General features: G+C 59.5%; 98 protein-coding genes and 1 tRNA gene (1 of these 99 running past the window's edge). 60 read left to right on the forward strand and 39 right to left on the reverse strand.

What is annotated here, in order from left to right; genetic code table 11:
- The 6 genes from N902_RS15860 to N902_RS0101395 form a co-directional block, all read left to right on the forward strand.
- Positions 1 to 239 (forward strand): ATP-binding protein (locus N902_RS15860; RefSeq protein WP_034621231.1); only part of this gene is annotated, 239 nt, incomplete at its 5' end.
- Positions 240 to 474: 235 nt separating this feature from the next.
- The gene (gene glnA / locus N902_RS0101375; protein ID WP_027369465.1) at positions 475 to 1887 is read left to right on the forward strand and encodes a type I glutamate--ammonia ligase; all 1413 of its coding nucleotides are present in this window, start codon (positions 475 to 477) and stop codon (positions 1885 to 1887) included.
- A gap of 132 nt (positions 1888 to 2019) precedes the next feature.
- Positions 2020 to 4716 (forward strand): [protein-PII] uridylyltransferase family protein, encoded by a 2697-nt coding sequence (locus N902_RS0101380; RefSeq protein WP_153304115.1) that lies wholly within the window; start codon positions 2020 to 2022, stop codon positions 4714 to 4716.
- A 16-nt stretch (positions 4717 to 4732) separates the two neighbouring features.
- Entirely contained in the window at positions 4733 to 5863 is a 1131-nt protein-coding gene (locus tag N902_RS0101385) for a class II glutamine amidotransferase domain-containing protein (RefSeq protein WP_027369467.1), read from the forward strand.
- Positions 5827 to 7461, forward strand: a complete 1635-nt coding sequence (locus tag N902_RS0101390) for a glutamate synthase-related protein (RefSeq protein WP_027369468.1) — start codon at positions 5827 to 5829, stop codon at positions 7459 to 7461. Before N902_RS0101385 ends, N902_RS0101390 begins: the two co-directional genes overlap by 37 nt.
- A 13-nt stretch (positions 7462 to 7474) precedes the next feature.
- Positions 7475 to 9805, forward strand: a complete 2331-nt coding sequence (locus N902_RS0101395; RefSeq protein WP_027369469.1) for an FAD-dependent oxidoreductase — start codon at positions 7475 to 7477, stop codon at positions 9803 to 9805.
- A gap of 341 nt (positions 9806 to 10146) precedes the next feature.
- On the opposite strand, the gene N902_RS0101400 is transcribed toward N902_RS0101395, so the two are convergent.
- The 4 genes from N902_RS0101400 to N902_RS0101415 are packed head-to-tail and all read right to left on the reverse strand — an operon-like array spanning position 10147 to position 15716.
- Positions 10147 to 11742 carry an ABC transporter ATP-binding protein gene (locus N902_RS0101400; protein WP_027369470.1) on the reverse strand — a complete coding sequence of 532 codons (1596 nt, stop codon included), beginning with the start codon at positions 11740 to 11742 and terminating at the stop codon, positions 10147 to 10149.
- A 27-nt stretch (positions 11743 to 11769) separates the two neighbouring features.
- On the reverse strand, positions 11770 to 12798 hold the full coding sequence (locus N902_RS0101405; RefSeq protein ID WP_027369471.1) for an ABC transporter permease: 1029 nt from the start codon (positions 12796 to 12798) through the stop codon (positions 11770 to 11772).
- A 4-nt stretch (positions 12799 to 12802) separates the two neighbouring features.
- Positions 12803 to 13888, reverse strand: a complete 1086-nt coding sequence (locus tag N902_RS0101410) for a microcin C ABC transporter permease YejB (protein ID WP_027369472.1) — start codon at positions 13886 to 13888, stop codon at positions 12803 to 12805.
- Between the two features lie 16 nt (positions 13889 to 13904).
- Positions 13905 to 15716, reverse strand: coding sequence for an extracellular solute-binding protein (locus N902_RS0101415; protein ID WP_027369473.1), 1812 nt, complete (start codon positions 15714 to 15716; stop codon positions 13905 to 13907).
- 688 nt (positions 15717 to 16404) lie between these two features.
- Between N902_RS0101415 and N902_RS0101420 the strand changes: the two genes are divergently transcribed.
- Positions 16405 to 17991 (forward strand): FMN-binding glutamate synthase family protein, encoded by a 1587-nt coding sequence (locus tag N902_RS0101420; RefSeq protein WP_027369474.1) that lies wholly within the window; start codon positions 16405 to 16407, stop codon positions 17989 to 17991.
- 226 nt (positions 17992 to 18217) lie between these two features.
- On the opposite strand, the gene N902_RS0101430 is transcribed toward N902_RS0101420, so the two are convergent.
- The 6 genes from N902_RS0101430 to N902_RS15865 form a co-directional block, all read right to left on the reverse strand.
- Positions 18218 to 18706 (reverse strand): hypothetical protein, encoded by a 489-nt coding sequence (locus N902_RS0101430; protein ID WP_027369475.1) that lies wholly within the window; start codon positions 18704 to 18706, stop codon positions 18218 to 18220.
- A 38-nt stretch (positions 18707 to 18744) separates the two neighbouring features.
- Positions 18745 to 19152, reverse strand: coding sequence for a type II toxin-antitoxin system VapC family toxin (locus N902_RS0101435; protein ID WP_027369476.1), 408 nt, complete (start codon positions 19150 to 19152; stop codon positions 18745 to 18747).
- Positions 19149 to 19406: a hypothetical protein gene (locus tag N902_RS0101440; protein WP_027369477.1), complete on the reverse strand. Its 258-nt coding sequence runs from the start codon at positions 19404 to 19406 to the stop codon at positions 19149 to 19151. The genes N902_RS0101435 and N902_RS0101440 overlap by 4 nt, the downstream gene beginning before the upstream one ends.
- 78 nt (positions 19407 to 19484) lie before the next feature.
- Complete coding sequence (locus N902_RS0101445) at positions 19485 to 20330, reverse strand: amidohydrolase family protein (protein WP_027369478.1); 846 nt, start codon at positions 20328 to 20330, stop codon at positions 19485 to 19487.
- A gap of 141 nt (positions 20331 to 20471) precedes the next feature.
- Positions 20472 to 21806, reverse strand: a complete 1335-nt coding sequence (locus N902_RS0101450) for an L-cysteine desulfidase family protein (RefSeq protein ID WP_027369479.1) — start codon at positions 21804 to 21806, stop codon at positions 20472 to 20474.
- Positions 21803 to 22378, reverse strand: coding sequence for an NUDIX hydrolase (locus N902_RS15865; RefSeq protein WP_051564076.1), 576 nt, complete (start codon positions 22376 to 22378; stop codon positions 21803 to 21805). Before N902_RS15865 ends, N902_RS0101450 begins: the two co-directional genes overlap by 4 nt.
- Before the next feature lie 180 nt (positions 22379 to 22558).
- Here N902_RS15865 and N902_RS0101460 point away from each other — a divergent pair, with 180 nt between their 5' ends.
- Entirely contained in the window at positions 22559 to 25549 is a 2991-nt protein-coding gene (locus N902_RS0101460) for an AIR synthase-related protein (RefSeq protein WP_027369480.1), read from the forward strand.
- A gap of 19 nt (positions 25550 to 25568) precedes the next feature.
- Here the strand turns inward: N902_RS0101460 and N902_RS0101465 are convergent, their stop codons facing one another.
- Positions 25569 to 26354, reverse strand: coding sequence for a prepilin peptidase (locus N902_RS0101465; RefSeq protein WP_027369481.1), 786 nt, complete (start codon positions 26352 to 26354; stop codon positions 25569 to 25571).
- 24 nt (positions 26355 to 26378) lie between these two features.
- Between N902_RS0101465 and N902_RS0101470 the strand changes: the two genes are divergently transcribed.
- Positions 26379 to 27692 (forward strand): phenylacetate--CoA ligase family protein, encoded by a 1314-nt coding sequence (locus N902_RS0101470; RefSeq protein WP_027369482.1) that lies wholly within the window; start codon positions 26379 to 26381, stop codon positions 27690 to 27692.
- Positions 27693 to 27730: 38 nt separating this feature from the next.
- Here the strand turns inward: N902_RS0101470 and argC are convergent, their stop codons facing one another.
- The 12 genes from argC to N902_RS0101530 all read right to left on the reverse strand — a co-directional run bounded on the left by argC (position 27731) and on the right by N902_RS0101530 (position 44918).
- The gene (gene argC, locus N902_RS0101475; RefSeq protein WP_027369483.1) at positions 27731 to 28789 is read right to left on the reverse strand and encodes an N-acetyl-gamma-glutamyl-phosphate reductase; all 1059 of its coding nucleotides are present in this window, start codon (positions 28787 to 28789) and stop codon (positions 27731 to 27733) included.
- Between the two features lie 5 nt (positions 28790 to 28794).
- A complete protein-coding gene (locus N902_RS15870) occupies positions 28795 to 29157 on the reverse strand; it encodes a DUF1844 domain-containing protein (RefSeq protein ID WP_084287577.1) in 363 nt (120 codons plus the stop codon).
- 121 nt (positions 29158 to 29278) lie between these two features.
- Positions 29279 to 30469: a pyridoxal-phosphate-dependent aminotransferase family protein gene (locus tag N902_RS0101485; protein WP_027369484.1), complete on the reverse strand. Its 1191-nt coding sequence runs from the start codon at positions 30467 to 30469 to the stop codon at positions 29279 to 29281.
- A 110-nt stretch (positions 30470 to 30579) separates the two neighbouring features.
- A complete protein-coding gene (gene polA, locus N902_RS0101490) occupies positions 30580 to 33120 on the reverse strand; it encodes a DNA polymerase I (protein WP_027369485.1) in 2541 nt (846 codons plus the stop codon).
- 51 nt (positions 33121 to 33171) lie between these two features.
- The gene (locus N902_RS15875) at positions 33172 to 34248 is read right to left on the reverse strand and encodes a DHH family phosphoesterase (RefSeq protein WP_153304118.1); all 1077 of its coding nucleotides are present in this window, start codon (positions 34246 to 34248) and stop codon (positions 33172 to 33174) included.
- 1 nt (position 34249) lies between these two features.
- Entirely contained in the window at positions 34250 to 35044 is a 795-nt protein-coding gene (gene cbiR / locus N902_RS15880; protein WP_051564077.1) for a cobamide remodeling phosphodiesterase CbiR, read from the reverse strand.
- A gap of 6 nt (positions 35045 to 35050) precedes the next feature.
- Positions 35051 to 38170, reverse strand: a complete 3120-nt coding sequence (locus N902_RS0101505; RefSeq protein WP_027369486.1) for a UvrD-helicase domain-containing protein — start codon at positions 38168 to 38170, stop codon at positions 35051 to 35053.
- Positions 38167 to 39780, reverse strand: a complete 1614-nt coding sequence (locus N902_RS0101510; RefSeq protein WP_027369487.1) for a two-component system sensor histidine kinase NtrB — start codon at positions 39778 to 39780, stop codon at positions 38167 to 38169. The genes N902_RS0101505 and N902_RS0101510 overlap by 4 nt, the downstream gene beginning before the upstream one ends.
- Before the next feature lie 54 nt (positions 39781 to 39834).
- On the reverse strand, positions 39835 to 40638 hold the full coding sequence (locus N902_RS18490) for a MogA/MoaB family molybdenum cofactor biosynthesis protein (RefSeq protein WP_051564079.1): 804 nt from the start codon (positions 40636 to 40638) through the stop codon (positions 39835 to 39837).
- Between the two features lie 259 nt (positions 40639 to 40897).
- Positions 40898 to 41512 (reverse strand): glycerol-3-phosphate 1-O-acyltransferase PlsY, encoded by a 615-nt coding sequence (plsY, locus tag N902_RS0101520; RefSeq protein WP_034621236.1) that lies wholly within the window; start codon positions 41510 to 41512, stop codon positions 40898 to 40900.
- Positions 41509 to 43566: a ribonuclease catalytic domain-containing protein gene (locus N902_RS0101525; RefSeq protein ID WP_027369489.1), complete on the reverse strand. Its 2058-nt coding sequence runs from the start codon at positions 43564 to 43566 to the stop codon at positions 41509 to 41511. Before N902_RS0101525 ends, plsY begins: the two co-directional genes overlap by 4 nt.
- Positions 43567 to 43640: 74 nt before the next feature.
- Positions 43641 to 44918, reverse strand: a complete 1278-nt coding sequence (locus N902_RS0101530) for an IMP cyclohydrolase (RefSeq protein WP_027369490.1) — start codon at positions 44916 to 44918, stop codon at positions 43641 to 43643.
- 257 nt (positions 44919 to 45175) lie between these two features.
- Here N902_RS0101530 and N902_RS0101535 point away from each other — a divergent pair, with 257 nt between their 5' ends.
- The 4 genes from N902_RS0101535 to N902_RS0101560 all read left to right on the forward strand — a co-directional run bounded on the left by N902_RS0101535 (position 45176) and on the right by N902_RS0101560 (position 48621).
- The gene (locus N902_RS0101535; RefSeq protein WP_051564081.1) at positions 45176 to 45499 is read left to right on the forward strand and encodes a hypothetical protein; all 324 of its coding nucleotides are present in this window, start codon (positions 45176 to 45178) and stop codon (positions 45497 to 45499) included.
- 200 nt (positions 45500 to 45699) lie between these two features.
- Positions 45700 to 46983 (forward strand): adenylosuccinate synthase, encoded by a 1284-nt coding sequence (locus tag N902_RS0101540; RefSeq protein WP_034621238.1) that lies wholly within the window; start codon positions 45700 to 45702, stop codon positions 46981 to 46983.
- A gap of 188 nt (positions 46984 to 47171) precedes the next feature.
- Positions 47172 to 48065, forward strand: coding sequence for a hypothetical protein (locus N902_RS0101545; RefSeq protein ID WP_027369493.1), 894 nt, complete (start codon positions 47172 to 47174; stop codon positions 48063 to 48065).
- A 352-nt stretch (positions 48066 to 48417) separates the two neighbouring features.
- The gene (locus N902_RS0101560; protein ID WP_027369495.1) at positions 48418 to 48621 is read left to right on the forward strand and encodes a DUF2065 domain-containing protein; all 204 of its coding nucleotides are present in this window, start codon (positions 48418 to 48420) and stop codon (positions 48619 to 48621) included.
- A gap of 72 nt (positions 48622 to 48693) precedes the next feature.
- Here the strand turns inward: N902_RS0101560 and N902_RS0101565 are convergent, their stop codons facing one another.
- From N902_RS0101565 to ahbB, 6 genes are all read right to left on the reverse strand, one after another.
- Positions 48694 to 49413: a ubiquinone/menaquinone biosynthesis methyltransferase gene (locus N902_RS0101565; RefSeq protein ID WP_027369496.1), complete on the reverse strand. Its 720-nt coding sequence runs from the start codon at positions 49411 to 49413 to the stop codon at positions 48694 to 48696.
- On the reverse strand, positions 49391 to 49579 hold the full coding sequence (locus N902_RS0101570) for a hypothetical protein (RefSeq protein ID WP_027369497.1): 189 nt from the start codon (positions 49577 to 49579) through the stop codon (positions 49391 to 49393). The genes N902_RS0101565 and N902_RS0101570 overlap by 23 nt, the downstream gene beginning before the upstream one ends.
- 197 nt (positions 49580 to 49776) lie before the next feature.
- A complete protein-coding gene (locus N902_RS0101580; protein WP_027369498.1) occupies positions 49777 to 50622 on the reverse strand; it encodes a hypothetical protein in 846 nt (281 codons plus the stop codon).
- A gap of 11 nt (positions 50623 to 50633) precedes the next feature.
- On the reverse strand, positions 50634 to 51068 hold the full coding sequence (locus N902_RS18495; RefSeq protein WP_051564083.1) for a cytochrome c3 family protein: 435 nt from the start codon (positions 51066 to 51068) through the stop codon (positions 50634 to 50636).
- 22 nt (positions 51069 to 51090) lie between these two features.
- A complete protein-coding gene (gene hemL, locus N902_RS0101590; protein WP_027369499.1) occupies positions 51091 to 52368 on the reverse strand; it encodes a glutamate-1-semialdehyde 2,1-aminomutase in 1278 nt (425 codons plus the stop codon).
- Between the two features lie 111 nt (positions 52369 to 52479).
- On the reverse strand, positions 52480 to 52968 hold the full coding sequence (ahbB, locus tag N902_RS0101595) for a siroheme decarboxylase subunit beta (RefSeq protein ID WP_027369500.1): 489 nt from the start codon (positions 52966 to 52968) through the stop codon (positions 52480 to 52482).
- A 214-nt stretch (positions 52969 to 53182) separates the two neighbouring features.
- On the opposite strand from ahbB, the gene N902_RS0101600 reads away from it, so the two are divergent.
- From N902_RS0101600 to argB, 3 genes are all read left to right on the forward strand, one after another.
- Complete coding sequence (locus N902_RS0101600; protein ID WP_027369501.1) at positions 53183 to 54175, forward strand: NAD(P)H-dependent glycerol-3-phosphate dehydrogenase; 993 nt, start codon at positions 53183 to 53185, stop codon at positions 54173 to 54175.
- A gap of 256 nt (positions 54176 to 54431) precedes the next feature.
- Positions 54432 to 56438 carry an anaerobic carbon-monoxide dehydrogenase catalytic subunit gene (gene cooS, locus N902_RS0101605; protein WP_027369502.1) on the forward strand — a complete coding sequence of 669 codons (2007 nt, stop codon included), beginning with the start codon at positions 54432 to 54434 and terminating at the stop codon, positions 56436 to 56438.
- A gap of 163 nt (positions 56439 to 56601) precedes the next feature.
- Positions 56602 to 57480, forward strand: a complete 879-nt coding sequence (gene argB, locus N902_RS0101610) for an acetylglutamate kinase (protein WP_027369503.1) — start codon at positions 56602 to 56604, stop codon at positions 57478 to 57480.
- On the opposite strand, the gene N902_RS0101615 is transcribed toward argB, so the two are convergent.
- Positions 57443 to 58141: a class I SAM-dependent methyltransferase gene (locus N902_RS0101615; protein WP_034621241.1), complete on the reverse strand. Its 699-nt coding sequence runs from the start codon at positions 58139 to 58141 to the stop codon at positions 57443 to 57445. The two genes, argB and N902_RS0101615, sit on opposite strands and share 38 nt — an antisense overlap.
- 240 nt (positions 58142 to 58381) lie before the next feature.
- Here N902_RS0101615 and N902_RS0101620 point away from each other — a divergent pair, with 240 nt between their 5' ends.
- The 5 genes from N902_RS0101620 to N902_RS20475 all read left to right on the forward strand — a co-directional run bounded on the left by N902_RS0101620 (position 58382) and on the right by N902_RS20475 (position 63808).
- The gene (locus N902_RS0101620; protein ID WP_027369505.1) at positions 58382 to 59002 is read left to right on the forward strand and encodes a TetR/AcrR family transcriptional regulator; all 621 of its coding nucleotides are present in this window, start codon (positions 58382 to 58384) and stop codon (positions 59000 to 59002) included.
- Positions 59003 to 59046: 44 nt separating this feature from the next.
- On the forward strand, positions 59047 to 60192 hold the full coding sequence (locus N902_RS0101625; protein ID WP_027369506.1) for a CaiB/BaiF CoA transferase family protein: 1146 nt from the start codon (positions 59047 to 59049) through the stop codon (positions 60190 to 60192).
- A gap of 651 nt (positions 60193 to 60843) precedes the next feature.
- The gene (locus tag N902_RS0101635) at positions 60844 to 62082 is read left to right on the forward strand and encodes an acyl-CoA dehydrogenase family protein (protein ID WP_027369508.1); all 1239 of its coding nucleotides are present in this window, start codon (positions 60844 to 60846) and stop codon (positions 62080 to 62082) included.
- 293 nt (positions 62083 to 62375) lie between these two features.
- Positions 62376 to 63104 (forward strand): OmpP1/FadL family transporter, encoded by a 729-nt coding sequence (locus tag N902_RS20470; protein ID WP_208596249.1) that lies wholly within the window; start codon positions 62376 to 62378, stop codon positions 63102 to 63104.
- Positions 63104 to 63808, forward strand: coding sequence for an OmpP1/FadL family transporter (locus N902_RS20475; protein WP_034621244.1), 705 nt, complete (start codon positions 63104 to 63106; stop codon positions 63806 to 63808). Before N902_RS20470 ends, N902_RS20475 begins: the two co-directional genes overlap by 1 nt.
- Positions 63809 to 63860: 52 nt before the next feature.
- Here N902_RS20475 and murA read toward each other — a convergent pair whose 3' ends face one another.
- Positions 63861 to 65114: a UDP-N-acetylglucosamine 1-carboxyvinyltransferase gene (gene murA, locus N902_RS0101645; RefSeq protein ID WP_027369509.1), complete on the reverse strand. Its 1254-nt coding sequence runs from the start codon at positions 65112 to 65114 to the stop codon at positions 63861 to 63863.
- A gap of 51 nt (positions 65115 to 65165) precedes the next feature.
- Between murA and N902_RS0101650 the strand changes: the two genes are divergently transcribed.
- Positions 65166 to 65241, forward strand: a tRNA-His gene (locus N902_RS0101650).
- 134 nt (positions 65242 to 65375) lie between these two features.
- Here the strand turns inward: N902_RS0101650 and selB are convergent.
- Complete coding sequence (gene selB, locus N902_RS0101655; protein WP_027369510.1) at positions 65376 to 67280, reverse strand: selenocysteine-specific translation elongation factor; 1905 nt, start codon at positions 67278 to 67280, stop codon at positions 65376 to 65378.
- A gap of 323 nt (positions 67281 to 67603) precedes the next feature.
- On the opposite strand from selB, the gene fusA reads away from it, so the two are divergent.
- The 19 genes from fusA to N902_RS0101750 all read left to right on the forward strand — a co-directional run bounded on the left by fusA (position 67604) and on the right by N902_RS0101750 (position 86129).
- Positions 67604 to 69670 (forward strand): elongation factor G, encoded by a 2067-nt coding sequence (gene fusA, locus N902_RS0101660; RefSeq protein WP_027369511.1) that lies wholly within the window; start codon positions 67604 to 67606, stop codon positions 69668 to 69670.
- Between the two features lie 213 nt (positions 69671 to 69883).
- Positions 69884 to 70636, forward strand: coding sequence for a lysophospholipid acyltransferase family protein (locus N902_RS15910; RefSeq protein ID WP_051564087.1), 753 nt, complete (start codon positions 69884 to 69886; stop codon positions 70634 to 70636).
- Positions 70615 to 72270, forward strand: coding sequence for a ribonuclease J (locus tag N902_RS0101670; protein WP_027369512.1), 1656 nt, complete (start codon positions 70615 to 70617; stop codon positions 72268 to 72270). The genes N902_RS15910 and N902_RS0101670 overlap by 22 nt, the downstream gene beginning before the upstream one ends.
- Before the next feature lie 71 nt (positions 72271 to 72341).
- Entirely contained in the window at positions 72342 to 73085 is a 744-nt protein-coding gene (locus N902_RS0101675) for a fumarylacetoacetate hydrolase family protein (protein ID WP_027369513.1), read from the forward strand.
- A 165-nt stretch (positions 73086 to 73250) separates the two neighbouring features.
- On the forward strand, positions 73251 to 74054 hold the full coding sequence (gene rpsB / locus N902_RS0101680) for a 30S ribosomal protein S2 (RefSeq protein WP_027369514.1): 804 nt from the start codon (positions 73251 to 73253) through the stop codon (positions 74052 to 74054).
- A 4-nt stretch (positions 74055 to 74058) separates the two neighbouring features.
- Positions 74059 to 74667, forward strand: coding sequence for a translation elongation factor Ts (gene tsf / locus N902_RS0101685; RefSeq protein WP_027369515.1), 609 nt, complete (start codon positions 74059 to 74061; stop codon positions 74665 to 74667).
- Positions 74668 to 74782: 115 nt separating this feature from the next.
- The gene (gene pyrH / locus N902_RS0101690) at positions 74783 to 75499 is read left to right on the forward strand and encodes a UMP kinase (protein ID WP_027369516.1); all 717 of its coding nucleotides are present in this window, start codon (positions 74783 to 74785) and stop codon (positions 75497 to 75499) included.
- Positions 75500 to 75516: 17 nt separating this feature from the next.
- On the forward strand, positions 75517 to 76071 hold the full coding sequence (gene frr, locus N902_RS0101695) for a ribosome recycling factor (RefSeq protein ID WP_027369517.1): 555 nt from the start codon (positions 75517 to 75519) through the stop codon (positions 76069 to 76071).
- Between the two features lie 56 nt (positions 76072 to 76127).
- Positions 76128 to 76787 carry a polyprenyl diphosphate synthase gene (uppS, locus tag N902_RS0101700; RefSeq protein WP_084287639.1) on the forward strand — a complete coding sequence of 220 codons (660 nt, stop codon included), beginning with the start codon at positions 76128 to 76130 and terminating at the stop codon, positions 76785 to 76787.
- Positions 76784 to 77581, forward strand: coding sequence for a phosphatidate cytidylyltransferase (locus tag N902_RS0101705; RefSeq protein ID WP_027369519.1), 798 nt, complete (start codon positions 76784 to 76786; stop codon positions 77579 to 77581). Before uppS ends, N902_RS0101705 begins: the two co-directional genes overlap by 4 nt.
- A 63-nt stretch (positions 77582 to 77644) precedes the next feature.
- Positions 77645 to 78859, forward strand: a complete 1215-nt coding sequence (dxr, locus tag N902_RS0101710; protein ID WP_027369520.1) for a 1-deoxy-D-xylulose-5-phosphate reductoisomerase — start codon at positions 77645 to 77647, stop codon at positions 78857 to 78859.
- Entirely contained in the window at positions 78856 to 79926 is a 1071-nt protein-coding gene (gene rseP, locus N902_RS0101715) for an RIP metalloprotease RseP (RefSeq protein ID WP_027369521.1), read from the forward strand. Before dxr ends, rseP begins: the two co-directional genes overlap by 4 nt.
- Positions 79927 to 79957: 31 nt before the next feature.
- Positions 79958 to 80755 (forward strand): tRNA (adenosine(37)-N6)-threonylcarbamoyltransferase complex dimerization subunit type 1 TsaB, encoded by a 798-nt coding sequence (tsaB, locus tag N902_RS15915; protein WP_051564091.1) that lies wholly within the window; start codon positions 79958 to 79960, stop codon positions 80753 to 80755.
- Positions 80752 to 81333 carry a metal-dependent transcriptional regulator gene (locus N902_RS15920; protein ID WP_051564093.1) on the forward strand — a complete coding sequence of 194 codons (582 nt, stop codon included), beginning with the start codon at positions 80752 to 80754 and terminating at the stop codon, positions 81331 to 81333. Before tsaB ends, N902_RS15920 begins: the two co-directional genes overlap by 4 nt.
- 32 nt (positions 81334 to 81365) lie before the next feature.
- Complete coding sequence (locus N902_RS0101730; RefSeq protein ID WP_027369522.1) at positions 81366 to 83057, forward strand: glutamine--tRNA ligase/YqeY domain fusion protein; 1692 nt, start codon at positions 81366 to 81368, stop codon at positions 83055 to 83057.
- Between the two features lie 98 nt (positions 83058 to 83155).
- Entirely contained in the window at positions 83156 to 83908 is a 753-nt protein-coding gene (locus N902_RS0101735) for an ABC transporter substrate-binding protein (protein ID WP_027369523.1), read from the forward strand.
- A 67-nt stretch (positions 83909 to 83975) separates the two neighbouring features.
- A complete protein-coding gene (locus N902_RS0101740) occupies positions 83976 to 84650 on the forward strand; it encodes an amino acid ABC transporter permease (protein WP_027369524.1) in 675 nt (224 codons plus the stop codon).
- 36 nt (positions 84651 to 84686) lie between these two features.
- On the forward strand, positions 84687 to 85454 hold the full coding sequence (locus N902_RS0101745; protein WP_027369525.1) for an amino acid ABC transporter ATP-binding protein: 768 nt from the start codon (positions 84687 to 84689) through the stop codon (positions 85452 to 85454).
- A gap of 3 nt (positions 85455 to 85457) precedes the next feature.
- Entirely contained in the window at positions 85458 to 86129 is a 672-nt protein-coding gene (locus N902_RS0101750) for an amino acid ABC transporter permease (RefSeq protein ID WP_027369526.1), read from the forward strand.
- Positions 86130 to 86136: 7 nt separating this feature from the next.
- On the opposite strand, the gene N902_RS0101755 is transcribed toward N902_RS0101750, so the two are convergent.
- A complete protein-coding gene (locus N902_RS0101755) occupies positions 86137 to 86571 on the reverse strand; it encodes a universal stress protein (RefSeq protein WP_027369527.1) in 435 nt (144 codons plus the stop codon).
- Positions 86572 to 86603: 32 nt separating this feature from the next.
- Complete coding sequence (locus N902_RS18505; RefSeq protein WP_084287586.1) at positions 86604 to 87188, reverse strand: TIGR04211 family SH3 domain-containing protein; 585 nt, start codon at positions 87186 to 87188, stop codon at positions 86604 to 86606.
- Between the two features lie 202 nt (positions 87189 to 87390).
- On the opposite strand from N902_RS18505, the gene N902_RS18510 reads away from it, so the two are divergent.
- The 3 genes from N902_RS18510 to N902_RS0101775 all read left to right on the forward strand — a co-directional run bounded on the left by N902_RS18510 (position 87391) and on the right by N902_RS0101775 (position 91110).
- Complete coding sequence (locus N902_RS18510; protein ID WP_051564097.1) at positions 87391 to 88263, forward strand: class I SAM-dependent methyltransferase; 873 nt, start codon at positions 87391 to 87393, stop codon at positions 88261 to 88263.
- Positions 88260 to 88907, forward strand: a complete 648-nt coding sequence (locus N902_RS15935) for a class II aldolase/adducin family protein (protein WP_051564099.1) — start codon at positions 88260 to 88262, stop codon at positions 88905 to 88907. Before N902_RS18510 ends, N902_RS15935 begins: the two co-directional genes overlap by 4 nt.
- Before the next feature lie 310 nt (positions 88908 to 89217).
- Positions 89218 to 91110 (forward strand): bifunctional acetyl-CoA hydrolase/transferase family protein/GNAT family N-acetyltransferase, encoded by a 1893-nt coding sequence (locus tag N902_RS0101775; RefSeq protein ID WP_027369528.1) that lies wholly within the window; start codon positions 89218 to 89220, stop codon positions 91108 to 91110.
- A 49-nt stretch (positions 91111 to 91159) separates the two neighbouring features.
- Here the strand turns inward: N902_RS0101775 and N902_RS0101780 are convergent, their stop codons facing one another.
- From N902_RS0101780 to rplM, 4 genes are all read right to left on the reverse strand, one after another.
- Entirely contained in the window at positions 91160 to 91810 is a 651-nt protein-coding gene (locus tag N902_RS0101780) for a YiaD family glycine zipper/OmpA-like lipoprotein (protein ID WP_027369529.1), read from the reverse strand.
- 139 nt (positions 91811 to 91949) lie between these two features.
- Positions 91950 to 93212 (reverse strand): radical SAM family protein, encoded by a 1263-nt coding sequence (locus N902_RS0101785; RefSeq protein ID WP_027369530.1) that lies wholly within the window; start codon positions 93210 to 93212, stop codon positions 91950 to 91952.
- Positions 93213 to 93278: 66 nt separating this feature from the next.
- Positions 93279 to 93671, reverse strand: a complete 393-nt coding sequence (gene rpsI, locus N902_RS0101790) for a 30S ribosomal protein S9 (RefSeq protein WP_027369531.1) — start codon at positions 93669 to 93671, stop codon at positions 93279 to 93281.
- 22 nt (positions 93672 to 93693) lie between these two features.
- Entirely contained in the window at positions 93694 to 94134 is a 441-nt protein-coding gene (rplM, locus tag N902_RS0101795; RefSeq protein WP_027369532.1) for a 50S ribosomal protein L13, read from the reverse strand.
- A gap of 204 nt (positions 94135 to 94338) precedes the next feature.
- Here rplM and N902_RS0101800 point away from each other — a divergent pair, with 204 nt between their 5' ends.
- From N902_RS0101800 to ftsZ, 16 genes are all read left to right on the forward strand, one after another.
- Complete coding sequence (locus N902_RS0101800; protein ID WP_027369533.1) at positions 94339 to 95580, forward strand: HD domain-containing protein; 1242 nt, start codon at positions 94339 to 94341, stop codon at positions 95578 to 95580.
- Between the two features lie 490 nt (positions 95581 to 96070).
- Positions 96071 to 96529, forward strand: coding sequence for a division/cell wall cluster transcriptional repressor MraZ (gene mraZ, locus N902_RS0101805; RefSeq protein WP_027369534.1), 459 nt, complete (start codon positions 96071 to 96073; stop codon positions 96527 to 96529).
- Positions 96530 to 96626: 97 nt separating this feature from the next.
- Positions 96627 to 97580 carry a 16S rRNA (cytosine(1402)-N(4))-methyltransferase RsmH gene (gene rsmH, locus N902_RS0101810; RefSeq protein WP_027369535.1) on the forward strand — a complete coding sequence of 318 codons (954 nt, stop codon included), beginning with the start codon at positions 96627 to 96629 and terminating at the stop codon, positions 97578 to 97580.
- A gap of 14 nt (positions 97581 to 97594) precedes the next feature.
- Positions 97595 to 97861 (forward strand): hypothetical protein, encoded by a 267-nt coding sequence (locus N902_RS0101815; protein ID WP_027369536.1) that lies wholly within the window; start codon positions 97595 to 97597, stop codon positions 97859 to 97861.
- 125 nt (positions 97862 to 97986) lie between these two features.
- Positions 97987 to 99975 (forward strand): penicillin-binding transpeptidase domain-containing protein, encoded by a 1989-nt coding sequence (locus N902_RS0101820; protein WP_027369537.1) that lies wholly within the window; start codon positions 97987 to 97989, stop codon positions 99973 to 99975.
- Positions 99976 to 100019: 44 nt separating this feature from the next.
- Positions 100020 to 101450: a UDP-N-acetylmuramoyl-L-alanyl-D-glutamate--2,6-diaminopimelate ligase gene (locus tag N902_RS0101825; protein ID WP_027369538.1), complete on the forward strand. Its 1431-nt coding sequence runs from the start codon at positions 100020 to 100022 to the stop codon at positions 101448 to 101450.
- 403 nt (positions 101451 to 101853) lie between these two features.
- Positions 101854 to 103242 carry a UDP-N-acetylmuramoyl-tripeptide--D-alanyl-D-alanine ligase gene (locus N902_RS0101835; RefSeq protein ID WP_027369540.1) on the forward strand — a complete coding sequence of 463 codons (1389 nt, stop codon included), beginning with the start codon at positions 101854 to 101856 and terminating at the stop codon, positions 103240 to 103242.
- On the forward strand, positions 103239 to 104318 hold the full coding sequence (mraY, locus tag N902_RS0101840) for a phospho-N-acetylmuramoyl-pentapeptide-transferase (RefSeq protein ID WP_027369541.1): 1080 nt from the start codon (positions 103239 to 103241) through the stop codon (positions 104316 to 104318). The genes N902_RS0101835 and mraY overlap by 4 nt, the downstream gene beginning before the upstream one ends.
- 48 nt (positions 104319 to 104366) lie before the next feature.
- On the forward strand, positions 104367 to 105692 hold the full coding sequence (gene murD / locus N902_RS0101845; RefSeq protein WP_051564101.1) for a UDP-N-acetylmuramoyl-L-alanine--D-glutamate ligase: 1326 nt from the start codon (positions 104367 to 104369) through the stop codon (positions 105690 to 105692).
- A gap of 141 nt (positions 105693 to 105833) precedes the next feature.
- Positions 105834 to 106958, forward strand: coding sequence for a putative lipid II flippase FtsW (gene ftsW / locus N902_RS0101850; protein WP_027369543.1), 1125 nt, complete (start codon positions 105834 to 105836; stop codon positions 106956 to 106958).
- Positions 106951 to 108051 (forward strand): undecaprenyldiphospho-muramoylpentapeptide beta-N-acetylglucosaminyltransferase, encoded by a 1101-nt coding sequence (murG, locus tag N902_RS0101855; protein WP_027369544.1) that lies wholly within the window; start codon positions 106951 to 106953, stop codon positions 108049 to 108051. Before ftsW ends, murG begins: the two co-directional genes overlap by 8 nt.
- The gene (gene murC, locus N902_RS0101860; protein WP_027369545.1) at positions 108048 to 109418 is read left to right on the forward strand and encodes a UDP-N-acetylmuramate--L-alanine ligase; all 1371 of its coding nucleotides are present in this window, start codon (positions 108048 to 108050) and stop codon (positions 109416 to 109418) included. The genes murG and murC overlap by 4 nt, the downstream gene beginning before the upstream one ends.
- A complete protein-coding gene (murB, locus tag N902_RS15940; protein WP_051564103.1) occupies positions 109415 to 110350 on the forward strand; it encodes a UDP-N-acetylmuramate dehydrogenase in 936 nt (311 codons plus the stop codon). Before murC ends, murB begins: the two co-directional genes overlap by 4 nt.
- Positions 110351 to 110353: 3 nt before the next feature.
- On the forward strand, positions 110354 to 111148 hold the full coding sequence (locus tag N902_RS18515) for a cell division protein FtsQ/DivIB (RefSeq protein WP_051564105.1): 795 nt from the start codon (positions 110354 to 110356) through the stop codon (positions 111146 to 111148).
- Positions 111145 to 112374 carry a cell division protein FtsA gene (gene ftsA / locus N902_RS0101875; RefSeq protein WP_027369546.1) on the forward strand — a complete coding sequence of 410 codons (1230 nt, stop codon included), beginning with the start codon at positions 111145 to 111147 and terminating at the stop codon, positions 112372 to 112374. Before N902_RS18515 ends, ftsA begins: the two co-directional genes overlap by 4 nt.
- A 130-nt stretch (positions 112375 to 112504) precedes the next feature.
- Positions 112505 to 113725, forward strand: coding sequence for a cell division protein FtsZ (gene ftsZ / locus N902_RS0101880; protein ID WP_027369547.1), 1221 nt, complete (start codon positions 112505 to 112507; stop codon positions 113723 to 113725).
- 137 nt (positions 113726 to 113862) lie between these two features.
- Here the strand turns inward: ftsZ and htpG are convergent, their stop codons facing one another.
- Positions 113863 to 115343, reverse strand: partial view of a molecular chaperone HtpG gene (gene htpG / locus N902_RS0101885; protein WP_027369548.1) — the 3' portion only. 427 nt of this gene lie beyond the right edge of the window; 1481 of the gene's 1908 nt are visible here — the last part of the coding sequence; the start codon falls outside the window, past its right edge — the gene reads right to left on this strand; it ends in the stop codon at positions 113863 to 113865.

Raw genomic sequence — 115343 nt, forward strand, 5'->3', positions numbered from 1 at the left:
ACGAAGACTTGCACGATCTCGTGGCCCAAAGATATGAACATGCATCCACCATCATTACAAGCAACCTTGATTTCCAGGAATGGGACCGGGCCTTTGAAAACAAGCTTTTGGGATCAGCTACCATCGATAGACTCCGGCATGATGCCTACCTGGTCTATTTGGATGGGCCCAGCTACAGGAAACCAAAGCCAAACCAAGCTCTCAAAAAAGAGGTGGAAAAAAGCCAAAAATCAGCCTAAAAAATGGGGGGTTCGCAACCTCAAGATGGCCACTTAAAACTGGCCCCATTAGGGCGATCATAGGGTGGCCCGATTAGCCGATCATGGGTGGCTCCATTGGGGTGGTCAATGACAGGGGGGGCAAAGCACGCAAGATTCTCCCAGAGATGGGGGATGCAGTGCTGCTTAATGTGGCATGTTCCTTGCTTAGCTATCTTTAGCAATTATTGATGCACATGTATGAAGGAGGCATCCTATGACCCCGAAAGAGGTGGTGAGCTTTGCTCAAGAGCAGGGGGCAAAAATGGTGGATTTCCGGTTCTTGGACTTCCCGGGAATCTGGCAGCACTTTTCCATCCCCATGAGCGAGTTTGACGAAAGTTCCTTTGAGGACGGCTTTGGTTTCGACGGATCCAGCATCCGCGGATGGCTGCCCATCAACGCCAGCGACATGCTGGTGGTTCCGGATCCGAGCACAGCCTTGATGGACCCATTCACCAAGGTGCCCACTTTGACCTTGATCGGGAATATCGTCGACCCGGTGACCAAGGAAAAGTACTCCCGGGATCCCAGATATATCGCCCAGAAGGCCGAGGAGTATTTGAGGTTCACCGGTATTGGAGATACCGCCTTTATCGGTCCAGAAGCGGAGTTCTTCATCTTTGACGATATCCGCTATGACTCGGCATCCAATTTCGGGTTCTATTCCATAGATTCATCTGAAGGGATTTGGAATACAGGCCGGGATGAAAGGCCGAACTTGGGCTATAAACCGCGGCACAAAGAAGGGTATTTCCCGGTTCCCCCCACGGATTCCTTAAACGACATGCGAAACGAAATGGTTCTGCAGATGCAGGATCTTGGGATCCGTGTCGAATGCCAGCACCACGAGGTGGCTACCGCCGGACAGGCGGAGATCGATATGCGCTTTGCCCCGTTGGTGGCCATGGGCGATCAGCTGATGTGGTTTAAGTACATCATCAAGAATGTGGCCCGGTCGCACAACAAAACGGTGACATTCATGCCCAAGCCCTTGTTCGGGGACAATGGGTCAGGCATGCATACCCACCTGTCCATCTGGAAGGACGGAGAGCCCCTGTTCGCCGGAGATCAGTACGCGGGGTTAAGCGAAATGGCCATGCACGCCGTGGGCGGAGTGCTTAAACACGCCAAGGCCCTGTGCGCCCTGACCAATCCGACCACGAATTCCTACAAGCGGCTGGTCCCAGGTTACGAAGCCCCGGTCAACCTGGCCTACTCCAGCCGAAACCGGAGTGCGGCCCTGCGGATACCCATGTACTCCGATTCACCCAAGGCCAAGCGGATCGAGATCCGTTTTCCGGATCCGTCGTGCAACGGCTATATGGCCTTCAGCGCTATGCTCATGGCCGCCATCGACGGGATAGAAAAGCGTATCGATCCAGGAGAGCCTCTGGACAAGGACATTTATTCCCTGAGCCCGGAAGAGCTCACAAACGTCCCATCCACCCCCGGGTCTCTGGACGAGGCCCTGGCTGCACTGGAAGAGGATCATGAGTTCTTGTGCCAGGGGGATGTCTTTACTGAAGACGTGATCCAGGCCTGGATCACGTACAAGCGAAACAGTGAGGTCGACCCGGTCCGGTTGCGGCCCCATCCGTACGAGTTCATGCTCTATTACGACATATGACCCGGGGGGCTTCGACCCAGCCTGTGGATTGTGACGTTTGCTGGGTCCAAGGGCTGGAATGGAAATCAGAAGCATACAGGGAACGGCCATCCGGGCAGTTCCCTTTTTTTGCCTGCCAACAGATGGGGAAGGATGAGAACACAGCAGCCCACCACTCCGGATTTGGACCGATTGCGGACAGGGTCCCGGTATTTGGCCAGGCTGCTGCACAACGAGGAGCTCGTGCACTGGCTGATGCACAAGCGCGCCCTGTGGCGCAAGGTTCCTCTTCCTGAGCTGTATCGGGAGCTTCACCAGAGCTGCACCCAGTGTGCGACCTTTACAGATGTGGCCCTCGCCTTCCGGGCATTTAAGCAGCGGCATTTCGCCCGCTTGGCCGGACGGGACGCCTTCGGGCTGGCCGATTTCTCCGAGGTCGTCTCCCAGGTCGGCGATCTGGCCCGGGCCTGTCTGCAGGCAGGATTGCACCTGCTCGACTCCAGGCCGGATCTATGGACGGATGCTTCCGCCCTGGATCCGGACATACTGCACAAGGGGGCGGGGCACCTCGGGGTCCTGGGGCTGGGCAAGCTGGGCGGCGATGAACTCAATTTTGTCTCCGACATCGATCTGATGTTTGTGCATGACCTCTCTAGACAGGGTGGAGCCGGACAAGGCGGATACAAACCGGTCCTGCGCCGGTTGAGTCAGGCCTTGATTCGGCTTGTGTCCGAACAGGTCGGCGGAGATCGGGTGTTTATCGTTGACATGCGCCTGCGGCCGGGAGGCAGGGAGGGAGAGATGGTGGTCTCAGTGGATCAAGCCCTGAATCACTATCAGATCCATGGCCGGTCCTGGGAGCGCCAAGCGTTGCTCAAGGCCAGACCTGTCGCCGGTCAGCGGGGCATCGGCAACAGCTTCCTGGATCAGATTCGACCCTTTGTTTTCCGTCGCTTTCTCGACTTTCAGGCCCTGGACGAGCTCAAGGCGATGCGCGATCACGTCCTGGATGAGGCCCGGGGCAGGGAAGACGCCCCTTTTAACCTCAAGCTGGGAGTGGGCGGGATCCGGGAAGTAGAGTTTGTGGTCCAGTCCATGCAGCTTGTGTACGGCGGACGTCATCCCGGGCTTGACGAGCCGAACACCTTGCGCTGCCTCCAGGTGCTGACCAGTCTGGGGCTCATGCCCAGGGAAGCGGCAGATTCCCTGTCCTCTGCCTATATTCTGCTTCGAAGAACAGAACACTGGGTGCAGCTGGAGAGCAATCGGCAGACCCATGTCCTGCCCCGGTCTGACCAGGATATGGATCGATTGGCCGCGGTCCTCGGATTTTCGTCCGGTGCAGAGCTGTCCCGAACGCTGCAGGAGGTGCGCGACGAGGTGCACTCCCACTTCAGTGCCCTTTTCCGCCCCTCAGCCAGTGTTCAGGATCCGGGCCCCGGGGAAGAGGCCGGGAGCTGGGGGGCACGCATGGCCGAGGACATAGTGTCCTGTCCTCCATTTCGCCGGGAAGTCCGCAAGGCTGTCCAGGCAGCCGCTAGCCGTCTGGAAAAAACCGGGGACAAGGGGGACGGCAATGCCTGGAGCATCCGGGTCGGCGAGCTGCTGCATAAGGCCGGTGTCCGGCCCGGCTTGACGGTTTTGCTGAACCGGGCCCCGTGGTGGCTGGAACACGTCATGTACGCCACTGCTGTTTCCCGGTTCGTATCCTCCCTGCTGCTGCACCAACCCAGCCTGCTTGAAGGCCTGCCCGAGAATGAGCTCTCCGGACCGGATCCTCTCTGGGCGGACAGGGCCTGGAGCATTGTGCATCGGGAACGGGGTTATGAACAGAGACTGGAGTGGATTCGCAGACTGAAAAATGAGCGGATGCTGGAAATCGTGGTCAACGATCTGCGGGGCTGGTTCGGCCCGGCCGGGGCGGAAGAGGAATTGACCGCCCTGGCCGACTGGACGATTCAAGCCACGTGGGAGGCCGTTGTCAGCCACTATGTTCCGGATCTCAAGCTGCCGATTGCTGTTCTGGGCTTGGGCAAGCTGGGAAGCCGGGAGATGGGGTATCTGTCCGATGTGGATCTGATGTTTGTCTGTGCCCTTGAACAGGATACAGACCAAATCCCGGCTCGGATGGTCAAGCTCATCCAGCGCTTCATGCGCATGGTAAGCACTCCCCTGCAGGAAGGGCCCGGCTATGTGGTTGATGCTCAAATCCGGCCCTCTGGGACCTATGGCCCGCTTATTGTCAGCGTTTCCAGGTGGTTGGGGTATTACCACCGGGAGGCGGACGTCTGGGAGATCCAAGCCTTGCTGCGCATGCGGGCGGTGGGAGGAAACAGCAGTCTGGGGCAGCAGCTGGAGGAAGAGGCAGGGGAGATATGTGCCAAACCCAGAGCCAGAGAGGCGGTCTGGCCCAGACTATGCCAGCTCCGACAGCGTATGGAGGTGGAGCGGAGCAGGGAGACACGGTCAACCCTGGATCTCAAACTGGGTCCGGGGGGACTTGCTGACGTGGAATTCCTGATTCAGGGAGTGCAGTTGACCCGAGGTGGGAGACAGATGCGGGCCCTGGGGGTCATTGACCTGATTGACATGCTCGGTCCTGAAGCCGGGCTTTCAACTTTGCACCTGGACGCACTGCGCAAGTGGTATGTTGCTCTGCGCAGCCTGGAGCTCCGGCTGCAACTTTTGACCAATCAGGCCTGGCCCCTGATCAGCCGGGATACGTTCATCCGGCTGCAAGAAAACGGGCTGTGGCCGCCGGGGAAGGCTGGGACCTCCATCCGGGAATGGAGCGATATTCAGGTGGGCAGACGAGAGATTCGAAAGATGTGGGAAAGGATGTGTGTGTAGTGGAGGAGGAAAGACTATGTGCCGGTTATTTGCCCTCACCAGTCAGGAGCCGCAGTCGCCAATGACGGCCATCCAGGCCATGGACGCCATGCGCGAGGGACACGACGGCTCCGGGGTGGGAATCATGCTCACCGATCTGGGTGGACCCTTTGAATATTTCAAGGGGGCGCCCATATTGTCCGGGATCTTCAGCCAGGACGGCCTGAAGCGCCTGGACCAGTACATGATGAACATCGGATTCAAGACCAAGTACCGCCTGGGCTTCAAAGTGGCCAAGGAGCCGCCTTCCGGGGTCCCAAAGCGGGATATGTACCTCATTCGGGCCTATGATTATCCTGAAAACTGGGAAGAGCTGTCCCAGTCAGAGATTGAGCACCGGCTGCTCACCATCCGGCTCACCCTTCGCCAAATGGGGGAGGAGCACAAGGACATGATCGTGTTCAGCTTCTGGCCGGATGTGATTATGGTCAAGGAGATCGGAGACCCTTATGAGGTGGCCGAGTATCTGCATCTGGACCACGAGGAACTGCAGGCCAGGGTGATTCTGGCCCAGGGACGGCAGAACACCAACTACGCCATCAATCTCTACGCCTGCCACCCCTTTTTCATTCAGGGAGTGGCCAGCATGACCAATGGGGAGAACACAGCCTTTGTCCCCATCAAGGAGTTCTTGAGCTCCCGGGGCTTTGCCGGGTACATGGGCTATGAATCCGACTCCGAGGTCTTTACCCACATCATGCATTACCTGCTAAACAGCCTAGGGCTTAAGCCGGAAGCCTACAAGCACATCATCACCCCCTTGCAGGAGGACGATCTGCGCGGACATCCAAACGCGGATTTCCTGCGCCGGCTGAAGCAGATTTGCCGGCGGTTGATCATCGACGGGCCCAACTGCGTTATCGGCTGCCTGCCGGACAAGTCGCTGTTCATGGTCCAGGACAGGAAGAAGCTGCGCCCTGGTGTGGTGGGGGGGAAGCCGGGATACTACGCCCTGTCCTCGGAGATCTGCGGTGTGGATGCCGTGATTCCGGACGCAGATCAGCACAGGACGTTTCAGCCCATGCATCTGGACACCGCTATCATCAGCCGTGAGCGCCAGGAGGTTCGCATATGCTCGCAACTGGATCCCTTGTCCCGAGTTCATTAAGCATCAAGGATCTCCCCTGGCAGGTGCATTGGAGCAAGGAGCGCTGTACCCTGTGCGGCAGGTGTACTGCGGTTTGTCCGGTGCAGGCCATTGAGCTGGGCGTATTCCGCAAGCGTTCGGTGCAGGCTGATCTGAGCTTGGGGCATTCACCAAGCACGGCCCACAGCGTGTATCACGGCATCCGGCAGCGGATAGATCCCGCCTATGCCTGCGTCGGGTGCGCCATGTGCGCCCAGGTCTGCCCCAATGACGCCATTTTGCCCTATCGATCGGACGAGGCGGACAAGCTCAGGTTTCATGTCAATCGCGGCGGGCAGCCAAGGCGGAGAGGCGGACGGCGGAATGTGCCGGAAGGTGTTTTGGACCGGATCAAGTTCACCCGCATCTCCATGCTCACAGACCCGGCCCTGGACGCCGGCCGGCACGAGTTTGAGCTTCGCACCCTGCTGGGCAGGGTCCTTTCTCCGGAGGAGCAGATTGCGGCCTGGAAAGAGAACAGCTGGACCCCGCCGGTGCGGGAGATCTATCCCTTGATCATTGGCTCCATGTCCTTTGGAGCCCTGTCTCCGAACATGTGGGAAGGATTGATGATGGGGGTGGCCTATCTGAACGAGGAGCTGGGCATGCCGGTGCGCATGGCCACAGGCGAAGGGGGGTGTCCGCCGAGGCTGCTCAGGTCCAGGTTCTTGAAATACGTGATCCTGCAGATCGCCAGCGGATATTTCGGGTGGGACGAGATCATTCACGCCCTGCCGGAAATGACCGAAGACCCTTGTGCTGTGGAGATCAAGTACGGACAGGGGGCCAAGCCCGGGGACGGAGGGCTTTTGATGTGGTACAAGGTGAACAGGCTGATCGCAGCTATACGGGGGGTGCCCCCCGGGGTGAGCCTGCCCAGCCCGCCGACGCACCAGACCAAGTACTCCATTGAAGAAGCGGTGGCCAAAATGATCCAGTCCATGTCCATGGCCTGGGGGTTTCGAGTCCCGGTTTATCCCAAGATCTCCGCTACCTCGACCGCCTTGGCTGTATTGAACAACCTGACCAGGAACGATTACGCGGCCGGGCTGGCCATTGACGGTGAAGACGGGGGGACAGGGGCGGCCTACAATGTGTCCATGGACCACATGGGGCACCCAATCGCCAGCAATCTGCGAGATTGCTACCTGAACCTGGTCAAGCTGGGCAAGCAGAACGAAATCCCCCTGTTTGCCGCCGGGGGGGTGGGCAAGCGGGGCAATCTGGCGGCCAATGCCGCGGCTTTGATCATGCTCGGAGCCAGCGGGGTGCAGATCGGCAAGTACGTGATGCAGGCCGGGGCTGGATGTCTGGGTTCGGAGACTGACCGGTGCAACATCTGCAACATCGGCCTGTGCCCCAAGGGGATCACCTCCCAGGATCCCCGACTGTATCGCCGTCTGGACCCGGAAAAGGTGGCTGAGCGGGTGGTGGATCTCTTTTTGTCTTTTGATACAGAGCTGCGCAAGATCGTGGCCCCTCTGGGCAGATCCACCTCCCTGCCCATAGGCATGTCCGACGCCCTGGGGATTGATGACCCGAACATAGCCCAGCGGCTGCAAATACGGTATGTGGTGTGAGGTCAGTACAATGATGAGCGATACATGGCAGCGCATTTCAGGCAAGGAACAGGGCCGCCGGATTGAGTCCCGGGTCCTGGAGGAAAGGATACAAGAGGCAGTACGGCATGGGCACCGCCACCTGCAGGTGGAGGCCATGGGCCATCACGGCATCGGGGGACGACTGTGGTCCGCAGGGCGGGAACAGGTGCAGATCACCATCATCGGTCCGCCGGGGCAGCGGGTGGGATCCATGGGCTTTGCCAACACGCATATTGAGGTCATGGGCAATGCCTCAGACGATGTGGGCTGGCTGAACGCCGGGGCGGAGATTGTGGTGCACGGCCACGTTGGCAACGGCACAGCCAATGCCATGGCCCAAGGCCGGATCTTGGTGGCGGGAAACACCGGGGCCAGATGCATGACCATGACCAAGCACAATCCCCGGTTCGATCCACCCGAACTCTGGGTCCTGGGCTCGGTCGGCGACTATTTCGCCGAGTTCATGGCCGGAGGCATCGCCGTGATCTGCGGGTATCAGCCCCAGAATCCGGAGAACATCCTCGGGTATCGGCCCTGTGTGGGCATGGTCGGGGGCAAGATATTCTTTCGGGGCCCCCATCAGGGATACAGCCGGCCTGATGCGGTGCTGGAAGCGGTTTCGGACCAGGATTGGAACTGGCTGACCGCTGGTCTGCAGCTTTTTGTCCAACGGATTGAGCAGGAAGATCTGTATTCAGAGCTTGCTCGCCGGGAACAATGGCAGTGTCTGCGGGCCAGGACGCCCGAGGAAAAAAGGGGTTTGCCCCGGCCGGGAATGGGTTCGTTCAGGACCACGGTCTGGGACCGGGAGTTGGGCCAGGGCGGTTTGATCGGGGACATAAGCAGGGACGACCGCTCGACGATTCCAGTCATTACCACCGGAGATCTGCGGCGGTACGTGCCGGTGTGGGAGAACCGGGTCTTTGCCGCCCCGTGCGAGGCCAGTTGTCCAACCGGCATACCGGTCCAGGAACGCTGGCGTCTGGTGCGCGAAGGACGGGTTGACGAGGCTGTTGATCTGGCCCTGTCCTACACCCCGTTTCCGGCCACTGTCTGCGGCTATCTCTGCCCCAATCTGTGCATGCAGAGCTGCACCCGGGCCGGACAGCAGATCCCGGCAGTGGATGTGGCTCAGCTGGGCCGGGCCAGTCTGGAGGCCAAGGCTCCCCAGCTGCCCCCGTTGTCCGGTGCCCGGGTGGCTGTGCTCGGAGCCGGTCCGGCGGGCCTGTCCGTGGCCTGGCAGCTTCGTCTGCTGGGGCATGAGCCGGTTGTCTTCGATCGGGGAGGGAGCCTGGGGGGCAAGATCAGTCAGGTCATACCCGGCTCGCGTATTCCGCACAAGGTGTTATACCACGAGCTGGAACGGATCCGGGAGGTCTTGCCCTCCATTCATTTGCAGCATCCCTTGAGCAAGGACCAGGTGGACCGGCTGCGGGAGGAGTACGACGCGTTGGTCGTGGCTGTCGGAGCCCACGAACCCAGGGTACTTCCACTGCCGGGCAAGGAACATCTGGTCTCGGCCCTGGAATTTCTGCGCCGGGCTCAGGAGGATACAGCCAGTCCGGGCAAACAGGTGGTGATCATCGGGGCCGGAAATGTGGGCTGCGACGCAGCAACTGAAGCAGCCAGGCTGGGAGCGGAGGAGGTCACCCTCCTGGATATCCAGGAACCTGCGTCCTTTGGGGAGGAACGCAGGGCGGCAGAGGCTGCGGGAGCTACGTTCCGCTGGCCGGTGCATGTCAAGGAAGTTCGAGCAGACGGGATAGAGCTGACTGATGGGGAATTTTTGCCCGCAGATACTGTGATCGTCTCCGTGGGTGATCAGCTGGAGACCGGATTCCTTCCGGACAGCGCGGATCTTGAGCACGGATTCGTGCGCGTGGACGCCACCTATCAAACCGCTGACCCCAAGGTTTTTGCTGTCGGGGATGCGGTCAGGCCCGGGCTGATCACCGACGCCATTGGAGCCGGACGGACAGTCGCCCGGACCCTTGACGCCCGCTTCCGGTCCGGGACGAAGGATCCGGAAGATGTGGACCGGCCGATGATTGATCGCAGCCGGATCACCCTGGAGTACTTTGATCCGCGGCGGACGAGTCTTTCCGGAGTGGAGGAGTGCGCCGGGGAATGCGCGTCATGCGGCACGTGCCGGGACTGCGGGATCTGCATAGCCATCTGCCCTCAGGCGGCCATTACCAGGCATGGCTTTGAGGACGGGGACTTTGAGCTGGTGGTCGATCCGGAGCGGTGCATCGGCTGCGGGTTCTGTGCCGCCGCCTGTCCTTGTGGGATATGGAATCTGGTGGAGAATGAGCCGCTGTAGTACATATTTTGGGTTCTTCGACGTAGCCTGTGGATTTTTGGCGTTCGCCGTCTCTTCTGTGTGCCCACTTTCGGCCCGGTATTTTCTAAGCCCCGCCAAAGGGGGATCCCTGCCCCCTCCCGGCTACTCACGTGCAGGTCACTGCTTTCTGTGTGCCTAAAGCTTATCATGCACGTGAGTGCCGGGTTTCCCCCTTTTGGCGGGACCAAGAAAATGTACGGGCCTTACGCTTACGGCACACAGAAGAGACGGCAAACTCTTATGTATGCAATTCCACGTTTTGTGTCGAAGAGCCACATTTTGCGTCAAGCGCAAAATGTGTAATCGAGGCAGCTGACCTCTCAGGCGAATGCCGCCTGCAAAAGCTCCCGGGTATATGCGGTCCGGGGGCTGGTAAAGATGTCTTCAGCCAGGCCGGATTCCACGATCCGGCCCTGACGCATGACCAGGACCCGGTGGCACAGGGCGCGGACCAGCTTGAGATCATGGGAGATGAACAGGTAGGAAAGCCGCATTTCGGCCTGCAGTTTGCGCAGGAGGTCGATGATTTGGCCCTGCACGGAACGATCCAGGGAAGAAGTGGGCTCATCCAGAATAATCAACTTGGGGCGCAGGACAAGGGCACGGGCAATGGCGATGCGCTGTCTTTGGCCGCCGGAGAATTCGTGCGGGTAGCGGTTTCGGAACTCGGGGTCCAGATGCACGGTTTCCATGGCTTTAATGACCAGCATTTCCTGCTCGTTTTTGTCTGCTCCTCTGTGCAGGCCCAGGCCTTCGGCAATGATGTCCTGTGCCGGCATGCGCGGGCTGAGGCTGCCGAAAGGGTCCTGAAAAACCACCTGGATGTCTTTGCGCAGCGGACGCATTTTCTTGGGGGATAGCTGATCAATACGGCGGCCGTTGAGGAGTATTTTCCCCTGGCTGTGGATCAGCCGAAGGACGGCCAGGCCCAGGGTGGTCTTGCCTGAACCGCTCTCACCGACAATGCCCACACTTTCCCCGGCCTTGATATCCACATCCACCCCGTCCACGGCTTTGAAGTGATCCACAGTCCGCTTCAGGATCCCCTTGGAAATTGGGAACCAGACCCGCAGATTCGTTACATCCAGGACAGGCTCTGGGCCGGAAGACAGGGGAACGGCACGCCCGCTGGGTTCGGAGGATACCAGATGGCGGGTGTAGGCGTGTCTGGGGGATTGGAAGATTTCCTGCGCGGTCCCGGTTTCAACCACTTTCCCCTGGGACATGACCGCCACCTTGTCTGCGATATGCCGGACAACGCTCAAATCATGGGAGATAAAGAGCACGGCCATGTGCATGCGTTCCTGCAGCCGGGCCAAAAGGTCCAGGATCTGGCGTTGAACAGTGACATCCAGGGCGGTCGTCGGTTCATCGGCTATGAGCAGCTCCGGCTCGTTGGCCAGGGCCATGGCGATCATCACCCGCTGTCTCTGGCCCCCGGACAGTTGATGAGGGAAGGCCTGCATGCGTTTTTCCGGCTGATCGATTCCCACCATGTTAAGCAGCTCCAGACAGCGGTCTCTGGCCTGCAAGTTGCTGCCTCCCTGGTGGAGGACAATGTTCTCGCTGATCTGTTTGTGCACTGGGTGCAAAGGATTAAGAGAAGTCAGGGGCTCCTGAAAGATCATGCCTATCTGCCCGCCGCGGATGGAGCGGAGCTCACTCTCCTTGGCCTGCAATAGGTCCCTGCCCTTGAACATGATTCGTCCGCTGGGGTAGCTGATCTCATGCCGGTGGTGCAGGCCGAGGATGGAGAGGGCGGTCACCGATTTTCCGGATCCGCTTTCGCCGACCAGGGCCATTGTTTCTTTGCTGCCAAGGCTTATGTCCACGCCGTTGACGGCCACAAAAGACTCCGAACCGGTATGGAAAGCGACCCTGAGATCTTCAATATGCAAAAGAGGTGGCTGGGGCATACGATTGCGTGACGGCTCAGATGGAGTTTAGTTCTGCCGGGGGTCAAAGGCGTCCCGGGCCGCCTCGCCGATAAAGACAAGGAGACTGAGAAGCAAGGACAGGACCACAAAGGTTGAAATGCCGATCCAGGGGGCGTGCAGGTTGGCCTTGCCCTGGGCTAGGAGCTCACCCAAGGAAGGCGATCCCACCGGCAGGCCGAATCCGAGAAAATCCAGGGAAGTCAAAGTGGTAATCGCTCCGTTCAGGATAAAGGGCAGAAAGGTCATGGTGGCGATCATGGCATTGGGAAAGATGTGCTTGAACATGACAGTAGAGTCCCGGTGGCCCAGGGCCTTGGCCGCACGCACATAGTCCAGATTCCGGCCGCGGAGAAACTCGGCCCGGACCAGGTCCACCAGGGTCATCCAGCTGAACAGGAGCATGATGCCCAAAAGCCACCAGAAGTTGGGCTGCACAAAGCTGGAGAGGATAATCAGCAAAAATAAGACCGGCAGACCGGACCAGATCTCAATGAAGCGCTGGCCCAGGATGTCGATTTTCCCCCCGTAGTATCCTTGGACCGCCCCGACAGCTATGCCAATCAAGGAGCTCAGTCCGGTCAAGGCCAGCCCGAAGAGGACCGAGATCCGGAATCCGTAAATCAGCCGGGCCAGGACATCCCGGCCGTTGTCGTCCGTTCCCAGCCAGTTTTCGGAGCTGGGGGGAGCAGGCACGGCCTGGTTGATGGTGTAGTTGACTGTATCGTAGCTGAAGGGTATCGGCGGCCAGAGCATCCAGCCCTTGTCCTGTATCATGGCCTGGACCGCCGGGTCCCGGTATTCTGCTTCAGTTGGGAAGAACCCGCCGAATGCTGTTTCTGGGTAGGAAAAGAGCACCGGGCAGTACAGATCGTGATCGTACCAGATCAGGAGAGGCTTGTCGTTGGCTATGAATTCCGCTCCCATGCTGAGGAGGAAGAGGAGGAGAAAAAGATACAGGGACCAGTAGCCACGGCGGTTGCGCTTGAACTGCTCCCAGCGGCGGCGGTTGAGGGGGGAGAGGGTGGTGAGGCGCATGCCCTTATCCCTCCCTGGTCTCGAAATCTATCCGGGGATCGATCACTGTATACAGCACGTCGCTGATCAATTTGGTGAGTAGGCCTAAAAGGGTAAAGATGTACAAGGTGCCGAACATGACCGGGTAGTCGCGCTGCAGCGTGGACTCAAAGCCCAAGAGGCCCAGTCCGTCCAGGGAAAAAATGATTTCGATGAGCAGGGAGCCGGTAAAGAACATGCTGATGAAGGCCGCTGGGAAACCGGCGATGATGATCAGCATCGCGTTGCGGAAGACGTGTCCGTAGAGGATCCCCCGCTCGCTGACTCCTTTGGCCCGGGCGGTGAGCACATACTGCTTGTGGATCTCATCCAGAAAGGAGTTTTTGGTCAGCATGGTCAGGGTGGCGAATCCGCCGATGACCATGGCTGTGACCGGCAGAGCCAGGTGCCAGAAGTAGTCGACGATCTTGCCCCAGACGGACAGAGAGTCGAACCCGGGGGAGATCAGGCCGCGCAAGGGGAACCAGTCCAGATAGGTCCCTCCGGCGAAGAAGATGATCAGCATGAGGGCAAACAGAAAGACAGGCACCGCGTGGCCGATGACGATGGCTGCGCTGGTCCAGACATCAAAAGAAGACCCGTGGCGGACGGCCTTGCGGATGCCCAGAGGGATGGATACGGCATAGATGATCAGCGTGCTCCAAAACCCCAAAGAAACGGAGACCGGCATTTTGTCCAGGATCAGCTGCAGCACGCTGCGGTCCCGGAAAAAGCTGTCTCCGAAGTTCAGGCAGGCGTAATCCTTGAGCATGGTCACATAGCGGACCAGTACTGGCTGATCGAATCCGTACAGGGCCTCGATTTCATTGATCAGCTCAGGGCTCAGGCCCTGGGCCCCCCGGTAGGTGCTTTCACGGGTGGAGCTGGAGACATCGGCCTCCTTGACGCCCTGGATTCGTTCTATGGCCTGCCCGCCCTGGCCCTGAAGCTTGGCGATCATCTGCTCCACCGGGCCGCCTGGAGCGAACTGGACCACAACGAAGTTGATGGTCATGATCCCGATCAGGGTGGGGATAATGAGCAGGAGCCTGCGGATGATGTAGGAGGTCATCGTTCAGCTTTGCAGGTTAAGGTCCTGATTCATTCTGTACCCACCAGGTATACAGTCCCAGTCCATACGGCGGAGTATTGTGGGGGTGCTTGAGCTTGTCCCAGTAGGCCACCCGGAATACGTCGGTGTGCCAATGGGGAACAAGGTAATGGCCCCAGAGCAAAGCCCGGTCCAGGGCTCTGGTCCGGACAATCAAGGATTCCCGGTCCGGCGCGCTGATGACCTTGTCCACCAAAGCGTCTACGGCCGGATTGGCGATGCCCATGTAGTTGTTGCTCCCGGGCATATCCGCTGCCGAGGAATGAAAGTAGGAGCGCTGCTCATTGCCCGGTGACAGGGACTGGGGCAGAACGGCGACGGTCATGTCGAAATCGAACTCCCGCATACGGGTGATGTACTGGGATGTGTCCACCAAGCGAATGGAGGCGTCGATTCCCAGGCGCTGGAGGTTCTTGGTGTACGGGATGCAGACCCGCTGAAAGGCGGGTGATTGGAGCAGGATTTCAAAGGACAGGGGGCGGCCCTGAGCATCTGTCAGGCGACCGTTTTCCATCCGCCAGCCTGCTTGAGCAAGCAGCTCATGGGCGGTGCGCAGGTTTTCTCGAATAGTTGTGTCCCCGGCGGTGGACGGCGGGCTGTAGGCCTGGGTAAAGACCTCGGGCGGGAGGTGTTTTCGATACGGCTCGAGTATGTTCAGTTCGGCCTCTGAAGGTGGTCCGCTGCTGGCCAGCTCGGAATTGGAAAAATAACTGGCTGTTCGGGTGTACTGCCCAAAGAAGAGGTGCTCGTTGCTCCATTGGAAGTCGAATGCATAGGCCAGGGCAAGACGGGTTTTCCTGTCCTGAAACACGCTTCGGCGCAGGTTCATGGCAAAGGCCTGCATGCCCTGAGGCAGGCTGTGGCTGATTTCTTCCTTTGTGATCCGTCCCTGTTTTAGGGCCGGGCAGTCATACCCCTTGGCCCAGCTCTTGGAAGTGTTTTCCAGGCGAAAATCAAACTCTCCGGCTTTGAAGGCCTCCAAAGCGACTGTTTCATCCCGGTAGCAATCATACCGGACAGCATCAAAGTTGTATCTGCCCACATTTGCCGGGTGATTCCGGGCCCAATAGTCCTCTACCCGTTCATAGCGCACGAACTGGCCGGCCTTGAAATCAGCAATCCTGTACGGCCCACTGCCGAGAGGGACGGTAAGTCCTGCGTCGGGAAAGGACTTTTCCTCCCAAAAGTGTTCCGGAAGGACCGGCAGTTGTCCGATGATCAGGGGCAGTTCTTTGTTTTCTCCAGCCTTGAATGTGAACTCCACGCGGGCGTGGTCCAGGACCTGCACGTCCTTCACATCCGCATAGTACTGCTTGTAGGTCGGTGCCCCGTGTTTCATGAGCAACCTAAAGGTGAAGGCTACGTCCTGGGCCGTGATTGGGTGCCCGTCGTGGAATCTGGCCCGGGGGTCGATATGGAAGCGGACCCAGGAACGGTCCTGGGGCAGGGTGATCCTGTCGGCGACCAGACCGTATTGGGTGAAGGGCTCGTCTTCGGAGCGTACGGTCAGTGTATCGTAGATCAGGCCGATGTCTTCGGCGGGGTATCCCTTGGGCACATAGGGATTGAAGGTATCAAAGGCCCCGATGGTTGCTTGCCGGAACAGTCCACCTTTGGGGGCCTGAGGATTGACATAGGCAAAGTGGCTGAAGCCGGCCGGGTATTTTGGGTCTCCGCTCATGGCCACGGCATGGGCTGTGCGCACTTTGGCTAGGGTGGATGCAGGGGCAGGTTGGGTCACCGTGGCCAGCAGCAGAGCCAGGGCCAAAGCGAGGGGCAGCATACGCATATAAGCTCCTACAGATGGACTGTCTGCTGTTTTTGGCCAGCAGAAAAACTCCGGTTCTTCGATGTCGCCTGTGGATTCTTGGAGTTTGTCATCTCTTCTGCATCCAATTCCACTTCCTGTGTCGAAGAGCCAGAACTCCAGGGAATCTGATCCTTGTGTACGCAGGCCGGGAGCGGCTTGTCAAACCCCAAGTCATCCCTGGCCCCTTGGGTCTGAGGCACAGGAACCAGAGGCGCTTGGAGACGATGTTGGGTTTAAAAATTTTAATTTTTTGGCAATCCTGGCACAAAATTGTATTTATCCAGGTTTTGAGCGAGCTCTTTAGGTAATGGGCTGAAATGACGAAGAGTATGCTTGGTTCTGACCATAAGTCCACGGAAAGCCGCCGACTGAGCGGGGGCCCAGAGTACAACAATGGGCGTGTCTGCTGCGAATGCCAGGTTTTTTTGTGCTGCATAATATGTAAGTCTCTTGAATGATGTGAACTGTTATATTGGTGTGTGGTGGCATGCAGATTGCTTCATATAGGATTGATCGTTTGGTCATGACGGCAAAGCCATTCCGGCAGCAACAAGAGGTGGATCCTTATGTGTCCGCCACAAGGCTGCCGGCTTCAGCCGCTTTGCATCTGGTGAACGTTTGGCCCTTATGGCCTGTAAGCTGAAGAATACGTCAACAGGGAGGAGACATGAATCTGCACCGTCCCAATGCCAATGAAGCCCTGCAAACCAAAAACCGGTCCAAGGACGTGACCCCGCAATCAGGAATCTGCTCCCGGTGTGTGGATGGGTGCCGGGGAAACTGCGACATGTTCAATGCGACCTTTCGGAGCCGCGAGCTTCTGTATCCCAAGCCTTTTGGGGAGATAACGGCCGGGGCGGACAAGGACTATCCGATTGATTATTCACACTTAAACATCATGGGCTATGCCCTGGGGGCGGAAGGCACAGTTGCCGACCCCGATTACGCTACCTTCCCCAGTGTTGATACCACCACAGCCTTTGGAACCCTTGATCCGGTAAAAATGAAGTCCCCCATGTTTACCGGGGCCCTGGGCAGCACTGAGATCGCCCGCAAGAACTGGGAGCATTTTGCAATCGGTGCAGCCATTACCGGGATCAGCCTGGTATGCGGGGAAAACGTGTGCGGGATTGATCCGGAACTCAAGCTGGGAAAGCATGGATTGGTCGAGGATGCACCGGATTTGAAGAGACGGGTTGAGGCCTACCGCAAGTATCATAGCGGCTACGGAGATATCCTGGTTCAACTCAACGTGGAAGACACCCGTCTGGGGGTGGCTGAATATGCTGTACAAGAGCTCGGTGTGGAGACCCTGGAACTGAAATGGGGACAGGGAGCCAAGAGCATCGGCGGAGAAATCAAGGTCAGTAATCTGGATCGGGCCCTGGAGTTGAAAAAGCGTGGGTATATCGTTACTCCCGATCCTGAACTGGAAGCAAATCAGCTGGCCTTTAAGCATGGATCGATCAAAGAATTCGAACGTCACTCCCGTCTGGGATTCGTGGATAAAGAGAGCTTCCTGCACGAGGTGGAGCGTCTGCGCCGCTTGGGGGCCAAGCGGGTCACCCTGAAAACGGGCGCCTATCCCATGCGGGAGCTGGCCATGGCCATCCGCTGGGCCTCCGAGGCCCGCATCGACCTGCTGACTGTCGATGGTGCCCCGGGAGGAACCGGCATGAGTCCCTGGCGGATGATGGCTGAGTGGGGCATTCCTGCCCTGTATCTGCATTCAATGACCTATGAGCTGTGTCACCGGCTGGCGGAGAAAGGGCATTGGGTCCCGGATATTGCCTTCGCCGGCGGGTTCTCATCCGAGGATCACATGTTCAAGGCCCTGGCTCTCGGCGCTCCGTACTGCAAGGCGGTGTGCATGGGCCGAGCCCTGATGATTCCGGGCATGGTGGGCAAAAACATTGGACGCTGGCTCAATGGCGAGGACGGCGGACTGCCCAATTCCGTCGCCAAGTACGGAAAGTCCAAGGAAGAGATCTTTCTGTGCTATGAGGAGCTCAAGGACATATATGGCCCGGAGGTGGACGATATGCCCCTGGGCGCCCTGGGAATCTACAGTGCCGGTGAAAAGCTGCGGGTTGGACTGCAGCAGATTATGGCCGGGGCCCGCAAGTGGCGGGTGGATCTGATCAACCGCAAGGACTTGGCCTGTCTGACTCAGGAGGCGACGGATGTGACCGGTATTCCGTACATCATGGATGCCTACCGGGAGGACGCCTTGCGGATTATCGACGGTGAGTAATTGTTTCTTGGATTCAAAGGCTTAGATCAGAGCAAAAGCCCGGGGCAGGATATCCTGCCCCGGGCTTTTGTCTTGGTGCTGTTTTACAAGGAAGAGTGACGGCCCGAGGACAAACAGAAAGATGGCGGACCGCTGGATGGTTCTGATGCCGCTTTTCTTGTCGTTTTGAAGGAGCGAAGCGAATGAAGAATCTATCCCAGTGTCGATGAGCCAAGGACTTGCTGGGTTAGCACCTTTGATCTTGGTAGTCAGGGATGATCCGGGATCGTTCTTGATAATTGAGCCAAGTCCTGCCCCGCTCCTCATCGAATTGCATATACTTGGACAGGGTAACCAAGGCCCGTTCTGAAAACTTGACCCGATCTCCGTCCAGATCCATATACAGATGGTCATTATGAATGGACAGCTTGTCTGGAGGGAGAGGGACGTCCTGCCCAGTATTCAGCTTCAAAATCACATTCTGGTCTTTCTCCTGGACATCAAAGACAAAAAGAGCAGTGTCCTCGTAGGGAAAATAGACCTTTTCCCGAAAATCCGGGTGATCCTGGGTCAGGTAAAAGCCGTGTTCATCTTTGCGGATGCAGGCGTGGAAACGGGCAATGATCTTGGGATGGTGAAATTTTCCATGTCGGTTGCGCCAGCAGCCGTCCTTGTCCAGCCAGAAGACGGCATCTTCCTTGGGAACTATGCGTACAGGAAGGAAAGAATTGTTCATAACTGTCCTTGCTTATACAGGAGGAGGGGCTTGTGCAATCACGTGGGGGAGGAAAAGCCGGGAAAGAGTCGTAGGCCCGGAACGTGCTGAAAGTGTTTGTCGAAAGTTATCAGTACAGATCCAGTTTCAAGGGCATGGGCGCTGATCCAGACATCGTTTATCGGTATGGGAGTCCCGGCTCGTTTGAGCTTGTGTTTTGCCTGTCCAAAGATCTCAGCTGTTTCAGAAGTGGCGTTTAGGATTTTGACTGGTGACTTATGAAGAAAGTTATGGAGAATTTCTTGGTTCTCTTTTGTCTTTTGGCCACCGGCAAAGCCCGTATACAGTTCCCCCAGCACAAAGATTGACATATACACTGTTTGTACATCGGCGATAATGTCAATTATTCTTGTTTCTCCAGCCAAGAGCTTTGTATAGGCATTGGTGTCCAAAAGCACCTTGTTCATTGCCAGTCCTCTGTCTGCACCTGTCTGAGATCTGCAGTTTCTTTCTCAAATTCGGTCAAATCTTCATCAGACCAGAGACCACAGAACTCTTTGAATTCATTGGTGTGCCTGCCGGAGGTCTTCGGCCTAATACCCAGCGATTCTTCCAGTAATTTTTTTATCGTCCTGTTCAGACTGAGTCCTTCTCCCCTGGCCTTGTCCTGGATAAGCTTATGGACATGGTCATCCAGACCGTGAATGGTGATTGACTTCATATATCCCTCCTTATGAATACAGCTTGAACCGTTTCAGTGGTTCAATTTTATTTTATTATAGTTCAAAAGCATGCAAAGTCAAGATTCAACCTGCAAAAGCTTGGCGGCGTTGTGCCCCAAAACCGCCTCCAGTCCATCCTGATCCAGTCCGGAGTCAGCCAACTCCCGAAAATAGCGCTTCGGGGGCAGCAATGGAAAATCTGTGCCCAGAAGCAGCTTGTCCAGGCCCACGGCCCCAGCCATGGCCTTTATGGCCTGAGGGCGGTACAGAAAGGGCATGGCTGCGGTGTCGAACCACACCTTGGCCAGGACCTCCCGAACCTCTTTTTTCAGGAAGGCGAAAAAGGGCAATCCGCCGCCCAGATGGGCCAGGATCCAGGTGGTGTTCGGAGTGGCCTGGAGCAGGGAGTAGAGCTGGCCCAGGGTCATGGGGCTCTTGCCTGGATAGGCATGACCGACCGGCTCGTTGGTATGCAGGGAAACAAGGGCCTTGGCCTCGGCACAGAGATTGGCCAGGGGGACAAGGGCGTTCTTGGCCTCTTCATCTATTCCCGCGGAGTAGAAGGCCAGCTCGCCGATCCCCCGGGCTCCGGCCCGCAGGCAGCGCTCGGCTTCCTGTTCGGCCTTAAGGTGGGTGGCATCAAAGCAAGCCAAGGGTATGAGCCGGTCCGGGAATCTGGCCGCGGCGTCCAGGACGTAGTCGTTGTTCAAGCGGAAATGAGCCTCTTTGCGCCAGGGGAAGCCGAAAACCACGGACTTATCCACCCCCTGCTGGTCCATGGTCCGGACCAGCTCGCCCGCCCCCACCAGCTTGGCCTTGGGGTCTTGGTAAATGGCAGCGAACTCCGGTTCGTCCGGGAGGTAGGCTTCCCGGTTGCTGCGTACCTCCGGAGGGCAGATATGAACATGGGCATCGATAATCATAGGGGCCTCATCAGAAGTATGACATTTACTATGCAAGGCATTCCAATCTCATCCGCATACCCTGTAGCACAATATGCCAGGAAAAAGCTCGAAGCTGAAAGCTGAAAGCTCAAAATCACGAGGCATGCACTCTGAGCACATTTAGGAAAAGCTCCCACTCTTGCGCTTGCCCAGCATGATATCCAGTATGGTGGCTCCGGTTTGGGTCATCCCCTCCCGGCAGATCCGGCCCAGATGGTCTATGCTCTGTTCCGGGGTTTGGCCCAGAATGCCTTCCACCGGAACCGCACCCACGCCCCGGTGGGCCAAAAGGGCGGCCTGAACAGCTGACCCGGCCGCAGTGGCCAGCTTCAGGGCACAGCCGGTTTTGGCCCCGTCGCAGAGGACTCCGCCCAGGTCTTCGATTACATTGTTAATCGCCCGGGTGATGCATGGCTCGTCCCCGCCCAGGGCAAAGGCCAGGCCGGCGGCAGAGCCGGCGCCGGCGGCCAGGGAGCAGCTGCAGACCGCAGACAGGCGGCCGGTATAGGTCTTGATGTAGGCGGTAATCAGATGGCTGAGGCCGATGGCCCGGAGCAAAGCGTTCTCAGAACAGTCCATGAACTTCCCGGCGGCCCAGATGGGCAAAATGGCGGTGAGCCCGTTGTTTCCGCTGCCGGCCGAGCTCATGGCCGGCAGTCCGGCTCCGGCCATGCGGGCATCGGCGGCAGCCGCAGTCTGGATCTTGGCCGCCAGGAGCATGTCTGGGGCCAAAAGCTTGTCTTCAGCCAGGGCGGAGAGGGCATGGCCCACGCCGAGACCGGGGGCGTGATCCAGTCCGTACTCGGCCAGCTTCCGGTTCATATCCACGCCCAGGCGGAGAGTGGCCAGGTCCTCATCATCCACCTGATCCAGCAGCATAAGGAGAGAGGACAGGGATTGCTCGCGAAGCCAGGCCTCCAGATGGCGAACATCGTGATGAGCGCTGGTGGATCCAGTGTCCTGGGGCTGAGCCAGAAGAGGACTGTCGGAGATCTCCCGGCCGTTGAGAGTTAAGGAGATAATGCTGTCGTGGGCACCCTGAATCACCGCCCTGGCCGTATCCGCCCCGGCACTCACCTCGGCCTGGATGAACAGTCCCTGCTGCGCCGGGTCCAAGTCCACCTCCACCCGGCCGGAATCGATCATTTCAGCTGCCTGATCCACCTGGGGACGGCCGATGCCGTCCAGAACCTGCATGAAGCGACTGGGATCACCAGCCACTGCCCCCAGGGCGGAAGCCAGATCCAAGCCCCTTTTGCCCCCGGTCCCGGGGATCATAACCGCCAGGCCGTTCTTGAACACATTGCCGTCCACAGTGATCCGGATATGTTCAAGGGAACGGGAAGGAAGCAGGCCGGCGGCCGCAGAAGCGGCAAGGGCCACAGCCACGGGCTCAGTGCAGCCCAGGGCCGGGCTGACTTCCAGGGCCAAAAAATCCTTGAAGGTAAACCTCATTTGCTGCACTCCTCGATTCGGCCTGTCCAGAGATCCGGACGGCAGGCGGCAAAGAAATAGAAAAAGGCGCACAGGACCAGAGAGTGGGTTATCTCCCGGCTATGAATAAGGTGCGGGACAGAGGCCAGGGGGTAGAGGACGGTCTCTATGTCCTCTTTGGCATCAAGATCCTGCCGTTCGGTCTGCTCGACATCCCAGATCACAAAAGAGTGGCATTCGTTGTTCTGGATGGCCGGGTTCGGGTGGACCTTGCCCAGAAAGTGAATGTCCCGGCCCTGGTAGCCGGTCTCCTCCTTCAGCTCGCGCATGGCGGCGGATTGGGGGTCGTCGTAGGATTCCACCAGGCCCCCGGGGACCTCCAGGGTCGTGTCCTGGATCCCGTGCCGGTATTGACGGATGAAGACCACTTCATCATCTGAGGTAATCGGGATACTATTCACCCAGGGAGCGGACTCCAGGATATAGAAATCGTGGGCCTGACCGGTCCGGGGAGACACGGCCCGGTCAGTGCGCAGGTTGAAGATGCGGTAGGAGTTTGTTGTCGAGTGGACAACCGGCCAGGGATAAATCATGATTGAGTCCTTGTTTGAAGTACGCGTGGCGGTGCGTTTCGATCAGGGGGCAAAGATAGCGCGAGCCGGGGCCGGGCTCAAATACTCCTGCCCTTGGCCTTTGCCCCGGACTCTGATAGGAGGGTCCCAGCCCCACGACACCGGCCACACAGGCTACGATACTTAGCGGAGGAAATGTGTATGCTGCACCGTTTGGCGGTCAAACTCAAGCCCCATCTGACCGATATGCAGGGCCGGGTCACAGCCTCGCGCATCGGCAAGGAACTGGGAATCCAGGTTGACGCTGTGCGCTTGATCACTGTCTACACCCTGGAGGGCCTCACCCTGGAACAGGCCCGGGAGGTCATGGATAAGGCCCTGCTCCACGATCCGGTGCTGCATGAGGTATCCCTGCAGCCCCTGGCCGAAGATTTGGACTGGATTCTGGAAGTCGGGTTCAAGCCGGGAGTAACGGACAACGAAGGGCGGGTGGCGGCCGAAACGGTGAAGAACGGCCTGGGGTTGGGCCCGGGCTGTGATCCGGCCGTGTACAGCGCAGTCCAATATCTGATCAGCGGGACGCTTTCCCGAGAGCAAGTCCAAGGCATTGCCTCCGGTCTCCTGGCCAATGAGCTCATTGAGCGGTATGCCTTCAAAAGCCGCGATGAATGGGAGACGGAACCGGGATTTGCGGCCCAGGTCCCCCGGGTCAGCGGACAATCCACGGACCAGGTGGAGGTGATCTCTTTACTGGGACTGGACGATGGGGATCTGCAGCGCTTGAGTCAGGAACGGGTTCTGGCCCTGAGTCCTGCCGAGCTGCGGGCCATCCAGGCCTATTACGCCCGGGACGAGGTCCAGAAGCGGCGGACCGCAAACGGCCTTCCTGTTCACCCTACGGATGTGGAGCTGGAGGCCCTGGCCCAGACCTGGTCCGAGCACTGCAAACACAAGATATTCAATGCCCGGATCGACTATGAGGACCGGGAGAACGGGCGCACCCAGGTCATAGACAGCCTGTTCTCCACATACATACAGGAAAGCACGGCGGTTCTGCGCAAGCGGATGCAGGACCGGGACATCTGCCTTTCCGTGTTCAAGGACAATGCCGGGGTGATTCGTTTTGACCGGGATCACAGCGTGTGCGTGAAGGTGGAGACCCACAACAGCCCCTCGGCCCTGGATCCCTACGGCGGTGCCTTGACCGGAATTGTTGGCGTGAACCGCGATCCCATGGGGACTGGCCTGGGGGCCAACCTGGTCTGCAACACTGACGTATTCTGTTTCGCGTCCCCGTTTTACGATCACCCCCTTCCCCCCCGCCTCCTGCATCCCCACCGGGTTTTAGAAGGGGTCCGGCGGGGCGTGGAGCACGGAGGGAATCAGTCCGGGATACCCACGGTCAACGGCGGGGTGGTCTTTGACCAGCGCTTTCTGGGCAAGCCCCTGGTCTTCTGCGGCACAGTAGGGCTCATGCCGGCCGAGATTCAGGGCCGGCCCAGCCACGAGAAGCAGGCCCGACCCGGAGACGTGGTGGTCATGACCGGGGGCCGGGTAGGCAAGGACGGCATCCACGGGGCGACCTTTTCCTCCGAGGCCCTGCACGCCGAGTCTCCGGCCACCGCAGTCCAGATCGGGGATCCCATCACCCAGCGCAAGATGTACGATTTCATCATCCGGGCCAGGGACCAGGGCCTGTACAACGCGATCACGGACAACGGAGCCGGGGGGCTGTCCTCTTCGGTGGGAGAAATGGCCGAGGACACCGGGGGATGCGAGCTGGATCTGGCCCAGGTGCCCCTGAAGTACGACGGCCTTGTGCCCTGGGAGATCCTGCTCTCCGAGGCCCAGGAACGGATGACCCTGGCCGTGCCGGAAGAGAATCTGGATGTCTTCCTGCGCATGGCCCGGGAGATGGATGTGGAGGCCACGCCTTTGGGCCGGTTCACCCAAAGCGGGCTGTTTAGGGTTTGGTACGGGGAGAAATTGGCGGGGGAGCTGGAGATGGATTTCCTGCACCACGGTCTCCCCCAGATGGAGCTCTCTGCGGTTTGGGACCCCAAGCCGGAGCAGGAAGTGCATGTGGTCGAATCCGGCCGGGATCAGGGAGGGCTCCTCCGGCGCATGCTGAGCCGGCTGAATATCTGCTCCAGGGAATACATCATCCGCCAGTACGACCATGAAGTCCAGGGCGGAAGCGTGATCAAGCCCTTGACCGGAGCCCTGCAGGACGGTCCGGCGGATGCAGCGGTCATCCGACCGGTTCTGGACAGGGACCAGGGGCTGGTGGTCTCCAATGGCCTGTGTCCTAGGTATTCGGATCTGGATACCTACTGGATGATGGCCAATGCCGTGGACGAGGCGGTGCGCAACGCTGTGGCTGTGGGCGGCAACCTGCGGCATATGGCCGGAGTGGACAATTTCTGCTGGTGCGACCCCGTCCAGTCGGACAAGACTCCGGACGGCGAGCACAAGCTGGCCCAACTGGTCCGAGCCAACCAGGCCCTGGCCCATTTCTGCCTGGGGCTGGGTGTTCCGTGCATCTCGGGCAAGGACTCCATGAAGAACGATTACACCATCGAGGAGTACAAGATCTCCATCCCGCCCACGGTCCTGTTCTCCGTGGTCAGTGTGATCCCGGACGTGAATCTGTGCTGCACCTCGGATCTGAAGCAGCCCGGGGATGTTCTCTATCTTCTGGGCCGGACGGGCAAGGAGCTGGGGGGAAGCGAGTTGGTCGACGAGCTGGGAGTTACAGGCGGATTTGTGCCCCAGGTGGATGTGCTCAGCGCCAGGTCCAGGTATCTGACCCTGTATGCAGCCATACAGCAAGGGCTGGTCTCGGCCTGCCACGATCTCTCGGACGGGGGGCTCGGGGTGGCTGCGGCCGAGATGTGCATCGGGGGCAATCTGGGAGCAAGATTGGATTTGGACCGGGTTCAGGTCTGCGGCACGGAGTCCTACGCCCCGGAGGAGCTTCTGTACAGCGAGACCCCCAGCCGGCTGCTGGTCAGTGTGCCTCAGGACAAGATCAGGGAGTTCGAGCAGATCTTCGGCGGACAATCCCTGTCCCGGGTGGGAGAGGTGCTGGACAATCCAGTCCTTGCAGTGGGTCAGTGTGGAAAAGAGGTGCTCACGGAGGAGGTCCAGGAGCTGCGCCGGGCCTGGCAGGAAACGTTTCAGGGCTTTTAAAGATCATCTCAGATGATCTTTAAAACCCCATGTACCAGTGCCAGATCTGGGGACCGCACAGGATGTAGAGCATACCGCCCAGGCTGAGGAACGGGCCAAAAGGAACAGCGGTTTGCAGGCCTTGGGAGCCGGCCCGGCGGAGGTAGAGAAGGCTGACGGCCAGGGCGCTGACTGCGGCCATGAAAACCACCAGGGGCAGGGCCTGCCATCCGAGCAAGGCACCCAGCAGGACCATGAGCTTGATGTCTCCTGTGCCCAGTCCCTCTCGGCCTTTGAGCCACTTATACCCCTGTTGCAAAGCGAGAAAGGCTCCGCCTCCGACCACCGCCCCGGCCAGGGAGGTGGCCCAGGGGAGGTCCAGGACAAAAACGGCTGCGGCCAGCGCGGCTGCAGATCCGGGCAGGGTGTAGACGTCCGGAAGGATGAACAGCTCCAGATCGATGAAGCTGATGATAATCAGGATCTGGCCGAAGAGGAGATAGACGGCGAAAGCCGGGCTGAAGCCGAAGGCAAGGGCCAAAAGCAGGGCCCAGAGGCCGGAGATGGCCTCGACCACAGGATACCGCCAATGGATGGCTTCCCGACAGGCCCGGCACCGTCCGCGCAGGAGCAGATAGCTGATCAGGGGGATGTTCTCCCACCAGGCCAGGGTATGTCTGCACAGGGGACAGTGGGATGCCGGGAGGACAATGGATTCTCCGTGAACATACCGATGAATGCAGACATTGGAAAAGCTTCCCAGGACCAGTCCCAGGACTGCGGCCGCGATTGGAAAGAAAGCGGGAAATATGACGGTACTGATCATGGTCCCTGAATGAAGGTCACTCGTATGAATAAAAACGCACACACACACTATCGATTTTTTTCCGACTATACGCAAGAAGGCCTGGCTGAGCAACAGCTGCGCGGCCTTCAGTGGACCCTTAAACACGCCTACGCCGGGAGCCCGTACTACCGGCGGCGCTTGGACGCAGCCGGGGTCGATCCTCGCGCGGTACGCAGCCTGGACCATCTGACCCATCTGCCCTTTACCACAGTTGACGATCTGCGCAGCGACTATCCCCTCCCCCTGCTCAGTGTGCCGGAAGAAGATGTGGTCCGCATCCATGCCTCCTCCGGAACCACGGGCAAACGCAAGATCCTGGCCTACACCCAGGACGACATCGATACCTGGAAGCTGATGATGGCCAGGTGTTTCGAGCTGGCCGGTCTGGAGCGCTCTGACCGGGTACAGATCGCCGTGGGCTATGGGCTGTGGACCGCCGGAGTCGGCTTCCAGTTGGGGTGCGAGCATTTCGGGTCCATGGCCCTGCCCTTGGGGCCGGGGAACCTGGAGATCCAGCTGCAGTTCCTGACTGATCTGCAGAGCACCTGCCTCTGTTCAACAGCCTCCATGGCCCTTTTGCTGGCTGAAGAGGTGGAGAAGTACGGGCTGCAGGACCGGGTCAGATTAAAGACTGCCATATTCGGGGCCGAGCCGCACACGGCAAAAATGCGCCAACGGGTGGAGGAGGTCTTCGGGCTGGAGGACTGTTTCGACATCCCGGGCCTGACCGAGCTGTACGGACCCGGAGCCGGCCTGGAATGCCGGGAACATCAGGGACTGCACTACTGGGCGGATCTCTATATCCTGGAGATCATCGATCCCCAGACCCTGCAACCGGTTGCTCCGGGGGAGGTGGGGGAAATGGTGGTCACCACCTTGTGCAAGCAGGGAGTGCCTCTGATCCGTTACCGGACCCGGGATCTGACCCGGCTCGTACCCGGAGAGTGTCCCTGCGGCTTGGGGCTTCCCAGGCACGACCGCATCCTGGGGCGCTCGGATGATATGTTCATCTTCCGGGGGGTGAATATCTACCCGGGGCAGATTGCCGACGTGTTGCACGACTTTGCAGAGCTGAGCTCGGAATATCAGGTTGTGCTGGACCGGAAGGAGGGCGTGGATCACATGCTGCTCAAGGTGGAGCGGCATGTTGACGCCCGCTCGGATCTGGACAGCGGCTTGTCCAGGGCTATTGCCGCTTCCCTGCGCAAGCATCTCCTGGTCCGCAGCGAGGTCTCCATCGTCGATCCCGGTTTGCTGCCCAGGACCTTTGCCAAAAGCAAACGGGTCCTGGATCAGCGCAACGGGGAAGAGAGCTGAAAGCTGCGAGTTCTTGTATCTATCCACCTGGCATCACATCAGGGCACCAGGGCCGGGAGATCCAGGCCAGCGGTCAGGGGCAGTCCGCACATAAGGTTGGCGTTGGCCAGGGCCTGCCCCGAGGCCCCGCGGCAGAGATTGTCGATGACGGAGACGATGATCACCCGCCCGGTGCGCTGGTCCAGGACCAGTCCGATATCACAGTACATGGTCCCGCGGACGTTCTTCAGCTCCGGCAGGGTGCCCTGGGGCTGCACACGGATCCATGGGTGGTCGCGATCGAAGTCCTCGTAGGCCTGACAAAGACCTTCCAGAGTGGTGTGGCCGGAGGCAGTGGTATACAGAGTGGTCAGGATGCCCCGATTGATGGGCAGCAGATGGGGGTTGAAGGAGACCTGGACAGTCTGACCGGTCATCCGGCTCACTTCCTGATCGATTTCCGGAGTGTGCCGGTGAGTGCCCAGGCCGTAGGCCTTGAAGGTATCGGACACCTCGCAGAACAGGGTTCCTACCTTGGCCCCCCGTCCGGCCCCGCTGGCCCCGGACTTGCTGTCGGCCACAATGTCCCGGGAGTGGACCAGACCGGCCTGCAGGGCCGGGAACAGACCGAGCAGGACCGAGGTCGGGTAGCATCCGGGGTTGGCTACCAGCCGGGCCTGGGCGATTTCTGTCGCATAGAGCTCCGGCAGCCCGTAGACAGCGCCCTGGAGGAGGTCCGGGGCCTCGTGCCGGCAATTGTACCACTGCTCAAAGACATCTTGGGATTTGAGACGGAAGTCGGCGCTTAGGTCGACTACCTTGACTCCCCGCTGGATCAGTTCCGCGGCCATGCGCATGGCTGTGCCGTGGGGAACGGCCAGAAAGACCAGATCGCAGTCTGCAGCCAGCCGGTCCATATCCGGTTCGCTGATGGTCAACTGCCCCAGATGGGTGCCGGCCAGCTGAGGGAAAAGCCGGGCAACGGATTTTCCAGCTTCCTGTCTGGAGGTCACAATGGTCAGCTCAAAGTCCGGATGGTGCAGGAGACAGCGGAGCATCTCCATGCCTGTATAGCCGGTTACGCCCACCAGCCCCACAGCGAATGTATTCCTGGCCATATCTCCTATCCCGCCTTTTGCACGTATTTCATGCGCAGCTCGAAGAGGACGTTTTTGAGCAGGCCTTCTTCATCTGCGGTCAGGTTGCCTCTGGTCTTTTCCTCCAGCATGGCCAGCATGTCGATGGTGTGCCGGGCCAGGTTGAGGTCGACCTGGCTCTTTCCGGATTCCGGGTCGTTGACCTCGCCCAGATGGACCATGGCCGATGAACTCAAGGACAGGACGAAGGTATTCATATCCACCTTGGGCAGGGGGTCCTGCTGGGCCTGCTCCTTGGCCTTGTCCGCATAGGCCTGGGCCGCCTCTTTACGTTCTTCTGCCGTCTGCTGCGGCTCGGTTTCCGGTCGGGTTGGGTCGTTGCTGGTCATAGCTCTCGGCTCCTTTGTTACAGCGGATTGATCTTGAGCAGCTGGCGCGAAGTCTCGTGCCGCACGTGGGTGTCAGCCGGGCAATAGCAAAAAAAAGCCGTTTTGCTCCGGCCAGTGCTGCTCATTGCATGGTGGAGAGCAACTTGTCCACAGCCGGCCGGTCATCGGCCAGGGCCTGGGTATAGGCGGTCATGGCCTGTTCAAGGGCGTCTTTATGGCCTGAGTCCGGTTTGTCAGGACCCAGGCAGTGGGCCAGGGCGGCAAGTCCGGCCAAAATATCCCCCCAATCCACATGCCCCATGTGCCCAAGACGGATGATCCGGCCCTTGAGTTCATCCTGCCCTCCGGCCAGGACCAAATTGAACTCCGAGGACATCTGCTGCAGGACCTTCTGGGCATCAATGCCGGCAGGCATCATAAAGCTGGTTAGGCCCCAGGTATAGTGTGTCCGGGCCAGGGGTTCAAGCCCCAGGGCCTGCACTCCGGCCCGGGTCATCCGGGTCAACGCCCATTGTTTGCGAAACACCGGCTCCAGATCCGGAGCCAGGAGATGATTCAGGCTGGCCTCCAGACCCAGGATGAGATTCACGGGGGAGGTGTAAGCCGTCTGCTGCTGCTCCCATTTGCTGCGTTCCTTGGCCAGGTCGAAGTAAAAGCTGGTTCCGGGCAGGCTGTTGACCCGATCCCAGGCTTTGGCGCTCAAGCTAATCAGGGCCAGCCCCGGGGGGAGCATCAGCCCCTTCTGAGATCCGGTGAGCAGGCAATCGATAGCCCAGTCGTCCATTGGGCATGGAGAAATGCCCACCCCGGAAATGCCGTCCACGACCAGAAGGGCCTGGGTGCCGTCTACGACCCGGCCCAGGTCTCTGACCGGATGGAGCACCCCGGTGGACGTTTCGGAGTATTGGACCATGACCCCCCGCAGTTCAGGGTCCTTATCCAGGGCGGCGCGGACATCATCCGGGTCCACGGCCCGGCCTCTAGGGACACTGAGGCGCTGGACCTGCAGGCCGTTCTGCTCCCCGATCTGAACCCAGCGCTGCCCGAATTTGCCGCCGTCGACGACCAGAACCCTGTCCCCAGGGGCGAAGAGATTGTCCACTGCGGCCTGCATGGCCCCGGTTCCGCTGCAGGACAGGGGCAGAACCGGCTCCCGGGTGGCGAACAGGGTCTGCAGTCGGGGCTGGATCCGGCCCATGAGCCGGACAAATGTGTCTTTGCGGTGGTGGATCATGTCCCGGCTCAAGGCCAAGCGGACTTCTTCCGGAAGATGGGTCGGCCCCGGGGTGAGCAACCGTTGTTTGTTCAGCATATAAATACCCTTGGTTTGGAGCGATGATAGCGCGGACTATTCGAACAGAAGAGGATGGGGGTGCACAGGGCCGGACTGACGACCGTGAGGTCTGCGCGGTACAACCGCCCTCAGTGCGCCTCGGCCCAGCTGCGGCCGGCCCCCCAGTCGACTGCCAGAGGCACGTCGAGCTCCATGACCGAGGTCATGAGCTGGGCGATGCGTTCTCCGCTTGCCTGGGCCCCCGGTTCGGGGACCTCCAGGAGCAGCTCGTCGTGGACCTGGAGGATGAGCATGGCACCCAGGTCCTTGAGTCCCTGGTCCGCTTCAACCTTGAGCATGGCCAGCTTGATGATGTCCGCTGCACTGCCCTGGACCTTGGTGTTGATGGCCATGCGCCGGGCCTGACCGGCCAGGTTGTCGTTTCTGGAGTTTATATCCGGCAAGAGCCGCCTGCGACCGGCAATAGTGCTTACCGATCCGTTGGCCTTGGCCTGCTCTTCAATCTGGGTGAAGAATTCGCGCACATTCTGCAGCCTGCTGAAGTATTTTTGAATGAACTCCTTGGCTTCGTTCAGGGAGATGCCCAGCTCCCGGGACAGCTTCTGCGGCCCCATGCCGTAGATCAGTCCGAAATTTATGGTCTTGGCCTTGCGTCGTTCGTCGGGCTCAATCTGATCCTTGCTCTTGTCCAAGAGCAGGCTGGCGGTTCTGGTGTGAATGTCTTCGTTGGCCGCAAAGGCTTCAATGAGATGCGGCTCCCGAGACAAGTGGGCCAGGACCCGGAGTTCGATCTGGGAGTAGTCCGCGGCGACGAGGAAGTGATCCCGGCGAGCCACAAAACAGGAGCGCATCCTGGGGCCGAACTGACCCCGGATGGGGATATTCTGCAGATTGGGGGTGCTGCTGGACAGACGCCCGGTGGCTGTGGCCAGGTTGTTGAAGGTGGTGTGGATTCGCCCATCGCTCTGCACTTGGCGGGGCAGGGGGGCCAGGTAGGTGGACCGGAGCTTCTCCAGGCTGCGGTATTCGACGATGTCCCGAATGATGGGGTGCTGGTGCTGAAGACCTTCCAGCACGGTAATGGACGTGGAAGGCTGACCTCCTGGGGTCTTGCGGCCTGGCTTGAGCCCCAGGCGGTTGAACAGGACATCCGCCAGCTGCTGCGAGGAGCGGAGATTGAACTCCATGCCCGCCTGGGTATACACGGAGCTGGTCAAACGTTCCAGATCGGTTTCCACCTCCTGGAGGAAGCGTTCGAAGGCCTGGAGATCGATGCCCACCCCCCGGCGCTGCATGCGGACCAAAACCGGAATGAGCGGGGTCTCGAGCTTGTGCATGAGATGTAAAAGTCCGGCATGCTCCAGCCGCTGGTGCAGGAGATGTCCGATACGCAAGGCGGCCAGGGCCTGGTTGTGGATATGGACCCTGACCTCGGGCAAAAAGCCATGCAGGATGCGTTCCCAACTGTAGTCCCGGTCTTCCGGACTGAGCAAATAGGAGGCCAGGCTGAGATCAAAGACGTGGTCCGGAGAGAGGCCCTCCCAGCGGGAGTCCTTTTCGCACAGCTCCTTGTAGGAGGGCACAAAGACGCGGGGGCTTTGGGCCAGGCTGGACAGGATGGTCTCCGGCTGGAAGCTGATCACGGCTTCCTGGTCCCCCCAGGCCAGGAGGGTCCCTTCCCGGGAGCAGACCAGGCCGGCTGCCTGGTTCCCGATGTCCGGCATGCGGCTGACCCGGTTCTGCGCAACGGGCCGGAAGGCGTCTTCAGTACTGGAGTTGCTTCCAGCGGATTCCTTGTCCACCTCCAGCTCCCGGCTCAAGCTGTGAAACTCATAGGTCTGGAAAAAGGTCTGCAGGGCCTGGGGCTCATACTCCCGGCAGTCCAGGTCATTGAGATCCAAGCGCAGATCGTCCCGCAGCCGGGTCAGCTCCCGGTACACAAATACCTTGTCCATGTGGGGGCTGAGTTTTTTCTGTTCAGCGGCGCTTAAGTGGTCGAGGTTCTCTTTGAGGGCCTCCAGGGAGGGATAGCGGGCCAAGAGCTTTTTGGCTGTCTTGGGACCGACCCCGGGCACCCCGGGGATGTTGTCGCTGGTGTCTCCGATCAGGGCCTGGTAGTCGGGCCACTGTTGCGGAGAGAGGCCTTCGGCCCGCCGAAAGTCCTGCAGGGTAATCAGCTTTTCCGTCCGCTGTCCCGGGTCCCAGAGGACCACCTCCTCGTCCAGGCACTGGCGCAAGTCTTTGTCCGAACCCACAATGACCACAGGTCCGGTGTGTTTATGGCGGGCGCACAAGGTGGCGATGACATCGTCGGCCTCCGCGTTTTCCGCCACATGAACCGGAAATCCGAGCAGGCTGACCCCTTCCAGCAAAGGGTCCAGCTGCTGGGACAGCGGTTCGGGCATCTTTTGGCGCTGGGCCTTATAGGTATCCAGGATCTCCTGTCTAAAGCTCGGACCTTTGCCGTCCAGGACAAAGCAGGCCTGCCGGGGATGTTCTCTTTTCATCACCTTGAGCAGGATGCGCAGGGTGATGAACAAAGCATTGGTGGGGAAGCCGTCGGATCGGGACAGATCCGGGTAGGCGTAGAAGGCCCGATAGACAAAGGAGCTGCCGTCGATGAGAAAAAGGGGAGGCTCGCTCCAGTGCATGTCTTCCTGCAGAGTCATGTGCTGCTCGGAGGTTAGGGGGTTTGGTGGAAAGCGTCTTGATCCGGGTCTTCAGTGCCCATCCCTCCGGGGGATGGTGTCGGAGACGATGAGCTCCTCTTCCTTGAGCTCAAGCCCATCGTCTACAGTCCTGGGGACCTTGCTCTTGTTGATGATTCTGCATTGCTGCAGTCGTTCCCAGATGAACTGCTGGGGGTGCTCCTGATCCAGGGGTTCCAGGGGGATCTGAGCCCGGGCCATGGACTTGTGTCCTCCGGCGGAACCGACATTGCCGAACAGGCGTGTGGCCAGGGCCCCCATATCCCCTTTTACTCCGTCCCCGCGGAAGATGGCCACCAGGGTATTGTCTGAGATTCCGGAGACAATATCCCAGGAGATATCATGGATGCGGAGGAAGAAGTCTGCCAGGATGACCAGGATGTCCGTGGAGTCGACCTCACCCATATAAACGGTCAGCCCGTCCCCCCAAAGGCGGATTTTGCGGAATGCCTGGGAGAAGTATTTCAGCCATTCCACCCGGAACTCGCTGCGCACGATCTTGCGCAGGATGCTGTGGTCTGCGAACTTGCTCAAGTACCGAAAGGCCTTGATATCTGCGTCGTGAAAATGCTGTTCAAAGCTGTGGGTGTCGGTCTTGATCCCGTAGAGCAGGGAGGTGGCCAAGTGTTTTCCGGGACGAAGGCTTAAGTTGTACAAAAACTCGGTGAGCAGGGTGCTGTTGGATCCGTAATTGGGCTGGATCTCAGCAAAGGCGGCGTTCACCGGCTTTTCCGGATTTATCGGGTGATGGTCCATGATGATGGAGAAATCAAAGGACGCAAACTCCGGGTGGTGGTGCGGCTGGGAATCCACTAAGGCAAACCGATCGAACTGGGCTGCCAGGGGAGGTGTCAGGCGCTGGACAGGGATCTGCAGGTAGCGGACCATAGCCAGGTTGTCCGGTCGGCTGAGCTCGTTGACCATAGCCAGGCCAACGCCCTGCACTCGCCGGGCCAGGATGCGCTTTAAGGCCATGGCCGAGGCCATGGCGTCTGGGTCTGCGTTGAGCAGGATGAGCCAGCGCTCGTTCTTTCTGCACAGGGCGAGGAGCTCCGCCGTCTGGTGCTCCAGCTTGCGGAAATATGTCATGCTATTCGTCCGGACCGTTTCCGTTTGGGGCTGGCCGGTTGGCTGAACCCCAATTCCTAATCCAGGAGGCAAAAATGTCAAGGGAGGCCTGCAAGTCCGGCCAGGAAAAGACCTCTAGGACCACGGTCTCCCCGGCCGGAAGCAGAGACAACAGGTCCAGAATGTGCCGTTGTTCCTGTGTGGACAGCATGGTCAAGCCCCGGTGGCGATGTCCACCGGCCGGAGCGTACAGGTGGAGCATGGCCAGGCGGGAGCGGACAAACTCATCCCGGAAAAGGGCCCACTGGCCGAAGGCAGACACGTGCCCGTAATCCAGGCAGATTCTGCAGTCGGTCTCGGCCAGGGCCGGGATGAGTCCGCCCAAGTCGTTGCCCTCAATATTTTCCACCAGCAGGCTGTGGCTGGAAAATCCCAGGGAGCACCAGCGGCGGTGAAAGCATAAAAAAGTCTCCGGATCCTGCGGGGGATGGAGGACGAATCGTTTTGGACGGCAAAAGGCAGCCTTGTCCGCCAGGACGGCCGCAGTGTCCGCAACGGCTTCTCCTCCCGCTTCCCAGGGCAGGTCCAGGGGGAGATGCATGTGGTAGGACAGATCGAGCTCGGCCATCCAGGGGGGGAGGTCGTGGGCATTGTATTCCAGGCAGCCCCGGGTTTGAAAGAACACCAATGCCGCCTCGTCCACCAGGCCCTGGAGCCGCCGGCAGTTCTGGCCCACTCTGCACGGCCAGATAAAGGACGGGGCCGCGATTTTCCAGGGACAGGAGGCGAGGACTGAGGAGCCTTGTGATGAGCACATGGCGGTCTACTCCAGTCCGTCCAGTAGGGACAGCTGTTTTTCCCGCTTCCTGGTCCGGGCCACTGTGTGCACCTTGGCCACCTGGGTCCAGTCCAAGCCGGACAGGAGTGGGCTGGGGTGGAGGCGGACCGGAAACCGGCCTATCTTTCTGCGCTGGGCGCAGCTTAGGTACAGCCGGCTTTGGGCCCGGGTCAGGCCCACGAAGAAAAGACGTTTTTCCTCCTCAATATCCGGCTTCAGCCCGGCTCCCTGCTTTTTCCCGGGATACAGGTCCGCTCCGGAGAAAGGCAGAATGCCCTGCTCCAGGGCAGGCAGGAAAACGGCTTCGAATTCCAGACCTTTGGATCCGTGCAGGGTAAGCAAGCGGACGTTTTGGGCCTGTTGCCGGATATGGGCCGATTCGGCCTCCAGATGTATCCAGGCCATAAGGCTGTTCCAGTCCCCATGGCTGGCGTAGGCTGTACACAAGTCCTTGAAGGGCCTGCTGGTCCACATCAGCTGATTGGTGTCGGGCCGCCGGGCAGAGAACTCGGCAATTTTCCGCGGACCTTGGGCTATGATCCGGTCCGGGCAGTCCAGGATCTCTTTTCCCTGGTCCACAGGGAGTCCGAGAAAACGGGAGACTGAACGCAGGATGGGCTGGATGCGCTCGTCTTCCCAGAAAGGGGTGGATTCAGGCACAGTGCAGGGGATGCCCTGTTCGTGCAGGACCTTGTGGACAGGAGGGATGAGTGCCTTGATCCGCACCAGAACGGCGATGTCTCCAGGGGCCAGATGCTCTGTCCCGGACCGGTCTGCCTGCTGATGCCCGGTGCCCCCGATCAGCTCTTTGATGGTCCGGGCGATCCAGTGGGCCTCCTGGAGGCCGCTTTGGGCCTGGTACCAGGTCAAGCGCCCCGGTCCCCCGGCCTTGTGGGCCCGCAGGGCCGTCCCTGAGCCGAGCCTGGAGCTGAAGTCAAGGATGGTTTGGCTGGAGCGGTAATTGCGGTGCAGGGGGATGGTTTCCAGGCTCGGCCAGTGGCGGCCGAAACATTCGGCCACATCGCCCATGGCTCCACGGAAGCCGTAGATGGACTGATCGGGATCCCCGATGCCGAAGAATCCGGTTCCGGCCTCGGGGGTCAGGTATCTGATGATCTCCCCCTGCAGCACTGAGAGATCCTGGATTTCGTCCACCAGGACATGGGAGCAGGGGGTCCCGGGAGTTCCAGCACGCAGCTGGTCCAGCCAGGCGGTCAGCAGATCGGTGTAGTCGGCCAGCCCCAGCTGGGTCTTGAACCGGTCAAAGGCCTGGAGGTGGGGCTCAAGCCTTGCGGGCACCTGCATCTGTTCTCTGGCTCTGGCCAGCTGGTCCCAGGCCGCGGAGCGTTCGGCTGGGTCGATGTCTGGAAGGGCACGGGCAAATGCCTCTCTGGACTCGGGTTCGGACATGAGGATAGGGGGTTGTCCGCGGCTGTCTTTCCACTGGGCAAAGGCCAGGGCATGCAGGGTGTCGGCCCGGGGAACTTCCGTCCCGGCGGGAAGCCGGCTCTGAAGGCGTTCCCGAAGCTCCCTGGCCGCAGCCCGGGTAAAGGTGACGATGAGGATCGCGGACGGATCCTCCCCCCGGCCCAGCAGGTGCTCCACCCGGCCGATGAGGGTCTTTGTCTTTCCGGTGCCCGGTCCGGCCAGAACCAGAACCGGATGGGGGCCACTGCGCACTGCCCGCTGCTGTTCGGTGTTCAGACTGGGGGATGGATGTGATGCTGGCGATGCCGGCTCCTCCGCGGAGGGGATATCTCCTGCTGGGTGCGTATTCACCCCGGCCTGGGAAGGTGGGGGCTGCATGCCGGGACTGACAAAACTGCCCTGGGTCAACCGGCTGCGCTCCTGGGGGGCGAAAACCGAAATCCGTCCGAACTCGCCGTCAAATCCGGACTTGCGGTGCACTTCTTTCCGTCGCATCCGGGAGATCCCTTCAGCCAAAAGAGGTGAATAGGGCTTCAGGTCTTCCTCAGGGGCCTTGCGCAGGATGTCCAGCTCGGAACCGAAGGCCCGGATCAACTGGGCATAGACTGAAGTAACCGCCTTTGTCTTGGGGCCCTTGTCCAGGATCTCGGCGAGCACTTCCGGCAGGGGGATCAGGGAGGTGAAGCCCGGGGCGGTCTTCGGCTGCCGGGCTGTGTTCCGATCGGCCAAGTCCAGGACCCTGCTGAGGACCCCTACGGTGAGCTTCCCGCCGCAGACTGGACACGTCCCCCCCAATCTGGCCGTTTCCCTGGGATCCAGGACAACCCCGCACTTTCGGTGTCCATCCAGGTGATACTTGCCCTCTTCGGGAAAGAACTCGATGGAGCCCAGGAAGCGCTGGGTTTCGCTTCCGCCCTGCAGGGCGTGGAGGATATGTTCATAGCTGGGGTGACCGGAAAAGAGATTGGCCTCCCGGGCCAGCTTCTCTCCGGAGTGGGCGTCGGAATTGGAAACCAGGGTGTAGGCGTCCAGATCACTCCACAGCCAGTTCATTTCCGGATCGGAGGAGAGCCCGGTTTCCAGGGCGAAGATGTGCCCGCTGAGATCCTTATAGCAGTCGGACAGGCGGTTAAAGCCGGACTTGGATCCGAACAAGGAGAACCAGGGGGTCCAGATGTGGGCCGGGATCAGAAACCCCAGGGGGTCCGTCTCCAGAACCATCTCCAGCAGGTCCCGGCTGTCCAGGCCCAGGATGGGGCGGCCGTCGGACTCCAGGTTGCCGACCTGACTCAAGCGGCGGTTGAAGGCACGGACCCGGTCCAGGGAGGAAAAGAAGACCAGGTTGTGTATCTTGCGGACCTGGCCTTGACTTTTGTAGATGGAGCTGATCTCGGTGCCCAGGATGAACAGCGGGGCCTTGGGCAGGGCCCCGGGGTCGAGCCAGGGGATCTCCGGGGCCCTGCAGGACGGATCCTTGAGCCGGAGAAGGCCGTCGCCGTTTTCCTCCAGATGGGTCTCGATTTCCTGAAGCCATGCGGGGTGGGTGACGTCACTGGCGGCCAGGACGTCCACTCCCTTGACCCCGGCCCAGGCGGCCAGGCGGGGAACGGACAGGGCCTTGCTCGTGGCCCGGGAATACCGGGAATGGATGTGCAGATCTGCTGTGTATGTGGTCATGGAGACTGAACACCGGGATGTTGGGGTGATGACGAATCTTGTCCTGGTCCGGAGGGGTGCCGGGTGCTGATCAGGGCCGTGACCCCGGATGCCCATTCTGTGTTCCGGGTGAAGCTGATATTGGCCTGGTTCTGATGGGCCAGGCGCTGGGCGATGGACAGGCCCAAGCCGGACCCCTCGGCCTTGGTTGTGGAAAACGGATCGAAAAGGCGGTCTGCAATCGTGGGGTCCAGGCCGGGCCCATTGTCTGCTATAGCAATATACTCTGTGTCCCGACCTTCCCCCCACCTGATCTCCACCCTGGGGTGTTCGTTCTCCGAAGCCGCCTGAGCCGCATTGATGAGCAGATTGAGCAGGACTTGATGCAAGTGGTCCGGATCCCAGGTCCAGGTTTTGGAGTCCAGCTCGGCTCCTGCTGCAAACTGGACATGGGCAAACTCGGACTGCAGGGTGAACAGGCAGGAATGGACGGATTGAGCCAGGTTGATTTTCTGGGCCCTGGCCTCCTTGGGCCGGGCAAAGGCCAGGAAATTGGTCAGCAGGTGGTTCAGGCGCTGAACATCGTCTTCCACGATTCGGTAGAGACGCCGGCGCTTGTCTTCGGACAGCCTGGATGAGGGCAAAAGCTGCAGGCTGGTCTTGATCCCGGACAAGGGGTTCTTGATTTCGTGGGCCAGACCTGCGGCCAGCTCTCCCACCGCGGCCATCTTCTCCATTTCCTTGACCTGAGCTTCCAGTTCCTTGATTCGGGTGATGTCGGTGAACAGGATCAGGGATCCTCGGGCCTCGGGCAGCCGGGTCAGGGTGGCCCCAAAGAGCCGCTCCCTGTGGGTGAACTCGGATCGCAGGGGGGTCTGCCCGTCCCATGCCGCCCACAGGGTATGCAGGCCGGGAAAGATCTCGGCCACTGAGCGGGATACGGCCTGCCGAATATCTTCAAACGGGGCCCAGGCCAGGGCCTGGGGGTTGATGGTTGAGATGCGCCCAGTGGGGTCCAGGACCAAGAGGCCGCTGGGCATCCAGTCCAGGACCTTGCGCTTGAGGGCTTCCGAGCGGCGGAGATGCATCTCCGTTTCAGTCATTTCCTGGAGCAGATGCTGCATCCGTCTGGAGTTCATCTGGACCAGGAGGAGCATGAGGGCCAGGGACAAGACGTGCAGGGAAGCGTACAGGGAGGCTTCATGCAAGGCCATGGGCAGACTGACCTGGGTGGTCTGCAAAACGGCCAGGACCAGATAGAGCAGGGCCAGGCAGGCAGCCACGACGTTGGCCGCATGCATGCCCAGGGTGCGGCCGTAGAGAAAGAGCAGGGCCAGGCCGATGAAGGCGAAATTGCTCTTCAGACCTCCGGTGATCAGGATCAAAAAAAAGGTCAGGGCCAGGTCTGCTCCCAGCTGGACCCAAAAGAAGAGGATCCGGTTGGAAAACCGGTTTCGGAGCAGGAGAAACAAAATGGTCAGCGAGAATCCGGCCACAAGGAAAAGCTGATAACTCGGCGCCGGAGCTGCACCGGAAATGCGTTCTCCTGGAGTAGCCAGCCAGGTCAGACCCAGGGGGAGAAGGAGAACCACCAGGAAAACGAGGCGGGCCAGACAGACCCGAACAGCCATGTGTTCAGGATCTTTTGTGCTATGACGGCTGGGAAGGAGCATACCCCGAGGCGATCAGAGGGTTGGGCCGTCGGTTTCCCGGCCGCAATCCGCCGGGTCTCCGTGGATCTTGTCCAGGGTGTGATCCAGAGCAGGCAGCAGGGGGGCCAGGTTTTCGCGCACCCCCTTGGGGCTTCCGGGAAGGTTGATAATCAGACTGGAACCCAGAATGCCGGCTACGGCCCTGGAGATCGCCGCCCGGGGGGTGGCGGCCAGGGATGCCTGCATCATAGCCTGCTCAAAGCCAGGCAGTCGTTTGTGCACCAGTCCGGCAGTCACCTCAGGGGTGATATCCCGTGGGGCCACCCCGGTGCCCCCGGTGGTGACGATCAAGTCGAACCCTTCGCAGAGAGCCAGGTGGGTGAGCAGGCTTTGCAGCGAGCCGGCGTCATCCCTGAGGATAAACCCTCGACTGAGGCAGAGGGGAAGGTGTTTGGAGATCATCTCCGGGATCCGAGGGCCGCTGGAGTCGTTGCGTTTTCCGGCTGCACCGGAATCGCTGAGAGTGACCCAGGCCAGACTGACCCCGGATTTGACGATCTGCAGTCTGCGCGGCAGCTCTGTGGCCGACACATCCCGTTTGGCCCTTACCCATAGTCCGTCCGTTCCGGGGTGTCCCGGCATCCAGCAGTGCCCATGGACCTGAAACCATGCCTCACGGCCGGGAGGGGACATGATGGCACCGACAGGGATGGAATCCGGGAGTTCCGGGCTGAAGATATGCCCTGGATCAATCCCTGGCTGATGCTGAGACGAAAGCAAGAGGAGGCTGCCGGCGTGGACAGCTGAAGCGGAGAATTCGTTGATGGTGCAGTGCATGCCGACCTCGGCTCATAGAATCCGGCCGCATCCTTTGTCAGTACATGCGGCCGGAAGACCAGCCTGCCGGCTGAAAGCAGAGAGCCGTCAGCGGCAGGCTGGGAAAGAGTTCTTCAGGTAAGGGCATCCCGAGCTGGGAAGGTGTATGCACCCTGAGGGCGCAATGGGTGGCCTGGTGCAGGCTCGGTGCCGCTTGCCAAGCGGCGCGGGTGTCCTCTCCCCGAGTGCACAGAGGGGAATGGAAAAGAGGGTGCTCCCTTTAGCAGGTGACTGCGTAATCCTTCCGCTGCCAGGGGTTTTCCTCTCCCCGGGCCACCCGCAGGATGTTGTCCCTGTGTTTGGCATACACCAAAAACAGGACCAGAAGACTGAGGATGAGATAGGAAAAGGAGCCGGCCAGAAGGATAAACAGCGGCAGAACGGTGACCAGTGCCAGGGAGCCGATGGAGACGAAACCAGTGGCCCAGATGAGCGCAAGGCAGACCACAACGGCCCAGAACAGGGGGGTTGGGGTCAGGGCCAGGAAGACGCCGATCGTCGTGGCCACGCCTTTCCCCCCGCGGCCGTTGAGAAAGACGGAGTACAGGTGGCCCAAAAGGACGGCGACGCCGGTGAGGGTCAAAAGGGCCGCTGAATTGTTGATGCCCATGGCCAGGAGCATGGGGATCAACCCTTTGGCCGCGTCAAGGACAAAGGTCAGGATTCCGTAGCCTGTTCCGCATGTGCGGGCCACATTGGTGGCCCCGGTGCTTTTGCTGCCGGTCAGCCTGGGGTCTATCCCGTTGGCCAGTCTGGAAACCAGCAGGCCAAAGGGGATGGAGCCTATAAGATAGACCACAAGGAGCCAGCCCAATCCTGCGATCACGATGTTCATTCTTCCTCCCTCGCCTTGATGATTTTGATGTCGTTGTTGAGGGGATCGATTTTGCCCAATTCAAGCTGATAGCGCGTTCCAGGGATGATCTTGTCCCCGAAGAGCTGTTTCGAGCCGCGAAGGAAAAGCTGCTCCCGAGGAAGGCAGACCACTACATGCTGCCCCTCTTCAGCCACAACTATCCCTAACCACGTCCACTCCTTACACCACCTTTGGAAATAAAGCAACTTCCAGTACCTAGTCCGGTAGCGCTGAACCTTGCCCACGGCCTTGGCCCTGGCATTCAGCCCCGGGAGGACGGCGTTGAGTTCCTCCTGGGTCCACAGGGGACGTCCATCAAAGAGATAGGCCGCCAGTTGACTCAGGTTCATCAGGTCCGGGTATCTGCGCAGCGCGGAGGAGACAGGGGCATAGGCCCGGACCCCGAGGCTGGCATGGGGCTGGGGCTGGATTTCCAGCTTGGAGCTGCTCATGCCCCGCATGGCCTGGTAGATATCCACCGGATCATCCCATACTCCGGCCAGGTTCTTGGGCAGTCGGATGTCCTGGGTCCTGTGGAGCAGGGGGATGTGCTGCTCCTGGGCCCAATGGGCCAGAGCCGTATTGACCTGAATCATGAACTCGCTGACGATGAGCTGGGCCCTGGGGGTAGAGGCCGGAGGGGCCAGGTGGACCTCCGGGCCATTGTCCTCGGATGTCACCCGCAGAATGGGATCGGACTGGTCCAGGATGACAGCTCCCTGCTCGATGCGCCGCGCGCGGAGACTCTCGGCCAGAGCCCAAGCTTGGTCCAGGTTGTGGGCCTCCGGGTCAGAATCAAGCAGGGCTTCGGCCTGGTCGTAGGTCAGGTTTGCCCTGGGCCGGACCCAGGTGCAGTGCAGCTCCGTGTCCAGAAGTCCCCCCGTGGAATCCAGGGTCATCTGGATCACGAAGGCCGAGGTGCTCTTGTCCGCCTCCAGGCTGTACAGAGAGATGCCAAGGGCCTCGGGCAGGAGGTGGGAGGTGCCCTCCGGGAGGTACAGGCTGCTCATACGCTGGGCCACTTCCATGTCCAGCTCAGATCCAAAGTCCCAGGTCAGACCAGGCCAGGCCAGGGCCAGGGTCAGACGGTACCGGCCCTGGCAATCCTTTTCCACCCAGAAGGCGTCGTCCATGTCCAGTGTGCTGGCGGAATCGATGCTGATCAAAGGGAGGTCTTCCGCAGGGCGCCGCAGGCTTTCCCAGAGCTCCTGCTGGCGGGCTATCTCCTTTCGGTGATTTGCGCTCCAGGCATCTCCCCAGGCATAGCCGATCTGATCCAAAAGAACATTATAATGGGCCGGAACCAGGCCCCAGGCCTGAGCCAGAAGCAGGGGCAGATGCTCGTGTTCCGGGAGGCCGCGGCGGACTTCGGTCCACAGTCCTCCCATCTCCTTGTGCTCCGGGTCGGACATGCTGCGCAGAAGCAGCTGCTTGAGCTCTGCGGCGACTTCGGGGTCGGGCTCCGGGGGCTTGGGCGCCTGCTTGGAGGTGTGGTGTTTCCACAGGGCCTTGAGAAACTCCTGCCCCTGGGTGACCAGCATTTGCCGGCGGCGGTTGGCCTCCATTGCCGCCAGGTTGGCGTCCACCTTGGCCGGATCGTAGACCAGGAATTTGGGAGGCTGGAACTTGAAATAGGCCTTGTGTTGCAAGAGGGTCCGGCCCAGGGCCGCAATCTGATCCGGATTAGGCTCCGGCCAGATCAGTCCGGCGAGCCACTCCGCGCTTTCCGCCTCCACCTCCGGGTGGGTGAGCTCCCAGAGCTCGACGGCATCGATAGCATCCTGGTGCTCAAGGCGTTTTTTGTGCCTGGTCTCCAGAACGTCCAGGACGTCCTGTCGTGAGCTGCCTATGGGCAGCTTGGGTCCGGTCCAGGGCAGTATCCGGGACAGGGAGAGCTTCATGACCCTTTTGTTGACATTGATGATCCGCACGTGCTTGCCGCTTTCCTCCAGGACACAGCCCAGCACGGGCTGGTTGTCCTGCAGGTATTCAATCACGCAGTGGGCTGAGACTGGGCTGGAAATCGAACTCATGTACTGGCCTTGGCGGTTATACCACGGCCCCTGGCCGGAGTGTTGTGCTCAGATTGCTCTGGGCATGGCGATGATTAATGCTTGAAGGAGCGTTGGCCGGTGAAGACCATGGCCACCTGGGGATCGGCCTGATTCACGGCTGTAATGACCTCGGCGTCGTTCAAGGAGCCGCCGGGCTGGGCGACTGCGGTCACCCCGTGGTCGATGGCCAGATCCACTCCGTCCCGGAAGGGAAAGAATCCGTCGGAGACCAGGACCGAATCCCGCAGCCCATATTTCTCCGACTCCGTCCTGGCTTCGATGGCCTGCAGCTGCTCCGCGGCCGCCGCCTCGGACTTGGCCTTTTGACGCAACTGATAGATGGACAGTCCGGTTTCCTTGAAGGCCAGGACATCCGCATACTTGGTTCTGGCCTTGTAGATGGTCAGATCAACGCACCCCACCCGGTCCTGTTCCCCGGTGCCGATAGCCACAGTCGCCCCGTTCTTGGCGAAGATGACCGAGTTGGATGTAACGCCGGCTTCCACCGCCCAGGCGAAAAGGAGGTCGTCGCTTTCCGCTGCCGTGGGTTGGCGGGCCATGAGGACGGTGCCGTCCTTGGTCTCGGTCTGGGCCGGTATCCAGTCTCCGGTGGACAGAATGCGATTGCGGAATGAGAATTGGGTTATGATTCCACCGTCCACCAGGGATTTGATGTCCAGGAAAGGGGTGTTCAGCAGGGTCTTCAGCTGGGCCAGACCGGGGATCTGCAGGATGCGGAGATTCTTCCGCTTCTTGAGGATGTCCACGACTCCAGGCTCAAAGTCCGGAGCGGCAACAACCTCGAAATAGGGGTCGTTGATGAATTCCGCGCTTTCCTGGTTCAAGGGCATGTTGACCACCACGGTTCCTCCGAAGGCGGCGATCCGGTCAGACCAGTAGGCCTTGGAGACCGCTTCCTGGATCCCCTGATCGGACCAGGCCGCGCCGCAGGGGTTGTTGTGCTTGAGGATCACTGCCGCCGGCTTGGCGCTTAAGTACTGTAAGATGTTGATCCCATTGTCCACATCCGTCAGGTTGATCTTTCCAGGATGCTTGCCGGACTGGATCATCTGCTCGGACATCAGGGAGGAGACAAGGCCCTGCCCGGGGGAGCGAAAGCTGACCCCGCCCAGCTCAAGAGTGCCCTGATCCAGCTCATACAGGGCTGCGGGCTGATCCGGGTTTTCTCCATAGCGCAGGCCCTTTTCCTCGCCGGAGATGGTCCAGGTTCTTTTCTTTAAGACCAGTTCCCGGTCCCCGATGGTCAGATGCAGCTCCCGGGGGAACGGATCGTCCTGCAGGGAATGATACATGGTCTTGATGTCGGTCATATCTGCAACCTCCCTTGCTGGTTGGCAATGGACAAAAGTCGGGCCAAATCGTAACGGCAAGAAAAAACCTCTAGCACAACCCTTGAACAGTGGCAATTTTGCAGGCTATGATGGTTTGAGCGAATTTCCGCACAGGGTTTGTCTCCAGCCTGCATGCCTGAAGCTTTCGCGGGGCTGAGCCCGTTGGGGAAGGCCCCCTGAATGAATACGCGGGGACAGGCAGATCTGAAATAAAGGAGGGCGCGAATTTGGAAGCCATGCTGCAAAAAATCGCCAGGCAGCTGGTCTCAATGGACGAGGCTTCGCTGATGGCTTTGTGGGATACATATCACAGCCGGGTCAAACAGTTCGAACCAACCCTCAGCTGGGAGGAGGCCTGCATTATCTTCGGGCTGATCCAGACCGTGCGGTGGAAGAATCAGCTGTTCAACGACCTGTGGGCCGCTCAAAAGCAGGCAGGCCCGGATGGTGGGGAAGCGGCTCCGGAGCAGGTCGAACAGCCCTTCCAGGAGAACGAGGAGCAGCCCTCAGGTTCTGAACGAGGAAAGGTGATCCAGTTTCATCCTCGGAGGAACTCATGACTGCCGGCTTGGACAGAGGGGGAGGAGAACAGCTTTTTCCGTCTCCTTTTGTATGCGCCTGGGGCATGGACAGGCTGGATCGGCAAATGGAAATATCCTGTCCGCGCTGCTTTCGTCCAGCAGCGGCGCGTGCATAGAGGGCAATACTTCTTGCCCGCATTGCGATATTCGGGGCACAGCTGAGAACGAAGGAGAAATTCATGGCCGAGAACGTGGTGGTTGTTGGCGCACAGTGGGGAGATGAGGGAAAAGGCAAGATCGTGGATCTGCTCACTGAGAAGGTGGAGGTCATTGTTCGTTTTCAAGGCGGGAACAATGCCGGACACACTCTTGTGGTCAAGGGACACAAGGTGGTCCTGCACCTGATCCCATCCGGCATCTTGCATCCGGACAAGCTGTGTCTCATCGGCAACGGTGTGGTCTTGGATCCGGAGGTCTTTTGCCGGGAGCTGGATGGTCTGAACAGCTTGGGGGTTCAGGTTGGGCCTTCCAGCCTGAAGATCAGCCGGAAGACGCATTTGATAATGCCGTACCACAAGCTTCTGGATTCGGCCAGGGAGGAGAAGAAGAAGGGGCCGGACAAGATAGGGACCACCGGTCGGGGAATCGGCCCGGCCTATGAAGACAAGGTGGCCCGAACAGGGATCCGGGCGGCGGATGTGCTCAAGCCGCAGCTCATGCTGGCCAAGATGGAGAAGGCTGTGGAGGAAAAGAACGTCCTTTTCCAGCATTACTTTGATCAGCCCCCGGTCAAGGTCAAGGACATGTGGGAGGCCATACAGCCGTGGACTGAACGGCTCAAGCCCTATCTGGCCGATATATCGGCAGAGATTGCCTCCGTCCACCACGCCGGCAAGCCGGTGCTGTTCGAAGGGGCGCAAGGAACCCATCTGGATATCGATCACGGAACCTACCCCTACGTTACGTCGTCCAACACCCTGGCTGGAAACGCTTCGGCAGGAAGCGGGTGCGGACCGTCCGCCCTGCACAAGGTGGTGGCCGTGGTCAAGGCCTATACCACCCGGGTGGGAGCGGGACCTTTTCCCACAGAGCTGGACGACGAGACCGGCAGACATTTGCAGACCCAGGGGGCGGAGTTCGGAGCCACTACCGGCCGGGCCCGCAGGTGCGGATGGCTGGATCTGGTTGTGCTGCGCGAGTCCTGCCGGCTGAACGCCCCGCAGGAGATCGCCCTGACCAAGCTGGACGTGCTCAGCGGCCTGCCCCAAATCCGGGTCTGCACCGGCTATGAATCAACAGAGGGACGTCTGGCCTTCCCGCCCCAGATGGAAAATGGGCTCAGCCAGGTGGATCCTGTTTACGAGACCCTGCCCGGCTGGGAAGAGGATATCTCCGAGATCCGTTCCTTTGCCGCTCTGCCGGCCGCCGCCCAGGAATATATCCGGTGCATTGAGCAGGAACTGGGGGTGAAGGTGGGCATCATTTCCGTGGGTCCGGATCGGGAGCAGACCCTGGTCCGGTGAGGCCGCTGCAGGGAGCAGGAGAGGAGCGGGGATGAGCGTCCCCGCCCATATGCAGGGGGCAAAAGGCAACCCGTCTTTTGCCCTTCATTACGTGAATGGTTCTGCGCATGCCGGAGGGGAGCTGGACGGCTTTCACCGATGGCTGGGGAAGTGTCCCGGACGGCGCGGCCAAGGGATGAGGACGCACAATGGCCCGAAAATCTGCACCCAAGGATGTCCAGTCCGAAAAGCTGCCTGCCGGTCTGTCCAGGCCAGAGGGGCAGGACAGGGTCGTCTCCCTGCTCCACAAGCTGGTCGGTCAGCCCCCCCAGGTCCTCCTCCTGGAAGGAGGCTGCGCGGAGGAACGGCTGGGGTTGGGTCTGTATTGGGCCGCCTTGCTCAATTGTCCGGACCATGCCCCGCCATGCCTGACCTGCTCGGTCTGCCGCCTGATCCAGGGCCGGGGTTTTCGCGATCTGCATGTGTTCACCGGGACTGAAGAGGCGATCAAAATAGGGCAGGTCCGGGAGGTGCGGACCATCATGGGCCAGCCTCCGGATCATGGGGCCATGCGGGTTATCGTTATCCATGAGGCCCAGGAGATGACCCCCTCGGCGGCCAACAGCCTGCTCAAGGCCATGGAAGAGCCTCAGCCCGGGAATGTCTTTGTCCTCCTGGCCCCTCTCCGGTCATGGCTTTTGCCCACCCTGGTCTCCAGAAGTCTGGTTCTGACCCTGAGCTGGTCCGCGGGGGAGGGTGGTTCGCAGGAGCATCTTCAGGCCTGGGAACAGCGCCTGATCCAATTCTGGCGCACCGGCCGGGGGCTTTTTGAGCTGACGTCCAAAAAGGGGGAGGTCACCAGGAATCTGGCTCATGAAGTGGTCACCGCCTGCCAGCGCAGGCTGCTGTCGGCGATGCAGGGCGAAAATTCCGGGGAGATGTCCGTTTTTCTGGCCCAGAACCTGGATGCCGAGGGGCTGTCCAGGGTCGACCGTGTCCTGGATAAGGCCCATCAGGCCCTGAATCTGCAGACCACCCCAGCCTTGGTTGTGGATTGGCTCGGGGTGCAGGTCTGGTCCTTGGTGCACGGGGCTCGGGGATGACCCTGGCAGGATCTGTCCTCCGGGGCAAAGCCGCGGTCCTGCCCTCTGCACAGTTTGGGTCCGGGGATGCAATGACCTGATTCCGCTAGCTCCCATGCTCTGCGTGGGGGCCTTCCTGACCGCTCCCGCGGACTCTTTCTGGACGCCGGAGCGTGCAAAAGAGTTCCCACGCAGAAAAAGCGATAAACAAGAAATCAATGAGTTACAGCAAAACGTCGCTGTAGCCTTAGGCGTGATGCATCCAAACCATCCGGCAAACTTCACAATGTTACAGGCAATGCGGCAGCATCTGGAAACTCAGGTATGCCCGATGCCTTAACCACCACGAATAAACAAGGTCTGATCCTGCACCATGTCTTTTGATGTGCACTTCTTGCTCACTGCCCTGGGGCTGGCGTTTATCCTGGAGGGCCTGCCGTATTTTCTTTTTGCCGAACGGATGCCCTCTGTCCTGCAGTCCCTTCTCAACCAGCCTCCTTTTGTTCTCCGGCTGATGGGAGTGGCGGCTCTTGTGGCCGGGCTGGCTTTGGTCTATCTGGGCCGGTTTTGGGCATAAGAGGAGAACAGCGCGGCCACGGCAAGCGGGCTGCTTATTCGGGCAGCAGACCGGGCAGAGATGTGCGCTGGATCAGACGCCCGCTGTATGCAGCCAGACGATGCCGGAGCTCAGAGGGAGTCCGGTCACCCAGGAGAAACCGGCTGTGCGCATCTCAGCTTCCAGGGCCGGGGCGGTGGGAAACTCGCAGATGGTCCGGGCCAGATAGGTGTACGCCTGTCTGTCCCGGGAGATGAGCCGGCCCAGGGCCGGCAGGAAGCGGGTGAGATAGAGGTTGTACAGCCCGCCCAGTATGCGCTGTCCCCCTGATCCAAACTCCAAAATACAGAGCCTGCCCCCAGGGGTGAGCACCCTTTGGATCTCGGCATACGCGTTTTCCCTGGGCCGGATATTGCGCAGGCCAAAGGCGATGGTCACCCGGTCCACGCTGGCGTCGGGAAGGGGCAGACGCCGGGCGTCGGCGCCCAGGGGCAAGATTTTCCCCTGTCTGTTTTTGGATCTGCCGCGCATGAGCATGGGCAGGGAGATGTCCGCGGCCAGGACGCTTAGCCGGGGGCGGGAGGCCTGCAGCATGGCGGCAACGTCCAGGGTCCCGGCGGCCAGGTCCAGAACCCGCCCGCCGGACGGAGGGGCTGCGGCCTGGACCAGGGCCTTGCGCCAGGAGATGTCCAGACCCAGGCTCAGGCACCTGTTGAGCAGATCATAGACCGGAGCAATACGGCCGAACATATCCCCCACGGCCTTGCCGGTCTGGGTTTGGAGGGAAGGATCAAGGCTCTGCCGGGGAATCATGGTCTGAGGCCGGGGCTGATGAAGAGGTGATGGTCCGCAGGACTTCCTGGTAAATCGGGGCGAAGAATTGTTCAAAGTTGTTGGGGGAAATGCGCCCGACCTCAATGAATTTGACAATGATCTCTTTGGTCACTTGCAATGCGTTTTTTTGCAGCTTGCTGTCCATATAAAACCTGTCTGAATCTAAAAGGACCCGGCGTTCAGGGCATCCGAGCCAATGGCGGTTGAGGAAAAAACCCGTCCGGAGGGGAAATGGCCTTGACCCACCATGAGACAAAGGCTCCGGACGGGAATGGGGAGAAACCGGAAAGCACCTCCCCTTTTTTGCGCTCTGCTTGCAGCATGGGTGCTGCCCCGGCCCGCCTATTCCTCGGGCTGTTCAGAGGAGGCAGCCTGCTCTTCGTTCATCAAGGCCTGCATTTCTTCGCGTATGACCTTTGCTGCGGCCTGGGGCACGGTCTCTTCAATCCGATGGCTGAGCTCGGTCCATAGTTCGTTTTTCAGGGCGCTGACCGTTTCCGGGCCCACAGCGAAGTTGTTCAGCTCTTCAACTTTTTGGGCCAGTTCCCGCAGGTCTGAGCCTTGATTGGAATCCGAACCCTGTTTGTGGGGGGCGGATTGGATCTCCTGGAGCAGGGCCTCTCTGGCCTTGTCCATCCGGTCCTGGACCAGCTCGTCCAGGCGGCTCATGATCCGGTTTTCAATGTCCTTCCACGATTCTCTGCTCCCGGAATGAACAGCTTCTTCCAGCCGCTGGATCCTGGACTCCAGGGCATGCAGAGCCTTGGCTTCAGGGGACCGGGTCCCGGATTCCTCTAAGCCTTGCGCCCCGGCCTGATCAGGAGAAAACCCCAATTCCAGCTCTTGGAACAAGTCCTCTATGTCCTCAAAATCGTCAAGCCCGCCGGCTGAGGAGGGGTGCCCGGATTCGGGACGCGAGCCCGGGGCAGGGTCGTGCCCGGTGTGCTCATCGTGCGGGCCCGGACCAGACATGAAAGCGGAAAAGTCGAAATCTTCCTCAGCATCGGGATCTTGATTATATCCGGACTCTTGGGCTCTCGCCCCGGCTTGTTCCCGCCCGTTTCGCCAGCTGGAGCTGTGATCCTCCGGGGACTCTGCGGGCGATTCAGGTCCGGGCTCTTCCACGACCTCGGTGAGGTCTATGATCTCCTGGTCCCAATGATCCTTGGTCTGGGAAGAAGTAGACATAAGGCTTCGTCTTATTGCTTGGGGTTTGAGTGACAATCTGTACAGCTTGCGGCGGGTCCGCAGGGCTCATCTGCCTGCTCCCTTTGGATATGGCATCCCATGCAGCTTCGGCTGCTTTCCCGGTTATGATAGGCATTGAAGGCTGAGTCGACCTCCTGCATCTGCGGGCCGGTTGCCCCGAGGACGTCATGGCAGCCGGATGAGGTGCATGCCTGCGGGGCGGAGGACTTGTCCTCCCACGTGTGGTGGCAGGATTCGCATCCCAGTGAGATGTGGGAGTTGTGGGGCATGCGGACCGGGGTGTAGATTGGATTGTCCACATGCCCTTCGGCCCGGTCCATAATGATTTCGCCCGGCAGTTCAAAAGAGGCGGCCTGGAGATGGAAGGAAAAAAGGCACAGGCCGAGACAAAAAGAGAACAGGCTGACGAAAAAGGGCTTGGGCATTCGTGTCCTCCGCGGACCGCTGTTAGAGGTTGGGGAAGCTGACCTTTCTGGCTGCTTCCAGGGTCTGTTCAAAATCCTGTTCGGTATGGGCAAAAGAGGTAAAGGTGCACTCAAAGCTGGACGGAGCGAGGTAGATTCCCTGGGAGCGCATATGCCGGTAAAAGTGGGCGAAGGACTCGGTATCCACGGTTTTGGCAGTTTCGAAGTCCTTGACCGGCGTGGAGGTGAAAAAGAGGGTAAAGATGGAGCCCACACAGTTGACCGAGATGGGGACCCCTTTCGAGGTCAAGATCCCGGCAAGCTCTTCGGCCAGCCTTTGGGTCCAGTCTGCCAGGGAATTGTAATCGCTTTGCCTAAGCAGGGACAGGGTGGCTGTTCCGGCAGCCATGGCCACGGGATTTCCGGCCAGGGTTCCGGCCTGATAGGTATCGCCGCAGGGCGCCAGGTGCTCCATGACCTCCTTTTTCCCGCCAAAAGCCCCCACCGGAAAGCCGCCGCCGATGATCTTTCCCAGACAGGTCAGGTCGGGAGTGACCCCGTACTTGGTCTGGGCCCCGCCGTAGTCCACACGGAAGCCGGAGATGACTTCGTCAAAAATGAGGAGGCTTCCATGCTCCTGGGTGATCCGGCGCAGTCCGGGCAAAAAGTCGGCATCCGGAGGGACGCAGCCCATGTTGCCGGCAACAGGTTCGACGATAACGGCGCATATATCGGATCCGTGCCGGGCGAAGATGTCCTGGACCGCCTGCAGGTCATTGTACGGGGCGAGCAGGGTGTCTTGAACCGTGTGTTCCGGCACTCCAGGGGTTCCAGGGAGGGACAGGGTGGCCAGGCCGGATCCGGCCTGGGCCAGTAGGCTGTCCACGTGACCGTGATAGCAGCCGACGAACTTCAGTACCTTACTTCGTCCGGTTGCGGCCCGAGCCAGGCGCAGAGCGGTCATGGTCGCTTCTGTGCCCGAGTTGACCAGCCGGACCATGTCCACGCCGGGCAGGGCGTCGACAATCAGCTGGGCCAGGGATATCTCGTCCCTGCATGGGGCACCGAAGCTGGCACCCAAGTCAACGGCCTTGTGGGCGGCTTGTACAACTTCTTCCCGGCAGTGGCCCAAAAGAAGCGGCCCCCAGGACATGACATAATCGATGAATTCCTGGCCGTCTTCGGAATATATGTGACTCCCCTTGCCTTGACGAATGAAAAGGGGATCGGCGTGTACGCTTCGGCAGGCCCGGACCGGGCTGTTCACTCCGCCGGGAATGAGTTTTTGGGCTTTGGAGAAGAGCTCTGCTGAGGTATTCATGCCCGAAGATCTCCTTAGAGCAAATGATGCGTTTTTAGGTTCCTGGGAAAAGCGAAGGGCTCGAAATCGCTGTTCACGCTAGTGGGGCCTGCGGCGTCGCAGGCATGGGGGCTAAAAATACTGCATGGAGGTTTTTTTCAGCTCCTGGTGGCTGAACAGGAGCTCGCACTGCTCCAGGCCGGTCTGGTCCTGAAGCTCTCTGACCACCTCCCGGCAGTCGGCCTCACTCCGGCCGTGGACCATGGTGTACAGGTCAAAGGGCCATTCAGGGCTGGTCCGGCGCTGATAGACGTGGGTGATCTCCGACCGGGCGCACATGATCCGGCTCACCTCTTCCATGTCCCTGGAAGAAGGGACATGCCAGGCGACCATCACATTGCAGTCGTATCCAGCCTCCTGGTGCCGAAGGGTGGCCCCGAACCTGCGGATGACGCCCCGATCTTTGAGCTCCCGAAGCAGGTCCAGGACCTGTTCCTCGGAGATGTCCAGCTTCCGGGCGATGCTCGCAAAGGGAGCCGGGGAATCAGGCAGTGTTCCCTGCACTTCGCGCAGGATCTCCTGCTCCCTGGTCCCGAATGATGCCGCGGTTTGGGAATGCATAACAACCAACTGCCTTTATCCCTGAAAAGTCCTGGGTCCCGGTCGAGCTGCATATCCGCTTGCAGCGCTTGGATCAGTTTGTACCTTTTTCCGCTGTCCTATGCAAGGCAATGAAAGCGTATTCTTGACCTCGCCGGCGCTTACCGGTATCTGAAAACAAGAAAATAAATGCTGATTGATGGACTGGACTTGTAGTATCATGTATGGGTGAACGATGAAGATAACAGTGGTTGGAGCTGGTTCCTGGGGCACGACCCTGGCCGGGTTGTTGGCGAGCAAAGGAATGTCGACCTCACTGTGGGTCAGGGAAGAGGAGCTGAGCGCAATTATCCGGAAGACCGGGGAGAATCAGTGGTTTCTGCCCGGGGTCACCCTCCCGGATGCCTTGACCGCAACCTCCAGTCTGCAGGAGGCCTTGGAAGGTGCCGGCTGTATCCTCATGGCCGTGCCCTGCCAGTTTCTGCGCCGGGTTTTGGGCCAGATGCGCGAGTACTTGCCCTTAAACCCGGTCATCGTTTGCTGCAGCAAGGGGATTGAGATCGAATCCCTGCACCCGATGTCGGAAGTGATCAGGCAGGAGCTGGCTCACCTCCAGCCCAGCTTTGCGGTTCTCTCCGGCCCTTCCTTTGCCCGGGAGGTGAGCCAGCAGCTGCCCACGGCCGTGACTCTGGGCTGTGAGGACAGGGAGCTGGGAGGGCGGTTGCAGGAGGCGCTGTCCACAGAGTATTTCCGGGTCTATCTGAGCCAGGACTATCGGGGGGTAGAGCTTGGCGGTGCCTTAAAAAACGTCATGGCCATTGCCACCGGTATTTCTGACGGTCTGGAGTTCGGGACCGATGCCCGTGCGGCCTTGATCACCAGAGGCTTGGCCGAGATGTCCAGACTGGGGGTCGCCCTGGGGGCCAGGCCCCAGACCTTCATGGGGCTTTCCGGGATGGGGGATCTGGTTTTGACCTGCACCGGGGATTTGAGCCGGAACCGGCAGGTCGGGCTGCGCATCGGCCAAGGGGAAAGTCTGGATTCCATAGTCCAGAGCATGCAGGCTGTGGCCGAGGGGGTGAAAACCACCCAGGCGGTGCACGAGCTGGGTCGCAAAAACCGGGTGGAGCTTCCGATCACTGACCAGGTGTATGGTATGCTTTATGCTAACAAAGACCCCAGAAGCGCGGTTCGGGAACTCATGACCAGGGCCTTGAAGGAGGAATAGACCGCGAGGCCCGCAGCCGGCCGGGGCGGCTTGTGCGGTCAAGGCATGACGGCGAACACCTGTTAGGCGTTAAAACACCTGTTTGTTGCTAACACCCTCAAAGATTTTGTTTTTCTCTTCTTGACAAAAAGGTGCATTCCACGTACAATAACACGAATTTTAAGAAAAATCAGTAGATTAGCAGGTCTGCTTTAGACAGGTTGGGCGTCACCTTCCTTCTGAAGAGTCTTCAATCGTCCATGACAGGGAGGATCATATGGAAAAGAAGGAAAAGAAAGCTGCGGTGGAAAAGAAGGACAAAAAAGCAGCAGAATCCAAGTCCTCAGGCATTACGCCCAAGGATATGACCATCTGCAAGGCCACAGAGCAGATGCTGGAAAAGGCCAAACGGGACGGAGTGGAGACTGCTTTTGATCGGGCCGCGAGCATGAAGGCATGCCCAATCGGCGCGGACTCTGCCTGTTGCAAGCACTGCTCCATGGGGCCGTGCCGGCTGAATGCCAAGGATCCGTACAGCAAGGTCGGGGTCTGCGGGGCAACAATCGATACCATTCAGGCCCGAAATTTCGCCCGGATGGTGGCCTCCGGTGCTTCGGCGCATACCGACCACGGCATGAGCATGCTGGATGTGTTCAGGGAAGTGGTTCACGGCAAGATCAAGGACTACAAGATCAAGGACACTGTAAAGCTGGAGCAGGTCGCTCGGTCTGTGGGCATCGAGACAGAAGGCAGGTCGGTGGAAGACATTGCCATGGACCTGTACCATGAGCTGGAGCGGACCTATACCCAGGTGGAAGGGGAAATCCCCTTTGTCTCCCGGGTCCCGGAAAAGACCCTGGAGACCTGGCGCAAGCTGGGCATCGTTCCCAGAGGCGCCATGCGGGAGATCATGGAAATCATGCACCGGACCCATATCGGTGTGGATCAGCACTATGAAAACATCGTCAAGCAGTGCAGCCGGACCGCTCTCTCCGACGGCTGGGGCGGATCCATGGTGGCCACCGAGATTTCGGACATCCTGTTCGGGACTCCCACCCCGGTCCAGGCCGACGTGAACATGGGCTGCCTGAAAGAAGACTATGTAAACGTGATCGTGCATGGGCACGAGCCGAACATGTTCGAGTCCATGCTGGCCTCGGTCAATGACCCTGCTTTGATTGAAGCTGCGAAGGAAGCCGGAGCGAAAGGCATAAACCTGGTCGGGATGTGCTGCTCCGGGGCTGAGGTCCTGTCCAGGCACGGGGTGCCCCATGCCGGAAACTTCATGTCCACAGAGGCAATCCTGGTCACCGGCGCTGTAGACGCCATGGCTGTGGACGTTCAGTGCATCAAGCAGGGGCTGTCCTCTGTGGCCAAGTGCTACAACTCCTATCTGTTCACCACCAACCCCCGTTGCCACATAGAAGGGGCGGAGCACATTGAGCTGGTGGAAGACAAGCCCCGGGAATGCACTGACGAAGTGGTGGTCAAGGCCATTGCCCGGTACAAGAACCGGACAGCCCAGGTTGAGATCCCCAATATCTCCAATCCCGGCATTCACGGCTTTTCCCACGAGTATATCCAGTACATGCTGGGCGGCAGCTTCCGGGCTTCTTACAAGCCGCTGAACGACAACATCATTAACGGCCGCATCCGGGGCATCGCCGGTGTCGTCGGCTGCTGCAACCCCAGGGTCAAGCACGACTGGGTGCACGTTGAGCTGGTCAAGGAGCTGATCAAGAACGACGTCCTGGTCCTGCAGACAGGCTGCTCCCAGATCTCCCTGGCCAAGGCCGGGCTGCTCACCCCGGAAGCCGCTCATCTGGCCGGTGACGGCCTGAAGGAAGTCTGCGAAACCGTGGGCTGTCCCCCGGTTTTGGGGCTGGGATCCTGCGTGGACAACAGCCGGATTCTGATCGCCACCTCGGAAGTGGTCAAGGAAGGCGGGCTGGGCGAGAGCATCGCCGACCTGCCGGCGGCCGGTGCAGCTCCGGAGTGGATGAGCGAGAAGGCCATCAGCATCGGGCACTATTTTGTGGCTTCCGGAGTATACACCATTTTCGGCGCAACCTTCCCGATTACAGACAATACCAAGTTCAAGGATCTTCTGTTCAGCGGCCTGGAAGACCAGGGACTGGGGACATGGGACTTTGCTGCCGATCCGTATGAGATGGCCAAGAAGATGCTGGCCCACATCGACAAGAGGCGCAAGGCCCTTGGTCTGGACAAGTCCAGGGAACGGGTCCTCTTCGACATGGCCGCAAGGCGGGAAATGGCTGCCTAAATTGTCGCCGGCAGCCGGATTAAGTTAGCTTAATTGAGAAAATCCTGTTTTTGGGGATGGCTGAAAGGCATCCAGCAGGATTTGAAAACAACCAAATAGCAAAAAAAGGGCTCCTCTGAGGAGCCCTTTTTTTGTAATCCCCCTGAGAGGTGGAGCTGTGACCATCGATAATGAAATGGCCAAAGCCAATGTCCTTCTGGAGTCCCTGCCCTATATCCGACAGTTCTACGGGCAGACCCTGGTCATCAAGTACGGTGGCCATGCCATGCGGGACGAGCAGCTGCAGAAGCAGTTCGCGCTCAATGTGGTGCTGTTGAAATATATCGGGCTCAATCCGGTCATAGTCCACGGCGGAGGGCCGCAGATCGGGCAGATGCTCTCCCAGCTGGGGATCAGCAGCGAATTCAAGGAGGGCCTGCGGGTGACGGACCAGGCGACCATGGATGTGGTGGAGATGGTCTTGGTCGGCCGGGTGAATAAGAATATCGTCAACCTGATCAACCAGCACGGCGGATCCGCTGTTGGCCTGTCCGGAAAAGACGGGGGCCTGATTCAGGCCCGGAAGATGGAAATGGTGGTCTCCAAAAAGGATGCCCCCCCGGAGATTATCGATTTGGGCCGGGTGGGAGAGGTGGTCAGGATCCGGACGGAGGTGATCAAGGCCCTGGACCGGGACCGGTTCATCCCCATTATCGCCCCGGTGGGCGTGGATGAGGATGGGGAAACCTACAACATCAACGCCGACTCCGTGGCCGGGGCCGTGGCTGTCGCCCTGGGGGCCAAGCGGCTTATCCTGCTCACCGATGTAGCCGGGGTCCTGGCCGCCAGTGGGGACCTCCTTTCCACCTTGACCCGGCGTGAAGTTCTGGAGGCCATTGAGAACGGGACTGTACAGGGGGGGATGATCCCCAAGCTGAAGTGCTGCGTGCAGGCAGTGGAAGGTGGGGTGGAGAAGGCCCATATCATCGACGGCCGGCAGGAGAACTCCCTGCTTCTGGAGCTCTTTACCCAGGCCGGGATCGGGACCGAGATCGTGAGCTGATTTCCCACAGGGAGATCTGCATGCCCTGATAGGACTGAAAGGTCACTTCTTCCTGCAGGACGCATCGGGCTGTCCATCCGGCCCGGGGCAGGTGCTCGGTCCAAAATGGACGGGTCACCTGCCGGTCTGGTGCGCTGATCCAGATCGTGCCCCCCGGGGCCAGGAGCTCGGCCCACAGATCGAGCAGGGGAGCGAAAAACCGCGTCTCGTACAGGATGTCCGCGCCGAAGATATAGGGAAAGGACCGGGCTTTCAAACACGGGTGCCTCCAGTCCATGGCCAGCCAGGCCAGGGGATGGGGGGGCGGACAGCTTTTGCGGGCAAAATGCAGGGCGGACGGCTCGTAGTCGATGCCTACGACATCGGCGCCGCAGACGGCCCCGGCCCTGGTGCACAGGCCCAGACCGCAGCCCAGGTCCAGGCAGCGCTCTCCGGCGATGACCTGCTCGTGATCCAAAAGCCATGCGGCCAGAACAATGGACGCCGGCCAGAGTTCAACCCAATAAGGGATGCGTTCCTCCAGATCCCCGTCCTGGGCTTCCATTTGCTCCCACAGGGATTCCAGATCCGCCGGGCGTTGGAATCCAAACCTTCGGCCCTTGATCTCCACCCCGATATCCGGTTTTTCACTGGAGATGGTGTATTTGTTGTCCTGATGCATGGACCTGCCTTGTGCCTTCCTGTCAGAAGAATTGGTTTTTCGATGTAGCCTGTGGATTTTTAGAGTTTGCCGTCTCTTCTGTGTGCCCACTTTGGGCCATGAATGAGCTCAGGGAGCAGTAGCTCAGGACTTCATTCTTGACAAGATTCATTGCTTCTCCCTAGGATGACCTACCAGTAGGTAAACAGTGTTTTGGGTCCAGATACGAGGCTGATGACCAACACGACACAAGGGGGCGCGATGAACACTGAACAATACGAGGAGCTGCACGAAACCGCCCGGATCATTTTGCGGGAGGCGCATGAGCTGTTTTATGAAAAAGGATACGAAAAATCGTCCATGCGGGAGATCGCTGAACGGGTGGGGATCAGCAAGGCAGCCATGTACCACCACTTTACCAACAAAGAGGAAATGCTCTACACCCTGTGTCTCGTCGCCGGCAACCTCGTCTACAGCAGTCTGCAGCAGGCGATCCGCCGGAACCAGGACCTGAATGTCCCGATCAAGGACCAGCTGACGGATATCCTGCTGGAATACACCACAAGCTATCTCCAGAATAAGAACTTCAATAAGATACTTCTTCACGACATCGAGTCCCTGCCTGAGGACAAAAAGCGGGTCATCCTGGACATTGAAAAGGCCAACGTGAATCAGCTGCGGGCATATCTGAACAATCTGATGCAGGAGGGGCGCCTGCGGGAATGCAATCTGACTGTGCTCACCTTTTCTTTATTCAGTGCCGTGCACTGGCTGTATTTCTGGTACCGGCCGGACAAGGGCCTGAGCATCAAGGAAATCGTGGAGCACATCGTGGATATTTATACCAAGGGCATTCTTGCGCACCAAGAGCCTGATTCGTAGGTGTTTTGCAGGCCTCGCCGGCGGGGCTGATAAGGGAGGGATACATGCTGGAAAAAGGGTCCTTGACCGGGAAAACGGTCATCGATGTGTCCCGGATGCTGCCCGGGCCGTACTGTTCCATGATTCTGGCCGATCACGGGGCCAGGGTGATTGCAATCGAGGACAGGCGCTTTGCCCAGGACCCTTTTTTTATCTCCGCCCTGTACCGGAACAAGGAGCATATGACCCTCAATCTCAAGTCTCAGGCCGGGCAGGATGCGTTTCACTGTCTGGTCCGCAAGGCAGATGTGCTCATCGAGGGATTCCGCCCCGGGGTCACGTCCAGGCTGGGTATTGACTATCAATCCATGCAGGAGATCAACCCCGGGCTCGTTTACTGCTCCATCACCGGCTATGGCCAGGATGGACCGTATGCGCACCGGGCGGGACACGACGTCAATTATATCGCTGCGGCCGGAGTTCTGGATCTGATTGGTCCCCGGGACGGTCCGCCGACGGTTCCAGGAGTGCAGCTTGCCGATCTGGCCGGGGGAATGAATGCGGTCATGGGCATCCTTATGGCCCTGCTGGCCAGGGAACAGACCGGGAGCGGTCAGTATGTGGATATCTCCATGAGCGATGCGGCCATGGGGCTTTTGCCCTTTGTCCTCAATCAGTACAACCAGACCGGAGAAAGTCCGAAGCGGGGGGATTTCCTGCTGGCCCACCGCTATGCCTGCTACAACACCTATGAGACTGCTGACGGACGGGCCATCAGCATCGGAGCCCTGGAACCTAAGTTCTGGGCCGCTTTGTGCACTCGGCTGGGCAAAGAAGAGTACATCCCCCTGCAGTTCGACACTTCCAGGCGGGAGGAGATGAAAGCCGAGTTCAGGCACATCTTTCGGCACAAGTCTCTGGCTCAGTGGGAAGAAGAACTCTGTGATCTGGATGCCTGCTGGGAAAAAGTACAGAACCTGGAGGAGGCCGTGCGGCATCCTCAGTTCCGGGCCCGAGGGATGGCGGTTGATTTTGCGGATCATGACGGCCGGGAGGTCCCCAGCCTGGGTATTCCGGTACAGCTGACAGAGACCCCGGGTAGCCTGCGAAGCCGGCCGGCCGGATTCGGGGAGCACACGGAGAAGATTCTGCAGGAGCTGGGATATGCCCCGGCGGAGATCCGGGGGATGCGGGAGCGGGGCGCAGTCTAAGATCGTGGCATGTCTTGCATAAAGCAGAAGATAACACCCCCCTGAATCCCCCCCTCAAGGGGGACCTTCTGCAAGCAGTTCCGGCTTAAGGTGACAAAGATGGTTTGCGGGGTCGTATGCATACAGGCCCGGATCAAAGAGAAACAGCGGATCACGGAATAAGAGCGGTCACTGATCTCTTCCCAGTCCCCCTTGAGCTGTGCATGGCACACACATGACACCCAGTTACATACGGCTTTGCCGTAGACCTTTGGTCTATGTAACCAGGTAAACCGTGGGATAAGGTATTTGTCATCGTTCAACCACCCCTTTATCCCCTCCTTGCAAAGGAGGGGAATCTTAACCGTCTGATTTTGCCTTAAATCTGCGATTACGGTTTTCGATAATCCATACATTTGCGGATAGAAAACGCACAGACAGCCGCGATTTTCTTAACTCCCCTCCTTTGCAAGGAGGGGCAGGGGTGGTTGGGATGGTGAATCTGATACCTCATTTTTTCAGCATGTTATAGCCCCACGGTGTCAAGTGTGTGCCATGCACAGCCCTTGAGGGGGGATGGGGGGATATTGCGACAACCAAGGCATGAGGTGTCAATTCGGGCCTGATGCCAGGATTTTTCCGTCCAAGGAAGGACAAGACATTGGGAGGACTATGTTTGACTATCTTTTGACCCCGGAGCAACAGAGGCTTCGAGACGAGGTCAGAGAGCTGGTCCGCTGGGTGCCCAGGGAGATGATCCTGGACATGGATGCGGACAGGATCACCTTTCCCAAGGAGTTCCTGCAGGAGGCCGGGCGGCGAAACCTCATGGGCTGCCGGTATCCGAAAAAGTGGGGCGGCCGGGACATGGACTGGGCCTCGACCTGCATGGTCATGGAAGAAGTCGGGGTCTTGGGTTATATCTTCGCCTGCACCTTCGGGGTGGGCGCGGAGCTGGTCTGCGACGCAATCGTCCAGCACGGTACAGAGGAGCAGAAGGAAAAATATGTCCGGCCCCTGCTGCGGGGGGAAATGTTTGCAGCGGAATGCCTGACCGAGCCCAGGGGCGGCACGGACTTTTTCGGCACAACGACCCGGGCCGAGGACAAAGGGGACCATTATCTGCTCAACGGGCAGAAACGGTTCATTGTGGGCGCCGAGGGCGCGGACTACTTTCTGGTCTATGCCAAGACGGACTTCGAGGCCAAGGCGCACAAGTCTCTGACCTGCTTTATTGTGGACCGGGGACCGGGGGTGGAAACTGGGTATCGCTACGGGCTCATGGGCTGCCGCGGCGGCGGGGCCGGACGGGTGGTGTTTCGGGACGTGCGGGTGCCTAAAGACAATATCGTGGGCCAGGTGAATGACGCCTATGCGGTGTTTACCACCATGATGATTCCGGAGCGTCTGGGCACCGCGGCCATGACCATAGGGGCGGCCGCTCCGGGCCTGGAAGTGGCCACGGACTACACCAGCAAGCGCAAGGCCTTCGGTACTCCGGTGAGCACATTTCAGGGGGTGAGCTTTCAGGTGGCCGAGGCGGCCACGCTGTTGGACGCCAGCCGGTCCATGGTCTACACCACCTCCCGGGCTGTGGACAGCGGCCAGGACCCCAGGCTTATCCGTCGCCTGGTCTCGGAGACCAAGAAGTTCGTTACCGAGTCCTGCCAGAAGGCGGCGCACAACTCCATGCAGGTCATGGGCGGGATCGGATATACGAATATCTATCCGGTGGAACGCATTGTCCGGGATCTGCGCCTGGCCTCCATCTGGACCGGGACCAACGAGATCATGTCCGCCATTGCGGCCAATGAGTGGTATAAGGAGCAGGCCAAAGGCAAGGATCAGCCCCGGGACTTTGCAGCCGACGCCCAGGAGGCGGGTGCTGCGGAGGAGAAGGTGTTCGAGTAGAAAAGCTGCGTTGGACGTAAAATATACCGACTAATCAAATAGTTAAAATAATTGTCTTCACGATTTCCGTTTTCCCCTTGCATTTTGTATGATGCTCTGTACAATACAAAAAATTGTACTTACCGGTTGGTTGTTCGGTCGGGCGTGCGCAAAAGCGCCTGATTTTTGTATATGCAAAACACGGTTCAAGGAGGTGATTGACGGCAAGGAAAGCAAAGAACGGTACGTGGGGTAAGGAGCGCTTCACATGAACGCAAAAGGAGGAAGCTATGTGGAGGGGAAGGAAGTTTTTGTTGACTGCTACCTGTATCTTGTCTGGTCTGGGCCTTTCCTTTTCCGCCTGGGCCGGGAACGTGGACACCTACGGTATCGGGTCCAAGGCAACGGCCCTGGGCGGGGCGTATGCAGCCTATGCCGATGATCCCTATGCCGCCTACTACAATCCGGCCGGTCTGACTCAGATGCAGCGGCCCACGGCCTCAATGGGGGTGATGATCTCTGATCCGGAGCTGGAGGCCAAGGATTACACTGTTCGGGATGGAGCTGGCAGAATAATCGGCCCCACAGATTTTGAAGACGACTCTCTGAGTGTGTATCCGCATCTGGGTTTTGCCATGCCGGTAAATGAGAAGTGGTCCGTTGGGGTGGCAGCGTATGTCCCTTATGGGCTGCAGATAGACTGGGACAAGAACTCCCCCGACAATCTCGTTTCCCAGCCCGGGGCGTACAGCTCTCACGAGTCATGGTATTACCGGGAAGTGGTTACCCCCACAGCGGCCTACAAGATCAACGACAAGTGGTCGATTGGAATGGGGATTTCTTTCGGCCGCTCCGAGGCGGGGCACTATTATCAAAACTATGGTTTGACCAACTACGGGCAAGCGGCTTTGGGAGGAGTCCCTGGACCCCTTGGACCGGTCAATGTTGAAGGGGAGTTGGAGGACAGCTTCAACTACTCAGCGAATGTGGGATTGATGTTTAAGCCCATCGAGACCTTGACCTTTCAGCGAATGTGGGATTGATGTTTAAGCCCATCGAGACCTTGACCTTGGGCTTGACCTACCGAAGTCAGGCAGATACAGATTTTGATGGTGATTTGGATCTTGATGGCCCTGGGATTGAGGCCTTACCTGGAGAGTCAAAGACGAGTTATGACATCTCCATGGATGATGTGGATCATCCGGACCAGGTTCAGTTCGGAGTCCGCTACCAGCCTCACAATCGGATCTCTCTGGAAGCTGACGTGGTCTGGACCAACTGGGGCACCGTGGATGAGCAGACAGTGGAATTCGATGAACAACCTGCCAATGATGTTTTGGGAGCCATACTTCGGGAGAACTATCCAAGCGGGAAGATCGTCCAGGAGCGGGATTGGGAAGATACCCGGCAGATTCGCGTGGGCGTGGAGTGGAAGGCAACAGACATCCTGACCCTCCGCGGCGGGTACTTCTACGATCCAAGCCCCATTCCGGACGACACCTTTGACATTACCTGGCCGGATGCGGACAAGAAGACCTACTCCCTGGGTTTCGGCCTGAACTTAGGTGAGAGTTGGGTGGTGGACGGCGTGTTCCAGTACACCATGACCGAACAGGACAGGCAGATTGGGGGGGAAAGTACGAATTTGAACCACACCTATGCTGTTAGTGGCAATAATGGAAATGTTGGAGTGGACGCCGAAGGAGAGATCTTCGGTTATGGCCTGACCGTGAGCTACAAGTTCTAAGCACCCCCTATAAGAAGGTAGGATAAGAAAGGCCGGGCATGCCCGGCCTTTCTTATTTCTCCTGTTCCCTCCGGATCCTGGCCCCCACCCGGGCCAGCTTGTCTTCCATCCGTTCATATCCGCGGTCCAGATGATAGATGCGCCGGATTTCTGTTCTTCCCTGGGCCGCCAGCCCGGCCAGGACCAAAGAGGCGCTGGCTCGTAAGTCCGAGGCCATCAGGGTGGCCCCGCGCAATGGGCCGCCGCCGCGGATCACGGCCGTGTCTCCGGAGATGCGGATCCTGGCCCCAAGACGCATGAGCTCCATGGCGTGCATGAAGCGATTCTCGAAAATGGTTTCCTGGATGGTCCCGGACCCTTGGGCCACGCACATCAGGGCCATGAACTGAGCCTGCATGTCGGTGGGGAAACCGGGGTAGGGCTGGGTGACGATATCCACCCCCTGCAGCTCTCCGCCGCGGACCCGGACACGGCTGTCGCCGGCTGTGACCTGTCCGCCCATCTCCTGGAGCTTGGAAATGGTTGTTTCCGTGGCTTCCAGCGGACAGTTGACCACCTCCAGATCCCCATTGGTGATGGCCGCGGCCAGCATATAAGTGCCGGCCTCGATGCGGTCCGGCATGACCGGATAGGTGCATCCATGCAGGGACTCGACGCCCTGGATCCGAATGATGCTTGTTCCCTGGCCCTGGATCCTGGCCCCGCAGCTGTTCAGGAAGTTGGCCAGGTCCTGGACCTCCGGCTCCCGGGCCGCGTTCTCCAGGACGGTTTCCCCCTGGGCCAGGGCAGCGGCCATGAGCAGGTTTTCAGTGCCGCCCACAGTCGGAAAGTCGAAGGTTATGTGCGCCCCCTGCAGACGCCGGCAGCGGGCGTCGATGTATCCGGAATCGATGTCCATCAGTGCCCCCATCCGCTCCAGGGCCCGGAGGTGGAGATCCACCGGCCGGGTCCCGATGGCGCATCCCCCGGGCAGGGCCACCTTGGCCCGGCCCAGACGGGCCAGGAGGGGGCCGAGGCAGAGGACCGAGGCCCGCATAGTCCGCACCAGATCATAAGGGGCCTCGGGATGCAGCTCCTTGCCGGCCCGGACCGTGATCTCTCCATTGGACTGATCGGTCTCGCAGCCCAAGAGATGCAGCAGGTTCATGGTGGTGGCGATATCCCGCAGGTTGGGGATGCTGTGCAGGGTGACCTGCTCCGGGACCAGCATGCAGGCCAGGAGGATGGGCAGGGCGGCGTTCTTGGATCCGTTGACCCGAACCTCACCGTGCAGGGGAGAGCCGCCCTCGATAATCAGCTTGTCCATAAAGACTTGACCTCAGATAAAAGCTTTTGTATGAATACATCCTTCAGCTCGGTGGGTGTAGCTCAGTCGGCAGAGCACTTGGTTGTGGCCCAAGTGGTCGCGTGTTCAAGTCACGTCACCCACCCCATTTCAAAAGGCTTGCGATCTTCTCGCAAGCCTTTTTTACGCAAAGTAATCTTTACGCTTGACAGAATTATTCGGGTTCCCACATTCTCCTCTGACCTCTGACCTCTGACCTCTGACCTCTGACCTCTGACCACACTACCCCTTGCGCAGCTTGCGCACGTCTCCCACCCGCATGGTGATCTTCTGTTTGTCCAGATATTCCAGGAGGGGGATGCTGAACTTGCGGGACAGGCCGGTGAGCTCCTTGAAGTCCGTGGGACTCAAGCTCTCATGGGCGGCGAAGTGCTGTTCAACAAGCTTTCGCACATCTGCAACCGCCTGGGTGCTGAAGTACAGGCTGTCGTTGATCTTAACGATTTGGCCCTCTTCGATGAGCAGGCCCATGACATCCAGGACTTCTTTCTTGGAGACCTTGAGCTGTTCCAGTACAGCGTTCAAGTTCGGGGGCTGTATCCCGGCATCCTTGTACGTGCGCAGGAGATCCTCCTTGAGCCGGGACTGATCCGAAGCCAGAGAGATGCTGTGTTCGGGCAGACGGAGCACCTCTTTTTCCGAGACCAGGCTTTTCTGCTTCAGACAGCGCTCAAGCAGGAAATGCAGAAGCTTGGGGGGCAAACCCCGGCCCCATCCGGTGCTCAGCATGCCCCTGGAAACTCCGGCCTTCATCGGGTTTTTGCGGTGAAACTCCTGGACGTGCTCCATGAGGCCGGACTGCAAAGTGTCGATTATGTGCCGGGATACATAGCGCTGTTCTTCGCGGTCAAAGAGAAAGACGTGCTGCTTGGATGCCAGGTCCTGCAGGGTCCGCTCCAGCTTTTTAGACGGCATGGCGGTCAGCACGTGCAGCTCCGGTAAGGTCAGGCCCGCTGAGCCGGACCGGTGGAGATGGGTGAGCAGGACCTGGGACCGGTCATCGCTGTGCAGGGCCTGCAGGCTCTCCAAATCCTGGGAGCGGCGGCGGACCTTGATGCCCATGGGGCTTAAGACCTTGCCTCCGGCAATGGTTCTCAGCGGGGAGAAGGCGCGGATGACGAACCTGTCGTTGAAGACGCCGACCATGGGGTGAGGGAAACGGACTTGGGCCGGACAGCTTTCTCCCGGCTCCAGCTGGTCCCGGTCCAGGAGGTAGACCCGGGCCAGGGTCTCCTGAGTCCCGTGATGAAAGTGGATCTCCCGTCTGTGCTTGAGGGCTTTGGGAGCAGTGGACAAGAGGGTCAGCTCTACATCCCACAGGGTGGACGGAAAGAGGGTTCCGGGCTTGGCCAGGCACTCTCCGCGCTGCAGGTTCTCCACGTCCAGCCCGGCCAGATTCATGGCTGTCCGCTGCCCGGCATCTGCGGTTTCCACCGTCTCTCCGTGGACCTGCAGTCCCCGGACCTTGGTCTTGAGCCCTTGGGGGTAGACGGCAATGCTGTCCCCTACAGAAATCCGCCCATCGATAAGGGTCCCGGTGACCACTGTTCCGTGGCCGCGCATGGTGAACACCCGGTCAATGGGCAGACGGAAGATTTCAGAGGAGAGGGTTTGATTGCTTTTGGCCGCCAAGTCCTGCAGGGTTGTGGTCAGCTCTGGAATGCCCTGGCCTGTATGCGCCGATACCGGGATGATCGGGGCCTGGGCCAGGAAGGTGTCCGCCAGATAGTCCTGGACGTCCTCCTGGGCCAGCTCCAAGAGCTCAGGGTCCACGGTATCGACCTTGGTCAGAGCCACCACCCCTTCGCTGATGCCCAGCAGGGTGCATATCTCCAGATGTTCCCGGGTCTGGGGCATGATCCCCTCGTCAGCGGCCACTGTGAGCAGAACAAAATCAATCCCAGCCGCTCCGGCCACCATGTTTTTGACGAATTTTTCATGGCCCGGGACGTCAATGATTCCCACCCGCTGACCGTCAGGAAGGTCGAGAAAGGCAAAGCCCAGCTCAATGGTGATTCCCCGCTTCTTTTCATCCTTGAGCCGGTCGCAGTCAATGCCGCTCAAGGCCTTGATCAGGGTGGTCTTGCCGTGATCGATGTGTCCCGCTGTGCCCATGATGATCGGCATGATCTGTTCGTGCCCTCCTGTGCGCTTGCCAGAGACGTTGGCCGAAAGTCTGTCCAGCTCAGGCTAAAGCTGGTCTGGAAACCCCAGCCGGAAATGATATCCAACCCAGGATCGAAGCGCAATGCCTGCGTCCGGGCAAACAAAAGTTGCATGTCCCTTTCTTTTGGTATAAATTTATAATTTTCCTGTTAGGATATCGTTCGCATACCCTGCTCATTCAGGGTATGTGTTTAATAATCTGTTGACATATTGACAAAAGTTTCTGCGGGAAACATTCGCGGCGGCCTGGTTTGAACCCCAAATTCGGAGGAAGGGAGTACGCAATGGAGGACAGACTCAAACAGCAGCGAACCTTTGCCCTGGCCGGAAGCAGCGGTAGCGGCAAGACCTCCTTGGCCGAGATGTTCTTGTACAATGCCAAAGTGACCACCCGCCTGGGAAGCATTGATGCCGGGAACACAATTCTGGACTATGAGCCGGAGGAAACCAAGAAGGGCGGCAGCGTACAGCCGGCCTATGCAGTTTATTCCTGGAACAAGAATCGGCACTTCCTGATCGACAATCCCGGGGATACGAACTTTCTGGGCGAGTTTCCCTACCAGCTGGCGGCTGCGGACGGCGTGATCTATGTCGTCGATGCTGTGGACGGGGTCAAGGCCCAGGACAAAAAGCTGTGGAAAGATGTGCGGCAGGCCGGATTGCCGTCCATGGTGGTGATCAACAAGATGGACCGGGAGCGGGCCGACTTTGAGCAGGCCTACGCCGGGCTCTCCGATGTGCTCGGGGTCAAGCCGGTGCTCCTCTATCTGCCCATTGGCTCGGAGTCGAACTTCCAGGGCCTGGTGGATGTTTTGAACAACAAGGCCCTCATCTTCGATGCCGAAGGAAAAGTGAAAAGCCAGGATGTGCCTGAGGACTTGGCTTCGCGGGTGGCAGAGCTGTACGAGGCAGCAGTGGAAAATATCGCTGAAAGCGATGAAGAGCTGATGGAAAAGTATCTGGAAGAAGGGGAGCTTTCTGCTGCAGAGATCCAAGGCGGACTGCGCAAGGGCGTGATTCAGGGAGACGTTGTCCCGGTCTGTGTCGCTGCCGCAGCCGGGAACAAGGGTGGAGCCCAGATCTTGGACCAGATTCAGGACCTCCTGCCGTCACCGCTGGAACGGGAATCCTGGCAGGGTACGGACGGCAGCGAACGGGAGTCCTCGCTTGATGCCCCGCTGGCCTGCTTCGTGTTCAAGACTATAACCACCCCTTTCGGCGGACAGCTGAGCATGCTCCGGGTCCTGTCCGGGAAGGTGAGTTCGGATATCCATGTCTACAATCCGGTCAAGGACGCCAAGGAAAAGCTGGGGGCCCTGCAGTTCGTGGTGGGCAAGAAGCAGGACCCGTGCAAGGAAGAGGTCGGTCCCGGGGCCATCGTGGCTGTAGCCAAACTCAAAAGTACCGCCACCGGGGACACGATCTGCGGGGAGAAGGATTCCTTCATCCTGGACAAGCCGGCCCTGCCGCCACAGCTGTTGTCCTTCGCCCTGACCGGGGCCAACAAGGAAGATGAGGACAAGATGGTGGCCGCCATCCAGAAGCTCCTGGAAGAAGACACCAGCCTCAAGCTGGAGCACAATGAAGAAACCAGGGATATCCTGCTTTCCGGCATGGGGCAGCTGCATATTGAGACCGCGGTGGAAAAGGTCAGACGCAGGAACAAGGTGGAGGTCCAGCTGCACGCCCCCAAGATCCCATACCGGGAGACGATCAAGGCCTCGGCCGAGGTTCAGGGCAGATACAAGAAACAGACCGGTGGGCGAGGCCAGTTCGGGGATTGCTGGATCAAGCTTGAACCCCAGGAACGGGGGCAGGGATACGAGTTCGTCAACCAGATAGTGGGCGGGGTGATCCCCAAGACCTTTATCCCGGCCGTGGATCAGGGAATTCAGGAGGCGGCCCAGAAAGGGGTCGTGGCCGGGTATCCGGTGGTCGATTTCAAGGTGACTCTGTTCGACGGCTCCTATCACAGCGTGGATTCTTCAGAGATGGCCTTCAAGATAGCCGGCTCCATGGCTTTCAAGAAGGCGGCGGAGAAGACGGGCGTGACCCTGCTGGAGCCGGTGATGAAGATGTCCATCTCTGTTCCGGATGAATACATGGGGGACATTATCGGCGATCTGTCCAGCCGCAGAGGGAAGGTCCTGGGGTATGAATCGAACCAGGGAATCACTGAGATCAACGCCCAGGTCCCAATGGCCGAAATCCTGCGCTATGCCCCGGATCTTCGGGCCATGACCGGCGGACAGGGCCTGTTTACCATGGAATTCGATCACTACGCAGAGTGCCCGCCCAATATCCAGGAAAAAATACTGGAGGAAAAGCAGGCCCAGGCCGAGAATGCCTGAGCTGATGGCAATGTACCTGGACCCTCGAAATGCGGGGCGTTTTGGTTCAGGTGAGAGCAAGTCTCAAGAAAGCCCAGAGAGGGTGGTGGCGGATGCGTGGTTCTGAAGTCAAACCGGAGGCGGATCAGTTCAAAGATGATACTTTCCGGTCGTAGAGAAGCAAAGCATTGAAGCCGCCTGCGGGCGGCTTATTCTTTTTCTGCGGTGGATTTTATGCACTCCCTGGCGTATTTGATCAAAAATGTTTTCTTTCTGCCCGCGGCTCTGTTGACGACGGTCCTGATCTCCGCGGCGGTGATTGTTCTGGCCCGTTTCCCTGGGACATCGGGCCTGCTGCAGCGGCTGGAGAAGCTGTGGGCGCATACCGTGGTCCGGGCCGCAGGTCTGGATATCCAGACCGATATGGCCGAGCTGGAGCACGGGGCTGTGTACCTGTTTGTGGCCAATCATCAGAGCCTGCTGGACATCCCCATATTGCTCAGTCTTTTAAGCCCCTGGTATCCCCGGTTTGTGGCCAAGAAGTCGCTGTTCACCATCCCGCTGTTCGGGCCAGGCATGGGCAGGACCGGCCATCTCGGGGTGGACCGGGAGAACAGCAGGCAAGGGATGCGGGATATGCAGGAGGCGGTGCAGCGTCTGCAACAGGGACAATCCCTGGTCATCTTCCCCGAAGGCACCCGGGGACGGGCGGAAGAGGGGCTGCAGGATTTTCATGTCGGAGCCCTGGTTATTGCCCTGAAGGCCAAGGTTCCGGTGGTCCCGGTGCTGATCACCGGTTCGGGCCGGGTGATGCCCAAGGGGAGGTTTAGCCTGCATCCCGGAGCGGTCCGGGTCCGGGCCCTGTCTCCCCGGCAGATGCCGCAGGAAGCAACTCTTAAAGATCGAAACAGACTGAAAGCCGCCTTGTGGGCGGAGATGGATACAACACTTACGGAGATGGAACAATGGACAAGGAAAAAAAGCTGACCCTGTATCCCATAGGCGGGCTGGGGGAGATCGGCATGAACTGCCTGCTCCTGGAGACTGCGCAATCCGCTGTGCTCATTGACTGCGGGCTGATGTTTCCGGACGACTTTCATTATGGGGTGGATGTTGTCATTCCCCGCCTGGACTTTATTTTGGAAAAGAAAGACAAGCTGCGGGCCATTATCCTGACCCACGGCCATGAGGACCATATCGGGGCCCTGCCCTGGATCCTGCCGGACGTCGAGGTGCCGGTCTACGGATCCGACTTCACCCTGGCCCTGGTGAACAACAAACTGCGGGAACACGCCCTGCAGGATAAAGTGACCCTGCAGCCGGTTCAGCCCAGAGAGACCGTACTCATAAACGACCTCTCCTTCCAGTTCTTTCCGGTCTGCCACTCCATTATCCAGGGCTACGCCCTGGGGATTGAAACCCCGGTGGGACGAGTTGTCCACTCCGGGGACTTTAAGATCGACCGCAATCCTCTTGGAGGGCATTACACCGACCTGGAGGGGCTGTCCGAGTTCTCCAGCTCCGGCGTCGAGCTCATGTTCTCGGATTCGACCAATGTAGAGCGGGACGGATTCGCCTTGACCGAAAAGGAGGTCAAGACCAGCCTGCTGGAGGTCTTTCAGAAAGCAGAGGGCCGCATTCTGGTCACCCTGTTTTCCAGTCACATTCAGCGCATTCAAGAGATCTACGACCTGGCCACCCAGTTCGGCCGGACTATGGCGGTCAGCGGCAAAAGCCTGAGCACGAATATCGAGATAGCCAGAGGGCTTGGATACCTGAACTTTTCGGACCAGAGTTATGTGGATCCGGAGAATATCGGCGACTTGCCCGACGAGAAGGTCGTGCTCCTGGTGACCGGTTCCCAGGGGGAGCCCATGTCGGCCATGACCCGTCTGGCCGAGGGGTCCCACCGTCAGCTGAGCATCCATTCCGGGGATACGGTCATCATGTCCTCCAGGTTCATTCCCGGCAATACCAAGGCCATCAACAAGGTCATCAACCGGCTGTACAAGCTGGGGGCGGATGTGGTGTATGAAAAGGTCCAGGCGGTCCACGCCTCCGGGCACGCCCACAGGGAAGAGCTCAAGCTCATGCTGGACACGGTCAAGCCCAAGTTCTTCGTCCCGGTGCACGGGGAATACCGGCATCTGGTCAAGCACTCGGATCTGGCCCAGGCCTGCGGGGTTGCCCCGGAACGGTCCCTGGTCCTGGAGGATGGGCAGCCGGTTACCCTTCTGGAGCATGGAATCCGCTATGAGGAGGAGTTCTCGGCCCGTTCCGTGCTGGTGGACGGCAAGGGGGTCGGCGACGTGGGCAGCACGATCCTCAAGGAGCGCCAGCTCTTGGCTGACGAGGGCATGGTTGTGGTGGTCATGGTCCTGGACGCCGAAAGCGGATCCATCGTCATGGGCCCCCGGCTGGAGTCCAAGGGATTCATCTTTGAGCAGCAGTATGCCCATATCCTGACCGAAGCGGAAGCAATCATCATGGACGTCTATGAAAAGATCCCGGCCGGAGCGTGGAAAAAGCTGCGGGACAGGACCAAGTCAGCCCTGCGCAGATATTTCCGCAAGGCCCTGGGACGGGATCCGGTGATTGTCCCGGTGATTATCAAGATATAGGACTCAGGGCAGACGCACAGGCAGACACAGCGGTCCCCAGTGTGCAGGCCGTATGCCGAGGAGAAAAGACTATGTTCATGACCAGAGTTGACTACCAGGGGCGGGCTTACTGGGCCGAATGCAGAGACGACCAGGCGGTTCTGGTGGACTGGAACCTGAAGGAGCTGGCCCGTGTCTCCCGCCAGGACGTGTTCGCCCGGCCCCTGCTCCACCCGGGCAAGGTAGTCTGTGTGGGATTGAACTATTATGCCCATGCCCGGGAAATGGATATGGCTCTGCCGGAAGAGCCCCTGCTTTTTTTCAAACCGGGATCTGCGGTCATAGATCACGGTCAGCCCATTCGGCTGCCGGCCCATTCGGCAGAGGTTCATTACGAGGGAGAACTGGCGGTGGTCATCGGTCGGCTGTGCCGGAATGTCCCGGAAGCACAAGCAGGGGGATATGTCCTCGGCTATACCTGCGCCAATGACGTCACGGCCAGGGATCTGCAGCGCAAAGACGGACTGTATGCCCGGGCCAAGGGCTTCGACACCTTTTGTCCTCTGGGGCCGGGGATCGAGACCGATATTGAGCCCTTTGCAGATGCTGCCATCAGGACCACAGTCAACGGAGGTGAGGTTCAGTCCGGACGGACCTCGGATATGATTGTCTCTCCTCTGGCCCTGGTCAGTTTCATCTCCCGGGTCATGACCCTGCATCCGGGAGACGTGGTCCTGACCGGCACCCCTCCCGGAGTAGGGCGGATCCAGCCCGGAGACAGAGTCTGCGTGGAGGTTGAAGGTCTCGGGAGCCTGTGCAACCCGGTGCTCGGATAGGGCGGATCCTGCCTCTTGTCAGGAGATCATTTTTGATTTACGTATTTTCCCTTCGTCTGAGAAAACCCACACACTTCAGAGCGACCCTGGGGTCCTGATCCGCCGGGTGCGGCGGCAGGTTACGGGTCCGGCTGGAGTGGAGGAAACACAACCCAAGGAGAATGTATGGGCTACATCGGTATGAAAGAGATGCTGGAGACCGGGGTGCATTTCGGGCACCAGACACGGCGGTGGAACCCGAAAATGCGGCCTTTCATCTTTGGAGCCCGCAAGGGAATCCACATCATTGACCTGCAGCAGACCATCCCCCTGTTCAACAGGGCCTATGAGTTCATAGTCGACGTGGTCGCCAACAAGGGCAAGGTCCTGTTTGTAGGCACCAAGCGCCAGGCCCAGGACATCATCCAGGAAGAGGCCTCCAGGGCCGGCATGTACTACATCACGCATCGCTGGATGGGCGGGACCCTGACCAACTTTAAGACCATCAAGCACAGCATCGACCGTTTTAAACGCCTGGAGAGCATGTTTGAGGACGGGACCATCAACCGGTTCCCGAAGAAAGAAATTGTGGGCATGCAGCGGGAGCTGACCAAGCTGCGGGATACCCTGGGCGGGATCAAGGAAATGAACGAATATCCGCAGGCTGGCTTTATCGTCGATCCCAAGCGGGAAGATATCGCGGTTCAGGAGTTTCGCCGTTTGGGCATCCCGATTGTGGCCATAACGGACACCAACTGCGATCCGGACCTTATCGACTATATCATTCCGGGCAACGACGATGCCATTCGGGCCATCAAGCTGTTCACCTCCCGGATTGCCGAGGCCTGTCTGGAAGGCCAGGCCAGGCAGGATGAGGCGACTCAGGAAGAGGTCCAGGCAGCCCAGCAGCAGGCGGAGGCCGAAATGGTGGATGCCCAGGCGGCGACCGAGAGCAATGAATCCGAGAAAGCCAGCGCAGAGGAGGAATAGATAGATGGAGATCACAGCCAAGATGGTCAAGGAGCTCCGGGAAAAGACAGGGGCCGGAATGATGGACTGCAAGAAGGCCTTGCAGGAATCGGACGGGGATGAGCAGAAGGCAGTATCCTGGCTGCGGGAAAAGGGGTTGTCCAAGGCGCAGAAGCGGGCCGGACGATCGGCCTCGGAAGGATTCATCGGTTCATATGTCCATGCCAACGGCAAGATCGGGGTCTTGGTCGAACTCAACTGTGAGACCGATTTTGTGGCCAAAAGCGACAAGTTTCAGGAACTGGCCAAGAACCTGTCCATGCAGATTGCAGCGGCCAACCCGGTCTGTGTCCGGCCGGAGGACCTGCCTCAGGAGTATATAGAGCAGGAAAAGGAGATCTACGCCAAGCAGGCCCGGGCGGACGGAAAGCCGGAGCATGTGGTGGAAAAGATCGTCGAGGGCCGGGTCAACAAGTACTACAAAGAGGTCTGCCTCCTGGAACAGCCCTATATCAAAGACGATTCCATTGCGGTCAAGGACCTGATCAATGAGCTGGTCGCGGTTCTGGGAGAAAAGGTCGAGGTGAACCGATTTGTGCGCATGGAAGTCGGGGAGACGCATTCCGAAGAATAATTTGAAAAAAAAAACGGGCCCTGGGCCCGTTTTTTGGTTCAGTACCCGGATCGGGACCAAGGAGGGCGGCATGCCCCCGTGATCCCGCCAACCCAAGCATACTGATGGGGAGTGCATGAGCGAGCTTACGTATCAGCGCGTCCTGCTCAAGCTCAGCGGAGAGGCCTTGGCCGGTTCCCGTTCCTTGGGCATTGACATGAACAGCATCGATGCCTTTTGCCAGGATCTGGCCGAAGTTGTCGGCATGGGCCTTGAGGTGGCATTGGTTATCGGGGGCGGGAATATCTTCCGCGGGGTCTCCTCGTCTGCCGCCGGCATGGACCGGGCGTCGGCGGACTATATGGGCATGCTGGCCACAGTGATCAATGGATTGGCCCTGCAGGACAGCCTGGAAAAGCAGGGGTTGACCACCCGGCTGATGACCGCCATCAGGATGCAGGAGGTGGCCGAACCATACATCCGGCGCCGGGCGATACGGCACCTGGAAAAGAAACGGGTGGTTATCTGTGCCGCAGGAACTGGGAATCCCTATTTCACCACTGATACCGCCGCATCCCTGCGGGCCATGGAGCTCAAAGCACAGGCCCTGATGAAGGCGACCAGGGTGCCCGGGGTCTATGACACCAATCCGGAAGATAATCCGAATGCGAGGCTGTATACCCGGCTCAGCTACCTGGACGTCCTGCAGCAGGGGCTGAAGGTCATGGATTCAGCAGCTATTTCCCTGTGCATGGACAACAATATGCCCATCGTCGTATTCAATCTGCTGGAGCGGCACAATATCATGCGAGTTGCCTGCGGGGAGAATGTGGGGACTGTTGTGCACGGGTGAACAAGGAGGTGAGAAGCATGGATGACGTTTTCAAGGACTGCAAGCAGCGGATGCAGAAAGCGTTGGATACCCTGAAGAAGGACTTCAGCAAGCTGCGCACCGGGAGGGCGTCGACAACCCTGGTGGAAGACATTGTGGTGGACTATTACAACACGCCCACTCCTTTGAATCAATTGGCCTCCATTTCCATCCCCGACAGCCGGACAATTACCATCCAGCCCTGGGACCGGAACAGCTTTTCGGATGTGGAAAAGGCCATTATGAAGTCTGATCTTGGGCTGAATCCAATCAACGACGGCAAGGTGATCCGCATTTCCATTCCCCCGCTGACTGAAGAACGGAGGAAGGATCTGGTCAAGGTTGCCAAGAAGAACACTGAAGACGCCAAGATAGCGATCCGCAACGTGCGCCGGGATGAAAACGAGACCTTGAAAAAGCGGAAGAACGAGAAGTCGATTACTGAAGACGATCAGCACAAGGGGCAGGAGAAGATTCAGGAGTTGACGGATTCTTTTACCGCCAAGGCTGATGAGCTTTTGGCGGACAAAGAAAAGGAGATCATGGAGATTTGACTGCACCTTCCCAGGCAGATCCTCAAAGCCCCCCGGTCACGCATTTGGCCGTTATCATGGACGGCAACGGACGGTGGGCCAAGGAGCGCGGGCTGCCGAGGAGCGCCGGGCATCAGGCCGGGGCCGACACGGCGCAAGACATCGTTACATCCTGCCGCAAACTGAATATCTCGGTACTGACCCTGTATGCCTTTTCTATGGAGAACTGGACCCGCCCCAAGGAAGAGGTCCAGTTCCTCTTCGATCTCCTTATCCGTTTCTTGCGCCGGGAGCAAAAAAAGCTGGTGGACAACTCCATCCGGCTGAATGTCATCGGCGACTGGCAGAAATTCTCTTTTCCGGTGCGCAAAGCCATCGGTCAAACCCTGGAGCGAACGGCTCACTGCGACCAGATGACCCTGAATCTGGCCCTGAACTATTCGGGACGGGAAGAGATCCTCAAGGCCTGCCGCAGCCTTGCGGCCAGCGGCGTACCTGAGGAGGAGATAACAGAAGAGGCCTTCCGCGGACATCTGTACACCGCCGGTCAGCCCGATCCCGATCTGATCATCCGGACCAGCGGCGAGCTCCGGCTGAGCAATTATCTCATCTTTCAGGCAGCGTATTCTGAGTTCTACTTTACAAAGACGCTGTGGCCGGACTTCTCTGAGCAGGAGCTGCATGCCGCCCTGGAGGATTACAGGCAGCGCAGCCGCAGATTTGGAGGCATAGAGTGAGTCTGAGCAGCCACCAACAGCGCGTGGTGACCGGAACAGTCCTGATCGCCCTTCTCGCCGGGGTGATCTTTTCCGGCTCCACTTTGGTCCAGGCGGCGGTTGTGGTTGTCTTAAGCTGTGCGGCCCTGACTGAGTTCTGGTCCATGGTCTGGACCGAGGGCAAGAAGGGGATGCAAGCCATGGGCCTGGTCCTGTCCGTGCCGGTGGTTGTACTCCCTCAAGCTGGCGTCGGTGCTGGCGGCCTTTTGCCGGCATGCCTCTGGATCGTTGGTTTGGTCTATGTCTTCGGAGGACGCCTGAGCAGGGATATGAGCCTGACCGACGCGGCCCTGCTCTTCTTCGGGCTGGTCTACATTCCGTTCATTCTGCAGTTTTTGATTTCCCTGACTACAGTGGAGCAGGTTTATGTCCTGGCTGCTGTCTTTGGTGCGGATACAGCCGCCTTCTACGGTGGCTCCAAGTGGGGACGCCGGAAGCTGTGTCCCAGCATCAGCCCCAAGAAAACCTGGATGGGGTTCGGTTCCGGGCTTGCGGCGTGCGTTGCGGTCAGCCTGATCTGGGGCCTGATCTGGGGGCAGGCGGGATGGGCAGTGTGGTTCGGGGTGGGGACTGCGTTGTGCGTGGGCGCCCAGGCCGGCGATCTGTTCGAGTCCGCTGTGAAGCGAGAGCTCAAGGTCAAGGATTCCGGGGTGCTCTTGCCCGGACACGGCGGTGTGCTGGACCGGATCGACAGCCTTTTGCTGGCTCTTCCTGTATACATGGCCATTACATGGGTGTATCCTCTTTTTGGCTAGCCTCTGGCTTAAGGCCGTAGGCCATAGTCACAGTTTTCAAACCCGAACAGCATGAGCCGGGGTATGCTGCAGTATATTTCCTCACTCCAGACAGCCTCACGTCTGCCAGAATCGGGGAGGAACCTGGTCGTTCTGGGCAGCACGGGATCCATAGGTCAAAACGTCCTGCGCATTGTGCGCAACCACCCGGATTGCCTGGGGGTCACCGGCCTGGCCGGGGGGGAGAACGTCAATCTGCTGGCCGCCCAGGCCACTGAATTCCGGCCGCCGGTGCTGGGGATCAAGACCCAAGCTCTGGCTGAAGAGCTCCGCGGGCTGCTTCCGGCCGACTACAAGCCGGAGATCCGCTGCGGAGAAGACGGGTTTGCAGATATGGCCTCCCTGGCGGAGGCGGATATTGTGGTCTCTTCTCAGGTCGGCGCGGCCGGTCTGGCCCCGACCCTGGCCGCGGTCAAGGCGGGAAAGGTGGTTGCCCTGGCCAACAAGGAGTCCCTGGTCCTGGCCGGCCCCTTGCTGCGCAGCGCGTGCGCATCCAGCGGGGCATGCATATTGCCGGTTGATTCGGAGCACAACGCCCTGTTTCAAGGCCTGCTCGGACATTGTGATCGAGAAGTGAGGACCCTGATCCTGACCGCTTCAGGCGGGCCTTTCCGCAGGGCGGACAAGAAATTCCTGGACCAGGTCACCCCGGAGCAGGCCCTGGCCCATCCCAACTGGTCCATGGGGGCCAAGATCAGCGTTGACTCGGCGAGCATGATGAATAAGGGCCTGGAGATCATCGAGGCCCATTATCTCTTTGGGCTGCCCCTGGAGAATATCGATGTCGTGGTCCATCCGGAAAGCATTGTCCACTCCATGGTCGAATATCAGGACGGCTCGGTTCTGAGCCACATGGGCATCCCGGACATGCGCATTCCCATAGCCTTTTGCCTCAGCTATCCCCGGCGGCTGGCTCTGGATTTGCCCCGCCTGGACCTGACGGGTATGCGGCAGCTGACCTTTTATCAGCCGGATGAAGAGTTGTTTCCGGCCTTGACCCTGGCCAAGTCGGCCCTGACGGCCGGCCCCAGCCATCCGGTCGTTTTGAATGCCGCCAATGAGGTAGCGGTGGAGCTTTTTCTGGCCAAACGCATTGCCTTCCCGGACATTCCGGTTCTGGCTGAAGAGGCATTGGCCCGGCATCAGGGGTTTGATCCCTCAGGTCTGGACGACATCCGGGCTCTTGATGCCGACGCCAGGGACTTTGTCCGGAATTACAAGCCTACGGTGCACGTATGATCAATGCCATAGCCATTCTGCTGGTCATTGGGGCCCTGATCTTTTTTCACGAGATGGGCCATTTCCTGGTCGCCAAGGGATTCCGGATCGGGGTGAAGACCTTTTCCCTCGGCTTTGGCCCCAAGCTGGCCGGGTTTCAGTGGGGCAAGACCGGATATCGCCTTTCAGCCGTCCCCTTGGGGGGGTATGTGCAGCTGGTCGGGGAGAGCCCGGAGGCGGACATCCCGGAGGAATTTAGCTCTGATGAGAGCTTTGCCCTTCGTCCCCCGTGGCAGCGGATGCTGGTTGTAGCCGCCGGCCCGATCTTCAACTTTCTCCTCGCGGTCCTGTTGTATTTTCTGATTTTCTTTTTTGCCGGCCAGCAGGCCCTGCTCCCTGTGGTGGGGCAGGTCCAGGAGGAGACCCCTGCGGCCCGGGCCGGACTGCAGGCCGGGGATCGGATCGTGGCGGTCAACGGCCAGGAGGTTACCTACTGGTCGGACTTGGCCGGGAGGATTCAGAACAACCGCGGAGAACGCCTCCGCCTGCAGGTGGATCGCGGAGATCAGCTCCTGAAGATCGCCCTTGTCCCTGATATTCAGACAACGGAAAACATTTTCGGAGAGAAGATCCAGGTCCCGCGAATAGGGATAGTGGCAGCCAAGGAGACGGTGCACATCCCCCTGGGCTTCTGGGAATCCCTGCAGAGCGGAACCTTGCAGACGTGGGAAGTAATCAAGCTCACGGTGCAGGGGATCATCAAGATTATTGAACGCATTGTGCCGTTGGAGACCATCGGCGGGCCGATCATGATCGCCCAGCTGGTCAGCCAGCAGGCAGAGCAGGGACTGGTGGATGTGGTGGCCCTGACCGCCCTGATAAGCGTCAATCTGGGACTGCTCAACCTGCTGCCCATCCCGGTTCTGGACGGCGGGCATCTCCTGTTCTATGCCCTGGAGACCGTCATCGGCCGGCCCCTGGATCCCAAGGTGCAGGCCATGGCCATGCGTATCGGGCTGAGCCTGCTCATCGCCCTTATGGCCCTGGCCGTCTATAATGATATCTATCGGATCCTGCATACCCAATAGCCCGCCGCGGTTACCACCCGGATACGAAAGCATGCATACAGACGATAGGCCGGCCCTGGCCATAAACACCGCCGAGAACCGGCTCCAGGTGGTGGTCGGTACCTGGAACAGGCTGCTCTGGGCCCAGACAGCCGAGGTTCAAGCCCGGACCATGCAGATTCTGCCCCCGGGACTGGAGTCCTGCCTGAGCCAGTTGCGGTTGCGGCTCGCAGACCTGGACCGGGTGGCCATAGTCCGCGGTCCCGGGACATTTACCGGGATACGGGTCGGACTGGCCTTTGCTCTGGGCCTGGCCAGGGGCGGAGGACTTCTCCTGGCCGGTCTGGACTATCTGAGCCTCCTGGCCCAGGGGCCGGCTCCACTGATGCAAGGATCTGTGTGGGTCTGCACCCACGCCCGCCAGAATCTGGTCAATATTCAGGCCTTTTCCGCCCCCGAAGGAAGTGCTTTGACCCCGGCACGGTGCGTACACAGGGAAAAGGCAGTCCAGGCCATACTGGCTCAAGATGAGGGAAGGGCCTGTGTCCTGGGCAGCGGAATCCGAGCACATGCCCAATGGTGGAGGACCCAGCTGCGGCATGTGCATCTGCTGGACCCCATTTGGGACCATCCCCGTCCGGAGGTCCTGCTTCGGGCGGCCTGGGAGGCGCATTCCAGCCGGGAATGTGTCCTGCCCGCCTACCTGCGTCCATCCGACGCTGAAATGCAGCTGGAGCATATTGCCCGGGAACGGGGCGTTGATCCCAACCTGGCCAGAGAAGCCATTCCCGAGTTCGAGGCCGGTCCCCGGGAGATGACCCAGATGCCGACGGCTGGGGGGGAACCATGAGCAAGAACATCCAGTCCGGGGTTCCGGAGCTGACCTCCAATCTGGAGGATTACCTGGAGGTCATCTTTCTTCTGGAGCAAGAACAAAAATCTGCCAGGGCCAAGGATATCGCCGATCGGCTCGGCGTACAGCGGGCTTCAGTGACCGGGGCCCTGCAGAGCCTGTCTCAGAAGGGCCTGATCAACTACCATCCGTACAGCTCGGTCACCCTCACCGAGCTGGGGCTGGCCATGGCCGAGCAGATCGATCATCGGCACAAAGTGCTGACCGATTTTCTGGGCCGCTTTCTGCAACTGCCCCCGGAAGTGGCCGAGGCCAATGCCTGCCGGTTGGAGCATCATATCGATGACCAGGCCCTGGAACGGCTGATCGCTTTTGTCCGTTTTGTTCAGCACTGCCCGCGCACTGGTCCGGATTGGATGCAGGCCTTTACCCGGCTGTGCAGAGAAAGCGGGAAGTGCATGAACTGCGGACCGTGCATCGAGCAGTGTCTGAAAACCTGGCAGGAGCGGCAGCAGACCGCTCCTGACTCCGGGGGAATGCAGGACACTGGATTGGAGCCTGCAGAGCCGGAATGAATACGAAATCCTGAGGTGTAGGGAGCCAGAGCATGCCGGAGAAGAACGTCCCGTCCAACTTTATCCGAACCATTGTCCAGGAAGATGTGCTGAACAATACGCATCAGGGCCGGGTGGTGACCCGGTTTCCGCCGGAACCCAACGGATATCTGCACATCGGCCATGCGAAGTCGATCTGCCTCAACTTTGGGTTGGCCCACGAGTTCGGCGGCCGGTGTCACTTGCGCTTTGACGACACCAATCCCTTGAAGGAAGAAGACGTGTACGTACAATCCATTCAAGAGGATGTGCGCTGGCTGGGATATGATTGGGGGCGGCATCTGTATTTCGCTTCCGACTATTTCGATCAGCTCTGGGAGCTGGCTCTGGAGCTGATCCGCAGGGAAAAGGCCTATGTGTGCAGCTTGAGCCCGGAAGAGATCAGACAGTACCGGGGGACCCTGACGGAACCCGGACAAGACAGCCCGTACCGGACCCGATCCGTGGAGGCGAACCTGGATCTGATCCACCGGATGCGGGCCGGGGAGTTTACAGATGGCCAGCACGTCCTGCGGGCCAAGATCGATATGGGGCATTCCAACCTGAACATGCGGGATCCGGTGATTTACCGGATCATGCACGCCCGGCATCATCGAACCGGAGACACTTGGTGCATCTATCCCACCTATGACTTCGCCCATGGGCTTTCAGACGCCATTGAAGGGATTACCCACTCCTTGTGTACCACGGAGTTTGAAGACCACCGCCCGTTGTACGACTGGTTTTTGGACAACCTTCCGGTCCCGGCCCGGCCCAGGCAGTACGAATTCGCCAGGATGAACCTGAATTATACGGTTTTGAGCAAACGCCGGCTCATCCGTCTTGTGCAGGAAGGGGTGGTCCAGGGCTGGGACGATCCGCGCCTGCCGACGATCTCCGGACTGCGCCGTCGGGGGATTCCGCCTGCGGCGATCCGCCGTTTTTGCGAGCTCATCGGCGTGGGCAAGAGCGAAAGCACTGTGGATATGGCTGTTTTGGAGCATGCGGTCCGGGACGAGCTGAACACTACAGCCCCGCGGGTTATGGGGGTCCTGGACCCGGTCAAGCTGGTGATTGTCAACTATCCGCAGGAGCAGGAGGAGGAGCTGGAGGCGGTGAACAACCCGGAGGACGAGTCAATGGGAACCCGCATGGTTCCCTTTTGCCGGGAGCTGTATATAGAGCGGGACGATTTCCGGGAAGATCCTCCGCGCAAGTTCTTCCGGCTGGCCCCGGGACGGGAGGTTCGGCTGCGCTACGCCTATTTCGTCACCTGCGTGGAGGTCATTAAGGACGCAGAGGGGCGAATCCAGGAGATCCACTGCACATATGACCCACAGACCCGGGGAGGGGGCGCCCCGGACGGACGCAAGGTCAAGGGAACCCTGCACTGGGTGTCTGCCCGGCACTGCCTGCGGGCCACAATCAATCTCTACGACCGGCTGTTCATGGTGCCTGATCCCACAGCGGAGGAAAAAAAGGGAGGGGATTTCATGGACCAGCTCAACCCCGATTCCTTGACCGTGCTCCGGGAAAGACCGGTTGAGCCCCACCTGGGATCCGCCGCAGCCGAAGAACGCTATCAACTGGAGCGCAAAGGGTACTTCAGTGTGGACCCAGACTCCGGTCCGGAGGAACTGATCCTCAACCGGACGGTCACCCTGCGCGATACCTGGGCCAAGCTGGAGAAGCGGCACAAGGGATAGGCTGCTGCTGCGGCTTGTGCTGGAGGGAAGAATCTGCTAGCGGTGCGAGGTGTTTTCTGGCTTATACGGGCATAAACAGCTACCAAGGAAGGTGCAGAATGCGGCGAATCTTCTGTATGTTTGTCATCGGTTTAGGCATTTTTCTGGCCGCAGGCCAGGCCAGCTGGGCGGCAGAGACCTATGTCAACGGGATCGACGCCAATTTCCCTCCCTTTTCCTTTGTCAATAAATCCGGGGAGCCGGACGGCTTCGATGTACGGGCTGTGGACTGGATAGCAAAGGAAATGGGCTTTGAGGTCACCCATCAGCCCATGGACTGGGACGGGATCATCCCCAATCTGCTGGCCGAAAAGATCGATTTTATCGCCTCGGGGATGAGCATTACCCCGGAACGGGAGATCAAAGTTGATTTCACCATTCCATACTGGACCATCACCCAGGTGTTTGTTGCCCAAGAAGGAGCAGGCATGACGGTGGAGGACGTCCTGCACGGGGAGAAGACCCTTGGCGTACAGCGGGGCACATCAGAGGCTGAATGGCTCAAGGAACAGGCAGAGAAAAAGGGCTGGGGCTTTACCCTGCGCTACTACGATTCGGCGCCCATGGCTGTGGCAGATGTGGTCAACGGCCGAATCGACGCGGCCGCCATGGACGACGCCCCGGCTGCGGATGCCGTCCGCAAGCGTCCGGTTGAGATCCTGGGGACCTTCGGCATGGAGCCTGAAGAGTTCGGCTACGCAGTGCGCGAAGAGGACGACCAGCTGCTGCAGACCTTGAATGAAGGCCTGCGCAGGCTGATGAACGATCCCTACTGGCAGGAACTGATCAACAAATACAACCCAGGCGAGTAACCCAGAGCCTCAAATCTAGGGGCGATCCGGATCTCCGGTTCGCCCCTTCCTCTGTTCAAGGACGATCATGTTCGAGACCCTGGTGGTGATTACAGACGCTTTGCCCTATATCCTGAAGGGGGCAGCGGTCACGGTGGGTATTGTGCTCGGAGCCATGGGCATTGGATTGGCTCTGGGCGTGCCCGTGGCTGTCGTCCAGGTCTATGCCCCCCGGGGGTGGCGACTGCTGGCCGGGCTGTATGTCTGGTTTTTTCGGGGCATCCCGGTCCTGGTTTTGCTCTTTTTGTTTTATTTTGGGCTGTTCTCCCTTATTGGCCTGAACATCAGCGCTTTTTTGGCCGCAGTCATCGTCTTGGGGCTGAGGGGAGTGGCCTATCAGTCCCAGATCTTTCGGGGGGCGATCCTTTCCCTGCCCCAGGGCCAGATGAAGGCTGCCCGGGCCTTGGGAATGAGCGATCTGCAAGCCATCAAAAGCATCATTCTGCCTCAGGCCCTCCGCCTGTCCATTCCTGGATGGTCCAATGAGTACTCCATAGTGCTCAAGGACTCGGCCATAGCCTTCGTCCTGGGCACATCGGAAATCATGTCCAGAACCCATTTCGTGGCTTCCAGGACCTATGAGCATCTGCCCCTGTACATAACGGCCGGGGCCGTATTCTTTGTCTTGACCACCATCGGCGTGCGGTGCCTGCGGAGGTTGGAACACAGGGTCAGCCTGCCCGGGTATTCTGCCCACAACTAACCCAAAACAGCATCAGCGGCCAAGGACGTTACGAACATGCCTGCTTCCAGTCTGCTCCGCGTCGAATCAATCAGCAAAACATTCGGGAACGATACCATCCTGGACCAGGTGAGCATGGAAATGCAAAAGGGCGATCTCAAGGTGCTCATCGGTCCTTCCGGGGGAGGGAAGAGCACCCTTTTGCAGTGCATCAACCTGCTCATTTTCCCGGATCAGGGACATATTGAGCTCAATGGACAGCGGATTTCCCCCCGGCGGACCAAAGACCTGCTGACCTATCGGCAGCAAATCGGAATGATATTTCAGGACTTTAATCTTTTCGATCACCTGACTGCCTTGGACAATGTTCGCATCGCCCTGCGCAAGGTCAAGAAGCTCAGCAAGGCCAAGGCCACTGTCCGGGCGGAAAGGGAGCTGGAGCGGGTTGGGCTGTCCGGCCAGGCCGGGCTCTATCCGGCGGAACTCTCAGGAGGGCAGAAGCAGCGGGTGTCCATCGCCAGGGCCCTGGCCATGGACCCAATCCTGCTTCTTCTGGACGAGCCGACCTCGGCTTTGGACCCGGAGCTGATCGGGGAGGTCCTGGCCGTGATCCGGGATCTGAGCCAGAGCGGGATGACCATGCTCATGGCCACGCATCAGATGGGTTTTGCCCGGACCCTGGCCCAGGAGATACTGTTCATGGAACGGGGGCGCATCATTGAGCAGGGTGCCCCGGCTCAGCTTTTACAACCAGGGCCGGGTGGAGAAAGCCGGACCCTGGACTTTTGCACCAAGCTGAGCGAGCTGTACGACGAGGTCCAATAATCCATGGATACCGCCTTTTATGTCCAGGATCTTCTTCCGGCGCTTAACCGCGGGCTTTGGGTTTCCCTGTCCCTGATCCTGCCTTCCGCCTGTATGGGTCTTCTGGTGGGGATCGGAATCGGAACGACCAGGGCTTTCGGTGGACCTATCTCCTCCCGGTTGGCCCGCGGATACGCCGCCCTCTTTCGGGGGACGCCCCTGGTCATCCAGCTGTTCGTGCTCTATTTCGGCCTGCCCAATGTGGGCATATACCTCAGCCCATATGTGGCTGCGGTCCTTGGGTTTACCCTGTGCAGCGGGGCCTATCATTCCGAGTACATCCGGGGCGGACTGCTGTCCATAAAGAAAGGGCAGGTGGCGGCGGCCCATGCCCTGGGATTCTCCTCCCTGAAGACCATGTGCCATGTGATCATTCCGCAAGCCCTGCGCCGGGCCCTGCCGGGATGCGGAAACGAGCTCATCTATCTGATCAAGTACTCTTCCCTGGCCTATATCATCACCTGCATTGAGCTGACCGGTGAAGGAAAGGTCCTGGCCTCCAAGACCTTCCGGTTCACGGAAGTCTTCCTGGTTGTCGGCCTCTATTACCTGCTCCTGGTCTCCCTGGCCACTCTGGGGCTGCACTGGCTGGAACGGCGGCTGTCGGTGCCTGGTTTCGGCCACCACCACGGCTGACCGGCATTTATTTGACCAGCATAACAGGGCACGGGGCGAGAATGCCGACCTTGTGGCTGATGGTCCCCCAGCCCTCGGTCGGGTTTTCCAGATCAATGCGATGGGAGTTGAGCAGGATCAAATCGACGCTTTGCTCTTGGGCAAAGGCAAGAATCTCGCCTACCCGCGATCCCAGAAGGACCTTGGTTTCGATGTTGGCCTGGGCGGCGCCGTATTCGGCACCCAGTTCACGCATCTTGTTCTCCGAGCGTCTGGTCAGCGTGGAGTAGAATCGCTCAAACTCCTCTGCGTCGTCATCAGCGATGGTTTCAATGACATGCAGGAGGGTTATCCGCTGATTAAGCTCGGAATTCTTTTCCAGAGACTGCATCTTGACTGCGATATCCAGGGCCTTTTTCGTATCCGGCGTGCAATCGGTTGGAACCAGGATATGTCCAAACATGTCAATCTCCTTTGCCTGTGTGGGCGTAGGGATCAAAAACGAACCTTTCGGGAGGCGGATGAGGATGCCCGGCTGCGGAAACGGCCGAAGATAAATCCGATCAGGGCGGAAAAGCCGATGACTCCAGCCCCGGCAAGGAACCAGCGCAGCTCATGGCCGGAACGCAGGGAATGCACTTTGGTCCGCAGGGCCTGATGATCGCCGCTCACATTGGACAACTGCTTCTTGGTCTCTTCAAGGGCTGAGCTCAGCTCTTTATTCTCTGAGCGCAGCTGTTGAACTGTTTTTTCAGCTTGGGCCTGGGACTCCTCCAGAGTGGTAATCTTGTCTTCCAGGATGGTGATCTGCCTTTTCTTGGGGACTTCCTGCATGACGTAGCGCTTGAGCACCCAGCCTGTGCGTCCGTCCTGGGTCCGCACCCGGTACCAGGATTGGGTCTGATCCAAGATGGTCAATGGACTGCCGGAGGGCAGCATCTTGACGATTTTGCGGGTTGCCCCGGGGCCGGAGCGAAGGGTAATTTCCAGGGAGTCTGTGACGTATACGGTCTGGGCCAGGGCCTGATGGAGAGGAACAAGCAGGATGGCCAGAATGCATACAATGGTCATGAATCGCATAATATCCTTCTTTGCGTGATCGGTTTGTATCCCTGTTCAGAGGCCGTCCAGGGGGGATCGGGCCTGTGGCCGGCCGCTGTCGCCCAGGGCTGGGGCACGAGCACTTCGCTTTTTCCTGCAAAGCATGATACCAAGAGCTGGGGGGAAACTCAATACCGGCCCCGCAGGAGACAGAGCCGCCAGGCAAGGAGCACAGAGCAGAATGGAGCCTTGGGATGAGGAGCCGTTTGCATTACACGGCCGGGGGACAGGCATGGAGCTGCCAGGGTCCCGGGTGCAGCTTACTGCCCCGGCAGAGGGACGCGGGCTGCGAAGGCTCTGGGCCCTGGCGGCTGAGCTTGATCTGGGCCCGGTCTCTTGTCCGGACAGCCAAGCCCTGAGCCTGGAAGTGACGGCAGGCGAGCTGAAGCTGAACGGACCTCTGCCCGGAGAAGGATCGGTGAGGACAAATCCTGTCCGCAGCGATCTCCCAGAGGTGGATGGAGCGGCTGCCCAGGGATCCCGGGGAATCCCCCTGCTGCGGGCCGTCCTGGGCCGGAACAAGGCAAAGGGCAGGGTTGTCCTGGATGTGACTGGGGGGTTGGGCCGGGATGCATGGCTTCTGGCCGGGAGTGGGTGTTCGGTTGTGGTCGTGGAACAGGTTGATGCGGTGTTTGCCCTGTTGCGGGACGGTGTGGCCAGGGCAGGGGTGAACGCCCAGACCACCGCCCGACGAATGCGGCTCATACACGCATCAGGAGAGGAGGTCATGGGCCGTATCCTTGGTTCGGTTTATCCCGGTTGCGGGCAGAATGTCCCCAGACCGCATGTGGTCTACATGGACCCATTTTTTCACTCCGAGCGAAAACGGAAAGGGACCAGCAAACGTTTTATGCAGGTCTTGCGCTATCTGGGCCGGGACGCCGAAAGCAATGCTGATGAGCTCTTGCGTCTCGGGTTGCAGACCGCGGGGGACCGGGTTGTGGTCAAGCGGCCCAGGATCTGTGCCCCGATGGAACCCGGGATCGGACAACGGCTCCACTGCATCCAGGGCCGGGGGTACCGGTTTGATATCTATCAGAGGAGTCGGTCATGAATATGCACCCCGGAGAGGTCCGTGGGGGCAGGGAAAGTCCGGCCGGGGCCCTTATCCGGGCAGGACGGGAGGCCTGGCTGAAGGGGCTGGTCAGCGGGATGAGCGGAAACTTGAGCCTGCACTGCAAAACGGAGATGCTGATCACCAGCTCCGGAGTGTGCAAGGGGCGACTGAAAGATGGGGACCTGGTCCGGGTGGACTTGCCGACGGGTGCGTCTGCAGGGTCCGGCCGCATGTCCTCCGAGGCCGGGATGCACATGAAGATATATGCCGTCTGCCCTGAGGCCAAAGCCATTGTCCATGTCCACCCACCCCACCTTCTGGCCCTGGATTTGGCTGGAGCGGACCTTTTGGATCTGGATCTGTTCGAAGCAGAGCAGGTCAGAGACAAACTGGCCCGGGTGGGGGCATATCCGCCGGGCAGCGGGGCCCTGGCCGATGCAGTGGCCTCGGCCGCACGGTCGGCACCGGCAGTATACATGGCCAGGCACGGGCTGACCTGCTGGGGGGAAAGCCTGGATCAGGCCCTGAGCTTGGCCGAGGAAGCGGAGGCCTTGGCCCAGGTCCAGCTTCTGGCCGGACTGGGATTGCAGAACACGCCGGGGCAGAGGCCTGCTTCTGATTCCCGTTCGGGTTCAGGATGATACAAACCCACATGCATGCCAAGGAGCAGGCACGCTTGCGCTAATGAAGCATACAAACGATTTCGATACCGATTGAAAGTGGTTACCCATTGTTGTGATTTCCTTTCCTCGGGTTCGTAATCGCTATCGGGATCGATATCCATTTGATTGCCCAATGAAATGAATGCTGACTCCCGGTCAGAGCCCAAAGGTCACGGCGGCGCAGGTGATCGATGCAGGGACAACCTGCGGGGAGCAGTTGTGCCCAATAGACTGACAAACCATCGGTCTTCACTCCAGGTTCTGGGGAAGGGCCCAAGGGAGCACGGGTATGAACAGACAGCCAGACCAGGAATGGGCCGGTCTGTGCGTTTCGGCCTCAAAGGCCCTGCAGCAGATCGATCCCGGGATGTGCATCTTTTTGAGCACCGGCCCGGCCGAACCGCGGACCTTGATTCAGGCCCTGATGGAAGAGGAAAGCGGCAAGCTCCAGGATTTGGAACTGTTGCAGCTGGTCAGCTTTGGAGATGCTATTTCCCTGGAAACCATCCGGAGTCAAAAGTTCAGGCTGAAGACCTTTTTCTCCGGGTGGGTGGCCAGCGAGGCCATAACCCAAGGCCAGGTGGACCTGATTCCAAGCCGGTTCTCCAGGGTCCCGGAGCTGATCCGTTCCGGCCGGCTGCCGATTGATGCCGCATTCGTCCAGGTCTCGACCCCGGACAGCTCCGGGTATTGCAGCTTGGGACTGGCTGTTGATGTGGCCAGGGAGGCCATGGATCAGGCCGAGGTGGTCATCGGAGAGATCAATCCGGACCTGCCGCGCACTTTTGGCGATACCTTTGTGCATCTTTCAGAGTTCACCCATTTGGTTCGTTCCCAGGCCGCCCCCTTTCTTTTCCCCCGCTGGCCGGAGGATGCAGTCCACGACCGGATTGGGGAGAATGTTGCCTCCATAATCGACAACGGGAGCTGTCTGGCATTTTCCCTGGGGCCGATATACGAGGCCGTGAGCCGTCATTTGCGGTCCAAGCGTCACCTTGGAATCCACACTCCGTTCTTCAGCGACGCCCTCATGGAACTGGTCCAGAGCGGGGCTGTGGACAATCGGAACAAGCGAATCTTCACCGGCAAATCGGTGACCTCGTTTGCCATAGGTTCAGCTGAGCTCCATGCCTGGCTGGATCGGAACCCCTTCGTCGACTTCCAGCCCATGGGCAAGGTCTTTGATCCAGTCTACATCGGACGCAATCCATCCTTTGTCACCATTCTCCCGGCCCGAAAAGTGGACCTTTCCGGGCGGATAGCCCTGCACAGCGGAAAGGGAAATGTGACTGCGGGGCCAGGGGAGGCCACGGACTTTGTGAATGGGGCCGAGCTTTCGGCCGGGGGGATGACGGTCATCGCCCTGCCCAGCCAGAACCTGGAGGCAGAGACCAATATCCGGCTCTCAGTTGAGCAGTACCCCAACCTGTTCAGCCTCAGGGAGGCAGTGGATGCTGTGGTTACGGAATACGGAGTGGCATGGCTCCGGGGGCGCTCTGTGCGGGAGCGGGCCATGAGCCTGATCGATATCGCCCACCCGGAGCACAGGATGGGATTGGTCAATGAGGCCAAGGAGGCCAGGATTTTGTATGCGGATCAAGTCTATCTGGAGTCCGCGGGAAAGGTATACCCCGAGGAAATCGTCACTCAGCACAGGTTCAAGGGCGATACCCTGATCCGTTTCCGGCCCATCAAGCCGTCGGATGAAGACGAGATGCGCCGGCTTTTCTATCGATTTTCGGACGAGGCTGTGTACTACCGGTACTTTACCCCGGTCAAGGCCATGCCTCACAGCCGGATGCAGGAGTATGTGAACATCGATTATCAAACCACCATGTCCGTGGTTGGAGTGGTCGGCCCCAAGGGAGAAGGGCATATCGTTGCCGAGGGGCGTTATGTCAAGTACCCGGACAGCGCCTGGGCCGATCTGGCCTTCCTGGTCGACGAGGAGTATCAGGGCCTGGGGGTGGCCACCTATCTCTTTCAACTCCTGGTCCGGGTGGCCAAGGACCGTTGTCTGCAGGGCTTTACAGCGGATGTCCTGGTAGGCAACAAGGGTATGCTCCGGGTCTTTGAAAAGGGGAGCTCAAAGGCAGAGGTGCATATGGAAGGCGGTGTGTATTCGGTCCGGATTCCCTTTGAGGGCAACCCGGTATGCTCTCTGGAGGAGCTGGGGGGCTAGGTGTGGGCATTCAGGGCAGCAGATGCTGTCCTGAATACCCGCAACGAACCTATCCTTTGCGGATGGGCTCAATAACCACTTCTACCCGGCGGTTGGCGGCAGCACTTGAGGATACGGGCTGGGTTTCCCCATAGCCCACGGCGGTTATCCGGATTTCCTGCACTCCCTGCTGCACCAAGGCCTTTTTCACCGCCTGGGCCCGGCGCTCGGACAGCCTCTGGTTGTACTCCTCCGGACCGGACTTGTCGGTATGCCCCTCCACCCTGATGGTGGTTTTGGGGTATTGCTTGAGTACTTCCGCTACCCGGCTGATTTCGGCCTGTCCACCAGGCTTGATGGTTGCCGAATCAAAATCAAACAGGACCTCGGAGCCGAATGTGGCCCGCAATACATCCCGGCTGCGATTGATGCTGGTGGCTTCGGACTGGGCCGCAACCCGGCGCAGGTCTTCTTCCTGCTGGTCCATATATCGTCCGATCTGGTTGCCGGCCAATCCTCCGACAGCCGCCCCGATACCTGCTCCAAGAAGCGTGCTTTCGGTATCCTGGCCGATAACCTGGCCCAGGATCGCACCAACGCCGGCACCGGTGGCCGCACCGACCCCCGTTCCTTTCTGCTGGTTGCTGGATGACGCGCACCCGGTCAAACCTGCCGTTGCCAAGCTCAGTACCATGCACATAACAATGAGTCTTTGTTGCATACCCCGTGTCCTCCTTGCAGTCATTTTTATCTCCAGTAACAATACATATCGTGTTCAAGTATATCTGCTGTTTGGGGCAAAGTCCATGCTCTGTGTCTTCGCCCGTCCAGTCGTACTGTGGGCAAGCGCATGGCGCGGGTCAGGTTGGCACGTAGGGGTTGAAGTATCCGGATTGTAAGCCGGGAAATTCCTTCCTCAGCCTGCGGAGGAGGTTGTCCAGACCCATGGCCGGAGAGTCGGTCCCGGGCATGGCCTGGATATACAATTCAGGATCCAGATTCAGGTTGCGCCATTGGATGCAATCGATTCCGGTACTGCGGATCAGCCCGGCCAGGGCCTGGTATTCGTCCTCGCTATCGCTGATTCCAGGGAAAAAGAGGAAGTTTAAAGAGACGTAGAGGCCGTGCTCCTTGGCGGCAAGTATGCAGTCGATCACCCGGTCGAAGGTATAGGAGCGCGGGCGGTGGTATGCACTGTAGGTCTCCGGCTGGGCACTGTTCAGGCTGACCCGGATGGAGGTCAGGCCGGCCCGGGCCAAGCCGGGCATGCATTCAGGCAGGCTGGCGTTGGTGTTGATATTGACCGTCCCCGGTCCATTGGCCTGCCTGAAGTCATAAACAGCCTGGGTGATGAGCTCATGTTCAGTCAGCGGCTCCCCCTCGCAGCCCTGGCCAAAGGAGAAGATGGGACGTTTTTCCTTCTCCGCGTGCCGGTGCATGATTTGAGTAAGCTCATTCGCACTGGGCCGGAAGGTGATCCGATTCTGGGTTGCGGGGAATCCGCTCTCCGGATCCTGGAGGGAGATGCATCCAATACAGGCCGCATTGCAGGCCTGGGATGTCGGCAGGGGGGCCTCGTAGCGGCCCAGGGCCAGGTTCTTGGCCGCGGGACATCCATAGGTCAAGGCGCAGGTCCCCAGATGGCGAACGAGGCGGTTGCCGGGGAAGGATGACTGGAGGGCGCTAACCCCCCGCTGTATGGCTTTGGAAGAAATGCGGGAAAAGTCCTGGCGCAGGTCGTTGTCGACCTTGCGCGCACACAGATAGAACTGATCGTTTGCAAAACCGACCGCCCCGTAGGCGAACAGGGGAAGGGTGCAGGCATTGTCCCGGGAATGGTAGGCGGCCACTGCGCTCAGGGTATATCCGGGGCAGACAAAGGCGGCCACAGCCAGCCCCTCGGTCTCCACGATCTGCCCGGTCTTTTCATCCCAGCCCAAGGCCTGTCTGTTGGGAAGGAGGAACAGATCGCTCCCAGCCGGAAGGGGGATGCACTCCTTGGGTTTGGGGGGCATGATGTCCCCGCCTTTTCGGCACAGCATGCGCAGAGAGGGGTGGTCGTATATCTGGCCCTGGCCGTCGGCGTAGACCAAGCTGGGGAGAAAGGGGGTGGCCTTAGGCATAAAATGCAAAGGCAGAACCGGATGTTTCGGTCCTGCCTTGAATGCGTGCTGGTGACCCGGGCACAATTACCGCTTGGAGTATTGGTACTTCTTTCGGGCTCCGGGCTGGCCGTATTTTTTCCGTTCCTTGACCCGGGAATCCCTGGTCAAAAAGCCCTTGGGCTTGAGAGCCTGGCGCAGGTCCTGATCGTAGTTTTCCAAGGCCCGGCTGATTCCGTGCCGAACCGCTTGGGCCTGGCCGGAAATGCCACCGCCGGTGACATTGATCCGGATATCGAAGGTGTCCGTCAAGTTGACCTGCTTCAGAGGCTGGTTGATAATCATGCGCAGGGTGGCCCGGGGAAAGTATTCTTCCACCGGCCGGCCATTGATTTCAATCTTGCCGCTCCCGGGATAGAGCCGGGTGCGGGCGACTGCATTCTTGCGTTTCCCAGTTCCGTAATAAAAATCTTGGCTCATGAGCAGACTCCGCAGTTCCGCTTTAGGACAGTTCTAAGTCAGTAGGCTGTTGGGCTTGATGGGGGTGGTCCCCTCCGGCATACACTTTGAGTTTCTTGAGCTGGGCCCGGCCCAAACGGCTTTTGGGCATCATGCCGCGGACCGCCTTGTAAATCGCCTGATCCGGCTTGCTCCGCAGGAGCTGTTTCAGAGAGGTCTCCTTGAGCCCTCCGGGGTATCCGGAGTGACGGTAGTACTTCTTGTCCTCCAGCTTGGTTCCGGTTACCCGGACTTTGTCGGCATTGATGACCACCACGAAAGCCCCGTTGTCCACATGGGGGGTAAAGTCGGGGCGATCCTTGCCCCGCAGCTTGGAGGCCACCTCAGAGGACAACCTGCCCAGGACCTTGTCTGCGGCATCGACGACGACCCATTCCCGGTGTACATCTTCTTTGCGGACACTATATGTCTTGAAGGTGTTCATAGACTGCTCCCTCGAAAATTTTGGAAAAGAGAAACTTACCCGGGCTCTGGATGAATGTCAAGTTCTGCTCGCTTAAATGGCCCAACTCCTGGCAGCGGGGCGCAGAATCGACATCCATCCCCTGGGCAAACGAGAGAAGAAAACCTAAAATGCGTCTTCTGTCAAGGGCGATGCGAAGAGGCAAGGAGAAACCAAGGGGGACCAATGATCCGCAAGAGTCTTTTGCAGCTGATATTTTCAGGTTCGTTCATGAAACGCTGGAACGACAAGCTGCGGCCTGTCGAGCTCTGGGAAGTGGATAAGCAGGCGCACAAGATGATTACCGCCTGGGCCCTGTACCAGGAGAATTGTGCCGGCGGCTTTGGGAGTCAAGATGAGCTGGAGCTGGGCCGGGAGGTGATTGAAGGAGGGATTTTCGAGTACCTGTACCGCTTGGTTATCACAGACATAAAGCCGCCGGTGTTCTACAGGATCAAGGCAAATCCAGAACACTACCGGCAGCTTACGCAATGGGTCCTCCAGCAGCTGCAGCCCAGGGTGCAGTCCCTTGGTCCGGAGTTTTGGGCCCGGCTGCAGGAGTACTTCACTATTCCGGAGCCCACGGGGCTGGCCCGGGATATCCTGGGAGCCGCTCATCTGTACGCCAGTCAATGGGAGTTTCATCTGATCCGGGGAATAAACCCATGGGATGAAGAGCTGGCGGAGATCGAGACCGCATTTGACCGGGGGTTGGCCGATTACGGCCATGTGCAGGGGGTGCCCCAGATGCTGGACCAAAAACGGAACTCCCTGGGGCTGTTTTTGCGCCAGTGCGGGCAGCTGCGGTTTCAGAAACGATGGTCCCAGACTCCGAGGATCCCTGAGACCTCTGTCCTGGGGCATATGTTCATTGTGGCCTGCTATGCGTATTTCTTCAGCCTGGTCAACGGATCGTGCCCCCGCATGGCCCAGAACAATTTTTTTGCCGGGCTGTTTCACGACCTGCCCGAGCTCTTGACCAGGGACATAATTTCCCCTGTCAAGCGCTCGGTGGCCGAGATCGGGGACTTGATCCGGGAATACGAGGAACATGAGGTTCAGCAGCGGGTGCTCAGCCTTCTGCAGCGCGGCGGCTATGGGCATGTGGCCGGGAGGCTGCATTATTTTCTGGGGCTGGCCTTTGGTTCGGAGTTCGTTCCCACAGTGAATGCCGGAGGAGAGGCCCGAAATGTGAGCAGAGAAGAGCTGATGGACACATGCAACAGGGATGATCAGGACCCCAAGGATGGTGAGCTGCTCAAGGTCTGTGACAGCCTGGCTGCATTCATCGAGGCCTATACCGCCATGCGCAACGGGATTACCACGGACCAGCTCAGTCAGGCTGTTTGGAGGATCCGCAAGGACTACAACCAGTTCGATCTGGGCAACGGCTTGCATATAGGCAGTCTGCTGGCTGATTTTGACTAGCGGCCCGCCTCCCGCATGCTTTTGCCGCACTTCGCCATGCGGGAGATGGATGTGGATCCCTTTTGGCGGGACCAAGAAAATGCGCGGGCCTGCCGCTCAAGGCACACAGAAGAGACGGCAAGCTCTGGTGCATGCAATTCCACTTCCTGTGTTCAAGAGCCTCAATCCTCATTGCCAGCGAAGCGAAGCAATCTTATTAATGAGCGCAAAAAGTTGTTTACTTTTTGCGCGCTGCACTGAAGCTACGCGGGAAATACATTCCGGCTTGCGTCATGCGCGAGTCCCACCATAGGCGGGACTACAAATGGGCGCGCAATGTGAAGAACATTTCGCACCCATTTGTAAATCCGGCGTGAACAGGCCAACAGCTCCTCGCCTCACCCTCCCTTGCGTCCCTGTCCTGAGCGCCTTCCAACCCAAATTGAGGCTTGACTTCCTTGATATGAGTTGAAATAGTGTGGGAAATAGTGGAAACTTGTGGGAGGCAAGTGTGAAGTTCTGGGGCCATTCCATCCGCAATATCGACAGCAAGGGGCGGCTGATGCTCCCACCCGACTTTCGGGATGTGATCCAGGATGGAGATGCCCCGGGACAGGTCATGCTTACCCGTTTTGATGCCTGTGTCTACGGATACGCCCAGCCGGACTGGGACCAGATAGTGGATAGCTTTCAGCATCTTAATCTGGCCCGACCCGACATGCGCAGGTTCCAGCGGTTCTTCCTGGGAGGAGCCATGCAGGTCCCCTTGGATAAGCAGGGGCGGATCCTTGTTCCCCCGCACTTGCGCAAATACGCGGCCCTGGATAAGGAAGTCGTCCTGGCCGGAAGCGGACGGCGGTTCGAGATATGGAATCTGGAGCGGTATGAGCGGGAAATGGACGATTTCGATTCCAGTGCAGACCAGATCATGACTGAATTGACCGAAAGCGGGTACGAGCTCAGGCTTTAGGGTGTGGGCCACCACATGAGGGCGACAAAGTACGTCTCCTTGTCTTGGTCAGAAAGATGCGGGGCGGTGGTTTCAGAGCTGCCCGCAAGGGAAATCAGTGAGCGAGGAACAGGTGTACTCCCATGTTCCGGTGATGGCCCGGGAGGTTGTTGACTGGATTGCCCCCGGTCCCGAGGGGCGGTACGTGGACGCGACCGTCGGGCTTGGCGGGCACACTCTGGCCCTGCTTCGGGCCGGAGCGGGCAGGGTCTTGGCCCTGGACCGGGACGCATCTGCGCTGACAGAGGCCCGCAGGACTCTGGAGCAGGCCAGCTGCCTGGCCCGGGCGGCGCTTTATCAGGCCAGATACAAGGACATTAAGCAGGTGTTGGATGCCTTGGGCTGGGACAAGGTCCAGGGCCTGGTTTTAGACGCCGGGGTTTCTTCCCTGCAACTCAACGACAGCAGTCGAGGTTTCAGCTTTGTCCATGACGGTCCTCTGGATATGCGCATGGACCGGGAAGAGGGATGGAGTGCCCGGGATGTGGTCAACTCCGCCCGGGAAGAGGAGTTGCGGAAAATCATCGCCGAATACGGACAGGAGCCGATGGCCGGGCGGATCGCCAGGCGGATCGTTCAGGAGCGGCAAAAGGGCCGGATTACAAGCACTGGCCGGTTGGCGGATATCGTCAGCATGGCATATCCCAGGCCTCGGAGGGCCAAGTCCAGGAATCATCCGGCGACGAAGACGTTTCAGGCTCTGCGCATTGCCGTCAACCGGGAGCTGGAAGACCTGCAGGCCGTTATGGACAGTATCCCGGATATCCTGGCTCCAGGAGGCAGGGCCGTGGTGATTACGTTTCATTCCCTGGAAGATGCAATCGTCAAGCATACATTCCGGCGCCAGGCCAAGGGGTGCGTATGTCCGATTGAGCAGCCGGTATGCACCTGCGAGCCGAGACCGCGGGTACGGGTACTGACCAAGAAGCCTCTGCTTCCCGCAGGGGAGGAGAGAGAGAGAAATCCCCGCAGCCGGAGCGCCAAGATGCGGGTGGCCGAAGCCCTGGGCTAGAGGAGGACACGAAGATGAAAAAGCGGATAATTGCCTGTTTCAGTCTGGGAATTTCTGCCCTGGGCCTGGGAGTATGTCTGGTCTGGCTCAATCTGCAGCTGGTGGACCTGTCCTACAGCATCAAGAAGATGCACGATGTCCTGGAGGGAGAACGAAAGCTGAAATCAAAGCTTGTGGTTGAGCATATGAACCTGATGTCCTCCTATCAGCTGCAGGAAAAAGCGGCTGACATGGGGCTGCGGCCGCCGGAGAGCGGACAGGTCCGGTCCATGCAGGACTAGTCCGCCGGGTGCAGATTTGCCGGCGGCGATCCAAAGCGAGGATTATGAGTATGGCGGCTCTGACCGGGACGACTCAAAGTTTTGATCGAATGCCCACCGCTTCTGACCAGGTGTAGAGAGAGCCTGTGGCTGGAAGACGACATACGAAAGGTACCCGCTCGGCCCCCCGGGACTGGTCCAGGGCCCGGATCATCATCCTGGGTGCCGTCCTGGTTGTGGCCTGGAGCGGGTTGTGGGCCCGGGGATTCTATCTGCAGCTTCTGCGTGGTCCGGCCCTGTCTGCACAGGCCAGCTCTCAGCATTGGGGACAGGAGTCCGTGGCTGGACAGCGGGGGGAGATCTTTGACCGCAACGGGGAACTGCTGGCCAAGAGTGTGCGGGTCAAGTCGGTTTTCGCCCGGCCGAGCAGAATACAGGATGTTCAAGAAACAGCCAGCAGGCTGGAGGAGATACTGGGGGGCAGGCGGAGCAGGTGGCTGACCAGATTGGAGTCCAAATCCTCATTCGTCTGGCTTCGGCGTCAGATCTCAGATCAGGCGGCGGCCGAGGTGGATGCATCCGGTCTGCCCGGGATATATTTAACCGAGGAGCAGCGCAGGTTCTACCCTCAGGGACATCTGGCCGGGCAGCTCCTGGGCTTTGTGGGAGTCGACAACCGGGGGCTGGAGGGACTGGAGCTGTCCTTTGATGCCCATCTCCAGGGTACAAAGCATACCTTTGTGGTCCAGCGGGACGCTGCGGGCAATGTCCTCTTTGCCCCGGGGCAGTTTCTCGGGGATTGGGCCGGGAAGGATCTCCGCCTGACCCTGGATTCCCAGATCCAGTATGCGGCGGAAGTGGCCTTGGATCGGGCCGTGTCAAAATACAATGCAAACTCGGGCATGTGTCTGGTGGCGGATGTGGACAGCGGGGAGGTGTTGGCCTGGGCCCAGGCGCCCTTGTTCAACCCCAATGCCTATCAGGTTTCCGATTCCAGGCTGTGGCGGAACCGTCTGGCCATGGATGAGTTCGAGCCGGGTTCCACCCTGAAGTCCATGCTCGTAGCGTCCGCGTTGCAGCACAATGTGGTCACGCCCCAGTCCATTTACTTTTGCGAAAACGGAAAATGGGCCTACAAAGGGCGGGTGGTCAACGATACCCATGAGTACGCCTGGCTGCCGGTTTCCCGGATTATCCGCTACTCCAGCAATATAGGGGCGGGAAAGATCGGTTTGGACCTGGGAAAGAAGCAGTACCATGCGACCTTGAAGGACCTTGGGCTGGGGACGCGGACCGGACTGCCCCTGCCGGCTGAGAATTCGGGGATTCTCAGGCGGCCGGAACGGTGGAATCAGGTCGATCTGGTCTCGGCCAGCTTTGGGCAGGGAGTGGCGGTGACCGGACTGCAATTGGCCCAGGCCTATCTGTGTGTGTGCGCCCACGGACAATGGCGGCCCCTGCGCCTGGTCGTATCCCCGCGGCAGGAACGCCCCCGGCCCAGGAAGATCTTTTCCACCACCACTGCCGACCAGGTATTGGACATGCTGCGTGACGTGGTCCAGGAAGACGGAACCGGCACCCAGGCCCGAATCAAGGGGTTTGAAGTGGGCGGAAAGACGGGAACGGCGCAAAAGGCCAGTGCCAAGGGCGGATACGGGAATACCTACGTCGCCTCCTTTGTCGGAATATTGCCGGCCTTGGATCCGGAATTCCTGATTGTGGCCGTCATTGACGAACCATCTCCTCAGCACTACGGGGGGGTGGTTGCCGCCCCCGCGGTCAAGGCAGTGAGCAAGGAGCTTTTGGTCTGGTCCGGGCTGCACGATACTGGCAACGCGCGCCTCCAGGCCGGCAGGACCCCGGAGCAGACAGCTCCAAACATCGAGTTTCAGGCCGACACAACGTCCTCTGGACCGAAGCTTGGGAACGGAGACAGGGTCCCGGATCTGTGCGGGGTGTCCCTGCGCCGGGCTGTGGAGTTTCTGGCCGGGCAGGGAATCATGCCCAAGATCAAGGGGGAAGGAGTGGTGGTCAGTAAACAGAGGCCGAAACCCCGGAGCGATATGGACCAGGCGAAAGCCCAGGACTGGACCCTGTGGCTGTCGGATGCAATCCCGACTGAGGAGCCGAGCTGATCATGGCATCGGATTGTGCTCAGCAGCCCGGAGCGGGAGGAGAGATGCCCGGATGGGAACAGCTTGTGGCCCATGTTCGGCACGGGGCAGAGGTGAGGACCCATTCCGGGCGGGTCCAAAGCGGGGATGTCTTTGTGGCTCTGCCGGGGACCCGCACGGATGGAGCAAGCTATATTCCGCATGCGGTGGAAAAGGGAGCAGCCTGGGTGGTCCACTCCAGGCAGATACGTTCCCAGTCCACCCCCGGGGTTTGCTTTCTGGCCCACCCTGATGTAAGCGCCGCCTTGGGCCGGCTGGCGAGGGTCAGATACGGCACAGATAAGCTCAGGCCTTTTTTGATCGGGATTACCGGGACCAACGGCAAGACCACGGTCAGCTATATGGTGGAACACCTGGTCCACAGGGCGGGAAAGTCCTGCGGGGTGCTGGGAACCATCAACTATCGATGGCAGGACGTTGAACGGGAGGCGAGCCTGACCACTCCCGGCTGTCTGGAGCTGCATGCCATGGTGGCTCAAATGGCCGAGGATGGAGTGGATGTGGCCTGTATGGAGGTCTCATCTCATGCCTTGGACCAGGAGCGCACGGCCGGATTGGAGTTTGACCTGACCGTGTTCACGAATTTAACCCAGGACCATCTGGACTACCATCAGGACATGGAGGCCTATTTTCAGAGCAAGTCCAAGCTGTTTTCCCCTTTCTCCTGTGCCTCGGTCCTCAACTTCGACAATCCCTGGGGACGGCGCCTGGCCGAGGTGGCCGCCGCGGGATGCGGATTTTCTTTGACCGGGGATCAGGTCCCCGGCTGGCCCTGTCTTCGGGGTCGGATACAGCATATGGACCGGACCGGACAAGTCCTGGAGATGGAGGATCCCAGGATCGGGACCTGGACCCTGCGTTCCGAGCTGGCGGGCAGGCACAATGCGTCGAATCTGCTGGCTGCCCAAGCCGTCGGCCTGGAGCTGGGTCTCGGAGCGGACCATCTGAAGGCCCTGGAAGATTTTTCCGGCCCTCCCGGGCGCCTGCAACGGATCGAGGGGCCAAGAGGGCAGCACGTGTTTGTGGATTATGCCCATACCCCGGATGCCCTGGTCAATGTCCTGTCCGCCCTGAAGGAGCTTGATTTTGATCGCTTGTTTGTGGTGTTCGGATGCGGCGGAGACCGGGATCCGGGCAAGCGTCCCTTGATGGGGGAGGCAGTGGCCAGATTTGCCGATGTGGCTGTGCTTACCTCGGACAATCCCCGGCATGAGGATCCTGAACAGATTATGCAGGCTGTGCTGCCCGGCTTGGCCGGGTGCCCGAGGGTTGTGAGCGAACCGGATCGGCGCAAGGCCATCCAGTGGGCCCTGAGGACCATTGGGCCCAGAGATGCTCTGCTCATCGCCGGGAAAGGGCACGAGTGCACACAGCAGATCGGGGACCGCAAGATCCCGTTTCGGGACGAGCAGGTGGTGGTGGAATACTGGACCTAACCCGCAGGAGGTGGCCGTGTTGGCTCCTGGACCCAAAGCATACAACAAATTTCAAAGCTCCACAGTCATGGTCCAAGCACCTCTATGGTCTGCACAGAAAGAAAGGTTCTTCGACCTAGTCTGTGGATTTTTTGAGTTTGCCATCTCTTCTGGCGCGCCCACTTTCGGCCCGGTATTTTCTAAGTCCTGCCAAAGGGGGATCTCTGCCCCCTCCAGGCACTCACATGATGGACATTGCCTTCAGATGGACTGAGCATATCATGCATGTGAGTGCCTGGTGGCGGGACCAAGAAAATGTGCGGGCCTGCCGCTTACGGCACACAGAAGAGACGGCTAAGTCTTATGTATGCAATGTCACTTTCTGTGTCGAAGGGCCGAAAGAAAACATCAGGATAGACGTAGCATGAAGCTCAGCCTTACCCAGATAGGTCAGGCCATGAAGGCGGTTGGGGATTATGAGAACGCCCAGGACGTGACGGCCGCCAGCGTGCAGACCGACAGCCGCCTAGTGCAGCCCGGGGATCTTTTTGTCTGCATCCAGGGAGAGCGCTTCGACGGGCACAACTTCGCCCGGGAGGCAGTGCACAAAGGGGCCCTGGCCGTGGTTGTGGAACGGCCGCTCCTGGATGTGTCCTCAGACGTGCCCATGCTTTTGGTTCAGGATTCGATTCAGGCCCTGGCCGATCTGGCCGGGTACTGGAGGAGCCAGTTTCAGGGGCGGGTAGTGGCTGTGACCGGTTCAGCCGGGAAGACCACGGTCAAGGAGCTCATAGCTGCGGTTCTGGCCCAGAATGCCGAAGTGGGCAGAAACTACAAAAACTGGAACAACCGGCTGGGAGTGGCCCTGTCTATCTTATCCATGCACGGCAGAGAGGACTATTGGGTCCTGGAGGCCGGAGTGAGCGAGACAGGGGAGATGGAAGACCTGGCCGCTGTGTTGGCCCCGGATCTGGCGGTGATGATCAATGTCGGACCTGCCCATCTGCAGGGTCTGCATTCGGTTCAGGGAGTGGCCCGGGAAAAGGCCCGTCTGGTTGATGCCGTTCCCTCCGGAGGGGCGGTTGTGGCCAGCCGGGATTATCCGGAGCTGCTCCAGGCCCTTCCGGAGGACAGAGAGGTTGTGCTGCGCACCTTCTCCACCCGGCCCGATGCCGGCGGGGATTGCTGTGTGCTCAGCCCGGTCGATGCCGAAGGGGGCAGCCTACGCATCAAGGCGGGAGACACGGAGATTGTGCTGGGGCTGTCCAGGGACAGGTCCTGGGTTGCGGAGAACATCCTGGCTGCGGTCTGCGCCACCCGGTATCTGGGATGCTCAGGGGAGGAGATCCAAGCCGGGCTGGATCAGACCCGCCTTCCTGAACACCGGGGAGACGCAGTCCGCTGCGGACAGGTGACCATTCTGGACGACTGCTACAACGCCAACCCCCTCTCCATGCGCTGGGCCCTGGACTGGGCCCGAAAAACAGCGGGTACCGAACCGCTGGTTCTGATCCTGGGAGAGATGAAAGAGCTCGGGGAGCAGTCCGAAGCGCTGCACGAAGAATTGGGACACCAGGCCGCCGAAACCAAGCCCAGAGGGGTTCTGTATTTCGGAGGGCAGGAGCGGGCCTTTCGCCGGGGCTTTGAACGGGCCGGGGGTTCGGTCATGCTCACTGTGCAAGGGGAACGTGATTTTGGGGCCCAGTGGCGAAGGCTGGGGGTCCAAAGCGGAGTTGTCCTGGTCAAGGGCTCCCGCGGGTGCGCCCTGGAACGCTTTGTACAACGTCTGCAGCAGGAACTTGGGGCAGCATGATCTATCACCTCCTCTATCCGCTTAGTGAGCACTTTGGACTATTCAACGTCTTTCGGTATATCACCTTCCGGTCCATCTATGCCCTGCTGACAGCCCTGATTCTGACCATCATCATCGGCCCTCGGTTCATTCATTGGCTGCAGCGCATAAAATGCGGGCAGTACATTCAGGAGGACGGACCGGAGAATCACCAGCGCAAGGCAGGGACCCCGACCATGGGCGGCCTGCTCATTGCCTTTTCCCTGTTGAGCAGCGTTCTGCTGTGGGGGAATCTGACCAATGTCTATCTCTGGCTCACGATTTTTGTCTTCGCCGGGTTTGGATGTATCGGATTTGTGGACGACTACCTGAAAGTGGTCCGCAAGCAGAACAAGGGGTTGAGCCCCAGGCAAAAGTTCGGATGGCAATTTCTTGTGGCGGCGGCGGCCATAGGCGTCTTGATTGTGCTCCCGGGATATTCCAGTTCGTTGTATATCCCCTTCATCAAGTGGGTGCAGCCGAACTTGGGCTGGTTCTATCTGCTGTTTGCCCTGGTGGTGATCGTCGGGTCCTCCAATGCGGTGAATTTAACGGACGGATTGGACGGGCTGGCCATTGGGCCGACCATTGTGGTCGGGGGATGTCTGCTTCTTTTCGTCTATGTGGCAGGGCACGTGGAGATAGCCAAGTACCTACAGGTGGCGTATGTTCCGGGAGTGGGGGAGGTAACCGTTTTCTGCGGCGCCCTGGTGGGTGCAGGGCTTGGTTTTTTATGGTTCAACGCCTATCCGGCTCAGGTGTTTATGGGCGATGTGGGCAGTCTGAGCCTGGGGGCCTCCATCGGATTCATTGCTATTTTATGCAAGCAGGAACTGGTTCTGCTGGTGGTCGGCGGGCTTTTTGTGGTCGAGACCCTGTCAGTGATCATTCAGGTCGGCTATTTCAAGTTCTCGGGCGGAAAGCGGTTTTTCCGCATGGCTCCCCTCCATCATCACTTTGAGCTGACCGGGATTCCGGAGTCCAAGATCATCGTCCGCTTCTGGATCCTGTCTATTCTCCTGGCCATGCTGGCCTTAAGCACATTGAAGCTGCGGTAATTGGGCGGCTTACAAATACAGAACATGGGAATGAAGGACGCACACAGAATGGGATGCGCATGCCAGGGTCCAAATCCGCGCACTCCTGCGGAGATCGCAGGGCGCCGGGTAACCGTGGTCGGGGCCGGTCGTTCCGGCCGGGCGGCGGCTGCTCTGGCCGCCCGGGCCGGGGCGGAGGTCACCCTTGCGGAGGCGCATCCAGGCGCTGTGTCCGAGGCTCAGCATCGGGACCTGACAGCCCAGGGCATTGAGCTCTCTGTCGGCCCGCATACAAGTGACGATTTCGCCGGGGCCCAGGTGGTGGTCCTCAGCCCGGGGATCGCACAGAAGAACATCGCTCCCTTTCTCCCTCACAGGGGCAGGGTGCAGGTCATATCCGAGCTGGAGCTTGCCCTGGCCTGGGTCCGGGAGCCGATTATCGCTGTGACCGGGACCAATGGCAAGACAACCACAGTAAGCTTAATCGATCATATCCTGCGCTGTTCCGGGGTGGAGTGCTTTACCGGCGGAAATATCGGAACGCCCCTGTCCGAGTATGTCCTCTCCGGCCGGGACAAGGATGTGGTGGTCCTGGAGGTGAGCAGCTTTCAGCTCCAGCACACCTGGTCTCTCCAGCCCAGAGTTGCGGTATGGTTGAACTTTTCAGTCAATCATCTGGATCACCACCAGGACCTGGAGGAGTACCGGCGGGCGAAGCGGTCCCTGTTCGCCGGGCAAGGGCCCGGGGATACGGCCCTGATCCACGCCTCCCTGTGGCCCGAGGTCCAGGACGGTGAATTGACCCAAGCCGAGACAGTGATCTTTGACCGGGAGCACGGCTTTGAGCTGCCGCAGCTTCCAGGGGCCCACAACAGCGCGAACATGGAGGCGGCCTATCTGGCCTGTGCCCGGTGGGGAGTCTCCGCCCAAGCCGCCAGACAAGGAATGCAGAGCTATGAGCCGCATCCCCACCGCCTGCAGCAGGCCGGGGAAAAAAACGGGGTGCTCTTTGTCAACGATTCCAAGGCGACCACCGTGCACGCCATGCAGGCGGCCCTGTGCAGCTTGGACAGGCCGATCCATCTCTTGGCCGGCGGGCGGTACAAAGGCGGCGATCTGCAGGAGGTGGTGGATCTGCTCCGTCAGCGGGTGCGCAGCGTCACTTTGTTCGGGGAAAGCCGGGAGATCTTCACCCAGGCCTGGGGGGGCGTGGTACCCATGGATTGGAGGCCGACCCTGGAAGAGGCTGTGGCTCACGCGGCAGGGCTGGCCCGGTCCGGCGAGGTGGTCCTGCTCTCTCCGGGAACGGCCAGCTTTGATCTGTTCCCCGGATACGCCGCCCGGGGAGAGGCCTTTGTCCGGGCGGTGACGGAGCTGACCGGCGGCGGGCAGTGATTCAACGACTTTTGCCTGATATGAAAAAGCCGGGAAGAGGTATGCACGGGATTATGGATTGGGGAATGAGTTCTTACGGTCTCCATGAGTGGTCCGGCCCCAGGGGGCGGGTCACTGCATACGGAGGGGCCTAGCCGGGATATGAGCGGGAACAGGGAGCAGGAGCACCTTCGGGAGCTGGCCGACTGGTGGCTGGTGGGATCCGCCTTGATCCTCATGGGCCTGGGGCTGGTCATGGTCTACAGCGCCAGCGGGGTCATGGCCGAGCGTCTTTTCGCGGACAGCGATCATTTTTTTCTGCGCCAGTCCGTGTACGCGGGAATGGGGCTGGCGGTCATGTGGATCGGAGCCAAGATCCCCATGGGCTTTGTCTACAGATTCGTCTACCTCTGGCTCATGGTGGTTCTTGTCCTCCTGGCCCTGACCCTGACTCCTCTCGGGGTTCGAGCCGGCGGGGCAAGCAGGTGGCTGGACATGGGAAGCTTTTCCCTGCAGCCCCTGGAGCTGGCCAAGATCGCCCTTGTCCTCTATCTGGGCTATTTTCTCAGTCATAAGCAGGACAAGATGAAGACCTTCAGCGTGGGGTTTGTCCCTCCGGTGATCATCACCGGGATCATCGCCGGAATGCTTCTCTTGCAGCCTGATTTCGGGGGGGCCGTTTTCATTGCCGCACTCTTTTTCACCATGAGCATGGTCGGGGGGACCCGGCTCTTGTATCTTTTGAGCTCCGGGCTGCTTTGCTTGGGGATCGGGGCCTATATGATCGTCAGTTCCCCGTACCGGCTCAAGCGATGGCTGGCCTTTCTGGATCCGTTTCAGAACGCGGCCGATTCCGGATACCAGGTCGTCCAGTCTCTGTACGGCCTGGGGCTGGGCGGACTGTTCGGGCAGGGGCTGGGGGCCGGGAAGCAGAAGCTGTTCTTCCTCCCTGAGGGCCATACGGATTTTATCGTGTCCGTTCTTGGTGAAGAGCTGGGTTTCGCCGGCCTGTCCATCCTGTTTGTCTGCCTGGGGGTGTATATGTTTCGCGGGTTGACCATCGCCTTGAATCAGGACGACCTCCAGGACAGGTTCACCGCCCTGGGGCTGTGCCTGGTGGTCGTCCTCTGCGCTCTGCTCAATCTGGCCGTGGTCATGGGGGCTGTCCCTCCAAAAGGGCTGCCCATGCCTTTCATCAGCTACGGGGGGTCGAATCTGCTGGTCGCCTGCATGTGCACAGGGCTCTTGGTCAATATCGAACGCCGGGGCAGAGGCGCGCATGGATAGGATAGTTCTCAGCTCCGGGGGGACCGGGGGCCATATCTTTCCTGCTCTGGCCGTGGCCGAGAGCATCAGGGAATCCTATCCCCGGGCTGAGCTCCTGTTTGTGGGAGGGGAGCACGGCCCTGAAGGCAAATGGGCCGAGGAGGCCGGCATCCCTTTCGTCGGCTTGCCGGCCCAGGGTGTGCTGGGCCGGGGGATCCGCTCTTTGGGATCTGCCTGGTGGATGCTCCGCAGTCTGATGCGCTGCTGGAAGACCTATGCCCGGTTCAAGCCTCAAGTTGTTCTGGGGTTCGGGAGTTATGCATCATTTGTCCCGGTCCTGATCGCCGCCTGGAAGCGGATTCCCTGTGCAGTTCACGAGCAGAACGCCCATCCGGGAGTTACCAACCGGTTTTTGGGCAAGCGGGTACAGCGGGTGTTTCTGTCTTTTCCGGACGAGCAGGGGTGGTTTGATCCCCAAAAGGTCAGGGTGACCGGAAATCCGGTCCGGACCAGCCTGATCACCCTGGGAGGCAAGGAAAAGATCTACACCCACCAAAGCGGCCATCGAGTCCTGGTTTTGGGTGGGAGTCAGGGAGCCCAGGCCATCAATCAGGCCGTTCTTCAGGCCCTGCCTCAGCTGCTGCCGCAGGGGGTGCAGGTACTGCATCAGGCTGGAGAGCGGCACTATGCAGAGTTCAGCGCGCACTACGACGCATTTGATCCGGACCAGGCCAAGGTGGTCCCTTTTATCCAGGACATGGCTGCGGCCTATTCCTGGGCCGATTTAGTGGTCAGCCGGGCCGGGGCCTCCACAGTGGCCGAGCTCACGGTTATCGGCCGGCCCAGCGTGCTCATTCCGTTCCCCTATGCTGTGCATCAGCATCAGCTGCACAACGCAAAGCTGCTGGAAAAGGCGGGTGCTGCCATGGTTGTGGAGCAGAGCTATCTGCCGGAAGTAGACCTGGCGGATATGATTTTGAATCTTCTGGCCCTGCCGGACAAGCTTCTAGCCATGGGCCGGGCGGCACGGCAGCTGGGCCAGCCTGAGGCTACCCGGAGCATTGTTCAGGAAGTGGCCGCAATGTCTGCTGTTAAAGGAAAAAGTCGTTCATGAAGACACAGGTGCAACACATACATATGGTGGGAATCGGCGGGGCAGGAATGAGCGGAATCGCCGAGGTCCTGCTCAACCTCGGCTATACCGTCAGCGGCTCGGATCTGTCGGACAACGACCCGGTTCGCCGTCTGCAGGCCATGGGGGCCTGGATAGCCCGGGGGCACGCAGAGGGCAATCTGAAGGAGGCCGACGTGGTGGTCAAGTCCACTGCTGTGGGCGAGGACAACCCGGAGGTGACGGCGGCCAAGGCCAAGGGGATCCCGGTCATCCCCAGGGCCGAGATGCTCGCCGAGCTCATGCGTCTGAAGACCGGGATTGCAGTGGCCGGCACCCACGGCAAGACTACGACGACCTCTCTGCTGGGTACAGTGTTCAAAGAGGCGGGATTGGATCCGACGGTGATCATCGGCGGACGCCTGAACCGGTACGGGACCCATGCCCTGATGGGGCAGGGGGAGTACCTGGTGGCTGAAGCGGATGAATCCGACGGTTCCTTTTTGTGCCTTATGCCCATAATAAGCATTGTGACCAATATTGATGCCGATCATCTGGATTATTATCCGGACATAGGGGCCATCGAGGATGCCTTTGTCCGTTTTTTAAATTACATACCTTTTTACGGCCTGAATGTAGTCTGCGGCGACGATCCAATCGTCCGCCGTCTGCTGTCCCGGGTCAAACGGCGGGTGCTGACCTATGGCTTGGGGTCGGACAACGATATTCAGGCCCAGATCCTGGAAAGCGGTCTGCACACCCGTTTTCTGGTCTCGGTGCACGGGGAGACATGGGGGCCGATCACCCTGGCTCAGCCCGGAAGGCACAATGTACAGAACGCCCTGGGCGTGATCGGGGTTTCCCTGGAGGCCGGGCTGTCCAAGGAGGTCATCATCAAGGGTCTGGAGGCCTTTGACGGGGTGGGGCGGCGCCTGGAGTACAAGGGCCAGCGCGACGGCATCCAGGTTGTGGACGACTACGGCCATCATCCCACAGAGATCCGGGCCACTCTGGAGACCCTGAGGCAGATGTATCCTCAGTCCAGATTGGTCGTCGCCTTTCAGCCCCACAGGTTTTCCCGGACCCGGGCCCTGTTCGGGGATTTTTGCCGAGCCTTTGCGCAGGCCGATCTCTTGGTCCTGACCGAGATCTACGCCGCCTCAGAGGACCCGATTCCTGGGGTGAACGGAGCAAGCCTGGCCCAGGGAGTGCGTCAGGTCAGTGCGACCGAGGTCATGTTCTGTCCGGATCTGCCGCATTGTCTGGAGGTCCTGGACGATATCCTGCAGACCGGAGACATCCTGCTCACTTTGGGGGCCGGGAATATCTGGACCCTGGGCGAACAGTTCCTCCAGGGAGAAAAAGGGTGAAGATCCTGTCCCGTCCGAACCTTCAGGACCGGACCTGGCTGGGGATTGGAGGAGTGGCCCAGGCCGAGGTCAGAATCGAGCAGCCTGGAGACTGGGAGCGCTGGTTCCGGTTTGTGCAGCGGGAGGGGCTGCGACCCTTGACCTTGGGCCGGGGGAGCAATCTCCTGCTCCAGGACGGCGACCTGCCCTTCTGTGTGGTGCGGCCTCCAGCCAAGCCCAGACCGGAGGTTTACAGCCGGACCAACGAACGCTGTGTGGTTCGAGTCCCGGCCGGATTTCCCTTGCCCGGACTCCTGCGCTGGCTTCAGGACCATGGGCTGGCCGGACTTGAGGGACTGTCCGGAATCCCGGCCGATGTCGGTGGAGCCGTGGCCATGAACGCTGGATCCTTCGGACAGAGTATTGGCCAATGCCTGCACCGGGTGCGATGCTGGACGCCCCGAACGGGGCTAGTCTGGCTGTCGGGAACGGAGGTGCAGTACGCATATCGGAGCTTTCGGCCCCTGGGATTGGGCAGGGAATGGATCATCCACGAGGTGGAGCTTGTGCTCTCCCCGGCTGATGGGGCCTTTCTGAAGCAAAAAAGGCAAGAAGTTCTGCATCGCAAGCGGCAGACCCAGCCCGTGGATGCCCGGACCTGCGGGTGCACGTTCAAAAACCCCCCCCAAGCCCCTGCCGGCCAGCTGCTGGATCAGTGCGGCATGCGGGGCAGGAAGGTCGGGGGAGTGGGATTTTCCTCCCTGCATGCAAACTTTCTGATCAATTCCGGGGGAGGAAGCTTTGCCCAGGCCATAGAGCTGATTGCGGAGGCCAAACGTCGGGTGCGGGACCGGTGCGGAGTGGATCTGGATCCCGAGGTTCAAATCATTGATCCCTGCCGGTCTTCTCCCCGAGGCGAGGGCAGTCCGGAGCCAATCGGAGAAATGCCTTGAGGTATGGCCAAGCAGAACGCATATCACAACAAAAGGGCACAGAGAAAGTCCGTGGGTCTGGTGCCCAAAGTGCTTGCATTTCTGGTCTGGTCCGGGTGTGCTCTGGCTTTTGTGCTGGGCAGCAGTCTGCTCCTGATTGCAGGGTATCGCTGGGTAACAAGCACCGAAATTCTGGCCCTGGAAAAGGTAGAGGTCAGGGGGGTGCAGCGCCTGACACGCAGAGAGGTCCTGGCCCAGGCCCACTTGGATCGATTCGACAACCTCCTGGATCTGTCCCTGTGGAAGATCCGGCAGTCCCTGATGGAAGATCCGTGGATCAAAGCGGTGGCTGTTCACCGGCACTTTCCGCACGGTCTGCGCATCGACGTGGAAGAGGAGGTGCCCTTTTTCTGGCGTCAAAAAGAAGAGCGTATCTACTACGCAGACAAGCACGGAGAGCTCATAGCGCCTGTGGACGTGGCCTCTTTCACCTCCCTGCCGCTTCTGGTCTGCAATCCGGACCTGCGCCGGGACCAGAGGGATCTGGGAATAGTGACCAAAAAATGGAGTCAAAACCAGATCCCCTTTGGTCTGGGGGAGGTGTCCTGGATTCGGTTCGGAACAGGCAACAGGCTGCAGATACGACTGCAGAATCCCGCCCTGGAAGTCATGCTGGGCAGGGACAACCTGCAGGTAAATATCGGCAGGCTGCGGTTCATGTGGAGGGACGTGCAGCGGCGGGATGAACTGGGGATGGTAGCGTATATTCTTGTATTCGAAGGTACTGGCTGGGTAGGCTATAGGAGTGACGTGGTATGAGTGCCAAGCCCGAACTGGTGGTGGGACTGGATATTGGAACCACAAAGATCTGTGTCGTGGTTGGAGAAGCCTCATCTGAAGGGGTTGATATCGTCGGGATCGGAATGAGTCCTTCCACCGGGTTGCGCAAGGGGGTGGTGGTCAACATCGAGCAAACGGTGCAGTCCATCAAGAAGGCCCTGGAAGAAGCAGAGCTTTTGGCCGGATGTGAAATCCGGAATGTGTTCGCCGGTATTGCCGGGAGCCATATTATGGGCTTTAACAGCCACGGGGTGATTGCGGTCAAGGGAGGAGAGGTAACCTCCAAGGATATCGAGCGGGTCATAGACGCGGCCAAGGCCGTGGCCATCCCCCTGGACCGGGAGCTGATTCACATCCTGCCCCAGGAATATATCGTGGACGATCAGCGGGGCATCGAGGACCCCCTGGGCATGGCCGGGGTGCGGCTGGAAGCCAGGGTGCACATGGTGACCGGCGCTGTGTCCAGCGCGCAGAACATCGTCCGGTCCTGCCATCGGGCCGGTCTGGACGTCTCCGGCATCGTTCTGGAGTCTTTGGCCTCGGCCAAAGCGGTGCTCACAGAAGAAGAAAAGGAAATCGGGGTCGCCCTGGTGGACATCGGGGGGGGGACCACTGATCTTTCTGTGTTCGGCAATGATTCCATCAAGCATATATCCGTATTGCCCCTGGGGGGGATGAACTTGACCAATGACATCGCCTTTGGGCTGCGGACCCCGATGAAGAGCGCCGAAAAGCTGAAGATCGCTCACAGCTGCGCTCTGGCCAGCCAGGTACAGAACAACGAGGTGGTCGAGGTGTCCAGTGTCGGGGACCGGGATGCGAGAACCATATCCAAGCGGGTATTGGCCGAGATCTGTGAACCCCGGGTGGAGGAGATCCTCAGTCTGGTTGACCAGGAACTGGTCCGGTCCGGGTTCAAGGAGATGGTCGGCGCCGGGGTGGTGCTCACCGGCGGAAGCTCGCAGATTGCCGGAATAGAAGAACTGGGGGAGCAGATATTCGATCTGCCGACCCGGGTGGGGGCACCTCGGGGGGTGGGAGGCCTGACCGATATAGTGAACAACCCGTCCCATGCCACGGCAGTTGGTCTTCTGCAGTGGGGGGCGGAAACGCACAAGGATGACCTGCGGTTCGGCATTCGGGAGAAAGGAATATTCAACCGCATTCTGGCCAGCATGCGGAAATGGTTCTCTGAGATCAGCTGATGCCGAGGCCGCTAGGTCCGGCCAGCAGGAATCGCCCCGGGGGCCCTTTTTTGTGGGCCGGCGCGGGCAGCAATATATACGGTGCGGTGACAGCCGGGCGGAATGCTTGGAAATGTACAAGGAGGCAGTGATGGATTACATGGAGATAGAGCCTGAAGGCAACGCAAAAATCAAGGTCATAGGCGTCGGAGGCGGCGGAGGCAATGCAGTGAACAACATGATTACCTCCGCCTTGCAGGGAGTATCGTTTATTGTGGCCAATACGGATGTCCAGGCCTTAAAGCACTCCCAGGCCGAGTACAAGCTGCAGCTGGGCGAGCAGTTGACCAAAGGGCTGGGCGCTGGGGCCAATCCAAGCACCGGCCGGGAGGCGGCCCTGGAGAGTGTGGACATCATCCGGGAGATGATCGGCGAGGCGGATATGGTCTTTGTCACCGCCGGAATGGGCGGCGGCACCGGAACCGGAGCTGCTCCGGTGATCGCCGAAGTCGCCCGGGAGGCCGGAGCTCTGACCGTCGGGGTGGTGACCAAGCCGTTCTTTTTTGAAGGCAAAAAGAGGTTGCAGCAGGCGGAAAAGGGCATCTCCAGCCTGAAGGAAGTTGTGGACAGCATCATCACCATCCCCAACGACCGTCTTTTGTCCCTGGCCTCCAAAAAGGCCTCATTTTTGGAGATGCTGAAAAAGGCGGACGAGGTCCTGTATTACGCGGTCAAGGGCATCTCCGATCTGATCATGGTCCCGGGGCTGATCAACCTGGACTTTGCCGACGTCAAGGCTGTCATGTCCGGCATGGGGCTGGCCCTTATGGGAACCGGAATCGCTCAGGGCGAAGGCCGGGCCCGGGAAGCGGCGACCAAGGCCATTACCAGCCCATTGCTGGAGGATGTGTCCATTGACGGCGCGCAGGGCGTGCTGATGAACATAACTTCCGGGCCGGACCTGACCATCGACGAGGTCAGCGAGGCAGCGAGCACGATCTCCGAGTCAGCGCAGGAGGATGCCCAGATCTACTTCGGGACTGTGTTTGACAACGATGCCGGGGACGAGCTGCGGATTACAGTGATCGCCACCGGCATTGAGCAGCCGGTGGAGAGCAAGCAGAGCCAGCCTTTTGGGGCGGCAAAAGGGAAGGTCGCCAATCTGGACAAGGCCAGGACCGGCCAGCAGCGGCAGGCCCCGCCGGCGCAAAACAACGAGGACCGGCAGATACCGGCCTATCTGCGCAAAGGCCGGGCGGGAAGCACGGAACAGGGCGCAGGGCAGTATACCAGCGAGCAGGGCTCTGAAGAAGAGTTCGTGTTCGAGGATGAATTTGAAATCCCTTCCTTTATCCGCAAGCAGGCGGATTAAGGAAGGGATCCGGGGTCAGGGCCAGGGGACAAGCCGAAAGGATTCCCCCTGACACCTGAACCACCGGATCTTTGCAAGCGGGGCGGCTGCACGGGCTTGCTGCTCAGCGCAGAGGCCGCCCTGGCTGAAGGGAGCTTTTACCTGGTCTCCTCCCCGGCATCCTTGGCCTGGGTATACCAGGAGCTGGCCTGGGACAGGATCTCGAAGCTTCGGTTGACCAGGGTATGGGGATCAGCCAGGTATCCGGCCTGCAGCAGGGCGGTCTCAAACAGATGCTCGGTGCTTTGGCGGACAAAGGCGTCGTTTGGATCCTGGGAGTAGACCTTGAGCAGGTTTCGGCTCAAGGGGTGATTGGGGTTGATCTCCAGGATCTGTTTGGGGATGGAGCTGTCCTTGTTCATGATGTGCATGATCTTCTGCATCTGGGAGCTGATCCCGCTTTCCGGATTGACCAGACAGGCCGGGCTGGTGGACAGTCGCTTTGAACTCCGGACCTCTGTGACCCGATCGCCGAGGATATCCTGCATGGCTTTGAGCAGCTGATCAAACGACTTTTCTTCCTCCGAGCTCAGGGTCTCCTTGGGCTCATCTTCCCCGGACCCGAACTGCTCCAGATCACCCGGGTCCACATGCTCCGCGGCCTTGAGGGCATACTCCCTGTAGGTGCCCACGCTTTGGAGCACGAACTCATCAACCGGCTCAAAGAGATACAAGACATCCAGGCCTTTGCTGCGGAACAGTTCCAGATGGGGGTTAGAGGCGATATTTTCCCGGTTCGGGCCGGAGATGAAATAGATCTCTTTTTGTCCTTCCTTCATCCGGTCGATGTATTCATCCAGAGAGGCCAGCCCGGTATCATCCTGGTGCCAGGAGGCGTTGAACCGCAGCAGCTGGGCAAAGGTCTCCCTGTTGCCGGTATCCGAATATCCCAGCTTGAATACCTTGCCGTGCTCCTCCCAGAAAGTGGTGTAGCGGTCCGGGTCCTTGGCCGCCAGGTCTTTGAGCTTTTGCAGTATCTGCTTGGTGATTGTGGTCCGGATCTTGCTTATAAGAGCGCTTTCCTGAATGGCCTGTCTGGACAGGTTCAAAGGCAGATCTTCGGTATCCACAACCCCGCTGACAAAGCTGAGATACTGGGGAATGAGGTCCTGATTCTTGTGCTGGATGAGGACCCGGTTCACATACAGGTCAAGACCGTAGTCCGTAGGAACGTTTTCAAAAAACAGGGTCGATTTTTGGGGGATGAACAGGATGCTGTTGAATTGGACCGGGGCATCCACCGAGGTATGGATGGTCTCCAGCGGCGGCTGGCTGTCGTAGGTCAAAAACTTATAGAACTCGGCATACTGATCCTGGGTGATGTTGAATTTGGATTCCTTCCACAGGGCTGGGATGGTGTTCACCTTCTCGTCGTCGACAAAGATAGGGAAGGATATAAAGTTGGAATGCTTCTTGATAATGTGCTTGATCCGGTCCGGATCAGCGTACTCTTTTTCCTCCTCGTTCAGGGTGACCTCGATGCGGGTGCCCCTGGACATATCCTCTTCTGCCGGGGCCACGGTGTAGCTTCCCATCCCGTCGGAGGTCCAGAGCATGGCCGGGGTTTCGGGGTCTGCGG

Origin of the sequence: Desulfovermiculus halophilus DSM 18834, assembly GCF_000620765.1 — a bacterium.
In the GTDB taxonomy this organism is placed as follows: Bacteria; Desulfobacterota; Desulfovibrionia; order Desulfovibrionales; family Desulfothermaceae; genus Desulfovermiculus; species Desulfovermiculus halophilus.

Bases quoted from the DNA above. Each gene is read 5' to 3' on its own strand.
- glnA (WP_027369465.1), top strand. From the start codon at position 475: ATGACCCCGAAAGAGGTGGTGAGCTTTGCTCAAGAGCAGGGGGCAAAA.
- N902_RS0101380 (WP_153304115.1), top strand. From the start codon at position 2,020: ATGAGAACACAGCAGCCCACCACTCCGGATTTGGACCGATTGCGGACA.
- N902_RS0101385 (WP_027369467.1), top strand. From the start codon at position 4,733: ATGTGCCGGTTATTTGCCCTCACCAGTCAGGAGCCGCAGTCGCCAATG.
- N902_RS0101390 (WP_027369468.1), top strand. From the start codon at position 5,827: ATGCTCGCAACTGGATCCCTTGTCCCGAGTTCATTAAGCATCAAGGAT.
- N902_RS0101395 (WP_027369469.1), top strand. From the start codon at position 7,475: ATGAGCGATACATGGCAGCGCATTTCAGGCAAGGAACAGGGCCGCCGG.
- N902_RS0101400 (WP_027369470.1), bottom strand. From the start codon at position 11,742: ATGCCCCAGCCACCTCTTTTGCATATTGAAGATCTCAGGGTCGCTTTC.
- N902_RS0101405 (WP_027369471.1), bottom strand. From the start codon at position 12,798: ATGCGCCTCACCACCCTCTCCCCCCTCAACCGCCGCCGCTGGGAGCAG.
- N902_RS0101410 (WP_027369472.1), bottom strand. From the start codon at position 13,888: ATGACCTCCTACATCATCCGCAGGCTCCTGCTCATTATCCCCACCCTG.
- N902_RS0101415 (WP_027369473.1), bottom strand. From the start codon at position 15,716: ATGCGTATGCTGCCCCTCGCTTTGGCCCTGGCTCTGCTGCTGGCCACG.
- N902_RS0101420 (WP_027369474.1), top strand. From the start codon at position 16,405: ATGAATCTGCACCGTCCCAATGCCAATGAAGCCCTGCAAACCAAAAAC.
- N902_RS0101430 (WP_027369475.1), bottom strand. From the start codon at position 18,706: ATGAACAATTCTTTCCTTCCTGTACGCATAGTTCCCAAGGAAGATGCC.
- N902_RS0101435 (WP_027369476.1), bottom strand. From the start codon at position 19,152: ATGAACAAGGTGCTTTTGGACACCAATGCCTATACAAAGCTCTTGGCT.
- N902_RS0101440 (WP_027369477.1), bottom strand. From the start codon at position 19,406: ATGAAGTCAATCACCATTCACGGTCTGGATGACCATGTCCATAAGCTT.
- N902_RS0101445 (WP_027369478.1), bottom strand. From the start codon at position 20,330: ATGATTATCGATGCCCATGTTCATATCTGCCCTCCGGAGGTACGCAGC.
- N902_RS0101450 (WP_027369479.1), bottom strand. From the start codon at position 21,806: ATGAGGTTTACCTTCAAGGATTTTTTGGCCCTGGAAGTCAGCCCGGCC.
- N902_RS15865 (WP_051564076.1), bottom strand. From the start codon at position 22,378: ATGATTTATCCCTGGCCGGTTGTCCACTCGACAACAAACTCCTACCGC.
- N902_RS0101460 (WP_027369480.1), top strand. From the start codon at position 22,559: ATGCTGCACCGTTTGGCGGTCAAACTCAAGCCCCATCTGACCGATATG.
- N902_RS0101465 (WP_027369481.1), bottom strand. From the start codon at position 26,354: ATGATCAGTACCGTCATATTTCCCGCTTTCTTTCCAATCGCGGCCGCA.
- N902_RS0101470 (WP_027369482.1), top strand. From the start codon at position 26,379: ATGAATAAAAACGCACACACACACTATCGATTTTTTTCCGACTATACG.
- argC (WP_027369483.1), bottom strand. From the start codon at position 28,789: ATGGCCAGGAATACATTCGCTGTGGGGCTGGTGGGCGTAACCGGCTAT.
- N902_RS15870 (WP_084287577.1), bottom strand. From the start codon at position 29,157: ATGACCAGCAACGACCCAACCCGACCGGAAACCGAGCCGCAGCAGACG.
- N902_RS0101485 (WP_027369484.1), bottom strand. From the start codon at position 30,469: ATGCTGAACAAACAACGGTTGCTCACCCCGGGGCCGACCCATCTTCCG.
- polA (WP_027369485.1), bottom strand. From the start codon at position 33,120: ATGACTCTGCAGGAAGACATGCACTGGAGCGAGCCTCCCCTTTTTCTC.
- N902_RS15875 (WP_153304118.1), bottom strand. From the start codon at position 34,248: ATGACATATTTCCGCAAGCTGGAGCACCAGACGGCGGAGCTCCTCGCC.
- cbiR (WP_051564077.1), bottom strand. From the start codon at position 35,044: ATGTGCTCATCACAAGGCTCCTCAGTCCTCGCCTCCTGTCCCTGGAAA.
- N902_RS0101505 (WP_027369486.1), bottom strand. From the start codon at position 38,170: ATGACCACATACACAGCAGATCTGCACATCCATTCCCGGTATTCCCGG.
- N902_RS0101510 (WP_027369487.1), bottom strand. From the start codon at position 39,780: ATGGCTGTTCGGGTCTGTCTGGCCCGCCTCGTTTTCCTGGTGGTTCTC.
- N902_RS18490 (WP_051564079.1), bottom strand. From the start codon at position 40,638: ATGCACTGCACCATCAACGAATTCTCCGCTTCAGCTGTCCACGCCGGC.
- plsY (WP_034621236.1), bottom strand. From the start codon at position 41,512: ATGAACATCGTGATCGCAGGATTGGGCTGGCTCCTTGTGGTCTATCTT.
- N902_RS0101525 (WP_027369489.1), bottom strand. From the start codon at position 43,566: ATGAGTTCGATTTCCAGCCCAGTCTCAGCCCACTGCGTGATTGAATAC.
- N902_RS0101530 (WP_027369490.1), bottom strand. From the start codon at position 44,918: ATGACCGACATCAAGACCATGTATCATTCCCTGCAGGACGATCCGTTC.
- N902_RS0101535 (WP_051564081.1), top strand. From the start codon at position 45,176: ATGCTGCAAAAAATCGCCAGGCAGCTGGTCTCAATGGACGAGGCTTCG.
- N902_RS0101540 (WP_034621238.1), top strand. From the start codon at position 45,700: ATGGCCGAGAACGTGGTGGTTGTTGGCGCACAGTGGGGAGATGAGGGA.
- N902_RS0101545 (WP_027369493.1), top strand. From the start codon at position 47,172: ATGGCCCGAAAATCTGCACCCAAGGATGTCCAGTCCGAAAAGCTGCCT.
- N902_RS0101560 (WP_027369495.1), top strand. From the start codon at position 48,418: ATGTCTTTTGATGTGCACTTCTTGCTCACTGCCCTGGGGCTGGCGTTT.
- N902_RS0101565 (WP_027369496.1), bottom strand. From the start codon at position 49,413: ATGATTCCCCGGCAGAGCCTTGATCCTTCCCTCCAAACCCAGACCGGC.
- N902_RS0101570 (WP_027369497.1), bottom strand. From the start codon at position 49,579: ATGGACAGCAAGCTGCAAAAAAACGCATTGCAAGTGACCAAAGAGATC.
- N902_RS0101580 (WP_027369498.1), bottom strand. From the start codon at position 50,622: ATGTCTACTTCTTCCCAGACCAAGGATCATTGGGACCAGGAGATCATA.
- N902_RS18495 (WP_051564083.1), bottom strand. From the start codon at position 51,068: ATGCCCAAGCCCTTTTTCGTCAGCCTGTTCTCTTTTTGTCTCGGCCTG.
- hemL (WP_027369499.1), bottom strand. From the start codon at position 52,368: ATGAATACCTCAGCAGAGCTCTTCTCCAAAGCCCAAAAACTCATTCCC.
- ahbB (WP_027369500.1), bottom strand. From the start codon at position 52,968: ATGCATTCCCAAACCGCGGCATCATTCGGGACCAGGGAGCAGGAGATC.
- N902_RS0101600 (WP_027369501.1), top strand. From the start codon at position 53,183: ATGAAGATAACAGTGGTTGGAGCTGGTTCCTGGGGCACGACCCTGGCC.
- cooS (WP_027369502.1), top strand. From the start codon at position 54,432: ATGGAAAAGAAGGAAAAGAAAGCTGCGGTGGAAAAGAAGGACAAAAAA.
- N902_RS0101615 (WP_034621241.1), bottom strand. From the start codon at position 58,141: ATGCATCAGGACAACAAATACACCATCTCCAGTGAAAAACCGGATATC.
- N902_RS0101620 (WP_027369505.1), top strand. From the start codon at position 58,382: ATGAACACTGAACAATACGAGGAGCTGCACGAAACCGCCCGGATCATT.
- N902_RS0101625 (WP_027369506.1), top strand. From the start codon at position 59,047: ATGCTGGAAAAAGGGTCCTTGACCGGGAAAACGGTCATCGATGTGTCC.
- N902_RS0101635 (WP_027369508.1), top strand. From the start codon at position 60,844: ATGTTTGACTATCTTTTGACCCCGGAGCAACAGAGGCTTCGAGACGAG.
- N902_RS20475 (WP_034621244.1), top strand. From the start codon at position 63,104: ATGTTTAAGCCCATCGAGACCTTGACCTTGGGCTTGACCTACCGAAGT.
- murA (WP_027369509.1), bottom strand. From the start codon at position 65,114: ATGGACAAGCTGATTATCGAGGGCGGCTCTCCCCTGCACGGTGAGGTT.
- selB (WP_027369510.1), bottom strand. From the start codon at position 67,280: ATGCCGATCATCATGGGCACAGCGGGACACATCGATCACGGCAAGACC.
- fusA (WP_027369511.1), top strand. From the start codon at position 67,604: ATGGAGGACAGACTCAAACAGCAGCGAACCTTTGCCCTGGCCGGAAGC.
- N902_RS15910 (WP_051564087.1), top strand. From the start codon at position 69,884: ATGCACTCCCTGGCGTATTTGATCAAAAATGTTTTCTTTCTGCCCGCG.
- N902_RS0101670 (WP_027369512.1), top strand. From the start codon at position 70,615: ATGGACAAGGAAAAAAAGCTGACCCTGTATCCCATAGGCGGGCTGGGG.
- N902_RS0101675 (WP_027369513.1), top strand. From the start codon at position 72,342: ATGTTCATGACCAGAGTTGACTACCAGGGGCGGGCTTACTGGGCCGAA.
- rpsB (WP_027369514.1), top strand. From the start codon at position 73,251: ATGGGCTACATCGGTATGAAAGAGATGCTGGAGACCGGGGTGCATTTC.
- tsf (WP_027369515.1), top strand. From the start codon at position 74,059: ATGGAGATCACAGCCAAGATGGTCAAGGAGCTCCGGGAAAAGACAGGG.
- pyrH (WP_027369516.1), top strand. From the start codon at position 74,783: ATGAGCGAGCTTACGTATCAGCGCGTCCTGCTCAAGCTCAGCGGAGAG.
- frr (WP_027369517.1), top strand. From the start codon at position 75,517: ATGGATGACGTTTTCAAGGACTGCAAGCAGCGGATGCAGAAAGCGTTG.
- uppS (WP_084287639.1), top strand. From the start codon at position 76,128: ATGGACGGCAACGGACGGTGGGCCAAGGAGCGCGGGCTGCCGAGGAGC.
- dxr (WP_027369520.1), top strand. From the start codon at position 77,645: ATGCTGCAGTATATTTCCTCACTCCAGACAGCCTCACGTCTGCCAGAA.
- rseP (WP_027369521.1), top strand. From the start codon at position 78,856: ATGATCAATGCCATAGCCATTCTGCTGGTCATTGGGGCCCTGATCTTT.
- tsaB (WP_051564091.1), top strand. From the start codon at position 79,958: ATGCATACAGACGATAGGCCGGCCCTGGCCATAAACACCGCCGAGAAC.
- N902_RS15920 (WP_051564093.1), top strand. From the start codon at position 80,752: ATGAGCAAGAACATCCAGTCCGGGGTTCCGGAGCTGACCTCCAATCTG.
- N902_RS0101730 (WP_027369522.1), top strand. From the start codon at position 81,366: ATGCCGGAGAAGAACGTCCCGTCCAACTTTATCCGAACCATTGTCCAG.
- N902_RS0101735 (WP_027369523.1), top strand. From the start codon at position 83,156: ATGCGGCGAATCTTCTGTATGTTTGTCATCGGTTTAGGCATTTTTCTG.
- N902_RS0101740 (WP_027369524.1), top strand. From the start codon at position 83,976: ATGTTCGAGACCCTGGTGGTGATTACAGACGCTTTGCCCTATATCCTG.
- N902_RS0101745 (WP_027369525.1), top strand. From the start codon at position 84,687: ATGCCTGCTTCCAGTCTGCTCCGCGTCGAATCAATCAGCAAAACATTC.
- N902_RS0101750 (WP_027369526.1), top strand. From the start codon at position 85,458: ATGGATACCGCCTTTTATGTCCAGGATCTTCTTCCGGCGCTTAACCGC.
- N902_RS0101755 (WP_027369527.1), bottom strand. From the start codon at position 86,571: ATGTTTGGACATATCCTGGTTCCAACCGATTGCACGCCGGATACGAAA.
- N902_RS18505 (WP_084287586.1), bottom strand. From the start codon at position 87,188: ATGCGATTCATGACCATTGTATGCATTCTGGCCATCCTGCTTGTTCCT.
- N902_RS18510 (WP_051564097.1), top strand. From the start codon at position 87,391: ATGGAGCCTTGGGATGAGGAGCCGTTTGCATTACACGGCCGGGGGACA.
- N902_RS15935 (WP_051564099.1), top strand. From the start codon at position 88,260: ATGAATATGCACCCCGGAGAGGTCCGTGGGGGCAGGGAAAGTCCGGCC.
- N902_RS0101775 (WP_027369528.1), top strand. From the start codon at position 89,218: ATGAACAGACAGCCAGACCAGGAATGGGCCGGTCTGTGCGTTTCGGCC.
- N902_RS0101780 (WP_027369529.1), bottom strand. From the start codon at position 91,810: ATGCAACAAAGACTCATTGTTATGTGCATGGTACTGAGCTTGGCAACG.
- N902_RS0101785 (WP_027369530.1), bottom strand. From the start codon at position 93,212: ATGCCTAAGGCCACCCCCTTTCTCCCCAGCTTGGTCTACGCCGACGGC.
- rpsI (WP_027369531.1), bottom strand. From the start codon at position 93,671: ATGAGCCAAGATTTTTATTACGGAACTGGGAAACGCAAGAATGCAGTC.
- rplM (WP_027369532.1), bottom strand. From the start codon at position 94,134: ATGAACACCTTCAAGACATATAGTGTCCGCAAAGAAGATGTACACCGG.
- N902_RS0101800 (WP_027369533.1), top strand. From the start codon at position 94,339: ATGATCCGCAAGAGTCTTTTGCAGCTGATATTTTCAGGTTCGTTCATG.
- N902_RS0101815 (WP_027369536.1), top strand. From the start codon at position 97,595: ATGAAAAAGCGGATAATTGCCTGTTTCAGTCTGGGAATTTCTGCCCTG.
- N902_RS0101825 (WP_027369538.1), top strand. From the start codon at position 100,020: ATGCCCGGATGGGAACAGCTTGTGGCCCATGTTCGGCACGGGGCAGAG.
- N902_RS0101835 (WP_027369540.1), top strand. From the start codon at position 101,854: ATGAAGCTCAGCCTTACCCAGATAGGTCAGGCCATGAAGGCGGTTGGG.
- mraY (WP_027369541.1), top strand. From the start codon at position 103,239: ATGATCTATCACCTCCTCTATCCGCTTAGTGAGCACTTTGGACTATTC.
- murD (WP_051564101.1), top strand. From the start codon at position 104,367: ATGGGATGCGCATGCCAGGGTCCAAATCCGCGCACTCCTGCGGAGATC.
- ftsW (WP_027369543.1), top strand. From the start codon at position 105,834: ATGAGCGGGAACAGGGAGCAGGAGCACCTTCGGGAGCTGGCCGACTGG.
- murG (WP_027369544.1), top strand. From the start codon at position 106,951: ATGGATAGGATAGTTCTCAGCTCCGGGGGGACCGGGGGCCATATCTTT.
- murC (WP_027369545.1), top strand. From the start codon at position 108,048: ATGAAGACACAGGTGCAACACATACATATGGTGGGAATCGGCGGGGCA.
- N902_RS18515 (WP_051564105.1), top strand. From the start codon at position 110,354: ATGGCCAAGCAGAACGCATATCACAACAAAAGGGCACAGAGAAAGTCC.
- ftsA (WP_027369546.1), top strand. From the start codon at position 111,145: ATGAGTGCCAAGCCCGAACTGGTGGTGGGACTGGATATTGGAACCACA.
- ftsZ (WP_027369547.1), top strand. From the start codon at position 112,505: ATGGATTACATGGAGATAGAGCCTGAAGGCAACGCAAAAATCAAGGTC.